Origin of the sequence: Bombella mellum (assembly GCF_014048465.1) — a bacterium.
GTDB lineage: Bacteria > Pseudomonadota > Alphaproteobacteria > Acetobacterales > Acetobacteraceae > Bombella > Bombella mellum.
Map to the genome: position 1 here is coordinate 287,332 of NZ_PDLY01000001.1, position 115,343 is coordinate 402,674.

Below are 115,343 nucleotides of genomic sequence, written 5' to 3' on the forward strand. Positions count from 1 at the left end.
TCCTCACGGGCCGGTTTCTGGCGTGGGGCCAGCCGTTCGATCCGCAGCTCGCCTTCCGGCAGGCTGTCGTCATTCTCGAAGCGGATGGTCATGTCGTGCCGCTGCTCAAGCTGGCTGATGGCGGCCCGTTTGCTGTTGAGCATGTAAAGGACGATGCTGGGGCTGACATGCACGATGATGTCCGAGGCACGGCGGCGGCTGGCCTCATCCTCCACGCTGCGGAGGACCTGAAGGGCCATGCTTTCCACACCCCGGATGAAGCCGGTACCCTGACAGTGCGGGCAGGGACTGAGCATGCTCTCGGCAATGGAGGGGCGCAGACGCTGCCGGGACATTTCCAGCAGGCCGAAATGGGAGATGCGGCCCAGCTGGATACGGGCACGGTCCACCCGGAGGGCATCCTTGAGACGCTTTTCCACCTGGCTGTTGTGGCGGCGGCTTTCCATGTCGATGAAGTCGATCACGATCAGCCCGGCCAGATCACGCAGGCGCAGCTGGCGGGCGACCTCCTCGGCCGCCTCCAGATTGGTGCGGAGGGCCGTTTCCTCGATGTTGCGCTGGGAGGTGGACTTGCCGGAGTTGACGTCGATGGCCACCAGAGCTTCCGTCTGGTTGATGACGAGATAGCCGCCTGATTCCAGCCGGACGATCGGGGAGAACATCGCCTCCAGATGGCTTTCCACATGATAGTGGGCGAAGAGGTTCTGTCCCCGGTTCTGCCAGAGGCGGACACGGCTGGCATTGTGGGGCATCAGCAGGCGGGTGAATTCCCGCGTGTTTTTCCACGCTTCCTCACCGTCAACGAGGACGGTCTCTATGTCACGGGTGAAGAGATCACGGATGGCCCGCTTGATGAGGCTCGCCTCTTCATAGATCAGGGCCGGGGCGATGGAGGACAGCGCATGGGTGCGGATGTTGTCCCAGAGCTGGAGGAGGTAGTCACAGTCACGGGTGATCTCGGCCTCCGGGCGGCTGGCTCCGGCGGTGCGGATGATCATGGCCATCGTCCGGGGCAGGTCCAGTTTGCTGACGATGTCCCGCAGGCGGCGACGGTCCGTCTCGGAGGTGATCTTGCGGGAGACGCCACCGCCACGCAGGGCGTTGGGCATCAGCACGCCATAGCGGCCCGCAAGGGAGAGGTAGGTCGTCAGGGCGGCACCCTTGTTGCCACGTTCTTCCTTGACGACCTGCACGAGGATCACCTGACGGCGGCGGATGACCTCCTGGATGCGGTAGTTGCGCAGGAAGCGGGCCATGCGGCGGCTTGCGCTCTGCTCGTCGCCGGTATCATGCTCGCCGCTGACGATTTCCGGGCCGGGTTCGTCCGTCTCGTGGGTGTCGTCCCCGTCGGCGTCTTCCTCGTCCGCCTCGCTGTCCCGGCTGTTCTGCTCGGCGGCGTATTCTTCTTCCTGGAGGGCGAGAAGCTTCTCTCTGTCATCGACGGGAATCTGGAAATAGTCGGGATGGATCTCGCTGAAGGCAAGGAAGCCGTGGCGGTTGCCGCCGTAATCCACGAAGGCGGCCTGAAGGCTCGGCTCCACGCGGATGACCTTGGCAAGGTAGATGTTGCCTTTGAGCTGACGGCGCGCTGATGTCTCGACATCATAATCTTCAATGCGCTTGCCGTTCATGACCACAACACGGGTTTCTTCGGCGTGTGTGGCGTCTATGAGCATCTGCTTTGTCATGAAGGACTGGACTCCGTGGCGCACGGGTCATGGCCCTGCCTGCGCCGATTGTCTGGGTCAACAGAGGGTGGGCTGTTCGGTCTCTTGCGGGCGGACACGACGCATGACGGGCCGCCGGATTTGATAACGCAGAACAGCATCTCAGCCTCTGGTAAACACGCTGATGGCAGGTCCTGCCATCTGGGGATTCTGCAACCTGTCCCGGAGGTGACGGTGTCATCCAGGGTGGGCTGCCTGTGGTTCGGATGCAGCCTTCCTGCCAGGGTGTGAGCACACCGGGAAAAATGCCCCGGGCTATCTGCACCAAACGGCACGGAAAGGTACTGCATGTGCTGGCCCTGCCTGATGCTGTCCTGCCAGCCCGTGTTGCAGGGGTGGGAACGTATCTGGACCGTGGGCGTATGCAGGGTGAGAATGGCCTAAATCAGACGGCGTGGCAAGTGGGGAGTTGCGGGGGGCTGGAGAGGGCAGAATGATGCCATTTTTTCCTGTTTTATCCACCTGTTAATCAGGGGAATGGAAAGACTGTTCCCGTTGCCGGGATGATCGCCTAATGGAATGGAGAGGGCCCCGCCCTGCTGGCGTGGGGAACCGTGCCGGACATGATGGCGGGCGTGGCGTGGTGAGGGGGAGCAGGGATCAGTGAGGAGAAGAGCGATGGGGAGGCTGACACGTCGGCATCTTCTGGGGGGAGCGGCAGGTGGACTGCTGTTCCCGTCCTGGGAGAAGGCTCTGGCAGCACGGCATCATCAGGGCAGGAAGGCCGGGCACGCCCCTGCCATCCTCCGGAATGCGCCGCCGCCCCGGCCCGTCATCATGCTGGACCCCGGGCATGGGGGGAAGGACCCCGGGGCCATCGGCGTGTCCGGGACCTACGAGAAGCATATCGCCGTGGCGGCGGCGACGGAACTGCACGACCTGCTCATGGTATCCGGAAAATATGACGTGGTGCTCAGTCGGACGGATGACCGTTTCATTCCGCTGGCAGGACGGGTGGAGCTGGCGCACAGGCACAGGGCGGACCTGTTCATTTCCATGCATGCCGATGCGCTGCACCAGCCCGATGTTCGTGGGGCCAGTGTCTACACGCTGTCCGGCAATGCTTCGGACAGGCAGACGGCCCTGCTGGCCGAGACGGAGAACAGTGCGGACCGTTTTGCGGGGCCAGGACTGGAGGGCGTGCCGCCGGACGTGGAGGAAATCCTCAACAGTCTTGTCCATGAGGAGACGAGGCGGGGATCGGCCCACATGGCGGCCAGTGTGATCCGGTCCTTCCAAAACCGCATCCAGCTGCTGCATCATCCGTCCCGTCATGCGGCCTTCAAGGTCCTGAAGTCGGGTGACATCCCGTCCATTCTGGTGGAGATGGGCTTCATGTCCAATCATCTGGATGAACAGGCCCTCCGTCGGGCCGCCCACCGGACCCAGATCACGCAGGCCATGAAACAGGCCATAGACGGCTACTTCCAGCAGCAGAGGAGAGGCATGCTGTGACGGCCGTGCACATTTTGGGGTTGCCACCGGGCCGCATGGCCGTTACCTTTGCGCCGTAATGACATTTTTTCACGCTCTCCTTCTACGACTTATGAACCCCTGAACGCCATAGCAGGCGAGCAGGTGCTTGGCCGCGTTCAGGGGGTTCATCCTCTTTCCTTGAATTTTCGTAGAAAGCAGAGCAGAGCGTCACATGTCTTTTCAGCACCCTTCCTTTGGTCATATTGCCGACAACCGTGTCATCATTTTTGACACGACCCTGCGTGATGGTGAGCAGTCTCCCGGTTTCTCCATGAACCTGGGCGAGAAGCTGCGCATGGCCCATGCCCTGGCCGCACTGGGTGTCGATGTCATCGAGGCCGGTTTCCCGGCCGCCTCGGAGGGTGACTTCGAGAGCGTGAAGCAGATTGCGGACAAGGTGGACGGCCCTGTCATCTGCGGTCTGGCCCGCAGTGCTCCCAGGGACATCGAGGCTGCCGGGAAGGCCATCAAAGGCGCACGGCGTGGGCGCATCCACAACTTCATCTCCACCTCTCCGCTGCACATGAAGTACAAGCTGCGGATGGAGCCGGAGAAGGTGCTGGAGCTGATCGCTTTCGGCAACAGGGAATCCCGCCGCTACACGGACGACGTGGAATGGTCCGCCGAGGACGGGTCCCGGACGGACCCCGAGTTCCTGTGCCGTTGTGTGGAGACGGCCATCGCCAACGGGGCGACGACCATCAACATTCCCGACACGGTCGGGTTTGCGACACCGGATGAGATGGAGCGCATCTTCTCCATGCTGAGAGAGCGTGTGCCGGGGGCGGACCAGGTCATTTTCTCCACCCACAATCACAATGATCTGGGGCTGGCCGTCGGCAACACGCTGGCCGCTGTTGAGGGCGGTGCCCGACAGATTGAATGCACGATCAACGGCATCGGCGAGCGGGCTGGTAATGCGGCTCTGGAAGAGGTCGTGATGGCCCTGCGGACCCGTCATGACCGTTACGGCATGGAGACGGGAATCGAGACGCCCCGCCTGCTGGGCATGTCTCGCCTGCTGGCCACGATCACGGGCTTTGACGTCCAGCCGAACAAGGCCATCGTGGGGCGCAATGCCTTTGCACATGAGAGTGGCATCCATCAGGACGGCATCCTGAAGCACGCCGGCACCTATGAGATCATGACGCCGGAAAGTGTGGGCTGGACGAGTACGTCGCTGGTGCTGGGCAAGCATTCCGGCCGGGCGGCCTTCCGGGACAAGCTGAAGGCACTGGGTTATGATGACCTGACGGAAGAGACGGTCAATGCGGCCTTCCAGCGTTTCAAGACACTGGCGGACCAGAAGAAGATCGTCTTTGACGATGACGTGCGGGCACTGGTCGATGACGAGAGCCGTGACCATGAGCGTGTCCGTCTGACCTCCCTGGAGCTGACGGGCGGGACGAAACATGCCGCACAGGTGGCTCTGGAGATCGAGGTGGACGGCGAGGCCCGCCACGTCTCCGCCACGGGCAACGGACCGGTGGATGCCGTGTTCCGGGCGATTGGCGAGGCCTTCCCGCATGAGGCGACGCTGGCCCTGTTCTCCGTGGCCAACGTGACGGAAGGAACGGATGCACAGGCACGGACGACCGTACGCCTTCAGGAAGGAGGTCGTCTGGTGGACGGGCAGGGGAGTGACCCTGATACGGTCGTTTCCGCCGCCCGGGCCTACATCCATGCCCTGAACAAGCTGCTGGTCAAGCGTCTGCGTGGTGAACCTGAAGAGCTGTCCGCCTGACTCTGGAAAGAAGAGCTGGTGTGGTCCGCAGCCTCTGTCTCGCACCGGTTCCAGACAGTCTTTCCAGGTCAGTCCGGACGTTACCCGTCATTAATTGGAGCTTGGTTTTCTGCGAAAAATATTGCTTCATGGCGGAATATGGCCTTGCTGAACTGTCGTGGGTCTTTATAATTTGTTGGGAATGCTGTGGATGGTGTTCTGATTATTTTCATGTCCCCGTGAGTGCGGGGTTACCGGCCAGGAGTTTTGAATGTTCTCTCGTCTGTTGGGGCTCATTTCCGCTGATATGGCGATCGATCTTGGCACTGCCAACACCCTTGTCTATGTCAAGGGGCGTGGTGTGGTGCTGAGTGAGCCTTCCGTCGTTGCTGTAACAGAGGTGCGCGGGCGCAGACAGGTTCTGGCAGTCGGTAATGAGGCCAAGCTGATGGTCGGCCGTACGCCGGGGAACATTCAGGCCATCCGCCCTCTCCGTGACGGCGTCATCGCCGATTTCGAGAGTGCGGAGGAGATGATCAAGCATTTCATCCGCAAGGTGCACAACCGCCGGTCCTTTTTCAGCTCCCAGATCGTCATCTGCGTGCCGTCCGGCTCCACCGCCGTGGAGCGTCGCGCCATCCAGGAGAGTGCGGAGAGTGCCGGTGCCCGCAAGGTCTATCTGATAGAGGAGCCGATGGCGGCCGCCATCGGTGCCGGACTGGCCGTGACGGAGCCTTCCGGCAGCATGATCGTGGACATTGGTGGAGGCACGACCGAGGTGGCCGTGATCTCCCTGGGGGGCATCGTGTATGCCCGTTCCGTCCGTGTGGGCGGGGATCAGATGGACGAGGCCATCATGGCCTACATCCGCCGGAACTATAACCTCATGATTGGTGAAAGCTCTGCCGAGCGGATCAAGATTGATCTCGGTGCGGCGTCTTTCGACCCGAGCGCACAGGGCGAGGAACGGACCATGCCGCTCAAGGGGCGTGACCTGCTCAATGGCGTCCCCCGTGAAATCACCGTCAGTGAGGCTCAGATCGCCGAGGCCCTTCAGGAACCGGTCGGTCACATCATCGACGCCGTGGCGACGGTGCTGGAGCATACGCCGCCGGAGCTGGCCGCCGACATCGTGGAGAAGGGGATCGTCCTTTCCGGTGGTGGTGCCCTGCTGCGCCGTCTGGATGACGTGCTGCGCTATGCGACGGGCCTGCCCGTTTTCGTGGCGGAAAATGCCCTCTCCTGTGTTGCCGTGGGCACGGGGCGCACGCTGGAGCAGATGCAGCAGCTCCGCAGTGTCCTGAGCAGCATGTACTGATGCCCCTGCGTCAGGAAGGATGCGGCCTTCCTGACAGTCAGGACCGGGGGAAGGGAGTGGCCGTTTCATGATCTCCATCCATACACGTCAGCTTCTGTCCGGACTGGTCCTGCCGGTCATGGTCTTTCTGGCTGTGGGGGTCATGCTTGCCGGGCAGATATGGTCGGGCAGGGCCATCCAGCTGCGCATGGCCGCCGCCCGGGAGATGGGCCCCGTCTATCAGGGTCTGCTGTTCCCTCAGAAACAGTTCTACAAATGGCAGCTGACCCTTCAGGGGGTCGGGGACCTTCTGGCGGCAAATGCCCGCCTGAGAAAGGAAAACCGCCAGCTTGCCTACTGGTACGGAGAGGCCCAGACGCTGCGGCAGGAAAATGCCCGGCTGAAGGCGGTCCTGCACTGGGGAGCGGAGGATACGAGGGACTATGTCAGCGGCTGGGTCGTGCGGGATGAGAGTGGTCCCTATCTGAGGGCCGTGCTGCTGCAGGTGGGTGACCATCAGGTGCAGCAGGGCAGTCTGGCCGTGGATGCCGTCGGTCTTGTCGGGCGTGTCAGTGAGGTCGGAGCGCATGTCGTGCGGGTCCTGCTCATCGAGGATGCGGCCAGCCGTATTCCCGTCACGTTGCAGAACAGCGGTGGCGATGCAATGATGATCGGGGACAACACGCCTTATCCCCGCCTGATGTATTACAGCCAGAGCCTGCGTCCGGAAGAGGGTGAGCATATCGTCACGAGAGGGCAGACGGGCCTGACGGGTGGTGTCGCTGTCGGGCATGTGCATTATCTGTCTCCCGGCCAGCCTGTCGTGGTGCCGGATGCCGCACTGGAACGTCTTGAGCTCGTGCGCATCTTCGATGGTGACTTCATGCTGGAGGCTCCCCCCAGTGCCGGCAGGGTCCGGGAGAAACCGCCCCTTCTGCCGGACCATCATGATGGCGAGGCCCCGTCGAACTGGCAGAATCTCCGCCGGTTCCTGCCATTTTCATCTCTCAGGAACGGTTAGGGCAGGCTGTCGAGTATGCCCAGAATTTGCCATATTATCACCATCTGGTTAAATGACCTGTTGCCATTGATGGTCTACAAGACTGTCATCTGTTCCGTCAGCGGACGGGACGGGCGACGAACCAGAAATTGCCTTAAAGAGATGGTCTCCTCCGCAAGGCGTTTGCTTTCTGGGGGAAAGGACATTATCCCCGGGGGGACATTGGCGGGCAATAGAACAGCAACAGGTGCGGGGCATGGCGTTACGGTTGGAACAGGGACGGCTGGACCATGAGGCACTGGAAGGTGTCCGGCAGCGCAAGCTGATGGTCCGGGTGCGGCGCAAGCTCTCACCCTGTGTCGTCATGGTCATTCTGGCTTTCGTGCTGTCCGCTCCTTTCGGCATACTGGGACAGACTGAACTTCAGACAGCCCTCACCTTGGGGACGGTCTGGTTCTGGGCACTGTACCGGCCTGCTTTCATGCCGCTGCTGGGGCTGTTCTGCAGCGGGCTGGTGATCGAGCTGTTCAGTGCCAATCCGCCGGGTGTCCTGCTGTTCTGGATGCTCGTCGCCTATGGCGTGGCTCACGGCTGTCGGGTGGGACTGTCCCGGAGGGGGTTCCTGCTTTCATGGACGCTTTACGGGCTGATCGTCCTGGGGGAGGCACTGACGGACTGGGTCCTGATGGTCATTCGTGTACGGGGTGCCCTTTCAGTCTATCCCATTGTTTTTCAGGAAGCTCTGGCCGTGGGAAGCTATCCTTTTCTGCATGTTCTTTATTTGTGGGGTCTCTCCGTTATGGAAAAACATGACAGACTGTAATAGACTGGCTCTGTCTATGGCAGGGCAGCCTTGCGGTTTCTTTCCTTTAATCCTTTTTTAAGTGTAAACTGAACGATGTTCTTTCGGCGTGATGAAACTCGTCCGCCATTTCGGAAACGGAGTGGTCCAGCAGCTGACCTGTCTTTTACGGAGGAGCAGGCAGCCGGTGGAGGCATGTTCACACGCCGTGCCCTGCTGATCTTGGCGGCCCAGGCGGGTGTCATGGGGACGCTGGCCCATCATCTGTACGAGATGCAGGTCGTCCATGGGGACGAGCTGAAGGAGCAGGCACGCCGGAACAGGACAAGCCGTCGCCAGATTGCCCCGGCCCGTGGTGAAATCTATGACCGCTGCGGCGTGCTGCTGGCCGGGAACAGGCCGAACTGGCGTGCGCTCGTCATGGTGGAGGAAACGACGGACCTTCAGGCCGTCGTGGACCGTTTTGCCACCATCGTGCCGCTGGACGAGCGTGACCGCCTCCGCATCGAGCGTGACCGCAAGCATGTCCGCCGCTATGTGCCGCTGACCCTCAAGGAATTCCTGACTTGGGATGACGTCGCCCGTCTGGGGCTGAATGCGCCGACCCTGCCCGGTGTCCTGATCGACGTGGGGACGACCCGGGAATATCCGTTCAAGGAGCTGCTGGCGCACATCATCGGATATGTGGCCCCGCCCAATGAGAAGGATGTCCAGAGGGACGGCATCATGGCCCTGCCTGGCATGAAGGTCGGGCGTGCCGGGATCGAGCAGACGCAGGAAATTCACCTGCGTGGCCAGCCCGGTACCGTGGAGATGGAGGTCAATGCCTATGGCCGGGTCATGGGCGAGCTGGAGCGTGTGGAAGGCCAGCCGGGTGCCCGTCTTGAGCTGACGCTGGACACGACCCTGCAGAGCCGCATCCGGGACCGTATTGGCGAGCGTGTGGCTAGTGCCGTGGTGATGGACTGTCGCAATGGTGAGGTCATGGGGCTGGTCAGCACGCCTTCCTTCGACCCCACGCTGTTTGATGGTGGCATCAGCCGGACCCAGTGGAACAGCCTGATCACCGACCAGCGGACGCCTCTGGTGGACAAGGCCGTGTCCGGCCTCTACCCGCCGGGGTCCACCTTCAAGCCAGCCGTGGCCCTTGCGGCCCTGAGGGCTCATGCGATCACGCCATCCGAGCGTTTTTCCTGTCCGGGCTATTACGACATGGGCGGGGTACGTTTCCATTGCTGGAGCCGGTACGGGCATGGGGCGATCAACCTGCACCAGGCCCTGAAATATTCCTGCGACGTCTATTTCTATCAGGTGGCCCGCCGCTGTGGCATGGAGGCCATTCACGATGCGGCCGCCACGCTGGGGCTTGACGGGCCGCTCCCCATAGAGCTGCCCCACAGGCGGGCAGGGTCCGTTCCCACGCCGGAAATGCGCCGGAAACATGGTCATCACTGGAATGGTGGTGATACGGTCAATGCCGGTATCGGGCAGGGCCTCGTGCAGACGACCCCTCTGGCTCTGGCGACCTATGCGTCCCGTCTGGCCACGGGGCGGCTGGTCCAGCCCCATCTGCTGCGGTCCGTGAGCGATCAGGCCATCATGACGGACCCAGAACCTTTGCCTTTTGCCAAGGAGTTTCTGGCGGCGGCCCGTAGCGGCATGTTTGCCGTGGTGAACGAGCCGCAGGGTACGGCCCCGGCAGCCAGGCTGAATCTCCCCGGTGTCCAGATGGCCGGCAAGACCGGTTCGGCGCAGGTGCGGAACGTGCCAAGAGCCCTGCGTGAGAGCGGGCACTTCAACTCCATGAACCTGCCGTGGCAGTACAGGCCTCATGCGCTGTTCATCTGCTTTGCGCCCTATGACAATCCCCGTTATGCGGTATCTGTCGTGGTGGAGCACGGCAATGCGGGTGCGACCGAGGCTGCCCCTCTGGCCGCACAGATCATGACGGATGCGCTCGTCAGGGACCCGGCCAACCGCACGTCCCTCTCCAGAGGCGTGGTGGCCCGGGCGGACGGGCTGGATGACTGACGGAAAGGGGGTGCCATGCCGCTGAAGGATTTCACCGTCCCCCGTACGGCCCGCCGCCTGCTGCGGGCAGAGCCGAATCTGCGCATGTTCTCCCGCCTCTGGCAGATCAACTGGTTCTTCGTCCTGCTGATCTGCTGTCTGGCCGGTGTGGGCTATATCGCCCTGTATTCCGCCGGTGGCGGACGGGCGGAGGCGTTTGCCCAGCCCCAGCTCATCCGTTTCTGTTTCGGGCTGCTGATGATGCTGGGTGTGGCCCTGGCCAGCCCACGGGTCCTGAGGATGCTCTCCGTGCCCATTTACGGGCTTTCCATCCTGCTTCTGACGCTTGTGCTGAAGATGGGCCATGTGGGCAAGGGGGCGGAACGCTGGATCAATCTGGGTGGTTTCCAGTTCCAGCCTTCCGAGTTCGCCAAGATTGCGCTGGTGCTCATGCTCTCGACATGGTTTTACCGCATCGGGCGTGAGCGCATGGGCAACCCGTTGCGGCTCATCATTCCGGCCGGTCTGACATTGCTGCCTGTGGTGCTGGTGCTGAAGGAACCCAATCTGGGTACGGCGACCATCGTTGGCGTGATCGGAGCCTCGCTGTTCTTTGCGGCGGGAATGCGCTGGTGGCAGATCATCATTCTGGTGTCGCCACTGCCTTTTCTGGGGCCGTTCATCTACAACCATCTTCACGACTATCAGAAGGCACGGATTGACACCTTCCTCCATCCCGAGCGTGATCCGCTGGGGGCCGGGTACAACATCCTCCAGTCTCGCATCGCCCTAGGGGCGGGTGGACGCTGGGGGCAGGGCTATCTGCATGGAACCCAGGGGCAGCTGAGCTTCCTTCCCGAGAAGCAGACGGATTTCATCTTCACCATGATCGGGGAAGAGTGGGGCTATGTCGGGGGCGTGGTCGTGATCGGGTTGCTGTTCCTGATCATGCTGAGCAGCATGCTGATTGCCCTGCGCTGCCGGAACCGCTTTGGTCGGCTGGTCGGGCTGGGCATCGCCATGGATTTTTTCCTGTACTGTGTGGTCAATCTCTCCATGGTCATGGGGGTCATCCCGGTCGGAGGCGTGCCGCTGCCGCTGATCTCCTATGGAGGCTCGGCCATGTTGACCATGATGTTCGGGTTTGGCCTGCTGCTTTCCAGCTGGGTGCATCGGGATGACCCTGACTGATCCATTGGAACCGTAAGGCCGAGACCCCATCTGGGAGACGTCGGGCTGCGGGGTGTCGTGGCCGGTTTTTTCAGGTGTCCGTTTTTTATGCATCAATGGTTTCTTCCCCTGCTGGCTTTCACCACCGCAGCGGCGATCTTCACCATCACGCCGGGGCTGGATTCCGTCATGGTCCTTCGGACGGCCGCTTCCGATGGGCGGCGTGCCGGGATCGGGGCCATCTTTGGCATCGCCGTGGGGCTGAGCCTCTGGGGGCTGGCAGCGGCGTTCGGGCTGACGGCCCTTCTGGCGGCGTCTTCCACGGCGTTCTTCATCGTGAAATGTGTCGGTGCGGTTTATCTGGTCTGGATGGGCCTTAGCCAGCTTCTGCGCCCCCGCACGGCACTGACGACGGAGGCCGGGCCGGAGCAGGCCCGGCGGGTGGAACATCGTAACGCCTTCTGGCCGGGGTTCCGCCGTGGGATGTTGACGGACCTCCTTAATCCCAAGGCGGGTATTTTCGTGATCACCTTTTTCCCGCAGTTCATTCCGCCTGCCACGGATGTGGTGGCCTTCACGCTGGTGCAGGTGGTGATCCAGGTCGTGCTGACCTTCATATGGCTGGGGCTGCTGGTGGCCCTGACGGTTCCGCTGGCACAGTTCTTCAACCGGCCCGTTGTGGTGCGCCGTCTGGACAGGCTGACCGGGCTGGTTTTCATCGGTTTCGGGGCAAAGATATTCCTGACAGATAGTCCCTCGCACTGAAGAGGGGCATAGAGAAAAGGCCGGTGAGAGAACCCTCCCACCGGCCTTTCCCGCCTCTGGCTGTCAGAGTGCAGCTCAGCCTTCGATCCGGCCAAAGTCTGCGATCAGCTGGCCACTGCGGCTGAAGGCCGACAGCAGGCGCAGACGGTTGAGACGCTGGCCAGCATCTTCCGCATTGACGGTCACGGCCTCGAAGAAGCGGTCCATGATCGGGCGCAGGGCGGCGAGATGCTGCATGGCACTGGTGAAGTCATCATCGGCCAGACTGGCCGTGATCTTCGGTCCGGCATCATTCAGGGCCGCATCCAGGTCACGTTCCTCATCCTGCACATAGAGGGCCGCTTCAGGGGCCTGATGGTGCGGACCGTCCTTTTTCTCCTCGATGCGCAGGATGTTCGTGGCCCGACGGTAGGCGGCCAGAAGGTTCTGCCCGTCTTCCGTGCCCATCATGTCGGACAGGGCCTCCACACGGCTGAGCAGGCGGACAAGGTCGCCATCCAGATGATCGGTGAAGAGGCTCCTGTTTTCCTGAACCTGTGTGACGGCCAGTGTGGCATCCAGCACATCATGGCGGCGGCCCTCATTGCGGAGCTGGACCCGGAGCCTGTCGGTGAAGAAGGGTTCCAGCTCACCCAGAGCGGAATCCTTGCCCTCTTTCCCGGCATAGGCCTCGGCTGCTCTGGAGAGCAGGCTGCCGAGATCGATACGCAGGCCATTGTCCCGGATGGTGCGGATCACCCCAAGGGCGGCACGGCGCAGACCATAAGGGTCGCCAGAGCCGGTGGGAGTTTCCCCGATGGCGAAGAATCCGGCCAGCATGTCCAGCCGGTCCGCCAGAGCGACAGCAACGGAGACGGGAGCATTGGCCGTGCCATCCTGCAACCCACGGGGCATGTAATGTTCGGCAACGGCCTGGGCTACTTCCGGGGCTTCACCATCATGGGCGGCGTAATAGCCGCCCATCACGCCCTGAAGCTCGGGGAACTCACCGACCATGCCGGTCGTCAGGTCAGCCTTGGCGAGCAGACCGGCCCGTTCGGCGTGTTTCACCTGTGCGTCATTCAGCTGCATGGCCGTGGCGATGATGCCTGCCAGAGTGCTGATGCGCCGTGCCCGTTCTTCCTGCGTGCCCAGTTTTGCATGGAAGGTGACGGGCTTCAGGGTCTCGACACGGTCGGCCAGTTTCGTCTTGCGGTCGAGGTCCCAGAAATGGCGGGCATCGGCAAAGCGGGCACGCAGGACACGTTCATTCCCGGCGATGCAGAGCGTGCCGCCATCGCTGAAGGTCTGGTTGGCCACGAAGGCGAAATAGGGAGCAGCCTTGCCGTCTTTCGTGCGCAGGGCAAAGTAACGCTGGTTGACCCTCATGGAGACCTGCATGACTTCCGGTGGAAGGTCCATGAAGGCATCATCGATGCGGCCCAGCAGGGGCACGGGATATTCCACCAGCCCGCTGACTTCACGGACCAGCCCTTCATCCTCGACCAGCGTCAGCCCCTTCTCATCAGCGAGTGCATGGACACCCTGACGGATGAGACCAGCCCGTTTCTCCTCGTTGATGACGACGTGGCGGGCTTCCAGTTCCTTCAGCCACTGCTCCGTGCCGGTGACGGTGAACGTGCCGGGGGAGAGGATGCGGTGGCCTTCGGTCACGTTGCCGCTTTTCAGCCCGTGGGCGTCGTCATCCTGACGGGCCAGGGTGAAGGGAACGGTCTGGCCATCCAGCAGGCAGACAATGTGATGGAGCGGGCGTACCCAGGTGAAGAGGGAGCCATTGCCCCAGCGCATGGCCTTGGGCCACGGGAATTTCCAGAGAAGCTCCGGCAGCTGTTCGGCAACCAGCTCTGCCGCCCTGACCGGTGGCAGGGTACGGTTGAGGACCCAGAAACCGTTTTCCTTCGTCAGCTCATCGGGGCTGACGCCATGCTTGCGGGAGAACCCGGCAAGGGCCTTTTCCGGGGCAGTTTCCCGGGGGCCACGCTCGGAAATGGTGCGGGCGGGGATGCTCTCATCCACCTCGAGGCTGGCCGCAATGTGGCGGGCACCATGAAAGCTGCGGATGTTGCGGGGGTTCAGGTCGGCGAGGGCCTGTTCCAGCAGGCGGGCGAGGTCCTCGGCAGCACGGGCCTGCATCCCGGAGGGAATTTCCTCGCAGGACAGGTCAAGAAGCAGTTCAGCCATGGGTGGTTTCCTCCTCGTCTCCGGCAAGCCAGGCTTCGCAGGCTGCCCTGGCCAGTGTACGCACGCGCCCGATATAGGAGGCACGTTCCGAAACGGAAATGACCCCCCGGGCATCCAGCAGGTTGAACAGATGGGAGGCTTTCAGGCACTGGTCATAGGCGGGCTGGGCCACGCCAGCCTCGGAGAGGCGGATGGATTCAGCCTCGGCCGCCCGGAACTGGGCAAGGAGCATGTCCGTATCGGCCAGCTCGAAATTGTGCCGTGAATAGTCCCGCTCGGCCCGGAGGAAGACATCCCCATAGGTAAGGCCCCGGCCATTGAAGTCGAGGTCATAGACATTCTCGACACCCTGCACATACATAGCCAGACGCTCCAGCCCGTAGGTCAGCTCGGTGGAGGGAACGACGGTCGGGATGCCGCCAACCTGCTGGAAGTAGGTGAACTGCGTGACCTCCATGCCGTCGCACCAGACTTCCCAGCCCAGCCCCCAGGCCCCGATGGTGGGGTTCTCCCAGTCATCCTCCACGAAGCGGATGTCGTGCTTCTCGGGGTCGATCCCGATGGCCTGGTAGCTTTCCAGCAGCAGGTCCTGGCTTTCCTGCGGGGTGGGCTTGAGCAGCACCTGATACTGGTAATAATGCTGCAGGCGGTTCGGGTTCTCGCCATAACGGCCGTCGGACGGGCGGCGGCAGGGCTGCACGTAGGCGGCAGCCCACGGCTTGCGGCCCAGTGCCCGCAGGGTCGTGTGTGGGGACAGCGTACCTGCACCAAGCTCGGTATCGTAGGGCTGGAGAATGGCGCAGCCCTTCTGGGACCAGAACTGATGAAGGCGCAGGATCAGATCCTGAAAGCAGGGGGGCCGGGATGTGGACAATTCACTAGGCTCCATTAACGTGAAGATGGCGTCACATTACAGGATGACCGGCCCGATCACCAGCGGGCAGGGGGCAGAGAGTGACGGGGAGGCCGCCTGATGATGGGCAGTTCCTAAAAAACCTGTCATGATGGGCCTATTCTGCGGGGATGACCCTGCATGAGGTGGCGGAGGTCTTGCGGGTCTCGTGGAGCTGTATCATATCTTGGGGGACCAATGAGGCAGCACCACCCGATGACATGCCCGGCCGAGGCCGGACAGGGAGGTCTGCGGAGCAGTTGTGAAGGACAGCACGCCCATGAACTCGGAAGAACGTGATCTCATAAGCCGTTTTGTCGCCCGTGTCGGCGGAGGCGTGGGACTGCCGAACGGCCAGAGTCCGGCTTCCCTGCCGCCGATTGATCCGGAGGCGGACCGTTTCATTGCCGAGAATTTCCAGCGTTTCCCGGAGGCCCGCTACCGCATCACGCAGCTTGCCGTCGTGCAGGAGGCCGCCCTTTCACAGGCGCAGGCCCGCATCCGGGACCTGGAGTTCCAGCTCCAGCAGGCGAGGGGGCAGATTGCCCAGCTCCAGCAGCAGGCCAGCCAGTCGGGACAGCAGGGCAGCGGCCAGTCCGGCGGGTTCTTCTCCGGGCTGTTCGGCCGTGGGGCTGCGGCGGCACCTCCGCCCCGTGGATCTTCCCTTCCGCCGGGCTGGGGGCCAGCCTCCGGTGCGGCTGCGCCTGAGATGGGGCGGAGCTATGCGCCGCCGCCGGGCTATCAGCCGGGCATGTTCGCACGGTCAGGCTCCGGTTTTCTGGGGTCGGCCCTGTCCACGGCGGCTGGTGTGGCCGGTGGCATGATGGCGGCCCATGCTCTGGAAGGGCTGTTCTCCGGCGAGCATGGCCATGCCCATGAAGGGACTGGCGATGGTGACGGTTTTGGTGGCGAGACGACCATCATCAACAATTATGGTGACAGTCATTCCGATCCTTTCGCAGGAAGTGGAGTGGATGCGCCGGGCTTTTCTCCGCAGGATTTCGGGCCGCAGGAAGCTCCGGTCGATAATGGTGGCGATTTTGGCGGCAGTTCCGACCGGGATGATTTCTTCTGAGACTGTCTGACATATGATGTCGGGGGCAGGGCGGCTGTCGCCCTGCCTGTCGTTCATGCAGCATCCCGGCCATGATGGCCCCGCAGTGCAGGGCGGGATGTGTCGTTCAGGGGCCTGACAGGGACAGGACACACATTTATGGAACACGCTCCCCAGACCGCACTCGGGCCTGATGTCAGCGAGGCCGACTCTTCTCTGCCGGATCAGACCCTGTATGACGTTGCGGCTGTGGAGGACGTGAAGGAAGGCGAGGTGCTTTCCATCATCCTCAAGGAGCGTCCCATTGCGCTGGTCCGTGTGGGTGGGGAGGTCCATGCCCTGGGCGGGCGGTGCCCGCACAAGGGGGCTCCCCTGCGGGGACGTCTTCACTGTTACAGCAAGGTGCATGGGGACGTGATCGTCTGCCCGTGGCACAAGGCCCTGTTTGGCGTGCGTGATGGCAGGGTGAAGGAACCCGTCGCCTTTTCGTCCCTGCCGGTCTATCCCGTCAGGCTTGTCGAGGGGCGGGTGCTGGTCGGGGTGAATGCCACGAGACTCTCTCCGGCTGCCAGACACATGAAGGACCGGTCGGTTCTCGTGCTGGGTGGCGGGGCGGCTGCCGCCAGTGCCATCTATACCCTGCGGGAAGAAGGGTTCGGGGGCAGCATCGTCCTGATCGGTGATGAGAGTTCGCCGCCTTATGACCGTCCGTCTCTCAGCAAGGGCATCTTTCTGGGAGGGCCTGACAAGGTGCAGCCGCCCCTCCTGCTGAATGAGACATTCTTTGCCCATCACGAAATCACCCGTGTGCAGGGCACCGTGACGTCGCTGGACTGCGAGACAAGACGGGTCCAGCTGGAGGATGGCCGGGATTACAGTGCCGACCATGTGCTGATTGCGACGGGAGGCCGCCCCATGAAGCCGGACCTTCCCGGCATTGATCTCAAGGGGGTGATGACCCTGCATGACGTTCGTGACGCCCGGCAGATATCGCAGGGAATCACGGGGGATCAGGCCGTGGTCCTGATAGGCTGTGGCCTGACGACGCTGGAGCTTGCCTCCGCCCTGCGTCAGAAAGGGGCCGGTGTGACGGTCATTGCGCCGGAGCAGGTCATCCCCATGGAAGCCCAGTGGGGCCGGGAGGTGGGCCGCATCCTGCTGCGCCTGCATACCGACAATGGCGTGGCGTTCGTGACGGACTGTTCGGTCGTCAGCATCTATGGAAAGGACAGGGTGGAAGGCGTGGAGCTGGCCGACGGCATGAAGCTGCCCTGCACCCATGTGCTGGTGTCCATCGGCAATGAGCCGTGCCGTGGGTTTCTGCCGGATGATGTCGGAACGGCTCCGGAGAGTGGCACGACCGGCATCGTCGTGGATGACGACATGAAGGTCATGCCGGGCATATACGCCGCCGGTGATGTTGCCACCTTCCGCCATGATGGAACCTTCTACCGCATAGAACATTGGCGGCAGGCCCAGATCGAGGGACGTGCCGCTGCCCGCAGCATTCTTGGCCTGCCCCGTCAGCCCATGCCGATGCCGTGGTACTGGACGCAGCAGTTTGGCAAGAAGCTGGAATATATGGGGTGGGGTGAATCATTCGACAGGGTTCTGATCGAGGGTGATCTGGGCGGGTTCGATTTCATGGCCGCCTACATGAAGGATCAGAGGGTGGTGGCTCTGGTGTCGGCCGGGCGGTCTTCGGCGATGGCCCGTGCCGCCGTGGATTTTGAGGGGTTCGTGGCCAGGGAGGTTCGGACCGTCATCGTGTGAGGGATGTCTTTTGTGGGCGGTCTTCTGCCCTGTCAGTCATGTGAATGTGGGGCCTGTAATGGCCCCATTTTTTATGGTGTGTCCGTGAGAGGGACATGTGGACACACAGACGTGATGAAATGAGGGTGCTGCAGATATTCAGGTAAATTTTTCAGAATTTCATGATCATTATCCGTATATTTTTCGTTTTTCATTTATTTATATTTGTCGCTCCTTAATCATTTAAAAAAATTATTAATTACCGCCCGAACTCAGTGATGTTAAGAGGAGTTCTCATCTATTCTGATCCATCATGTATTGCGGACCCATGTGTGACAACATTCTCTCCCGGACAGCGGAGCCCATCTTTCATCAGGACTGGTGGCTGACCATAGCCAGCCGTCAGAAATTTTCTTCCGTGGACATAGAGATGGGAGGGAAGGTCGTGTCCCGGTTTCCGTTCGTGCGGAAAAAGTCCCTCGGGTCCTATGTGATCAGGATGCCGAAATATACCCGGACACTGGGCCCGTATCTTTCCCTGCCAAAGTCCAAGACGTTCCGGTATGAGCAGAATATCCGGCATGTCGTGGAGAAGACGATAGCGGGGCTGCCCAAGCATCACGGGGTTCATTTCTTTCTGGACCCGGAAAATGATACCTCCTTCGCTTTCAGGCTGGCCGGGTTCCGTGTCGTCCAGGATTTCACCTTCCGTATCCCGCCGGAAAAACCGCTTGAAACGGTCTGGCAGGACTGTGACCAGAAAACGCGCAATCTCATCCGGACGGCCAGCAGGAAACTGTCCGTCCGGCAGGTGGGGGATGTGGAGCCGTTCATCGCTCTGGCCAGGCGGGAACAGCCATACAGCCATCACGATTTCCCATTGCTGAAAGCCCTGTTCATGGAGGCGTACAGACGGGATCAGGCCATTGCCCTGTATGCGTACGATCAGGATGACCTCGTCTCGGCTGCGCTGCTCATCTGGGATGACAGGACACTCTATTACTGGCAGTCCGTCCGGTCGCACAGCTCACGGGTTCCGGGCATGAACATGCTGCTGATCTGGAAGGCCATTGAACAGGCCAAGGAACGGAACCTGACTTTCGACTTTGACGGATTCGGTTCCGTCCGTACGGCGAAGATGCTGGCCAGTTTCGGGCAGAAGCCCGTCACGCGGTCGGAGATCCGCTTCGGCACGCCCTCATATCATGTGAAGCGTTACATCATTGATCTGGTCAAACGGCACGTGCTCAGAAAATACAGATGCTATGACCTGTACTGAAGGCAGTGCCGGGAGCGGGTGCCCACGCCGACCGGCTGCTGATTAGGATTGGCTTTTCCACCATGATTGGGGTAGGAAACGGCCTTGTGAGGAGAGCTGCGTTCAGGGCGTGGCCGCCATTCCATGCAGCGGGTCGGAGCGGCAGGTGCAGCCTGTGGTGAGCCGGACCATGACGAGATTGACGAGGTTTGAATTCATGCATCAGTACCGTACCCATTTCTGTAACGCCCTGCGTGCTGATGATGCAGGCAGGACCGTACGGCTGTCGGGCTGGATTCACAGCAAGCGTGACCATGGCGGGCTGCTTTTCATCGACCTGCGGGACAATTATGGCGTGACGCAGATCGTCGTTCCGTCCGAAGGGGCACTGCTGGAACAGGCCGAGCGTCTGCGGGTGGAGAGCGTCATCACCGTGACGGGTGAGGTCGTGGTGCGTGAGGATGGACAGCGGAATCCCGCCCTGCCAACGGGTGATGTGGAGGTCCGGGCCAGTGGGATTGACGTGCAGTCTCGGGCGGAGGTTCTGCCCTTCCAGGTGGCCGGGCAGGAGAACTACCCTGAGGATCTGCGCCTGAAATACCGTTACATCGACCTGCGCCGGGAGAAGATGCACCGCAACATCATGCTGCGCAGCCAGGTCATCACCAGCCTGCGCCGCCGTATGGTCGAGCAGGGCTTCACGGAATTCCAGACCCCCATCCTGACGGCATCCTCCCCGGAAGGCGCACGGGACTTCCTCGTTCCGGCCCGTCTGCATCCCGGCAAGTTTTATGCCCTGCCGCAGGCTCCGCAGCAGTTCAAGCAGCTGGCGATGGTGGCCGGGTTCGACCGTTATTTCCAGATCGCCCCCTGCTTCCGTGACGAGGCCTCCCGTGCGGACCGCAGCCCCGGCGAGTTCTACCAGCTTGATTTCGAGATGTCCTTCGCCACGCAGGAAGACATCTTCAGCGTGCTGGAGCCGGTTCTGGCTGGCGTGTTCAACGAATTCACGCCGGAAGGCTGGAAGATCACGGACGGGGCATTCCCCCGCATCCCGTATGCTGATGCGATGCGGGATTACGGGTCCGACAAGCCTGACCTCCGCAACCCGCTCATCATCAGGGACGTGACGGAGCAGTTTGCTGACTCCGGCTTCGGTCTGTTCGCCCGCATTGCAGCCTCCGGTGGCCGTGTGCGTGCCATCCCGGCACCGGGTGCGGGCAGCCGTCCCCGGGCGTTCTTCGACAAGCTCAACAGCTGGGCACGGGATCAGGGGGCCGGGGGCCTCGGTTACATCATCTTTGATGAGGAAGGTGGCAAGGGGCCGATCGCCAAGAACCTGGAAGCTGACCGTGTCGAGAAAATCCGTGAAATCTGCGGCCTGAAGGCCGGTGATGCGGTCTTCTTTGCAGCGGGCAAGGGGGACGAGGTCGTCAAGTTTTCCGGCGTGGTGCGGACGAAGGTGGCGACCGATCTGGATATCATCGAGAAGAACGCCTTCCGCTTCTGCTGGGTCGTGGACTTCCCGATGTATGAGCGCAACGAGGAAACGGGCGAGATCGACTTCTCCCACAATCCGTTCTCCATGCCGCAGGGCGGTCTGGAAGCCCTGAACACGCAGGACCCGCTGACCATCAAGGCCTATCAGTATGACATCGTCTGTAACGGTGTGGAGCTGTCTTCCGGTGCCGTGCGTAACCACCTGCCGGACGTGATGCTGCGAGCCTTCGAGATCGCCGGTTATGGCCCGGATGTGGTGGAGGCCCGCTTTGGCGGGATGCTCAATGCGTTCCGTTATGGTGCCCCGCCGCATGGTGGTGCCGCGCCGGGTGTGGACCGTATCGTCATGCTGCTGGCCGATGAGCCGAACATCCGTGAGGTCATTCTCTTCCCGCTGAACCAGAGCGGTGAGGACCTGATGATGGAAGCTCCGGCTCCGGTCGAGCCAGCCCGCCTGAAGGAGCTTTCCCTCAAGCTGGACCTGCCCAAGCCGAAGCCTGCCGCTGGTGGCAGCAAGGCCCAGGAAAAGCAGGGCTGATGTCGGCCTCCTGACCTGATGTGAAACGTGAAGGCCGGGGCGGTGTGATCCGCTCCGGCCTTTTTCGTGGTCCTCTCCTTACAGGGCAATGCCGATGCTGACCCGGATGGTCCGCCCCTGTCCCCATGAGACACGGGTGTTCGCTCCTGAACTGGAGATGAAATAGGCCTTGTTGGCAATGTTGTCGGCATTGAGCTGAAGGCTGGCCGTATGGCCATAAACCTGCCTGATCTTCCATGCGGCAAAAAGATCCACCGTGGCATAGCCGGGCAGCCAGAAACTGTTGCGGGCATCCCCGGGCCGCCGCCCGACATAGCGTGCTCCCGCCCCAAGACGCAGGCTGGAGTGATGCCAGGGCAGGCTGGTCTGATATGTCAGATAGCCGCCCCCCGTGTGGCGGGCCACGTTGGTGAGGAGTTTCCCCTGTGTGGCGGGAATGTCCTTCATGGTGCGGGCATAGGTGTAGGCGTAATTGGTGATGATGTTCCAGTGGCGGGTGAGGCGGCCATTGATCTCGGCCTCCACGCCCTTGGAGCCGGCCAGCCCGGAGAGACGCTGCCGCAGGGCACCGGTGTCGGTCTGTCCGTCGGTCTGCTGGATGTTCTTCTTGTGAATGTCGTAGAGGGCGACATCCGCTGTCAGGAAGCCTTTCTGATAGCGGGCACCGACCTCAAACTGCCGGCCACTCGTGGGCTTGTACCCGCTGGTCAGCACCGTCCCGGGAGATATCTGGTTGGGATTGTAGGACTGGGAGTAATCCCAGAAAAAAGAGACATGCCTAGTGGGCTGGTAGACGACGCCAATGAAAGGGAGTGGCTTCGCATAGGAGGAATCCGTGGCCTTGATGAAAGGCTCCCCGCCGCCATAGGCGTAATGGAACCACTGGTACCTGACACCCGGTGAAATGGTGAGTCCGTGGCCGATATGGATGTTGTCCTTGAAGTAGAAGGACGCACTGTTGATGCGGGTGTGAAAATAGCCGAGGCTTCTGTCATCCACTCCCGTTCTGGGGAGGCGGCCATAGACGGGGGCCGAGGGCTGGAACCCGCCATAGGTGCTGCCGGTCAGGAAGCTTCCCTGCGTGATGCGCCGGTTCTCGTAATCGCCCCCCATGGCGATCTTGTGCGTCATGCCGAGCAGCCTGTGTTCGGAGATGATGTCCAGGGCCACGTAGCTGTTTGCACGGGTCGTGCCGGTATTGCTGCGGAAGCGGCGGCGGAGGATGCCCGTGGTCGGGTTGTAGTCCCGTGGGTCTGCCTGCCGGTCGTGATACCTGTCCGCATTCCAGCCGCCGGTGAGACGTATTCGGTCATGCCGTGTCAGCCGGTATTCCGCGGCTCCTGCCAGCAGATGGCGTGTGCCGTAATCGGCCGTCCAGTGTTCGTCCAGCCGGTATCTGCGCCCACTGATGGGCCTGCCATTGTAGAAGAAAGCTCCCCGATCCAGCACGTTGTGATAGTCCTCCCACTGGTAGGAGAGGTCGAGCCTGAGCCGCTGATGGTCGTAGCGCAGGCTTGGGGCCACGATCTTTTCCTTGTTCGCTCCGAAATTGCGCCAGTAATTTTCATTCCTGAAGTTCGAGATCAGGCGGAAGGTCAGTTCCCTGCTGGCTGATAGAGGGCCGCCCACATCCAGCGTTCCGGAGCCTCCACCCAGTGAGGCCCATGAGCTGTTGAGGGAGGCTGCCCAGTCCTTGCGGGGCTGTTTCGTGATGATGTTGATGACGCCACCCGGCTCCTGCATTCCGTAGAACAGCGAGGCAGGGCCTTTCAGGATTTCGACACGTTCGGTCGTGGCGGTGGTGAAGTTGCGGCCTATGGGCATACGCACGCCGTCCCGCAGGATGGATCCGTCATCCGGGCCGCCGAAGCCCCGTTTCAGCAGGCTGTCCTGCGTGCCGCCAAAGCTGTTGCCGATCGTGATGCCGGGAACATATTTGGCGACGTCCTCCATGGTCTGCGGGTCCATGTCTCTGATCGTCTGATGGGTGACGACATTGGCGGTCTGCGTCTGCTGGAGGAAGGAAACGCCCGTCTTGTCGCCGATGCTGCTTTCTTCGGCCCCATAGCTGATGCGGCCATTGCCATGGACATGGATCAGTTCCTCCTTTGGTTGTCTGTGGGGAGGGGATTTCTTTTTTCTGGCGGTTTTCTGCCCGTCAGGAGCGGGGGCGGAAACGGCGGCGGCAGAGGGAGCGGGGGCCGTTTCGGCCCAGCCGGGCGTGGAGGCGCAGAGGGCAAGGGTGGAGCAGGTGAGCAGGGGACGGAGGGCTGTACGCATGAAACCTGTTTTATGAGAGTGATTCTTAAAATCAGTTTTAATATTAAAATTATTTTTAAAATCAAGCCGTTTCCTTTCGCCCGCCTCTGGCGCAGTCTCGGAAAAGCATGGAAAAGAGGAGCCTGTCGCAGATGTGTGCTGATGAGATCATGCCGGATTATGTGCCGGAAATTGCACCGGATATACGGGAGGAGGTCATGACTATCCTGCGTCAGATCGAGCGGGATCATGATGTTGACATCCTGTTCGCCGTGGAGAGCGGCAGCCGTGCCTGGGGCTTTCCCTCACCGGACAGTGACTACGATGTCCGCTTCATCTACCGTCACAGGCTGGACTGGTACCTGTCCCTGAAGCCGGGTCGGGACGTGATCGAGCTGCCCATTTCCGATGATCTGGACGTGAATGGCTGGGACCTGCGCAAGGCCCTGAACCTGCTGACGAAACCCAATCCAACCCTGATGGAATGGCTGGTCAGCCCGGTGCGTTATCTGTGGCGGGAGGAAGCGGATGAGCTGGCTGCTTTTGCCAGACAGATCGAAGCTGGACTGAGCTGCCAGCTTCATTATCTGAATCTGGGCCGCAACAGCTGGAGACGGGCGATCAGGGAGGATGGCAGCACGCATTACAAGCGGCTCTTCTATGCGCTTCGCCCGGCCATGGCCTTACGCTGGATGCGCCTGCATGAGCATGACCAGCCACCGATGAACTTTCAGGCTCTCTGTCAGGGCTGCGACCTTCCGGCGTCCGTTCTGGAACCCATCCGTGAGCTGCTGCACCTCAAGTCCAGAAGCCGGGAGCAGCAGGGCGGCCCTTCCATCCCTGCCGTGAATGAGCTGATCGAAGCCGAATTCGCCCATGCCGAGGCCATGACCCTGCCAAGGCCGGGCACGGACGTGCACGAGCAGGCCGAGGAGCTATTTCAGGAAATGATATGGAAGAGGTAGGTTAAGAGTTATTGGATCTTGATATAATTCTTCCTAGAGTAGGATAATAAGATGGAAACTGATATCATGGAAGTTATTGAGGTATTTACAATAGACGTAATTTTGATTTTATGGAGATAATATTAGAAAAATGATCGCATTACGCAGCTAGGGTATATTTTGGATTGTAAGGACCCCATAGGAGAAAAGGGATGTTTGTTGCGGTTCAACAAAAACAGTTTTATGCTTACCAAAAATGATTTTGTGGTGGAGTTTCAGTATATTAAAAAGAAATTCCACCACAGTATCATTGAATAATTAGAATCTCTGGATGATGCTGGCAATAGCTTTGGCCGACGTGGCCTCCTCAGTATGATCTCCATTCCGCCAGTAGATTTTATCATTCAGATATGATGGTTCTTTCTGTGGAGGAATGCTTATTACTATTATACCTAAGCCGTAATAGTCGTTAAAATCTATAGACGATAGTACAGAATTTTTTAATGGCTGAGATAGGGTAGATGCGTCAATATGTTCTCTAATTTTACTGAAATACTTTTCAAAGGGCATGTTTAGCCGCTTAGCTTCACGGTGTACTCCTACTACCGAACGGTCCCCAACTTTGCGGGGTTGAATTTTATCTAATTTCTCAATTCTTTGCGTATCGTCTTCTTTATCAGAAACACCAATCAAAATTCGACCGCTTCTATCTGGACCATTGTTTGCAATAGCGCAAATGGTTTTTGTTATTCTATCAAGTAGCTTAATATTAATTTTGCGATCGCCATCTAAAGAGACGATTCCTTGTTTTAATTCGTAGTTTGCAACTTCCTGACCTGAACGACGGATATAGGATTCTATATCAGAAGCCTTATGGTCAGAATATATTGATGAAGAGGGGTCTTCGCTAAAGAAACAGTCTTCTATCACTCCTTTTATAGTTTTAATATTTTTCTGGCGTTCAGGTGCAGATGTTGATCGGCGAGAGGTATCGAGACGGCGTGTGATATTGTTGATGGATTCTTTTAACCCCTTATAGCTTGAAATGGATAATTTATCTTTTGTAAATTTCTCATGGAGCGCAATAAACAATAATGAAAATGTTGCAGGAAACGAGTTTGTAGTTGTGCCTTCAAAAATTATTTTTCTAAGTTGATTGGGGGCGTCTCCTGCTTCGCAAATCTTTTTTATTTGATCAATGAAGTAAAGAAATTCAGATTTTATTTTATCTTTTCCATAATAATTTAAATGATTACATATCTCGCTTGATTTTTCATATAGATTATCCAAGGCATCTTTAGACCTTTCCAATACAGTGCCAGAAACAATGGATGCTACTATGTCGGCAATACACTGTTCGTCCATGCTGTCTCTTAAATCGGTAGAACGTAATATTCCTTGTTTACACCAAAATACGTTATCAGCCTTTACATCGTAACCATGCTTCGTCATGGGTAAGTCAATTGAAATTTCTGGCATTTTATTTAATAATATAATCTGCGAGGACTCATCACCCCTGATGGTAGACGCTAGCTCCCTAACGAGGTTGGAAAATTCATTTTGAATACCCGCCTGTCTCCGTTCCTGTTCGCTTAAACGATGCCCATACGAATTAATTCTATTGAAGACATCATCAATTTCCTCGTTTGTTGCTTTTCTCATAACAGAAAAGGGAAGAGAATAGTCAAGAATGGTTGTTACTTCAGATGTTGTAATTTCTTTTCCTGTATTTGAGGTCGTAAACTTCTGACTTTCAAGTCGTGCCCGAGCTGTCGGAAATTCTACTATATTAAAATATCTACCATCTGATAAAGGAAATGAGCCTTCTATAAAGGAGACAATAGCATTTATGCGTTGTAATCCGTCAATAATTTCAAAAGACTCGGAGTCGGCTTTTTTTTTCAGCTAAAAGAATCGCAGGAATAGGGTATTTTTTAGAATAGACTCAACTAGTTTTTGCTTTTCTTCAAGAGACCATACAAGTTTTCTTTGGTATCTGCGATTAACAAAGAGCCGGTCTTGAGCGTACCAGCTATATACGGATTGGATAGAGGTTGGCTGTGCTGAAAGTTCGGCCATGATTATGATATCCCGTTAAAAAACACATCAGATTCTTGAATGCTAAATGAAGAATGTTCGTTTGAAAATATCTCCATGAGAAAATTTTAAAAATTTATATTATGCTTCTATGAATTATCATATGGCACCATGTTCTCATACGATTATAATAATTTTATTTTCTTTTATTTATTGATTGTTGGTTTTTGTGTCTGTAATTATTGTTGCGGGATGTGTCGGTTTGTTTTCCATGCCATGGGGATGGAATGAATCATGGAACTTCTTGAAAAACAATAATTGTGGTCAATGAAGTGCATTTCGTTTCTAGAGTATCGGTCATAATCAACGGAAAGGTTTGGGAGGAATATAGTTTACGTTAGGTCTATCACCACTGGCACATGGTCGGATGGCTTCTCCCGACCCCGTTCGTCCTTGTCGATGGTGAAGCCGGTCAGGCGGTCGGCAAGGCGGGGGGAGAGCAGGGCATGGTCGATCCGCAGGCCGGAATTGCGCTGGTAGGCTCCCGCCTGATAGTCCCAGAACGTGTAATGCCGCCCCGCAGGGTGCAGGCAGCGCAGGGCGTCCGTCAGGCCGGACCAGAGAAGGCGGCGGAAGCCCGCACGGCTTTCCGGGCGGAGCAGGGCATCATCCGGGGAAAGGGCCTTGGGGGCGTAATCCTCATCCGTCGGGCAGACATTGTAATCCCCGATGAAGGCAAAGGACCGCCCTTCTTTCTGCAGGGTCAGGGACCGCCGGTGCAGGGCTTCAAGAAAGTTCAGCTTTTTGGCGAAACCGGCATCCCCGCCTGAATTGCCATTGGGCAGGTAGAGGTTGCCGATGGTGACCTCTTCAAGCTCCGTCTCGATGTAGCGGGCCTCGTCACTCTCGAAGCCGGGCAGATGATCGGTCGTGACGGGCAGGGGAACACGGCTGATGAGGGCCACTCCATTATAGGCCTTCTGCCCTGCCACGGCGACGTGAAATCCGGCTTCCTCAAAGAGTTTCGGAAACTGGTGCGCCTCGCACTTGATCTCCTGAAGGCACAGCAGGGTGCAGTCCGGGTTACGGTCCAGCCAGTCCTTCACCAGATGGGCACGGGTGCGGATGGAGTTGATGTTCCAGCTGGCAAAGGTCAGGGACATGGGGTGGTGGGCCTCCAGAGTGAAAGGTCAGGCGAGGGAGAAGCTGCTGCCACACCCGCAGGATGAGGCGGCGTTGGGGTTGTTGACGGTGAAATGGGCACCCATCAGTTTGTCGATGAAGTCCAGCTCGGCCCCTTCCAGGAGGTCGAAGCTGACGGGGTCGATGAACACGCGGGCCCCGTCCTTTTCGATCAGATGGTCACCAGCCTCTTTCTCCCGCACCAGCTTGAACTGGTACTGGAAGCCGTTGCACCCCCCGGCGAGGACGGACACACGCAGGGCCATGCCGTCAGGCTCGGCCTGCTGGCTGATGATCTCTGCAATGCGGGCGGCGGCTGCCGCTGAAATGCTAAAATCGGCCATGGAAAAATCTCTCCATATCGTCATGACTGCTCACACCATTGCGGCCGGGATGGTGGAGATGCTGTTGACACTATAAGGCTGACCGCCAAGAATCGAAACCGGAAAGGCTGTATGCTTCGTGCGGCCCGCTCGGATATGGGGATGGCAGATGGAAATGGCCAGATACGCAGTGCAGCGGCAGGGTGCCCGTGGGCGTCAGTTCACGGAGGAGGAGAGCCAGACCCGCACGCCGTGGCAGCGTGACAGGGACAGGGTGCTTCATTCATCCGGTTTCCGTCAGCTGCAGTACAAGACGCAGGTCTTCCTCAATCATGAGGGGGACTTCTTCCGCACCCGGCTGACCCATTCGCTGGAGGTCGCCCAGATTTCCCGCTCCATCGCCCGGACGCTGGGCGTCAATGAAGACCTGACGGAGGTGATCGCCCTGGCGCATGATCTTGGTCACACGCCTTTCGGTCATGCCGGTGAGGATGCGTTGCAGGCCGCCATGAAGGACTGGGGCGGGTTTGACCACAACATCCAGTCCCTCCGGCAGGTCACCGAGATCGAGGCCCGCTATCATGGGTTCGACGGCCTCAATCTGACATGGGAGACGCTGGAAGGGTTGGCGAAACATCATGGACCTGTCCGTCGCCCCGCACCGTGGCTGGCCAGTTTTGATGGACGCTACCCGCTGGAACTCTCCAGTCATGCCTCTGTGGAAGCGCAGATCGCCGCCATCTGTGACGACGTGGCCTATCACGGGCATGACCTTGATGACGGCCTCCGTGCCGGTCTTCTGAGCTTTGAGGACATCGAGGCCGTCCCCCTGCTGAAAACCTGTCTCGAGGAGGCTCGGTCTCTGGACTGGTCGGGGCATGGAGCGTTCGACCGTGACCAGCGCATCCGTCATGAGACGGTCCGGCGTGTCATCAACCGGCTGGTCGGTGACCTGATCGCCCGGAGCCGCCAGACACTGGCGGAGCTGAAGCCGCAGAGTGCCGATGAGGTACGTCAGGCCGGGCGGGCCATCGTCGAATTCTCTCCGGAGATGGCTGAACGGAACCGGGAAATCCGCAAGTTCCTTCATGCCCGGATGTACCGTCACTGGCGTGTCCGGCGGATGACCCGCAAGGCCCGCATTGCCCTGGCCGAAATATGCGCCATTCTGGGGGACGAGCCGGAACTCCTGCCTACCCCCTGGCAGGAAATGGCCCTGGAGCGGCGGCGTGCGGGCAACGAGGTGGCCGCCCGTCGTGTGGTGGCCGACTACATCGCTGGTATGACGGACCGTTTCGCCATGGAGGAGCACCGCCGCCTGATGGACCTGTCCGTTCTGGGGTGAGGCCGCCCGGGGATGCCTTCTGCCGGAGGAGTGTCTTCTGGACTGTTTCAAAAAAAGGCGGCGGCTTTTATAGTGGGGGCAGCGCAGGCATGGAGGGCGGCGTGGCCGACCCGTCCGTGTGTTGGATCATGGTCTCCGCCCGCAGGGTGTGCGGGACCTCTGGCAGGTTTGAGAGAAAGTTACAGAATATGGCAGGCATTGCCCCGACAGCATCATCACCGGATTGTCTTTTCGCCGTCATGCGGGAGAAGGTCGTGACGGCTCTCAGGGCTGTCCTGCCGGACCTGCCGGATGATGTGGCCGCCCGGGTGGAGGTGACGCCTCCCCGTGATGCCGCCCACGGGGACATGGCCACCAATGCTGCCCTGCTGGCTGCCAAACCTGCAAGGCGCAAGCCGTTCGAGATCGCCAGGGAGCTGGTGGCCGAGCTGACCACCCTGCCGGAGATCGCCCATGTGGAGATGGCCGGTCCGGGCTTCGTGAACATGACGCTGAAGCCGGAACTGTTCCACGACGTCGCCCGGGCCGTGCTGAAGCGTGGGGCGGCCTATGGGCGGTCCACCCTCGGGGCGGGGCGTCGTGCCAATGTGGAGTATGTGTCCGCCAATCCGACAGGCCCGATGCATGTCGGCCATTGCCGTGGTGCCGTCGTGGGGGATGCGCTGGCAAACCTGCTGGATGCCGCAGGCTTCAAGGTCACACGGGAATATTACGTCAATGATGCCGGGGCACAGGTCATCGCCCTGACATGGGCCGCCTACTGGCGTTATCTTCAGGCGATCGGCACGGAAATTCCTGCCGAAGAGTTCGGAGAGCTGGCACCCAGTGGCCTGCAATATCAGGGTGAGTATCTCATCGCCGTCGGACAGGCCCTGGCCGAGAAACATGGCCGCTCCCTTGCGTCCGCAGATGGTGGCGTGGCCCCGGAAGAGACATGGTTCGGGACCGTCCGTGCGGAAGCTCTTGAGCACATGATGGGCATGATCCGTGATGACCTTGCCGCTCTGGGTATCCATCATGAGATTTTCAGCAGCGAGGCTGAGGTGCTGAAGAGCGGCGAGGTTGATGCCGCCATTGCCAGCCTTGAGAAGCGAGGCCTGCTTTATGAGGGCGTGCTGGAGCCGCCCAAGGGCAAGAAGCTGGAAGACTGGGAGGCCCGCCCGCAGACGCTGTTCCGCTCCACCGATTTCGGTGACGATCAGGACCGTGCCCTGCGGAAGTCGGACGGGTCCAACACCTACTTTGCCAATGATGTCGGCTATCACGCCCGCAAGGCGTCCCGCTCCGATCTGCTGATCGACGTTCTGGGAGCCGATCATGGCGGATATGTCTCCCGTATGCGGGCTGCCGTCGCCGCCCTGACGGAAGGGAAGACGGATTTTGAGGTCGTCATGTGCCAGATCGTCCGTGTGGTGAAGGACGGTGAGCCGGTGCGCATGTCCAAGCGGGCCGGAACCTTCGTCACGCTGCGGGACCTGATTGATGAGGTGGGCCGGGATGCCGTGCGCTTCACCATGCTGACCCGCAAGGCTGATGCGCAGATGGAGTTCGACCTGAACGCCGTCGTGGCGCAGACCCGGGACAACCCGGTCTTCTACGTCAATTATGCCCATGCACGCTGCCGGTCCGTCCTGCGGCTGGGGGAGGAAACCTATGGTGCCGCCGCCGTGACGGACGAGGCTCTCGCCGGGCAGGACCTGTCCATCCTGACGGCGGACGAGGAGCTGGCCGTCCTGCGCCGCATCGCCAGCCTGCCACGGCAGGTCGAGGCCGCCGCCCTTGCCCGGGAGCCTCACCGCATCGCCACCTACTGCATTGATCTGGCATCGGATTTCCATGCGCTCTGGAACCGGGGGCGTGAGGAAACCAGCCTGCGTTTCATCCAGGATGATGCACCGGAGGCCAGCAAGGCCCGGCTGGCCCTCGTGGCCGCCATCGCCTCAACATTGCGGATCGGCCTTGGCATCCTTGGTGTCGAAGCCGTAGAGGAGCTGCGCTGAGCCATGTCCATGCCGGACGATTACCGCAACAGCAGGGTGTCGCCGCCTCATCAGGATGAGCGTCTGGGAGCGGAGGGACGCAGGCCCCTTGGCCGGATGGCCGCCCGGGAGGGGCATGGATACGCCCCCAGGCCGGGATTCATGGCCTCGCTCATCGGGTCGCATTCCGGCACGCGTGGACTGATGCTGCTCGGGGTAGCCGGGGCTGCCCTGCTGCTGGTGGTAGGGGGCGTGTGGAGCTGGGTGGTGACGCATCATCCGGCTGGCGTGCCCGTCATCGGGCCGCCGCCCTATCCCGTCAAGGACCGTCCGGAAGACCCCGGTGGCATGATGGTCATGGGGGACGACACGACGAAAAGTGACGTGACCGGGAAGGGAGCCGTGCATCTGGCTCCTCCGCCGGAACAGCCGGATGCCGGTCTTCTGGCACGCCGCATGGAGCAGCAGCGGGCGGCCGATGCCTCCGCCGATGCGGCCCAGAAGGCGTCGTCTGCCGGGTCCTCTCCTGCCGCCACGTCATCGGCGGCAGGCGGGATGGCCGCTCCAGCCGGTAAGGAAACGTCTTCCGATACGGGTGTGGCGGGTGATGATACCACCACCGTGGTGAAGGATGGTATCGTGGAGGCCCTTCCGGCTCCGATGGATCATAAACAGGAGGCACCGGAGACCCCGGCAGCGTCCGAGGAAGGAGAGGCCGTGAAAGCTCCGGAGGGTGCTGGCAGCAGGCCGAAGTCTGCACCCACGGCGGCCTCGGATGATGATGGTGAGGAGACGGAGTCCCCCAGCAAAGAGGCCGTGAAGAAGCCTGAGGTGAAAAAGAAGAAGGCTGCACCGGCCCACAGGGAGGCCGATGACGGGGATGAGGAAGAGGAGCCGCATCACAGGACGGCACCGTCTGCTGCCGCCCCCAGGCAGACGGCTCTGCCTCCTCCGGTTCCGCTGGAAACGTCCCACAGGAAAAGCGGTGAGGCAGGGCAGGGCGGCCGCTACGAGGTGCAGCTCGCCGCCCTGCCGAACGAGGAGCAGGCCCGTCAGGAGTGGAGCCGTCTGCGGCACAGGCTGCCTGATCTTCTCGGAGCCTATGAGCCGGTCTATCGGAAGGTGGAACGGGATGGGAAGAATTTCGTCCGCCTGCGGGTCGGCAGCTTTGCCGACAGGGCGGCGGCCCGTCAGCTCTGTGTCCGGCTTCATGCACAGGCGCAGGCCTGCGCCGTGGCGGCGAACTGAAAGCGGGTGATGTCGGCCAGTGAATGACGCATTGCATCTCGTGCTGGAAGGGTTCGAGGGTCCGCTGGACCTTCTTCTGGACCTTGCCCGCTCCCAGAAGGTGGACCTTCGCCAGATATCCATTCTTCAGCTGAGCGAGCAGTATCTGGAGGTCGTGGAACGTGCCCGGCAGGGGGCGGACGTCCTGCGGCTGGAGATTGCGGCGGACTGGCTCGTCATGGCGGCCTGGCTGGCCTGGCTGAAGTCCCGGCTTCTCTTGCCCACGGCCGAACAGGATGACGAGGCGGAGGATGCCGCCGGGCAGCTGCATGAGCGGCTGATCGACCTCGAGAGCATGCACAGGGCCGCCGCATGGCTTGAGGAACGGCCCAGGCTGGGGCGGGACGTTTTTGCCCGCCCTGAACCCGAGAACCATACACGCATCGAGATGGCCCCGCTCAGGGGGGATGTCCCGGCACTGGTGCTGGCCTATCTGGCGGCACGGCGGCGGGAAGGGCGCAAGAGGACCTATTCCCCCCGTGTGACACGATACTGGAGTGCCCAGCAGGCCCGGTCCGCACTGGCACGGCTGCTGGGGAGCCGACGTGTGGCAGGCTGGCAGTCCCTGAAGGACGTTCTGCCCGAGCTGATCGAGGGCGGAGTGCTGGAGCGGCGGGCCGCCTTGGCCGGTGCCCTCATGGCTGGTCTGGAGATGGCCCGTGGCGGGCAGCTCGAGCTGCGGCAGGAGAATGCCTTTGGAGATATCGAATGGCGGCAACGGGAGGAGACCGGACATGAGTGAAACGGCATCAGCCATTCAGGAGCTTCCGCCGGACATGGCTGGGCAGGATGAGGCCGCCAGGGCCGTCAGTCTTGTGGAGGCCCTGCTTTTCGCCAGTGCAGGCCCCGTGACGGCCAGCAGCATCGTGAACCTGCTGCGGGAGCAGGGGCTGGAGGCCCAGGCCGACAATCCCGGGGCCGTGCTGGATGGCGTGGCCCGGCGGTATGAGGGCCATGCGGTGGAGCTTCAGGCCATCTCGGGAGGCTGGCAGCTGCGGACGAGGGCCATGTTTGGTCCTGCCCTGGCCAGGGTGATCGAACGGCCCCGGCGGCTGAGCCAGGGAACGCTGGAGGCTCTGGCCATCGTGGCCTATCACCAGCCCTGCACCCGTGTGGAGATCGAGACGATCCGTGGTGTCCGGCTGGGGCAGAGCATTCTGGATACCCTGCTGGAAGAAGGGCTGATCACCCCGAAGGGGCGCAAGGAGGTGCCGGGCCGCCCCGTGCTCTGGGGGACGACCTCCCAGTTCCTTAGGCTTTTCGGGCTGGAAAGCCTTGGGGACCTGCCCCGGCGGGAGGAATTGCTTTTCGAGTTGCCTTCCGATGATGGAGGAACTGGGGTAGAAGACACCATACAGCCTTCATGAGGGGAGATGGCCGCCAATGTTCGACCTGAGCTGGACAGAAATTGCCCTTCTGGTGATCGTGGCCCTCGTCTGCATCGGTCCCAAGGACCTGCCCGTGGCCATGCGGACCCTCTCCAGGGCCATAAAGGCCATCCGCCGGATGGGGGCGGAGTTCCAGCAGCATGTCGATGACATGGTGAAGGAGGCCGATCTCAGCGAGGCGAGGGACCAGCTGCGGGAGATCAGGCAGTTCAGCCCACGGGAACAGCTCCGCAGGGCCATCGACCCTGACCGTTCTCTGGACAGGCAGATGGATTTCGGGCGGCAGGACGGGCTGCCCGTGGCTCCGCCTCCACCACCCCCGCCGCCACCGCCGGGCAGTGAGGAGCTGGAGGCGGCCCGCTCTCATGCCCGCCCCTACAATGCCCGGATGCAGGCGCAGGCCGAGGCACTGGAGCGGGCACCGGCCCTGCTGCCTCCGACGACGGCCCTGCGGCTGATTGAGGAATCCCGCTACTGGCACCGTCCGGCGTTCCTGCCGCCAGAGATTGCCCTTCACGGTGGCCGCCGGACGGCCATTCTTTCGGCCGCCCGGTCCCCTGAAAGCATGAAAGGAGAGCCGCAGCATGGTTCAGCCTGAGACATCCGGCCAGACCGCACGGACCACGCAGCCGGAAGGACCGGTGCTGCCGGGACTGCCCGGCCACCCGCAGGGCGGGGAGACCGACCGGCAGCAGGAGCGGTCCGTCGCAGGGGACACGCCCATGCCTCTTCTGGATCATCTGATCGAGCTGCGGCGGCGGATCATCTGGTCCCTGGCGACGTTCGTCGTGGCGTTTCTGGTCTGTTATCACTTTTCCGGCGAGATATACCGGTTTCTGGCGGCTCCTCTGGCCAGCATCATGCGGCAGAAGGGTGAGCAGCCGCATCTCATCTATACCGCCCTGTATGAGGCCTTCTTCACCTATGTGCGTGTGGCCGTGTTCGGGGCGTTCTTCCTGTCCTTTCCCATGATGGCCATCCAGGCATGGATTTTCATTGCGCCGGGTCTGTACCGCAACGAGAAGAAAGCCTTTGCCCCGTTCCTGATCGCCACGCCGCTGCTGTTCCTGGCCGGGGCGGCACTGGCCTATTATCTGGTCTTTCCGTTTGCATGGAAGTTCTTCCTGTCCTTCCAGCAGATGGGTGGTGAGAACCAGATGGGGATCGAGCTTCAGGCCCGTGTGTCGGAATATCTGAATCTGGTCACGAAGATGATCATGGCTTTCGGCATCTGTTTTGAGCTGCCCGTGGTGCTGACCCTTCTGGTCCGGGCCGGACTGGTGGGCACGGCCCTGCTGCGGCGCATCCGTCGTTATGCCTATGTCGGGGCCTTTGCCATTGCGGCGGTCATCGCTCCGCCGGATGCCATAACCATGCTCGGGCTGGCCATACCGCTGGTCGGGCTGTACGAGGTGTCCATCCTTGCCGCCCGCCTGGTGGAGCCGAAGCCGGTCACGGCCGATGACGATGATGAGGCCCTGCCCGAGCGTGGGGATGCCGCCTGAAGGCGACATTCCCCCGGCAGGGGAAACTGGTTATAGACAGACCCTGACAGTTGTAGAGACCCAGCGGAGTATCCCGACCCATGCATGACCTCAAAGCCCTACGTGCAGACCCCGCCGCCTTCGATGCCGCCCTTGCCCGTCGTGGCCTGCCTGCCGTGGCTGAATCCCTCGTGAAGGAGGATGAGCAGCGTCGTGCCGCCCTGGCCGAGCTGCAGGAGGCCCAGGGGCAGAGAAAAGGGCTGGCCAAGGAGATCGGACAGGCCAAACGCAAGGGTGAGGATACGGCCGGGATCGAGGCCCGTGGTGCCGCCCTGCGGGACCAGATCGCCACGCTGGAAGCCCGGGCCAATGAGATACAGAAGCGCATTGATGACGTTCTCCAGAGCCTGCCGAACCAGCTGGATGCGGGCGTGCCTGATGGCCGGGATGAAAACGACAATGTGGTCGTGCATCAGCGGGGGGAGGTGCCGTCCTTCGCTTTCGAGGCGAAGCAGCATTTCGAGCTGGGGGAGGCTCTGGGCCTGATGGACTTCCCTTCTGCGGGAAAGATTGCCGGGTCCCGCTTCGTGATGCTGCGGGGTGTCCTGGCCCGGCTGGAGCGGGCACTGGGGCAGTTCATGCTGGATACCCATACGGGTGAATTCGGCTATGAGGAAGTGACCGTCCCTCTGCTCGTCAATGACGCAGCCATGTATGGCACGGACAAGCTGCCGAAATTTGCCGAGGATTCCTTTCACACCGATGATGGCCGCTGGCTGATCCCGACCGGTGAGGTGCCGCTGACGGCTTCCGTCATGGGGGACATCCTGCCCGCCGAGAGCCTGCCACGCCGCATGACGACCCTTTCCACCTGCTTCCGGTCAGAGGCCGGGTCGGCAGGCCGGGACGTGCGGGGGATGCTCCGGCAGCACCAGTTCACCAAATGTGAGCTTGTGTCCGTCGTGGCACCGGAGGAGAGCGAGGCGGAGCATGAGCGCATGACCCGTGCTGCCGAGACGGTGCTGGAAAGGCTGGGCCTGCCCTTCCGCCGGGTGCTGCTCTGTGCCGGTGATACGGGCTTTGGTGCGGCAAAGACGTACGATCTGGAAGCCTGGCTGCCGGGGCAGAAGGCATGGCGTGAGGTGTCGTCCTGTTCCAACACGAGGGATTTCCAGGCCCGCCGCATGAATGCCCGGATGCGCCGGGAGAAGACGACGGTCTTCGTCCATACCCTCAACGGCTCCGGCCTTGCCGTGGGGCGGGTCATGATCGCCCTGATGGAGGTCCATCAGCAGGAGGATGGCAGCCTCACGGTGCCGGAGGTTCTGCGCCCCTACATGGGCGGTCTGGATGTCATCCGGGCCTGATAGGTCCGTTCATGTCCATCCGGGTTTTCCTGAAAGAACCCGGATGGTCGTCATGGTCTGTCTGGATACCCGGACCATGACCTTCTGGTCAGTAACCGGATGTATATGATAGCTTCCGGAAACTCATCTGCACGCGGGAGTTCGAGGATTCCTGCGTGCGCCGTTTTTCGGGATACACCATGACATTGTTACGCTCCCTTGGGTGTCTGTTTGCCGTCGGCACGCTGACCCTGTCCGCCTGTTCATCATCCATCGGGCCGCACAACATGCGGCGTGACCGGCTGGATTATGAAAAGGAAATGAGCCGGCAGCAGAATCAGGAGATGCTCTTCAACATCGTGCAGCTCCGCTATTCCCTGTCCCCCACGCTGATCGAACCGACACAGATCATTTCGGCCTATACGGCGGAGACGAGTTCCAGTGCGAACATCAGCGGTACGCCCTGGATTCAGGGGGCCGGGGGTACGCTGGGTGGCTCGCTGGGCTATTCTTACAGTGACAGCCCTACGGTGACGTATCAGCCGGTTTCCGGGATGCAGTTCTCCGTCAACATCCTGCGGCCCATCTCACCGCAGACACTGCTGCCGCTGATTTCCAGCGGTCTGCCGGTCGATACGCTATTGCAGATGACGATGCAGTCCATCGGCCCGGCCAGCAACACGACCAGCACGATTGCTGGGACGGAAGGCAAGGAGGCCTCCATCCGTTTCACCTATCTGCTGCGTGCGCTGCGTAAGCTCCAGGCAGGCAATGCGCTGAGCATCCGCAGCATTGCCCCGACGCCGGCGACCAAGACGCAGCCTGCCCAGCCGGAACGGACCTTCATCCTGCTGCCGCACAGCAACGCACAGGAGATCATCGACCTTCAGGGGCAGGTGCGGCAGGCTCTCCAGCTTCCGCCGGGCTGCGAGCAGGCTGAGGTCATCTATGGCCGCACGGCGGACCATCCGGGCCAGGTGGCGATGGTGACACGTTCCATGCTGTCGATCTGGGAAGACGTTGCGAGCACGATGGAAGTGCCGAAAAAGATGGTGGACAAGGGGATCACGGCTCCGTCCGTCGTCCGTGGTCCGAACGAACCGCAGCCGGCCATCATCATTCATTGCAGTCCGGAGAAACCCAGCAACGAGCAGGCTTACACGTCCGTCGAGTATGAAGGGTCATGGTACTGGATCGCCAAGGATGATCTGGCCAGCAAGCTGGCGTTCTCCATGCTCCAGTTCATTCATGCCATTGCGGAGACAGCTTCTGCCAAGGGAGCCATGGTCACCATTCCCAGCCGCTGAGGCTGACAGGCTGACCTGAAGAAAAACGGGCGTCCCCTGACTGGTGGGGACGCCCGTTTTTTGTGGCGGTTCAGTCCTTCCTGCGCCGTCCGTGTGGTTTCTTCTTTCCGAAACCTCCACCAGCCTTGCCTCGTGGTCCCCTGGGCCGGTCATGGCTGTCCTGCCGCCCGGGAGGTGGGCCAGTCCGGCGGCCCTGATGGCGGCGAGAGGATTCACGCATCCGGCTCTGGGTGCGGAGAACCTGCTCGATCCATTCATCAAGGATGGCGGCGTTGCGTTCGGCGACGATGAGTTCCGGATAGTTCTCCGGGAAGCGCATGGCCAGCCACCGCCATGTGACAAGGCGGCGATGGCGTTTCTCGGCCCGTTCCAGCTCTTCCCGTCCGGCCGTGGCGGCGGCGGGGAGACGGCCCGTGCCGGGGGGAAAGATGCGCTGCCCACGGGCATGGAGGGCGGCCCATTCCACAAGGCGGGGGATGCCGTTGTCCCGTGTGTTGATCGGGCACATGGCGTAGGTCCAGCGGGTGGAGAGGTCCAGCCCGTCCACGCCTTCCAGTGCAGCGGCAATTTCCAGGGCCTGCTCCATGTCGGCCAGACGGTAATTGGGGTCATCCGGGCGGAGGACGGCCCGCTTGATGCGGGTCAGCACGCCGTAAAGACTGTCTGATTTCATCTCCTGCGCCACGGCCTGCACGATGTCCGCATCGGGCTGGACGAGGGGGCGGAGTTCCAAGGTGGGTTCTGGCGGAGCGTCCAGCATCTGGCGGATGAAGCTGGGGCGGCCTGCCCCTTCCAGCACGCAGACCAGTCCTTCCTCATGCTTGCCGAAACGGCCCGCTCGCCCACCGATCTGTTTGACTTCCTGCGAGACAAGGTTGCGTGTCTGCCGTCCGTCATATTTGCGCAGCGTGCTGAACACCACCCGGCGGATGGAGAGGTTGAGGCCCATGCCGATGGCATCCGTGGCGATGAGGATGTCGGCGTCACCCCGGTTGAAACGGGCGGCCTCGGCACGGCGGACTTCCGGGCTTAGGGCACCATAGATGACGGCGACCCGGCGGTTATGGGCCATCAGCTCGGCCCGGAGGTCCAGCACGTCCCGGCGGGAAAAGGCGATGAGGGCATCACCGGCCCGCAGGTCCGTCAGGGCCAGCGTCCCGGCGGGGCGGAGGGGACTCTTGCGCTCCAGATGGATCTCATCCACCGGGTCGTTGCAGAGTTCGGCAATGCGCTTGACGAGCGGGATGCAGTCCGCCGCCCCAAGGATGAAGACATGCCGTGCCGGAACGCCCATGATGGCAGCCGTCCATGCGGCTCCCCGGTCCGGGTCGCTGAGCATCTGGGCTTCATCAATGATGGCCACGTCAACAGGGTTGCTGAAGGGGCACATCTCCACCGTGGCGGCCAGATGGCGGGCCGTGGGGTCGATGATGCGCTCTTCCCCGGTCGTCAGCGAGGCCGGAACACCCCGGCTGAGCATGGCTTCCCGGAACTCATGGGCCAGCAGCCGCAGGGGGGCGAGGGCCAGACCGCTCTCCGCCTGGGCCAAGGCCTCCAGTGCCGTGTGGGATTTGCCGGAATTGGTCGGGCCGGTCACCAGCGTGATGCGGCGTTTCAGCGCACGTGCGGTGCGGAAATGGGCGGCGAAGCGGTCCAGTGCGGCGACACGGGCGATGGCCGCATTGCCCTTGCGGGCCTGCGGGCTGTCATCATAGCCGTCACCCTCCTTCTGGCCCGCACCACGCCGCCAGCTGTTGAGCAGGGGGCGGCATTTCTTCAGTTCCGCCGGGTCGAAATGGAAAATCTCCAGCCCGTCCGGCTGCATGTCCCGCTTGGCGACGGGGATGCGGTTTTCGGCGATCCAGCGCAGGGCCTCCCGGCGGGAGCAGTGCAGCAGGGCCGGAACCTTCTCGAAGCCGACAAGGGTGGCCTCCCAGTCCCTGATCTTCTGGAGTTCCCGTGCCCGGCGGGCTTCGGCCCTGGCCCGGATGTCTTCCTGCTCCCGTGCCCGGCGTTCTTCCTCGAGGATCATCTCATCCTCGAAGCCAAGGTCCACGCCGCCGAAGGCCCGGGCGATGCTGTGGGAGAGCCGTTCAATCTGCGTGCCGGAGAGGAAGGTGCCGGCATCGGCAAGATCGGCCCGCATGTCGTCCAGCACCCGCAGGGGGGTGTCCGCCATGTCCCGCCAGCGTTCTTCCAGCACGCTTTCCAGCACGGCATTCTGGCCGTCCTCGTCGATCAGCGGATCGCTGATGCGTTCGGCTGCCAGAAGGACGTCGGCCTTGCGGACCCAGACATCCCCGCTGCGGTGGGCACGGTTCATCATGCCGTTGGCCCAGCTGCGGCGGCGGACCTGGCAGAGCGCATGGAGCAGCTCGGCCTCGTTGATCTCCGTCTTTTCCGCCCCCAGGCGGCGGGCGACCTGCCGCAGGAGGGCGGCCCGTTCCCGTGGGGTGATGGCGAGGTGGGCACCGAAAGCGGCCTCTGCCTGTTCGAGGGCACGCTCGGCAGGAGAGGCGGGGGTGGAAGGATCGTGAGGCTGCTGGGAACTGTCTGTCATGCAGGTGTTTTCAGGAGCGAGGGGCCGGGAAGTCAAGAGAAAAGGGGTGAAGGCGTCCCGTTTCTGGTGACAATCAGGTAAAAGAAAGGCATGTTGTCGGGCATGCCGGTCGGTGCCCCCGGTCTCCGGGTGGTGCCGTGCCCTGTTGACCGAACAAATGTGATTTGTGCATTTCTGGAGATGAAGACGGATCATGAGCACGCCTTACCCCGCTGAATCCGCCCCCACACCCGTGATTGACGAGCCGCTGACCGGCCTGGTTCCCTTTGAAGGGCACGAGGGCCAGTATCGCCTTGCCGAACCGACCAAGGAATATGGTCATCTCTATCCGGCCAAGGTCCAGCAGGTCCATCACTGGACGAACCGCCTCTTCAGCTTCACCACGACTCGTGACCCCGGCCTGCGTTTCTCCAACGGCCAGTTTGCGATGATCGGCATCGAGGTGGAGGGCAAGCCGCTGCTGCGTGCCTATTCCCTGGCCTCCGCCAACTATGAGGACCAGATGGAGTTCCTCTCCATTGCCGTGGAGAATGGCCCGCTGACTTCCCGCCTGCGTCACGTCAAGGTGGGTGACACGGTGCTGATCGGCCGCAAGCCGGTGGGGACCCTGCTGCTGGACAACCTGAAGCCGGGCCGCAACCTGTATTTCCTCTCCACCGGGACAGGTCTTGCGCCGTTCCTGAGCCTCATCAAGGACCCGGACGCCTATGACCGCTACGAGAACGTGATCCTCACCCATACGGTGCGTGAGCGTGGCGAGCTGGCTTACCGGGACTACATCACGAACATCCTGCCCAAACATGAGTTCCTCGGTGAGGATGTGGCCGCCAAGCTGAAATATTATCCGGCCGTCACCCGTGAGGACTTCCCCGTGCAGGAGCGCATCACGGCCCTCATCAATAACGGGCGCATCTTCCGTGACCTGAACATTGACGAGCTGGACCCCGAGCATGACCGCGTGATGATCTGCGGGTCCCCGGAGATGCTGGCCGACACCCAGAAGCTGCTTGAGGAACGTGGCTTCGAGGAAGGCAACATGAGCCGTCAGGGTTCCTATGTGGTCGAGAAGGCCTTTGCCGAGCGGTAAGGCCGGGCCGTAACATCAGAAGACCCGGAGGCGGGCAGGTTCGGGGAGGCGGACGGATGACGTGGAGGAGGGCATACCCCTCACGCAGCCGTGAAGCCTTCCGGGCCTGCCCGTTCTGCTATCAGATGGAACAAGGATCAGGGTCTGCCCTCTCCGCAGGGTGGGACGGGCGGACAGGAGGAATGCCATGCAGGAATATGATCTCTTCGTGATTGGGGCCGGTTCGGGCGGGGTGCGCTGTGCCCGTATTGCGGCCCAGAACGGTGCCCGTGTGGGCATCGCCGAGCGGCGGCACTGGGGCGGCACCTGTGTCAATCTGGGCTGTGTCCCCAAGAAGCTGATGGTCTATGCGGCCGAGACGGGCCGGATGATCGAGGATGCTCCGGCGTTCGGCTGGGATGTGCAGCGTCCGTCCTCTTTTGACTGGTACGGCTTCCTTGCCGCCAAGGACCGGGAAATCGAGCGGCTGAACGGCATCTATGTCTCCATGCTGGAGAAGGCCGGGATCGACCTCCATACGGGTGATGCCCGTCTGCTGGATGCCAATACGCTGGAGATCGGGCCGTCCGTTCTGGCACCGGAGGCCCCGGTCCAGCGCATCCGGGCCAGGAAGATCGTTCTGGCACCCGGCTCCACCCCCGTGCGGCTGGACATTCCGGGAGCCGAGCTGGCCATCACCTCGGATGAGCTGTTCCATCTGCCCGAGCGGCCCCAGAGGGTCGCCATCATTGGCGGTGGCTATATTGGTGTGGAATTTGCCGGGATTCTGGCAGGCATGGGGTCGCAGGTGGACCTGTTCTACCGCCAGCCCCTGCCTCTGCGTGGATTTGATGAGGAAGTCCGTACGCATCTTAGGGAGCTGATCGACCTGTACGGCATCACCCAGCATCCGGAAACCTCGCCGGTCCGTCTGGAAGATGTTGACGGTGGCAGGGCCGTCCGTCTGGTGATGGATGATGGGGCTTCCTACGAGGTCGATGCGGTCATCATGGCCACGGGCCGTCGGGCTGCCGTGGATTCCCTAGGGTTGGATGCCGCAGGCGTGGCGATGGAGAAGGGGCATGTCGTGGCCGGGGTGGATGGCAGGACCAACGTGCCCTCCATCTACGCCATCGGGGATGTCAGGGACCAGTACAACCTGACCCCCACCGCCATTGCGGAAGGCCACATGCTGGCCGAGCAGCTTTTCAACCCGCAGGGGCGGACATGGTCCTTCGAGACCCTGCCGAAGGCCGTCTTCTTCTCATCTCCCGTGGGTGTCGTGGGGCTGAGCGAGGAAGAGGCGGCAGAGACGCACGACCTTGCCATCTATACGTCCCGCTTCACCCCCATGCGGCAGACGCTGCCCAAACGGGAAGGGAAGATACTGATGAAGCTGGTGGTGGACCGTCACAGTGATGTGGTGCTGGGTGCCCACATGGTCGGGCCGGATGCTCCGGAGATCATCCAGATGCTGGCCATCGCCGTGACGGCCAGGCTGACCAAGAAGCAGCTGGACCAGACGGTGGCCCTGCATCCCAGCACGGCGGAGGAGTTCGTCACCATGCGTACACCGACCCGCACGGTGGACCGCCGCTGACATAGCGGGAGGGGAGCGGAGGACGGGCCATGAGCGGGCTAAAACTTCAGCCGAACACTCTGAGTGCCGTCCTCTTTTCCCTGCGGACGACCATCGCCTCGCTCGTGGCCCTGGCCATCGCCTTCTGGATGGAAATGGGGTCTCCCCAGTGGGCGGCCATGACGGTCTGGATCGTGGCCCAGAATTCCCGCGGGATGAGCCTCTCCAAGGGGCGGTGGCGTATCGCCGGCACGGTGCTGGGCATGGTGGGTGGTGTCGGCCTGATAGCGGTCGCTCCCCAGTATCCCTGGATATTTTTCTCCCTGCTGGCCTGCTGGGTCGGCTGGTGTACGGGCATGGCCTGCCTGCTGGAGAATTTCCGGGGCTACGCCATGGTGCTGGCGGCCTATACCGGGGCCATCATCGCCGTCGGGGCGGCGGAGCAGCCGGATCAGGTGTTCTATATCGCCATGTCCCGTGGGTCCTACATCCTGCTGGGGGTCGTCTGTGAGATGGTGGCGGGGATGGTGGCCGTGCCGGGGGCGGACCGGGCCGCCCGCACCGGCCTCCAGAAGCACATGGCGTCCCTGCTCAGCCAGACCGCCGCAGCCCTGGCCTTGATCCTGCGGCGGGACGAGCGGGGCGTGGCCGAGATGACCCGCCTCCTCGGGTCACTGCAGGGGTTCAATGACCAGCTCGAGTTTGTCCGCATCGATTCCCGTCATGCCGGTGAGGAGGCGGACCGGGCCTATGTGACGCTGGAGCGGATATCCTTCGTTCTGGCCCGTGGCGTGGGGGTCCGCTCCCGTCTGGCCTCCGCTCCGCATGTTCCGGAGCGTCTGGCCATTGGGCTGGAACGTGTGGCGGGGGAGCTGGACGACATCGCCGCCCTGCTGAAGCAGGATATGGCCCATGTCGGGTCCGGGCTGGGGCAGCTCGAGACGATGCTTCAGGAAAATCATGACGAGCTGGAACGTTGTCTGCCCCGTGATGATGACGATGCCCTCCAGCAGAGCATCGTGGGTGTGGGCGTGGAAATCATGCTCATTGATTTCCGTTCCGCCGTGGAATCACATTATGCGGGCCTGCGCAAAATACCGGCCCCCGAGCGGCACCGCATCAGGCGCAGGGCGGATGGACGGCTGGCGGCCATCAACGGCATCCGGGCGGCGGTGGCCATCCTGATCGGGGCTTTCGTGTGGGAGGTGACGGCATGGTCCTATGGCGGGGCCTATATGAGCCTGCTCAGCGTGGTCTGTGCCCGTTTCGCCATCATGAACAACATGATCCTGATCAGCAAATATTTCTTCTACGGGGCCGTCTGCTCGGTGCTGGCCAGCATCATTCCGGTTTTCCTGATCATGCCCCTGAGTTCGGACTATGCCGTCTTTGCCCTGCCTTTTTCCCTGCTGATGTTTCTGGGTGGCCTGGCCCTGCGTATGCCGGCCCTTTCAGGGATTGCGGCGTCCTATGTCAATTTCTTTCCATGGATACTGGGGCTGGACAATCAGGGTCGGGTGGACGAGGTGACATGGTTCAACCAGTCCCTCGTGCTGCTCCTGGCACTGTTGAGCGGGATTCAGGTTTTCCGCACGGTTCTGCCTTTTTCTGTCACGCAGGCGTGGGCGCAGCTGCGGCGGCAGCTGGTGGAGGAAATCCAGCGTCTGAAAGAACCGCTGAAAGGCCGTGCCCAGACACAGCGTCTCTGGACTAACGAGACGACCCTGCGGATGGAGCAGGTCATCCGCTTTGCAGGGAAGATTCCGCAGGATGAAATTGACAGCATGATTCGGGGCACGCTGTCCGTCATGACGGTCGGGCGCAATCTGCTGACCGTGAAAGACCTCGTCATGCTGGGCCGTCTGCCAGCCCGTGCCCTGGTGACGGGAGAGCATATGGTCAGGGACATCATTCATCTGACGGAGCTGGGTCGGGAGGATGATCCGCTGACACCGCAGCAGTTCATGCAGGAGCAGTCCCGTCTGGAGGGGGCCTTCCATGAGAGCCGGAACCTGTCCCGGCGTCGTGATCTGGCGGCGGGCATGGGGTCGCTCAGGATTATCCATTTCGAGTATCAGGCCAGCCGGGATTTCTTCCTGAACGAACATCGTGCCTTCCTGTCATGACGGCAGGGCAGGCATGAAAAAAGCCCCGCTTCCCTGGGGGAGGCGGGGCTTCCGGCATGAAGGATGGCTGGCGGGCTGGTTCAGAAGCCGTTGCCACGGGGGGCCACCCAGCCATTGCCGGTGGCGTCGCCCACCTGGCCGCTCTGGATGGGGTTGGTGTCCTGATAGGAGCTGCCGAACTTGCCAAGGTTGCTGCCGGTGACGGCATCCCGGTTGGAACGGAGATGGGCCTCATGGTCAGGGTCCGGACCATTCTCGAACTCTGTGGAGGGGACGTCCTGATAGCCCGGCGGCGGGGGACGGTGCCCCTTGGCACGGAAGTGCTCCCCACCCCTGGTGACGCTCTTCTGCGCCTGCTGGCCAGACTGCTTCGTGGTGGTGCTGTCGGGGGTGTCCTGATAGGGGGTGCTGAAATGGACGGTCTGGGCTGCCGCATGGGGTGCAATGGTCGGAACGGAGGCCACAAGGCCCAGAGCCGCCGTGAGTGCTGTCAGACGCTTGAGACGTGAAGAAAAGCGCGAAGCCATGTGTGATATGTTCCTGCGTAGATTAGGGGTGCTTCCATTCCCCATATACCCTTTTACGGGACGAGATGTTCAAGTTTTTTCCGTGGGAAAGATGCCGCCGCCGGGGTGACGGCCCTGCCATGCAGGCATGGCCGGAACGGGACAGGTTGAATAATTTGCGGGCCGCCCTACCATTCAGGTGGTATTTCAGTCATAGAACTGGGGACCGGTTTCATGGATACCCCAACGTGGGCGGTCCCACGGGCCGCTTCCATTGTCGCAGGAGAACAAGATGCAGCAGTCAGACGGGCACAATACAGCCTCATGGTCACCGGCCAGCTGGCGCAGGCACCCGATCCGTCAGGCTCCGAGCTATGAGGATGGTGCAGCCCTGGCCGCCGTGGAAGAACGCCTGCATCGCTATCCGCCGCTGGTCTTTGGTGGGGAGGCCCGCCGCCTGAAGGAGCGTCTGGCGGCCGCCTCCCGTGGCGAGGCCTTCGTGCTTCAGGGTGGCCCCTGCGCCGAGAGCTTCGGGGAGTTCACCGGGGACATCATTCGGGACACGTTCCGGGTGCTTCTTCAGATGGCTGCCATCCTGACCTTCTCCGCCAAGGTGCCGGTCGTGAAGATTGGGCGCATGGCCGGGCAGTATGCCAAGCCCCGCTCCTCCGATGTCGAGAAGCGGGACGGGGTGGAGCTGCCCTGCTACCGTGGTGACAACGTCAATAGTCCGGAATTCACGGCCGAGGCCCGCAGGCCCGATCCTGCCCGCATGGAGATGGGGTATTTTCAGGCCGCAGGCGTGCTGAACCTGCTGCGGGCCTATTCACGGGGTGGGTTTGCCAACCTGCACGAGGTCCATCGCTGGAATCTGGATTATGTCCGCAATTCCCCGCAGGGTGAGCGTTATGAGGAGCTGGCCTCCCAGGTGGAGGAAACGCTGGCCTTCATGAAGGCCTGTGGCCTGGAGGACAACGCCCCGCAATATGATGAGGTGGAGTTCTACACCTCCCACGAGGCACTGCTCCTGCCTTATGAGCAGGCCCTGACCCGTGTTGATGAGTCCACCGGTCAGCATTATGGCCTGTCAGCGCATTTCCTGTGGATCGGTGACCGTACCCGTCAGCCGGAAGGAGCGCATGTGGAGTTCCTGCGTGGCGTGGCGAATCCCATCGGCATTAAGGTCGGGCCGACCACGACCATTGAGGACCTCCAGAAACTTCTGGAAATCCTGAATCCGCAGGATGAGGCAGGCCGCATCACCCTCATTTCCCGCATGGGCCACGGCAAGGTGCGGGAGCTTCTGCCTCCGTTGCTGGAGGCCGTGCGCAGGACGGGCCGGACGGTGACGTGGATCTGTGACCCCATGCACGGCAACACCACCACCTCGTCCAACAAATATAAGACCCGGGCCTTCGAGCATGTTCTGGACGAGATCATGGGCTTCCTCGACGTGTTCGGGCAGGCCGGTGTGATCCCGGGGGGCATCCATCTGGAGATGACGGGCAGTGACGTCACGGAATGCACGGGTGGCCCCCGCTGCCTGACGGATGCCGACCTGCCGACCCGCTACACCACCTTCTGTGACCCGCGGCTCAATGCCGAGCAGTCCCTTGAGATCGCCTTCCAGCTTTCGGACAGGCTGAAGCGCATTTTTGAGAAACGCTGAGGGACGCCCGCATAAAACCATAGTGGCGTGGTCCGGTACCGCCAGAGGAGACAAAATGATGAGCTGGAATGACGTCATCGGGCAGGCATGCACTCCGAGGGAGGCACTGGACAGGGAGCAGATCGAGGGGCGCACGGACGCCTACTTCCTGCGGATGCGGGACATCGTCAGCCAGTTTGGCGACTGTCGGGTCACCTATGCCGTGTTCGTCCGGCGTCCGGTGGTGGCGGCCTACGGGCTGGCCCTGCAATGGGTGCAGAACGTGGCCCGTCATCAGGGCTTCTCCGTCGAGATCACGGAGGTGCATCCTGAAGGAACATGGGTCGGGGCGGGGGACCCACTCTTCTATCTGACAGGCTCGCTGGTCAGTCTGGCTCCGCTGGAGACGCTGCTGCTCCAGAAGACGGGGGCCGCCTGCGTGGCGGCGCACAATGCCTACCAGATGGCCCTCGCCCTGCCGGAGGTTCCATTTCTGGCCATGGATGCCCGCCACTGTGCCGGTGGCGAGATGCAGGAGCTGATGGCCTATGCCGCTGCCGTGGGGTCACGGGCGGCACAGGCGGAAGGGGCCGTGGGCTTCATCGGCAACGCCAATCATGCCACGGCCCGTTTTTTCGGGCAGGAGCGTGGGCTGGGGACCATGCCTCATGCCTTCATCGGCTATGCAGGGTCCACGTTGCGGGCGGCGGAAATGTATGTGGAACGTTTCCCTGATGAACCGCTCACCGTGCTGGTGGACTATTTCGGGCAGGAGGTGACGGACATGCTGGAAGTCTGCCGCCGCTTCCCGGAGCGGGCCGCCGCAGGGGAACTCAGCGTGCGGCTGGACACGCATGGGGGGCGTTTCATGGAAGGGCTGGACCCGCAGCGTTCCTATGAGGTGCTGGAGCGGAACACGCCGGGCACCATCCGCCGCTACCGGTCGGAAAAGGAGCTGCGCTATCTGGTGGGAACGGGCGTCTCGGCCGCCGCCATCTGGCGGATGCGGGAAGCCCTCGACGAGGCGGGCTTCCCGAAGGTGAAGATCGTCGTCTCATCCGGTTTCGGCATTGCCAAATGTACGGCCATGCATGATGCCTCCGCCCCGATCGACATCGTGGGCACGGGGTCCTTCCTGCCGGACCGCTGGTCGGAAACCTATGCCACGGCCGACATCGTGTCCTATGATGGCGAGCCACGGGTGAAGATCGGGCGGGAATTTCTTCTTCAGAAGCTTCAGGAAAGGACCAGCTGATGGATGATGAGGACAGGGAGGCCAGGCAGGCTTTCATCAATGGCATTCGGGGCGAGGGAAGCGGACAGGACATGGAGGAGGCCGTACGGGCGGAAGCCGGAGCGGCCGTGAAGCAGGATGAGACGGGCTGGGTCGTCCGTATTCTGGACCAGTCCGGGGCCAGTGAGGGTGACGATGACGTGGTGGAAGAGGTGAAGGGCTTTCTCGACCTCGCCCATGCCAACGCCTTTGCCCGGGCCTATGTGCGGGACAGCATCGAGCGGTGCCGTGTTCCCGGTGCGGCGGACCGGGACGTGTTGCAGAGCTGGTTTGCGTTTGGTGAGAATGCCGAGGTCGTGGATGCCGGGGAAGACGGCTGGAAGTCCAGCACGGAACTGGATGATTTTGTCTCCAGCCCGGCCACGCCGATGGAACGTGACTGGCGGGCATTGGACCCCCGCCGCCTCGTGAGTGATGAGGAGCTGGCCGGACCGCCTGATGAGGACGGTCTGGATGACGATGATGAGGCCTTCGTGGCGGAGGTCATCCGCCGTCGTCAGGACGGGCAGCAGTAAGGGGGCGGAGACCGGTCCCATGGCTGGCCGGACAGGCTTCTGATGAGAAAATGAGAACAGAGTACGGTATGAAAGTACGTTTTGCCCCTTCACCAACAGGGCATCTTCATGTTGGCAATGCCCGTCTTGCCGTGGCGAACTGGCTGTTCGCCCGTCGGCATGGCGGCCGGTTCCTGCTGCGGATGGATGATACGGATACGCAGCGTGGCAACAGTGCCTATGAGGAAGCCATCCGCCGGGACCTGACATGGCTGGGGCTGGACTGGGACGAGTATGCCCGCCAGTCGGAGCGTCTCGCCCGGTATGAGGAGGTGATCGGGCATCTCAAGGAAACGGGGCGGCTCTATCCCTGTTTCGAGAGTGAGCTGGAGCTGAAATACAAGCGGGAGCAGCGTCTGCGGGCCGGCAAGCCGCCGCTCTATGACCGTGGCATGCTGAAAATGACGGCCGAGCAGCGTGCCCGGGCAGAGGCCAACGGCAAGGTGCCGTACTGGCGTTTCAAGCTGAGCGGGGCCACCCGCCGCTGGACCGACCTCGTGATGGGGGACTGCCATGTGAAGCTGACCGCCGTTTCCGACCCTGTTCTGGTGCGGGCGGATGGCAGCATCCTTTACACGCTGGCCTCGGTGATTGATGATCTGGACATGGGCATCACCCACATCCTGCGGGGTGAGGACCATGTGACCAACACGGGCGTGCAGCTTGACCTTGCCGAGGCCCTTGGGGCGAAGGAGGGACGTTTCACCTTCGGGCATCTGCCGCTGCTGCTGGGGCAGGATGGTGGCAAGCTGTCCAAGCGTCTGGGCGGGCTGGCCCTTTCCACATTGCGTAATGACGGGATCGAACCCCGTGCCCTTGTGGCCTATCTGGCCCGTCTGGGCAGTTCGGATGACCCGCAGGCTGCCTCCAGCATGGATGAGATCGTGCGGGGCTATGACATCGGCCATGTGTCCCGGTCAGCGGCCCGGTTCGATGTTCCGCAGCTTCTGGGGCTGAACCGCCGTGTCCTGCATGGCATGTCCTACGAAGAGATACGGCCCCACCTGCCGGAAGGGGCCGATGAGGCCTTCTGGCTGGCCATCCGGGGCAATATTGATCTGGCCGTGGAGATCGCCCACTGGTGGTCCGTCGTGAAGGGGGACATCGTGGCTCCGTCCCAGCCTGAAGAGGCGGAGTTTCTTCAGGAGGCAGCCCGCCTCCTGCCGGAAGGACCGTGGGACGGAACGGTCTGGAAGCGTTGGACCGACATGCTGAAGGGTGAAACCGGCCGCAAGGGGAAGACGCTCTTCCTGCCCCTGCGTCTGGCCCTGACAGGCGAGGATTCCGGGCCGGAACTGGCAGCCCTTCTGCCGCTCATGGGGCGGGAGCGGGTCCTGCACCGTCTGAAGGATGCCGTGCAGCAGTGAGGGAGACCCTGACGGAGCGGTCCATCTGACGGCTCCGTCGGGGAAAGCCGCTCAGGCCCGGGGGGCGGTGTCGTCCTTGACCTCAACCGGTTCCTCATCCCTGGCGGGGAGAGGGTCGGTCGATGTTGTATGAAACAGGCTGAAATCGACTTCCAGCACGCCCTGGCTTGACGGTTTCAGCAGGCTGACGAACCGTGCCCCGAAAAGCAGGTCCCGTGCCCTGTAGGTGTGCTGGGCGAAGACGTCCTGCGCCGAGACGGGGTCCGTCGCCGTCAGGACGAGGAAGATGGTGGCCTGCTGCTCTTCCAGGGTGGCCGTGTCCATGCCGTGGAGCGGGCTTGTTTCCAGAATATGGTGCGCAAAGGACAGGCTGACCGGAAACACCGGCACATGGTTGAAGGACAGGGGCAGGATGTCCAGCTGGAGGGAGCTGTTGCCATTGATGTCCTTTTTCGTGCGGGCGAGGATGGCCTCGATGCTGGCATTCATGAGCGGGGTGCGGCGCAGGTTGCCCACCCGGAAGTTCAGCCGCAGATGGTCACCATCCTGAAAGAGCGTGGCCACGTTGCTGAAGAGGACCTGCGCATGGGGGCGGGCAAAGCGGGCGAACACGATGCCGGTGATGATGGCGGTGAAGATCACGCTGGTCAGCATCTCCAGGGAGGCGATGGCATTGGCCAGATGGCTCTGCGGGTAGATGTATCCGTAGCCGACCGTGGAAAGCGTCTGGGCACTGAAGAAGAAATCGCCCCAGAACTCACCGGCCTTGACGTTGCTCAGCCCGTGGGGGACCAGAAAATAGGCGATGCTGAACAGTATGTTCAGGAACAGGTAGAAGCACGTCACCGAGGCGAAGAACGCCCCCCACCCCATGGTGAGGCAGGTATGGTACAGGTCCGCCAGAAAACGGACCTGCGCCCTTTTCCGGGTGATGATGTTGATGGTGTTGTCCTGTGACAGGACGCTGGTCTTCCGTATCTCGGACTGCTGGTGCCGGACACGGTTCAGTAGGGATTCGGGAAGCTGTAGATGCATGACGGGCCAGTAACGGAGGGGAGAGAAGGAAAGGGATGCTGCCCAGGGCGGGCACTCATCCCTTCGTGTGGCGTATTTTCCTGGCCCGTGAGAGTTCGCTCACGACACCATGCAGCGTCCGCAGTTCCTGCTCCGTCACCTCTCCACGGGCGAAAAGATGGCGCAGGTTGCGGATCATGCCCGGGCGTTTCTGTTCGTGGTGGAGAAAGCCGCACTCATCGAGGTCCTGCAGCAGGTGGGTCATGAAATTTTCCACCTCGCCCTTGGTCGCCACATGCGTCTCGTTGGTCATGAGATACTGTTCCGGCACGGTATCTTCGGTCAGATACCATTCATAGGCCATGACCAGCACCGCCTGGGCCAGGTTCAGCGACATGAAACGGGGATTGAGCGGATAGCGGATGAGTGTGTCCGCCCGGGCCATGTCCTCATTGTCCAGTCCCGCCCGTTCGGGGCCGAAGAGGATGCCGCTTTTCAGCTTCCGACTGCTGGTGGCCCGCAGTTCTGCCGCCGCTCCACGGGCCGTCATGACCGGCTTGATGACATGGCGGGGGCGGGGGCAGGTGGCAAAGACACGGTGAAGGTCGGCGATGGCGTCATCGACCGTCTCGAAGACCGTGGCTTCCTCAAGGATGCGATCGGCCCCGGAGGAGGCATACCAGGCCCGGGGCTGCGGCCAGCCGTCACGGGGGGCCACGAGGCGGAGATGGAACAGCCCGCCATTGGCCATGGCCCGTGCGGTGGTCCCGATGTTTTCAGCCAGCTGCGGGCGGACAAGGATGACGACGGGGTCAAAAGGAGCGGGCGGGGCCAGGTCAGCCCCGCCATTACGGCCTGTCATGGAATGTCTCATCCTTTCCGCCAGGTTGTGCCAGCTGGTCCATCTTCCAGAAGGATGCCCTGTTCTGCCAGACCGTCGCGTATCTGGTCGGCCAGTGCGAAATCACGGGCCTTGCGGGCGGCCAGACGTTTTTCAATCAGGGCCTCGATGGCGGAAGGATCAAGGTCCGTCCCTCCCTGGAACCATTCTGCCGGACTCATGGTGAACAGGCCAAGGAGCTGTCCACCGGACAGAAGACGGCCCGCCGCCTCCTGCTGGCCTTCCAGTGCGGCGTCGGCCTCACGGTGCAGGATGCTGAGGGCCAGCGGCGTGTTGAGGTCGTCGCACAGGGCCTCCAGAATGTCGGCAGGAATGCTGCCCGTGCTGGCCGGTGGCGTCTTTTCCAGTGCCCTGTAGAAGCGGTCCATGATGCGGCGGGCCTCGTCCAGCTTCTCCCATGTGAAGTCCAGAGTGGAGCGGTAATGCGAGCCAAGGAAGAGCAGCCGCAGGGCTTCGGCCGGGGCACGTTCCAGCACCTCATGGATGGTGTGGAAGTTGCCCAGGGACTTGGACATTTTCTCCCCGCCGGAAAGCAGCATCCCGGTATGGACCCAGTGCCGGGCGAAATGGCCATGCGGGTAGCAGCAGAGGGACTGCGCCCGCTCATTCTCGTGATGGGGGAAGAGCAGGTCGTTTCCGCCGCCGTGAATGTCGAAACTCTCCCCGAGATAGCGTTCCGCCATGGCGGAGCATTCAATGTGCCAGCCGGGGCGGCCACGGCCATGAGGGCTGTCCCAGCCCGGTTCGTCGTCGCTCGAGGGTTTCCAGAGGACGAAATCGCCGGGGTTGCGCTTGTAGTCGGCCACGTCCACCCGGGCACCGGCCATCATGTCCTCCAGCGAGCGGCCTGACAGCGCACCATAGCCGGGGAATGACGTGACGTCGAAGAGGACATGCCCTTCCGCCTCATAGGCATGGCCCTGCCTGATGAGGCGGCCGATCATCTCCAGCATGGCGGGGATGTGCTGCGTGGCCCTGGGTTCCACGGTGGGGGGCAGGACGTTCAGGGCGGCCAGGTCGGCGTGGAAATCCTTCGTGGTCCGTTCCGTCAGATGGGCGATCTCCTCGCCATTTTCCTGCGCCCGCTGGATGATCTTGTCGTCAATGTCCGTGATGTTGCGGACATAGGTGACCTGCGGGTAAAGCGCACGGAGCAGCCGGACGAGCACGTCCGCACTCAGCATGGAGCGCAGGTTGCCGAGATGCACCCGGTCATACACAGTCGGCCCGCAGAAATAGAGGCGGACATTGGCGGCATCATCAGGGATGAACGGGACGGCTCTGCGCTGGTGGCTGTTGTGAAGCCTCAGGCCGGGCCGGGCGGAGGACGTGTCTGTGTTGCTCTGCTGCGTGCTCATGCCCGTTCAATGCGACAGAGCTGCGTCCGGTGCAACAGTGAATTTGCAACGATGAATTCACTCTTTGTCACTTGCGCTCTGCGTTATATGCGATAGAGACAGGCCCATGTCCACATCAAGAAAGACACATGCCGCTCCCGTCGTGGAGATGTCCGTCCATGTCCGTACCCTGATCCGGGTCGGGCTGCCGCTTGCGCTGTCCCAGCTCTCGGAGATGGCCATGGCCGTGACGGATACCGTCCTGCTGGGCAGCCTCGGCGTGGATGCCGTCGCCATCGGGGGCCTTTCCAACAATTTCTTCTTCACGACCATGATCTCCTTTCAAGCCGTGCTGGGTGGAGTCGGCGTGCTGCTCTCGCATTCCCGTGGGGGTGTGGAGCATGGCCATGAGGGTGGGCATGACAGGCGCAGCATCATCAGTGCGGGTGTCGTGCTTGGCCTGCTGGCCTTCATCCCGTGCCTGCTCCTGCTGCTCTGCTCCGGCCGGATATTCGGTCTGATGGGGGAGCCTGACACGGTGATCCGGCAGGGCGGGCAGTTCATCAACGTGCTGCTCTATGCCCTGTGGCCCAATCTGGTCCTGCTCGGGCTGTGCCGTGTGGCCCTGCCATCCCTGGGGGCGGAGTCCCTGCTGCTGTGGACGATGCCGGCCATGGCCCTGTGCAACGGGGTGCTCAATGCGGCCCTGATTCATGGCTGGTTCGGTCTCCCGGCCTACGGGCTGTTCGGGTCCGCCCATGCCACGATGCTGACGGGCTGGGCCATGAGCCTCGTCCTGCTGCTGCTCTGTCTCTGGCGGCCGGGCCTAAGAAGTCTGCTGAAACCCGTGAGGGTGCGGTGGCCGCTCATCCGGGAGCTTCTGATGCTGGGCCTGCCGATGATGGTCACGGCGGCGTCAGAGCTTCTGCTGTTCCAGATCACCACGCTCAATGCGGGGCGGCTGGGAACACGCAGCCTTGCCGCCCATCAGGTCGCGCTGAACACGGTCTCCCTGTTTTTCATGGTCTGTCTGGCGATCGGTCAGGCGGCGAACGTGCGGGTGGCCTACTGGCGGGGAGCCAGAAAGACGGCGGAGGCCTGCCGGGCTGCCAGTGGTGCCCTGCTGCTGGTGCTTGCCTGGACGATTCTGACCGGGCTGGTGCTGCTTCTGGTGCCGGAGCGGGTGGCGCATCTCTATTACACGGGTTCACCGCCGGATGCCGCCACGTTCGGTACGACCGTCCTGCTGCTGAGGATTGCCGGGATTTTCCAGATCGTGGACGGGGTCCAGGCCGTCTGCAACGGTGCCCTGCGGGGCTGTGGCGACACGTTCGTGCCCATGATGATCAGCATCGTGAGCTATGGTTTCGTGGGGATCGGCCTGGGCTACTGGCTGGCCTTCCGGTGCGGGCAGGGGGTCCAGGGCCTCTGGATCGGCCTTGCGGCCGGGCTTGGCATAACGGCCCTTGCCCTCGGCATCCGGCTTTATGTCCTGCTTTACCGGAAGAAGACGGCATGGCCCTGAAAAGGCCACTTGCGGTGGATGCGTGTGGGGGGATAGGTAGTTCGGAGTTTCGCCGGGAGCCGGTCAGGATGACCCGTCCCGGCAGTGAACCGTGTGCTGGGTGAGCAGGCGGACCGGTCTTGTATTCGTTTGAAAAAGGAAACGTGGTCTCGTATGGTCAGGAACCCCAACGCATTAAAAAACATATGTGATCTGGTCAGTCAGATGCTTTGCGATGGCAGAGGTTCCCCGCAGGTCCGGGGGCGTGCTCCGCATGGTTTTTATCTTCCCAGTAGCTGGAAACAGGAGCGTGCATGAAGTTGCCTAGGGTCGTTTCTCTCCGGTCTTATGGACTATCATGGTGGGGCCTTGCCCTGCTCATGGTGCCCCTGCAGGGGTGTGCCGGTATCGGAGCACCGAGCTTTCCTTTGGCCGGTGCCTATTTCCCCGCCTGGCTCATCTGCCTGTTCATCGGAGCGGTGTCTGCCGCCCTGCTGCGGCTGCTCTTTCTGATCCTGCATATTGATGGCCTGCTGCGGTATCATCTGGTCACCTACCTTTCCATGGGCACGATGATAGGGCTGGTCGGCTGGCTTCTTCTCTACGGGTAATTCAGAGGCGGTTTCATGAAAAAAGAACGGATTAAAGGCCGCTTCCCGGTGGGGAGCGTAATTGCAACAGCCACGTTGCTATCTGCCCTTCTCGGTGTCCTGTATGTGGATCACCGGTCAGGTCAGCATCCCAACAGCGACAGTGCGGTTATCTATACGGAAAGCGTGCATGTGGCCGCTCTGGTGGGCGGGCGTCTTCAGACCCTTTCCGTCCGGGAGAATCAGGTCGTCCATAAGGGGGACCTGCTGTACCAGATTGATCCCGAACCCTATGAGATCGCCCTGCACAGGGCCGAGGCCAGCGAGACACAGGCCCAGGCCGACCTGAACGACGCCCGCCGTGCCCTGGCGGTCCGCATGGCCAATGCGGCAACCAATGAGCGCAAACGGCACCAGGCGGAGGATGAGAAAGATCTGGCATGGCGCACGGTCGTGCGTCTGAAGCCTCTGGCCGAGCAGCATTATGTCTCGTGGCAGGCCTATGACCAGGCCGTGACGAAGTTCAACTCTGCCGTGGATGCGCTGGCAGAGGCCCAGCACGAGCAGCAGGCCAGCCAGGTGGCTGTCGGTGACGTCAAACACGCCGAGGCCATGCTGCAGGAAGCCTCCGTGGCGGTGGACCATGCCCGCTATGAGCTGCGTCAGACCCGTGTGACGGCGAACATAGATGGATATGTGACGAGTCTGAATGTTCGGGAAGGCGAGGTGCTAGCCGCCAACCAGAACCTGTTTACGCTGGTTTCCAAGGATGAGTGGTATGCCATTGCCCCGATCCGGGAAATTAACCTGAAGCCGGTCCGTCCGGGTGACTGCGCCACCGTGTATTCCATGATCGACCGCAGCCACGCCATCCACGGGGTTGTCGAGAGCATCGGCCGGGGTGTGACGACCGATTACATGAGGGAAAGCGAGCGTGGCGTGCCGTCTGTCGAGCGGCAGATGGACTGGGTGCATATCGCCCAGCGTTTCCCCGTGCGCATCAGGATCGAGAACGCTCCTGAACATCTGATGAGACTGGGGGCGACGGCCAACGTGGAAATTCTCCATGGTGCTGCCTGTCATGGTTAAACCCTATCTGGACGCCTTCATGCGTCTCTGGCGGTTGGCCGTGAGGCCAACCCGTGGGCGTACGGCACTTGCCTTGCGGACCGCCATCGTATGCATGGCACTCGTCCTCATAGGTGAGATATGGCAGCTGCCCATGCTGACCCTGCTCACGCTCACCCTGGGGGCGTTGTGGCAGGGGAACAGGGTGGCGAACATGAAGATCTCCGTCATGTACGTCATCTTCTTTTCCGGTGTGACGGGGGCCCTCTATGTGGGGGTTGTCACGACGATCAACAATTTTCTGGCGACACTCATCTTCAACCTCGTGCTCAGTTTCGTGTTTTTCTTCCTCAGCACGACAACCATTCTCGGGATGATCAGTGTCATTGGCGGGCTGATCCTTTCCTACATGCTGGTGGCACTGGATAACGTGCAGAGTGGTGACAGTATCGCCCGTCTTGTCCTGTCGGCATGGCGAGTGTTTCTCATCATCGCCGGCATGATGGCCTTCGTGGGGAGCAGCCTGTCCCCGTCTCCGAAGCATGTCCTCACGGACCAGATCATCGAACGGCTGCGTCTGTCGGCAAAATGTCTCGGGCGGCGGGGAGAGGGGCGCAACATCCCCCAGGCCTGGCAGGATGCCGTCATGGATACCGTGGGTGAGGGGGTCAGCGGCATGTTCGGCATGCTCGGTGCGTCCACTGCGGAACAGCGCTGGAGTCCGGAAGACCTGTCCTATCTGCGCCGGGCGGCCCTGAACAGTTTCGGCATCCTGCAGTTTGTTGAACGCTGCCTGAAACCTAACGCCTCCATTCCCAGGGAGGATTGTGTGTATCTGGCCAGACGGCTGGAGGAAGCGGCGGAGTGTTTTGAAACAGGTGGCCGTCCGGCCGAAACGGGAACCGCTCAGGTCTGCTCAGGTGATATTGCCCGGGAGATGGAGCGTCTGCTGAACAGTCTGGATCAGCCCCTGACGGCCGAGGACGTGCAGCTGCCTTCCAGTCAGTCCGGAGAGGCCGCCCCGAAAAAGAAGAAGTCCGCCTTTTTTCTCCCCGGTGCCTTCACGGACCCGGAGCATGTCCGCTTTGCCGTCAAGGGGACCGTCTCCGTCTTCCTCTCCATCATCACATACAAGATGCTGAACTGGCCGGGGGTGCATACCTGCATCATCACCTGCTTCATCGTGTCCCTGCCGACGATGGGGGCCGTGCTGGACAAGCAGCGGCTGCGTATTGTCGGGGCCCTGATAGGGTGTTTCATGGCCATGGGAACGATCATATGGCTCATGCCGCACATGACGGACATAGCCGAGATCATGCTGGTCATGGGTGTGGTCATTTTCATCGGGGCATGGGTCAAGGCCGGGGATCAGCGTATCTCCTATCTCGGGCTGCAGATCATCGTGACCTTCACGTTGGCTGATCTTGCCAAATATGCGCCAACGACGGACCTGACGGTGCCCCGTGACCGTATCATCGGTATCCTGATCGGCCTGGCCATCACATATGTCGTGCATACCATGTTCTGGCCGCACAGTGCGATGGGGGGAGCCATACAGAAGCTCAAGGCCCTTGATGCCCTGCTGGCGCAGGACGTGACGGACTGGAACCATGACCAGAGGATGCTCCAGGCGGCGAAGGTGCAGGAGACGGCCAGCGGGGCCATGGGCCAGCTGCGGCAGGTCATGCTGGAACCGTCCTACATGCGCCCGACCAGGCACCGCATGAGGCAGTACATGCTCTTCCTGCGGCGTGCCGCCATGAGTGCGGCCAGCCTGTTCGGGGACATTGCCGCCAACCGGAACAAGCAGGCTCTTCGTCTGGGGCAGATTTTGAAGGGAGGGGAGGCCGCTTCCCTTAATGAAGGAGGAGGTCTCTGATGGACGTATTTGTGCGGGAACAGGTCATGGAGCGTAAGAAGGCACGAGGGTCCGGGACTGGAGGGCCGGGGAAGGAACGGACATGGCGGCGGGCTGCCCTGGTCTGCATGGCCCTTCTGGGCAGCAGTGCCCTGAGCGGCTGCCAGACGACGGCCATGAAGAACATGCCGCCCGCTCCCGACCAGCCGTGGAATGCGCCGGTCGACGTGAACGGTCACATCATCGAGGGACACGAGAAGGCCGCCCCCGGGCAGAAGGGTGGCCGTGTCCTGAGGATGCCCGCCGGGTACCGGCTCTCGTCGGATCATGTCCTGCCGCAGCCTGCCGCGCTGGGGACCGTGCAGGTGGACCACGCCTACAATCTGGCCGACCTGATCGACATGGCACAGTCCATCAATCCGTCCACCCGTCAGGCGTGGGATGCGGCCCGGGCCAGTGCTGCGGAGACAGGTATCGCCCGTTCCGCCTACCTGCCTCATCTGACGGCGGCGGCGATGGGCGGTTATGGCATCCTGGAGCCTCACAACCGTTTCCGGGGCGACGGGATACGGTCCAATACGGACACCCGCCTGCATGGCACGATGGAACGCCAGCAGGTCGGGCTGGAATGGCTGCTGTTCGATTTCGGCAAACGCCGTGCCGTCATGGAAGAGGCTACCCAGAAGAGCATCGGGCAGAACATCCTCTTCACGGGAGAACATCAGAAGGTCATCCATAAGGTGGCTCTGGCCTATTACCGGTATTCGGCAGCCCTGAACAACGTGTCGCTCGTGCGCCAGTCCCTGGAGAATGCCCATGCGATCGCACGGGCGGCGGCGGCCAACCTGCACAATGGTGAAGGCACGGTCATTGACACCTCCCAGGCCGAGCAGGCCGTGGCCGAGGCGCAGCTTGTGCTGGCCAGGACGGAAGGCGACGTGGAAACGTACCGGCTGGAACTTCTGGCCGCCGTGGGTGTAAATCCCTCCCAGCCGCTGCATGTCCAGGTGGACAGCGGGCGGAACATCCGTGTTGACGACATCCGCCTGAGTGACGAGATGGTGCATGAGGCCGTGGCCCGCCGGCCGGACGTGCTGGCGGCCTATACGAGCTTGCGTGCTGCCCAGAGTGCGGTCGAGGGAGCAAGAGCCAGCTACAGGCCGCAGATTTTCATGAACGGCAATGTCGGGTACAATTTTGATGACCTGCATTTCCGCAATCTGCCGCTTGTCAACATCGGCTCGATAAATGACCGGGTGCACACGTTCGGCAGTCTTATCACGGCAGGCATTTCCGTGCCGATCTATGATGGTGGGCTGCGCCGTAACCGTCTGCGGCAGGCGCACGAGCGGGAAGACAGTGCCCGTGCCGCCCTTCAGGACACGCAGAACAATGCCGTCCGGACGATCGTGAGTGCGGAGGCCATGCTGCACACGGGCATCACGGCCTATCAGGCGGCACTGAGCCTCCAGAAGGCCAGCCAGACCGGCTTTGACGCCGCCCTGACCGCCTACCGTTCTGGTGACGGGACGATGACCCGGATGCTGGAGCTTCAGAACACGCTGCTCAATGCCCGTCTGTCCGTGTCGGACAGCTATTACGGGATGCTGAGTGCGGCGGCCTCTCTGGCCTATGCGGCCGGTACGCTGGGCAGCAGCAGCGTCCTGTCTGACATTGAAGGATCACTGGCGGAGGTTCCGTCGGCCCCCGTGCCGGTATCCGGCAGCCAGATTCCCTGAGGACTGGCTGCCTGTTGCCTGCCTCACCGTGCGTGACGGCGGGCAACGTATAGCGTGATGAAATAGATCAGCAGGCCGCTGGCGGAGAGGATGGCTCCGCCCCAGCCCACGGAGCTGAGGCCCAGCCCGTTTTCCACGAGCATGGCCCCCAGTGAGGCACCGAGGGCGTTGGCGATGTTGAAGGCGGAGTGGTTCAGTGAGGCCGCCAGCGTCTGGGCATCCCCGGCGACATCCATGAGGCGGGCCTGCATGGCCGGGCTGAGGATGACCGTGGCCGCAGGCAGGAAGAAGCAGACGACCAGCATGGCCATGCTGGAGGGGAGGAACAGCCAGAAGGCCAGCATGAAGATGATGCTGGCGATCAGGCTGAAGATGGTCGTGCGGTCCAGGTTCCTGTCGATCATGGCGCCCCCGAAGGAATTGCCTGCGACCATCCCGCAGCCCCAGATGACCTGATAGAGCGTGATCATCCAGTGATTGAGATGTGTCACCTGCCCCAGGGCGGAGGTGAGGAAGGTATAGACGGCGAACATGCCGCCGAAGCCGATGGCCCCGGTCAGCAGGGTCAGCATGACATGGGGATTCCTGAAGGCGGAGAGTTCCGACCGGGCGTTGAGGCCGGCCTGTGGCTGGTCGGCCGGGATGAGGAAGGCGACACCGGCGACGCAGAGAAGCCCCAGGACGGACAGGGCACCATAGATCACCTCCCACGGCACGTACTGGGAGAGAAAGGTGCTGAGGGGCGCACCGATAACGGTGGAGATCATGATGCCGGACAGGACCATGCTGATGGCCCGTCCTCTCCGTGCCCGTTCGACCATGGAGGCCCCCGTCAGGGCGGCGATGCCGAAATAGGCCCCGTGCGGCAGGCCCGTGATGAAGCGCATGATCTCGATGGGCAGGAGGGACGAGAACAGGATGGTGCCGATGTTGCCGATGCAGAAGAGGGCAAGCAGCAGCAGCAGGATGGTGCGGCGGGGGAGGCGTGCCCCGGCGATGGCCATGACGGGGGCACCAACCACGACCCCCAGGGCATAGGCCGAGATGACGGAACTGGCCTGCCCGATTGAAATCCCCAGAGCATGGGAGAAGGCGGGCAGGATGCCCATCATGCCGAATTCCCCCGTACCGATGGTGAAGGTACCCAGCATAAGGGCCGCAATGGCGGGCGCAACACCATGAGGTGGGGTCAGGCGTGGGCCTGTAACCGTTTCGGTCTGCTCCATAAGGGGAGTGCTCCAGTCTGATTGGGAATTCAGGCGGTATAGGAGATAATGCCTGTCTTTTCCAAGATGTTCCGAAATTAAAGCTGCGTCATGGCACGGGGCCGGTTTTTCGCATTTTCTTGACAGGAGGCGGAGGCCTCGTGTAACGGCAGTTCCATTGCCGGGAATGTCGGATGGTCTGGCCGGGATGGTGCGTGCTGTGGCGCAGTGTCCCATGAGGCCCGCAGGCCGTTCCGTTCTCCCAGTGTCGCCACGGTGGCAGGGAGAACCTACCGGTGCAACAAGGGGCTGTCGCACAGGGCCGCCAGCCTGAGAGAATACGGGTCTAACCGATGTCAAAACGTCTTGAGAGCAAGTACAAGATCAACCGCCGCCTCGGCGTCAACCTGTGGGGCCGTGCCAAGTCCCCGGTGAACCGTCGTGAATACGGCCCGGGCCAGCATGGCCAGCGTCGCCGCCAGAAGCCGTCCGACTACTCCATCCAGCTGATGGCCAAGCAGAAGCTGAAGGGCTACTACGGCAACATCAGCGAGAAGCAGTTCCGCCGTTATTATGATGAGGCCGTGCGTCGCAAGGGCGATACCTCCGAGAACCTGATCGGTCTGCTGGAGCGTCGTCTGGATGCCGTCATCTACCGCCTGAAATTCGCCATGACCCCGTTCGCTGCCCGTCAGTTCGTCAGCCACGGTCATGTGCTCGTCAACGGCAAGCGCGTCAACATTCCGTCCTATCTGGTGAAGGAAGGCGACGTGATCGAGGTGCGCGAGAAGTCCAAGCAGCTCGCCATTGTTCTGGATGCCGTCCAGAGCGCAGAGCGTGACGTGCCGGAATATATCGAGGTGGATCATCGCCAGATGAAGGGCACCTTCATCCGTGTTCCGCAGCTTTCCGATGTGCCTTACCCGGTGCAGATGGAACCGAATCTGGTGGTCGAGTTCTACTCCCGCTAAGAGACGGCCTCTGGCTGCATATGGAGACGCCGGGCGGTTCCACCGTCCGGCGTTTGCCGTTTTCCGTGCCCTTTTTTCAGGAAGGCTGACATGTCCGACCCCACCATTGCTGCGGAGATTCCCCGGCGGCGTACCTTTGCCATCATTTCCCATCCTGATGCCGGTAAGACCACACTGACGGAACGCATCCTGCGGGCTGGTGGTGCCATCCAGATGGCCGGGAATGTCCGGGCCAAGGGAGAGCGGCGGCGGACACGGTCGGACTGGATGAGCATTGAGAAGGACCGTGGCATTTCGGTCGTCACCTCGGTGATGACCTTCAATTATGGTGGCTGTGTCTTCAACCTGCTGGACACGCCGGGCCATGAGGACTTCTCTGAGGATACCTACCGCACGCTGACAGCGGTGGACTGCGCCGTGATGGTGATTGATGCCGCCAAGGGCATCGAGGCCCGGACCCGCAAGCTGTTCGAGATCTGCCGTCTGCGGGACATTCCCATCGTCACCTTCATCAACAAGATGGACCGTGAGGCGCAGGACTGTTTCGCCCTGCTGGATGAAATTTCCAGTGCGCTGGCACTGGACGTCTCCCCGGCGACGTGGCCGGTCGGGCGTGCGGCGAAATTTGCCGGCATCTATGACATCCGCACGAAGTCCCTGCATCTGAAGGAAGAGCTGCCTGAAGATGATGAGCGGCTGGCCCAGATGCGGGAAGAGGTGGAGCTGGCCGAGGTGGCCCTTCCTCCTTTTGAGAAGGAGTTTTTCGATGAGGGGCATCTGACACCCGTCTTCTTCGGGTCCGCCATGAAGGAGATTGGCGTGACGGACCTGCTGGATGCCCTGGCCGCCTATGGGCCGCCGCCTCGTGCCCAGTCTTCCGAGACACGGGAGGTGCAGGCGACGGAGGAGAATGTCACGGCCCTGATCTTCAAGATTCAGGCCAACATGGACCCCAATCACCGGGACCGCATGGCGTTTGCCCGTGTCTGCTCCGGGAAGCTGACCCGTGGGATGCGTCTGAAGCATGTGCGCACCGGCAAGCAGTTCGCCCTTCATACGCCGCAGTTCTTCTTCGCCCAGGACCGTCAGCTTGTGGAGGAGGCTTTCGCCGGGGACGTGGTGGGGATTCCCAATCATGGGACACTCCGCATCGGGGACACGCTGACGGATGGCGAGGACCTGCGCTTCACGGGTGTGCCGCATTTTGCGCCGGAAATCCTGCGCCGTGTGCGGCTGGATGATGCCATGAAGGCGAAGAAGCTGCGTCAGGCCCTCGTGGAGCTGGCCGAGGAAGGGGTCGTCCAGCTGTTCCGCCCGCAGGATGGTGCCCCGCCGATCGTGGGCGTGGTGGGGACCCTCCAGCTGGACGTGCTGCAGTCCCGCCTCCAGGCGGAATATAACGTGCCGGTCGGTTTCGAGAGCACGCCTTTCACGCTGGCCCGCTGGGTCACGGGAGACAGGGCCGCCCTGGAGCAGTTCGTGGCCCTCAACCGGAGTGCGATGGCGGACGATCTGGATGGTGACCCGGTCTTCCTTGCCGGTTCGGGCTTCATGATGAACCGGGCCATAGAAATGAACGAGGCCCTGAGCTTCCATGACATCAAGCAGATCGGGATGGCCGGGAAGCCCTGACCTGATCCGGCAGGGACCGTGCAGACATGGAAAAGCCCGGACAGGAGACCGTCTCGGGCTTTTTCGTGATCTATGGAAGCTTCATCTGGATGGAAACGGGGCAGTGATCCGAGAGGGTCAGCTCCTTTCCGACATTGCGGAATGTCATGACCCGCAGGCTGCCCGGAATGAACCATTCACGGGCACGGTTGCCCAGCAGGACGTGGTCGATGAACAGTTCACCACCACGGCGGCAGGGGCTGGTGAATCCGGCCGTGGTCAGCGTCAGGTTGGCGTCACTCTGGAGAGCCTGCATGAGAGGATCGGCCGGGGTCAGTCGACGGTTGAAGTCACCCAGAATGGCAAAGGGTGTGCCGTCATCCAGCCGGTCCAGTATCCAGTCCTCGATGACGTGGAACTGCTGGTAGAGAAGGGAGCAGGCCCGCTTCTTTGCCGTCAGGGGCTGTGCCCAGCATCCTGTCTTGAGATGGACGACCAGAAGCCGCAGGCTGGAGGCTCCCCTGTGCAGCGTGACGTCCATGCCCCCCCTGAGGGGATAATGACGGCCCGGCTGGGGGATGTTCAGGGCCGTGACCTCAGGGTTCATGGTGACGGTCAGTCCTGCATCACGGCGGATGGCCAGACCGACCCGCTGGGTGATGTGGTCGGGCGTGATGTAGAGATCATACTCTTCCGGTGGGAAGACAAGCCGTGCGGCCTCCAGACTGTCCACTTCCTCGAAAGCGAGAACGTCGCTGTGCAGCCTGCTGGCGTAATGACGCAGGGCGGCGAAGTCCGCAGCCGTGCGGGTGGGAGCATCGGCAGGCAGGGCGTGGTCGTTGGCAGGACGGAGCGTCAGCCAGTCCATGTTCCAGCTTGTCAGTTTCAGGCTGGAAGAGGCCTGTGCCCGGGCAGGAAGCAGCATCGCCATGACGAGGAGCAGCGGCAGAAGGAGGCTGGCCGGTCCCGTGGGAAAGGGATGGCATGAAAAACCGCCTGCCCGGGGGGACAGACGGCTTTCGGAAGACGGAACGGACACTCGCTCAGGCCTTGCTGGGCGGATTGTTCTTTCTGAGGATGGAAATGGCGTCCTTGACGGTATGTTCCGTCTTGGTCTCATCATTGAGGATGTAGATGCGCCCTTTCTTGATGTCGTAATACCAGCCCTGCACGTTCAGTTCGTTGCGGGAGAGGGCTTTGGCCACGATGGGATGCGTCTTCAGATGCGTGATCTGCAACCGGACATTGGCTTCTGCGAGGTCACGGACATCCTTGGGGCCGACATCCTCGGCACGGAGGTCACCGATCGTGGCGGCGGCGGCTTCCGCATTGTGCAGCCAGCGGCGGACGGTAGGCATGTCTGCCAGTTTGTCCGGATTTGTGGTCAGATTGATGAGGGCGGACATGGCCCCGCAGTTGGAGTGGCCGCAGATGATGATGTTTTTCACCCCCAGAGCACCGACGGCGTATTCGATGGCGGAGGCCACGGCTCCGACCATGTTGCCATAGGCCGGGACGATGTTGCCGACATTGCGGATGAGGAACAGCTCACCCGGTTCCGTCTGGGTGATCAGGCTCGGGCTGATGCGGCTGTCGGCACAGGTGATGAATAGCGTTGGTGGGTTCTGATCGTAAGCCAGACTCTGGAAGAGATCCTTTTTTTCCGGATACACCTCTTCTTCAAAGGTGCGGACGCCATCAAGGAGTTCCAGAAGAGTGTTACGGTGGAAGACCATACGTTATGTTTCCTGATCAAAGACGCATCATGCGGGGTCATTGCACCCCGGGAGATTACTATGGGCGAGACGGGGGAGCCTGCCCATAAGCTGGACACTAAAAATTTTTTTAATGAGCGTCCAGACAGAAAGCCCTTCCGTCTCATGAAATGTCTTTCATGAATCAGTCCATCAAGGCCAGCCTAGGGTCAGTCCGGCTTCTGACAAGACAAAAGCGTCAGGCCCGCATATCAGGCCTGACGCTTTCCACCAGATCATCGTGTGATGAGGACGGAGGCTGAAGAGTTCAGCCTTCGGCCAGGGTCCTGCGCAGCATGGCGAACACGGCATCGGCAGCCGGTTCGGAGCCACCGGCCTGTGCCATGTCAGGGCGGCCACCGCCGCCTTTGCCGCCCATCAGGGCGGAGGCTTCCCGGGCCAGCTTCACGGCATTGAAGCGGTCCGTCAGGTCCTTGCTGACAGCGATGACGATGCTGCCCCGGTCATTGGCACCGGAGATCAGGGCCACCACGCCGGAGGAGATCTGCTTCAGCAGGCCGTCAGCCAGCCCCTTGAGGTCCTTGGGGCTGACATCCTCAAGGAAGCGGGCCGCCAGCGTGACGCCATTGACGGTCTCGCTGGAGGCGGACCCTTCCCCCGTGGCCAGCTTGTGCTGTAGGGAGGAAATCTGCGCATTGAGAGCCTTGCGTTCTTCCAGCAGGGCGGCAAGACGGGTCGGAGCCTCGGCAGGCGTGACCTTCAGGAGGGCGGCCATTTCGGCCAGCCGTTCCTCACTGGTACGGATGGTCTGCTCGGCAGCCGCCCCGCAGACAGCCTCGATACGGCGAACGCCGGAGGAGACGCCACTTTCGGAGACGATGCGGAACAGGCCGATCTCGCCCAGACGGTTCACATGCGTACCGCCGCAGAGTTCGATGGAGTAGGCTTGGCGGTTCTTCTCATCCTCATTGCCCATGAAGACGACACGGACCTCATCGCCATATTTCTCACCGAAGAGGGCCATGGCACCGCTTTCGATGGCCTGTTCCTGTGTCATCAGGCGGGTTTCGACCGGGCTGTTCTGGCGGATGCGGGCATTCACCTCGGCCTCGATGGTCTTCAGTTCATCCTCCGTCAGCGGACGGGGCTGGCTGATGTCGAATCGCAGACGGTCTGGCGTGTTCAGGCTGCCCTTCTGGGTGACATGTTCACCGATATGGCGGCGCAGGGCCTCATGCAGGAGATGGGTTGCGGAGTGATGCCCCCGCACGGCGGTGCGGCGGGCGTGGTCGATCTCGGCATGGACATCCATGCCCGGCCTGAGCGTGCCTTCCACGATGAGGCCATAATGGACGATCAGGGAGCCGTTCTTCTTCTGCGTGTCAGTGATTTCGATCCGCAGGCCCGGGGCTGTCAGCGTACCATGGTCGCCAACCTGTCCACCGCTTTCCCCATAGAAGGGGGACTGGTTGAGCAGGATGGCGACCTCGTCACCGGCTTTGGCTTCGGCAAGCTCGTCGCTGCCACGGAAGATGGCCTGCACCTGGGCATCGGCGGCCTCGCTCACATAGCCGAGGAACTCCGTGCTGCCGAAGCGGTCACGGGCATCGAACCAGACGGTCTCCACAGCACTGTCACCGGAGCCAACCCAGGCGGCACGGGCACGCTGACGCTGCTCGGCCATGGCACTCTCAAAACCGGCCTCATCGACCTTGTGGCCACGCTCACGCAGCACGTCCTGCGTCAGGTCCAGCGGGAAGCCGAACGTGTCATAGAGTTTGAAGGCCACATCACCGGGCAGCTGACCGTTGCTAGAGAGGCGGCCCATCTCGTCTTCCAGCAGGGCCATGCCACGGCCCAGAAGGGCGGAGAAGCGTTCTTCCTCACCCTTCATGGTTTCGGTGATGAGGGCCTTGTGCTGGTTTAGCTCAGGATAGGCATGGCCCATCTGCTGGATGAGGGCAGGCAGCAGACGGTAGAAGACCGGCTCCTTCGCTCCCATCAGGTGGAGGTGACGCATGGCACGGCGCATGATGCGGCGCAGCACATAGCCACGTCCTTCACGGGAGGGCAGAACACCATCGGAGATGAGGAAGGCGGTGGACCGCAGATGGTCGGCCACCACACGATGACTGGTCTTGAAGCGGCCATCCGCATCCTGTTTCAGCAGGTCGGCAGAGGCCTCGATGAGGGCACGGATCGTGTCCGTGTCGTAATTGTCCTTCTTGCCCTGCATGACGGCGGCGAAACGCTCCAGCCCCATGCCGGTATCAATGGAAGGGTGGGGGAGATTGGTCCGCTTGCCTTCGCCTTCCTCGAAGAACTGCATGAAGACGAGGTTCCAGATCTCGACGAACCGGTCGCCGTCTTCATCAGGGCTGCCCGGAGGGCCACCGGCCACGGAAGGACCGTGATCGTAAAAGATTTCGGAAGACGGACCGCAGGGGCCGGTATCGCCCATGCGCCAGAAATTGTCGGACGTGGCGATGGGGATGATCCTGTCATCCGAGAGGCCAGCGATCTTCTTCCAGAGGGAGGCGGCCTCATGATCGTCCGCATAGACGGTGACGAGCAGCTTCTCGGCAGGGATGTTGAAGCCCTTGGTGAGCAGGTTCCACGCAAATTCGATGACTTCAGCCTTGAAGTAATCTCCGAAGCTGAAATTCCCCATCATTTCAAAGAACGTGTGATGGCGTGCCGTGTAGCCGACATTGTCCAGATCGTTATGCTTCCCGCCGGCCCGGACGACCTTCTGGGCTGTCGTGGCCCGTTTGAAAGGCAGGGTCTCCTGTCCGGTAAAGACGTTCTTGAAAGGGACCATTCCCGCATTGGTGAAGAGCAGGGACGGATCATTCTGCGGAACCAGAGAGGCAGACGGAAGAATGCGGTGCCCGTGAGATTCAAAATACTGGAGGAATTGTGTGCGGATGTCGTTGGTACTGATCATGAGGCTGTAGGTCCGGGTTCCGGAAAAAGAAGAGACAGTCCCCGCTTTCTAGCTGATTTTCCGTCTCTTGGAAATGGAGCCTCATGGAGGGAAACCGGATTACAGGAGAGGCTTCTTTTTGTGGAAGACGAACTGGCTACAGAGCGTGAAATTGATGAACATGCCGCCAGCCGTGCCGCAGAGAAGGGCAATGACCGTATAATGGCGTGTCAGGGGCCAGAGGCTGAAAAGGGCCAGAACGATTCCACGGTTGATGATGAAGCCGGGCAGGTTGGCCAGAACGAAACGGCCCCACTGATGATGGACCTTGTGCCGTTTGCGGCAACAGTCCCGGAATGTCCAGTAACGGTTCAGTATCCAGTTGTTGCTGGAAGCAACGACATAGGCCAGCAGGGCGGCAATACGCAGTCCTACGGCGTGGCGGAAGAGTGACAGGCTTGCCCAGTCCACCAGAAACCCCACGGCCCCGACGATTCCGAAATAGAAAAAACGCTGCATGAGCGGAAGAAACTTCACCAGACTTTTGGGAATGAACTGTTCGATCATATGACGGAATGGGCAGCCAGACAGATAGTTACGGAAAACTCGGCTACTCTAACATAGCTCTGCGTGGGAAAGGTAAAGGTTTGCGGAGAAAACTGGTGCAGCTGTTGCCTTGGACAAAAAAAGGGTGCCCGGAGGCACCCTTTCTTCCGTAACCCCGAGAAGGGTCGGCCGTGATCAGCTGAATTACTTCAGGATGATCTCAACACGACGGTTCTGCGGCTCACGGGTGTTCTTGGCCGTGGCAACCAGCGGGTTGGCATCGCCGTAACCGTGGATGTCGATGGCGGTAGCCGGAACACCCAGACGGACCAGCTCAGCCTTGACGCTGTTGGCACGACGCAGGGACAGACCCATGTTGTACTTCTCACCGCGCGGACCCGGATGAGCAGCGGAGTTGTCGGTGTAACCGTTAACTTCGATGCGTGTCGTCTGCACGTGCGTGGAAGCCTGGGCAGCCTGGGCAACGATGTCGCGGGCACGGCCTGTCAGAGTGGACTTATCCCAGTCGAAGAAGACGAGGTAAGTACGGGCAGCCTGAGCCGGCGGCGGAACGATGACATGCGGAGCCGGCGGCGGCGGCGGCGGAGCATTGTTGAATGCATAACGCAGGCCGAGCATGAACTGGTGCGTGTAGCGCGTGTTGAAGCTCACGCGGTCGCCCTTGCCATGGTTCTCGTTGTTGTTATGCAGGTACTGACGGCCGCTGGTCACGCCGCTCATGGAGCCCGTCTGGCCCATGAAGCGATACTGCGTGGTCAGAGCCAGGCCAGGAACGCCCGGGATGTCGTAGGCGGCACCAGCGATGAACTGAGCAGCGAAACCACCCTGGGTGTTGTTGAAGTTCGGGTCAGGACGGCCCGTGCTGCGGTTGTAGACCCTGCGATAACGCTGCCACATGTAACCGGCACCGATACCGACGAACGGCGTGACCGGAACATCGTTCAGGCCGAACATGCCGAGATCGATGTCATACAGCACGTTGGCGAACCCGCCCCAGCCTTCGCTCTTGCCGTGAGCCTTGCGGTTGCCGCCAGCGGCAAAGGCACCGCCCAGACGGGTGATGTGCGTCTGGTTGTAGGTACCCTCGATCTCGAGGCGCAGGCCGTTACCGAAGCCGTAACCGGTGGAGAGGTAGCCGTTGAAGCCGGTGCCGGAGTGGGCGTTGCCACCGATGCCACGGCCGTGGGAGGTACCCGGGTTACCCTGGCGGAACTGCTGATGCTGAACCAGGTTGTAACCGCCTGCCATGTCGACATACGGGCCGGTGATCGTGCTGGCCATGGCGAATGACGGCAGAGCCACCATCGAGGTCATGGCGAGAAGTGCATTACGAATACGCATTTACTTCCTCAGTCCTTAATTCTGTATACTTACGGCCATTACGGTTGGCGGGCGTCGGAACGATCACCGTGTTGAGCCAGCGCGGCCGATAACTGAGATGTAATGGAAACGAGGCATGAAGTTAAGTGGTTTTCCGTCCGTTCATGGAGATGGACCGACCACTGTGACCAATAGAACACATAAGCTTCATTTGGGCCAGAAGAAGGCAGGATTTACGGGGCGAAACCTTCATCAAGAAGCAGGGCACGGACATCGTTCGTGGCGACGTCCCGGCAGGTGAAAGCCATGCCAATTCTGCGGAGCAGGACGAACGTGATCTTCCCGTCACGCATTTTCTTGTCCCGTTTCATGTGAGACAGCAGGGTCTCAGTGCTGAGCCTGTGGGGCAGGTCCGTAGCCCCGACGGGCATGTCCAGCGCATGGAGGTGGGCGTCCAGACGGGCGAGGTCCTCCGCCGGTGCCAGTCCCAGCCGGACGGACAGGGCCAGTGCCATGTGCAGGCCCATGGAGACGGCCTCCCCATGCAAGAGACGGCCGTCATAATGGAACTCGGCCTCAAAGGCATGGGCGAAGGTATGGCCCAGATTGAGCAGGGCACGTCCGCCGGAGCTGGCCTGCTCCCGCTCATCCTCCTGCACGACTCCGGCCTTGAAGGCGCAGGCACGGCGGACGGCCTCGCCCAGTGCCTCGGCCTGTCCGTCCAGTACCGCCTGTCCGTTCCGTTCGCACCAGGCAAACAGGTCTGCATCGGCGATCAGGCCGGACTTCACGATCTCCGCATAGCCGGCCACGAGCTGGCGGCGGGGCAGGGTGCCGAGGGCGGCCGTGTCGGCCAGAACGAGACGGGGCTGCCAGAAGGCTCCGATGAGATTTTTCCCGGCCATGGCATTGATGCCCGTCTTCCCGCCAACGGAGCTGTCCACTTGGGCAAGCAGGGTTGTGGGAATCTGGATGAACGGGATGCCCCGGAGGGCCGTGGCCGCCACGAAACCGGCAAGGTCCCCGATAACGCCACCCCCGAGGGCGATGATGGTGCTTCCCCGTTCGATTCCGTGGGTCAGAATCTCCTCCATGACGGCCTCGAAGCGGGAGAAGGACTTGCTGCCTTCCCCGGCCGGGACGGTGATGGTGTGGAAACGGATTCCGGCCCGGCGGAAACTGTCCTCCAGCGTGGGCAGGTGCAGCCCGGCCACGGTGTCGTCCGTCAGGATGATGGCCTGGCCGTTGGGGAGGTGTGGCCTGATCCGCAGTCCGGCATCTTCCAGAAGGTGATTACCGATGAGGACTTCATAGCTGTGGCCGACGAGCGAAACCGGAACGTGATGGGGCAGTGTCGTGCTGGCGAGTGTTTCGGTGATGGTCCGGGTGGCCTGTTCCACGCTTTCGTCTCCACAGTCGATGATGATGTCGGCTTCGGCATAGCGTGGATAGCGTTCCGAAGCGAGGCGGTGCAGGGTGTCTTCCGGGTTCCCCTGTGCCAGAAGGGGGCGGCCGCTGCGGTTGCCGAGCAGCCGCCGGAGCAGGACGGGCATGGGGACGTGCAGCCAGATGGTGCAGACGTCCGCCCTCCTGTGGATGAGGGAACGGGTCTGGGGGTGCATCCAGGCTCCGCCGCCCGTGGCCAGGATGCAGGGGCCTCCCCTGAGCAGGCGGCGGATGACCCGGTGTTCTCCCGCCCGGAAATGGGCCTCGCCATGCTGGGCAAAGATTTCGGGAATGCTCTGGCGGCAGGCCTTCTCGATCTCGGCATCGGTGTCGATGAACGGGATGCCATAATGCTGCGCCAGCAGTCGGCCGAGCGTGGTCTTGCCGGCTCCCATGAGGCCGACAAGGACGATGATGTGGAAGGGCGGCCCGGCAGGCTGCATGGAAGGGGAAGAAGAAAGGGACATGCCGTTCTCCTATCACGGGCCGGGGGGTGGGGGTAGGCCTCCCGTCATTCCGGCCCGCAGTGGCGGGAAGGGGGAGAGAAGAGGGTTTTTAAAAGTGGCGTATCCTTCTATAAGCGGGGCGTATCCTTTGGTATGGAGCCGTATCTATGAAACCCATTGTCCGTTTGGCACTGGTCCTGCTGGTTCTCGTGGTCTTGGCCGGGGGTGGGTATCTCCTTACCGCCCATGGGGAGCAGCCACCGGCCCCGGTGATGGTCCATCATGACCTGACGCCGCAGGTCGTGGCTCCTGCCGGTCCGTCCCAGAATGCCGGTGCCAGCCTGCCGGAACTGCCGCCGGTCGGGGGGCACTGAGGGAGCGGACGGCGCATGACGGACCAGCATGTGAAGGCCGCACGGGCTCCCGTGGAATCCGTGGCCCTGATTGATGCGTTCCTCGAGACGATGGTGGCCGAGCGGGGTGCGGCGGAACGGACCCGTCTGGCCTACAGGGCCGATCTTGAGGATTTTGCCCGGTGGTGTGCTCCCCTGTCGCTGGCGGATGTGGGCCGCAGCAAGGTGCAGGCCTATTTCGCCGATCAGGGCCGGGCGGGGATTTCGGCCCGCACGCAGGCCCGCCGTCTGTCCTGCTTCAAGCAGTTTGCCCGTTTCATGCTTCAGATGGGCGTGCGTGCTGACGAGCTGACAGCCGGGCAGGTATCGCCACGATATCACAGCGGTCTGCCTCATCCCCTGAGTGAGGAGGAGGTCCGGCGGCTGCTGGACAAGGGGACCAGTGGCCATGCGGACCTGCGGCGGGACCTGCTCTCCCGTGTTGCGCTGGAGATGCTCTACACGACCGGCCTGCGCATCAGCGAGCTGCTGAGTCTGCCGGCGACCTGCGTGCGGCACAGGGGCGGGATGCTGCCCGTGCGGGGGAAAGGCGGACGGGAACGGCTCGTGCCGTTTTCCAGCGCAGCCCGGGAGGCGGCTGAGGCCCTGCTGGCCTATGACGCCATTCTGGACAGCCCCTGGCTGTTCCCCGGGAGGGACCCCAGGAAGCCGCTGACCCGGCAGGGATTCGACAAGATACTCTATGCCTGTGCCGTCAAGGCGGGGCTGGACCCGCAGCGGGTCAGCCCGCATGTGCTGCGCCATTCCTTTGCGACACATCTCCTGAACCGGGGGGCGGACCTGCGTGCCCTTCAGGTGCTGCTGGGCCATGCGGACATCACGACGACACAGATCTACACGCAGGTGATGACGGAGCGGCTGAAAGAGGCTGTCCGGCAGCATCATCCCATGGGCAGGGATGGTGAGGCGGGGGAGCCTGAAGCGCAGGGGTGAGGGATCGGGGCGTGTTTTCGCCCTGAATGATGAAATTAGGGCTGTCTTGTGGCCCGTTTGCGTGCTATCGGGCGGATTATGCGCCAGTTCCTAGATTTTGAAAAATCGGTTGCCGAGCTTGAGACCAAGATCGGTGAGCTTCGTCAGGTTGGTCGCCAGGATGATGGCGCTGGTCTGGATGGTCTGAATATTGATGACGAGATGGCCCGTCTCTCGGAGAAGGCGGACAAGCAGCTCCGCAGTCTCTACAGCAAGCTGACACCGTTGCAGAAGGTGCAGGTGGCCCGTCATGCCCAGCGGCCCCATGCACTGGATTACATCGAATCCCTGATGACAGAGTACACGCCCCTTGCTGGGGACCGTGTGTTTGGTGACGATCAGGCCCTCATTGGCGGGGTGGCCCGCTTCCGTGGCCAGCCGGTCATGGTGATCGGGACGGAGCGTGGCTCCGACACGGAGAGCCGTCTGCGTCACAATTTTGGCATGGCCCGCCCCGAGGGCTACCGCAAGGCCCAGCGTCTGATGCGCATGGCCGAACGGTTCGGCCTGCCGATCCTGACTTTCGTGGATACGGCTGGTGCCTGGCCGGGGATTGATGCCGAGGCCCGTGGACAGGCGGAAGCGATCGCCCGGGCGATCGACACCTGCCTCCAGGTCAAGGTGCCGCTGATCGCCACCGTGATCGGTGAGGGCGGGTCCGGTGGGGCCATTGCCATTGCCGCCGGTGACCGTGTCCTCATGCTGGAACACGCCATCTATTCCGTGATTTCACCGGAGGCGGCCGCCTCCATTCTCTGGCGTGACCCCAAGATGTCCCCCACGGCCGCCGAATCCCTGAAGCTGACCGCCCAGGACCTGAAGAAGCTTGGCCTGATAGATCACATCGTCGATGAGCCTGTTGGTGGTGCCCAGCGTATGCCTGCCGAGGCCATCAACCGTGTCGGGGAGGCCATTGCTGCGGAACTGGCCACCGTGCAGGCCATTCCGAAGGAAAGCCTCCTCCTGCGCCGCCGGGAGCGGTATCTGGAGATGACACGGGCCAGCTAGGAGCTTTGGCTCTGCCACGTGCTGAAAGAAGGCCGCTTTCTTCCGGGTGAAGGGCGGCCTTCTTTCATTACGGGGTGCGTGGCGGGTCTCCTTCCACGGGAGTGAAGCCCAGCTCGTGGAAGAGACGTTTCAGAGTCTCTCCCGCCCGGGTGACGGCTTCGGCGTCATAGCCTTTGGCCACCAGGGCGACGCCCCGTTTCTGTCCGTCCTCGAAGGGGTATGAGCCGATGTCCAGCATGGGGAAATCGTGCTGGATGGCCGTGAGTGTCTCGGCGAGATCACCCTCATAGATGTCATGGGCGTACCAGCTGGTGCTGGTCAGGGGAGTTCCGGCCTCCAGCCGGGGGGCCAGCCAGTCGATCATGGCCTGGAAGATGCGGGGAACCCCTGCCATGACATGCACGTTTCCCAGAGAAAAACCGGGAGCCGTCGAGACGCTGTTCCTGATGGGAGTCGCCCCCTCGGGCAGCCAGGCCATGCGCTGGCGGGCCTTGTTGAACTCGCCCGCCGGGAAGAGGGCCTCCAGCTGGCGGAAACTGTCCTCATGGCATGTCAGCGGCACGCCGAATGCCTCGGCCACGCAGGCGGCGGTGATGTCGTCATGTGTCGGGCCGATTCCGCCGCTGGTGAAGAGCAGGTCGAACCGTGCCCGGCAGTCATTGACCGTGGAAATGATGTGGTCGGGGATGTCGGGAATGACACGGACCTCCATCAGCCGGATGCCACGGCCATTCAGGGCGTGGGCAAGCACCTGGATGTTGGCATCCCGGGTGCGGCCGGAAAGTATTTCGTTGCCTATGACGAGAAAACAGGCGGTGCGGGGAGCCATGATCCTGCAATTACCTTATGATGGCCGCAACGCTGTCTGGTGCGGGCGGTGAAACTGGAGCATTCTTCCGTTATTATATGGAAGAGTGTGCCCCTTAAAAAGGAGAGATGCCTGTGGAGCTGAAACATCATGAGCCAGTATGTCTGTCAGATTTCCGGGCAGTGCTCGGTGAAGGGCCGGTCTGGATCGAGGCGGAGAATTCCTTCTACTTTGTCGACATCGTGAGCTGTCGCATCCACCGCTACTGCCTTCAGGATGGCAGCCTGCGCAGCTGGGAGGCCCCCAACCGGACAGGGTTTCTCCTGCCTGCCAGTGATGGCACGTTCCTTGCCGGTCTGCCGGATGGCCTGCACCGTTTTGACGTGAAGACGGGTTATTTCGAACATGCCTGCATGGTCGAGACGGAAGATGAGGGAAACCGTCTGAACGATGGCTGCGTGGACCAGAAGGGACGCATATGGTTCGGCACGATGGATGACGGGGAAAGCCGGGACAGCGGTTCCCTCTACCGGGTCGAGCACCGCAATGGCCAGCTCAGCGTGTCACACTGGGACAGTGGCTACATCGTGTCCAACGGTCCTGCCGTCTCGCCCTGCGGGAAGGTGCTCTATGCCTGCGACAGCCCCCAGAAGCATATTTATGCCTTCGACATTCAGGATGATGGCAGCCTGACAGGCAAGCGGGTGTTTGCGACCCTGGAGAAGGGCTATCCTGATGGCGTGGTGACGGACAGCGAGGGGAATGTCTGGAGCGGCACCTGGGCCGGTGGCCAGATCACCCGTTTCCGGCCTGATGGTACACCGATGGAGCCGATAGCCCTGCCCGTGTCCAATGTCACGAAGATCGCCTTTGGTGGTGCCGATTGCAGGACCGTCTTCGTGACGACAGCCCGCAAGGGGCTGAGCGAGGAGGAGCTGGAGGCACAGCCACAGGCGGGTGGCATCTTTGCGTTCCGCACGGATGTTGCGGGCAACCCGCAGCACAGTTTCGTGCTGGATGCTGACTGACCGTCAGAGGAAGGGAGGCCTTTCGGCCTCCTTCCGTTTCGGGCCGTCAGCCCAGAAGGGCCTGTATCTGGGGGACGAGCGGGGCATCCGCCTTGGGCATGGGGTAGTCCCCCAGCTCGGAGGCAGGAACCCAGGCCAGTGTCTGGCCCTCCCGGCCTACAGGTTCATTTTCCCAGTCCCGCACGAGATATAGTATCATCAGCAGGTGGAAGGTGGCGCAGTTTTCACTGACGAAGGTGAAAGGCTTCAGTTTTTCCGGCCGGACGGTGATGCCCAGCTCCTCATCCAGCTCCCGGACCAAGGCTGCCTCGGGCGATTCTGGCACTTCCACCTTTCCCCCGGGGAACTCCCACAGTCCTGCGAATGTCTTGCCTTCCGGCCTCTGGGCCAGCAGGATGGCTCCGTCGTTCCGGATGAGGATGGCTGCCGTGACAAGCAGCGTATGGGGGCGAAATGGCGTGGTCACGAAATACTCCGCATGATTGGCCCGTGATGTGGGGATTGTCCGCCAGAAATGCGCTTTTTATGCCACAGGGGAAAGAGGAAAATTCAAAAAAACACCCCGGACCTTTGCGAGGACAGGTGTGCCCGGTAGGTAGTCCGTCATACCGTGAATGGATAGCTGCCCTGACAGGAACACAGTCTGTCATGGTTTCCTGTCATGTGCCGAGACGATGGGAGTGTCAGACACTTTGCGCCGCCACCTTCTTCTATCCTCTGCTGCCGTTTTTCTGGGAATGGGTAGTGGAGTTGCCTTTGCCCAGCCCCGATCACAGAACCTGCCAGCAGTCACCAAGACGGCAGCAGGGAAGCCTGCCGCTGCCCGTCATGGTGCCGGTGCGGTGGTTCACAGGTCCAGTGCCCACAGAGGGGTGGCGGCTACACCAGTCAGGGATGGCAGCAGGGCAGCGACAGCAGGGGGCGGTGCAGGGCGTGTGAAGGTGGCCAGCCACCACAGGCCGAAATATGTGTCCGCTCATGGGGTGCAGAGCCTGTCCGTCCATGCCTCGCATGTCAGCCGGGCGGCGGAACTGGTTGTACCGAAAAGCGTGATGAAGGAATATGTGCCCGGGACCAGCCCCTACAAGGCACTGGACCGTATGCCGGGCGTGAGCTTTACCTCCACGGATCCGTTTGGAATCGACAGTTTCGGGGCGAATCTGTACGTCCGTGGCTTCTTCATGAACCAGCTGGGCGTGACGCTGGATGGCATTCCCCTGAATGACCAGACCTACCAGTCCGTCAATGGTCTGAGCCTTGCCTCGGCCATCATTCCTGATGACATCGGCAGCATGACGATGTCGCAGGGCGGAGGTGGCGTGGACGTGCCGTCCACCAACACGCTGGGCGGGACCATCCGTTTCACCTCCAGCGATCCGTCCGACAGGCTGGGGGGCAAGGTCAGCCAGGCCTTTGGCAGTTATGGGTCTTATCGCACCTATGCCCGGTTTGACTCCGGCCGCCTGAATGAATCCGGCACGAAATTCTACACCTCCTATGCCCGTACGGATGAAGGCATGTGGGAGGGGAAGGGGGACCAGTTCCTTCAGCAGGTCAATGCCAAGCTGGTGCAGCCGCTTGGCGAGCGCAGCAGGGTTTCGGCCTTCTTCGACTGGACGGACCTTCAGCAGCAGAACTATCCGGACCTCTCACTGGGGATGATCAACAATCTGGGCTGGCGTGTCCCGCATCTCTACCCGGATTACGGCAGGGCCTATCAGTGGGCGCAGCAATGCAATAACAGCCCGAACAATTTCATGGCCTATCCGGGGTCCAACGGGCAGGTGAATGCCTGTCAGATGCCCTATTATGACGGTGGGCAGCATGAGACCAATTTTCTGGGTGGTCTGAATCTTGATCTTGCCCTGACGGACCATCTGACATGGCACACCACGGTCTATGGTCACGCCCAGTCCGGCAATTACAGCTACACGGCTGCCGCATCCGCCGCTTCGGAGGACCCGGACCTTCAGGTCGCCACGCCGAATGGCGTGCCGCTCTATCAGGAAGTCTGGAAGAACAGCCAGCAGCGTTTCGGCATCAACAGCAGTCTGGACTATCGCTGGGGGCATCACAGGATCAACACGGGTGTCTGGTACGAGAACAACAACCAGACCGCCGGGCTTTACAATTATCTGGAGCCGGAGCTGGGGGCGGGTGCGCCCGTCAAGGCGGTCGGGCCTTACAATGTGTATGGGCCGGCCGACCGGGTCTATAATTTCAGATGGCGCACCAATGTGGTGCAGACCCACCTTCAGGACACTTACACCATCCTCAAGGGGCTGACGCTGACAGCGGGCTTCCGCTCCCTGATTTCCCAGACATCCGGTGGCGGTCATGAGAATGACGACTCATGGGCGGCTCTGGATGCCGGTGGCCTGCCCTCCGGCTCCCTTCATGCCACGGGAGCTTTCCTGCCCCATTTCAATCTGGACTGGCGTCTGAACCGGCAGAACGAGTTCTACATCGATGTCTCCAAGAACATGCGGGCCTATGAGGTTTCTGGCACGGGTGTGGCCAATTCGCTGTTCTCCGTGCCCAACCAGCAGGAGTTCCTGCGGCAGAAGGCGCAGACCAAACCGGCCCGGGCCTGGACCTACATGGGGGGGTATCGTTTCACGTCCTCCATCGTGCAGCTGGATGCGACCGTCTATCATTCCACCCTGATGCACGAGCTTCTGGCTGGGGCACGGGGAACGATGTTCAATCCGATTTCTGAAGAATTCGATTTCGGGCGCATTTCCATGACGGGGGCCAATGGCAGCGTGTCCGTCCGTCCCCTGCCGGGGCTGATCATCACCAATACGCTCAGTTACAACAAGGGCACCTATGACCGGAACGTGACCTCCAGTGCCGGGAATTATTACCCGCTGAAGGGCAAGAACATCGTCAATTACCCGGCATGGATGTACAAGGCTTCCATTGCCTATACATGGCGTGGGCTGAATGCGCATTTTGATGCCAACTATTTTGGCAGGCGATATTACAGCTTCATGAACGACACCTCAATCGGCAGCTACTGGCTGGCCAATACGGGGGTGACTTATACGTTCAGGAAACTGGCAGGCGTGCGGGACCTGACGGTCAGCTTCAACGTCTACAACCTGTTCAACAACAAATATGTCGCCATGATGGGTGAGAACAACAACCCGCCCGTGGGGGACTATCAGTCCCTGGAGCGTGGAGCGACACGGGAATATTTCGGAACGATCAGTGCAGCCTTCTGACTGGTCCGCAGCATGAAGAACGGCCCGCTCTGGTTTCAGGCGGGCCGTTCTGCCGTTCAGCGGGCTTCTTCGGCCAGTTCGGCACTCAGGGCGGTGATGAACTGCGAGGCGACCCGGCCGGAGCGGCTGCCCCGCTGCATGGCCCATTGCAGGGCACGGCTGTGCAGCTCCTCCCTGGCGATGGGGAGCTGCCTCTCCTCCGCATAGGCACCAATGATGCTGAGATAATGGGGCTGGGAGGCTCCATAGAGGCCGATCCACAGGCCGAACCGGTCGGAGAGGGACACCTTCTCCTCGATGGCCTCGCCCGGGTTGATGGCATCCCCCGCTTCATTCTCGATCATGTTTTGCGGCATGAGGTGACGGCGGTTGGAGGTGGCATAGACCAGCACATTGTCAGGCCGTCCGGCGATGCCTCCATCCAGGACCGATTTCAGGGACTTGTAATCCGCATCCTGCGTCTCGAAGGAGAGATCGTCACAGAACAGGATGATCCGGCGGGAGGTGCGGCGCAGCAGGGCCAGAAGCTGCGGCAGGGTGGCGAGGTCATCCCGTGGAATCTCGATCAGGGCCAGCGGGGGCTGGCCGTCCCTGCGCTGCTCCTCATTGACGGCCAGAAGGCAGGCCTTGACGAGCGAGGATTTACCCATGCCTCTGGCACCCCAGAGCATCACGTTGTTGGCTGCCAGCCCGTGGGCAAAGAAGCGTGTGTTGCCCATGACCTGCCGGATCTGCCGGTCGATGCCCTTCAGCAGCTTCAGCGGGACGGCCTGCATGTGGGGGATGGGCAGCAGATGGCCGCTCCCGCCCTGCCAGATGAAGCTGTCCTGCGTGGGGTCATCCAGCATGGCAGGGTCTGCTGGTGGAGGAGCCATGCGTTCCAGACTTTCGGCAATGCGGGTCAGGAGGGGGAGAAGGGCGGTTGCTGGCATGATCTTCCTGTGCAATGAGCTTGACGTGACATTCCGGCACGATATGGTCCGGGATTATCTCATCAAGATGGAACCAACACCACCTATGAACAGTTTTCTTTTCTCCACGGCTTATGCTGCCGATGCCGGTACCGGTGGCGGAGCTTTCAGCTCGGCAGCCATGCTCCAGTATGCACCGATCGTTCTGGTTTTTGTCGTCTTTTACTTCCTGCTCATCCGCCCGCAGCAGAAGCGTCAGCGTGAACTCCGGGAGGAGCAGAACAGTCTGCGCCGTGGTGACCGGATCGTCACGGCTGGTGGCATTCTGGGTACGGTGCAGAACACCCGTGATGATTCTCAGGAGATCGACGTGGAGATCGCTCCGGGCGTGAAGGTGAAGGTCATCCGCAGCACGATCACGACCGTTCTTTCCCGTGAGGACAGGGTCGCCAACGATTCATGAGGTCAGGGGCGCATCGTCATGATGCGCCGCCTGAAAACGGAAAAGCCCTGCCACGATGATCCGTGGCAGGGCTTTTTTCATGGAAGGATGGCCGGAAGATCAGGCACCCTTCAGGCAGCTCTCGGCATATTCGTAGTTGGCGAGACGGTCGAGGAAGTTGGTGACATAGTCTGGACGACGGTTGCGGAAATCCAGATAGTAGGAGTGTTCCCACACGTCCAGGCCCAGCAGCGCACGGCCCTCATCCTCGGAGAGCGGGTTGGCGGCGTTGGCCGTCTTGGTGACCTTCAGTTTGCCATCGGAACCCAGAACCAGCCAGGCCCAGCCGGAGCCGAACTGCGTCGTGGCGGCCTGCTTGAAAGCGGCCTTGAAGGCATCGACGGAGCCGAAATCCTCGGTCAGTTTCTTTTCCAGCGCACCGGGGATGCGGCCGCCGTTGGGGGAGAGGCAGTTCCAGAAGATGCAGTGGTTCCAGTGCTGGCCCGCATTGTTGAAGACCGGAGCCAGGGAGGAATCAGCGTGAGACAGGGCAATGATTTCTTCAAGGGCCTTGCCTGCCAGTTCCGGCTTGCTCTCGACGAAGCCGTTCAGGGCCGTGACATAGGCCTGATGGTGCTTGCCGTGGTGCAGCTCCAGTGTTTCCTGGCACATGCCGGCATCGGCCAGGGCGTTCTCGGCGTAGGGGAGTTTTGGGAGTTCAAAAGCCATGTGAATCTTCCTTGACATATGAGGGGCAGGAGGCATCCCTCCCGCCAATTCATGACCCCCTCTAGCTATGGTTGCCGGGCGGCAACGTCAAGATGTGCGGGACGGGCTGTCTTAAAAAAAGAGTAAAACGGTCCCAATAGCGGGAAGAGGGGGGTACAGGATACTTTTCAGCGGTTGGCAGCCTCCCGTTCCATCCGGGCAATCAGGGCGGAATAATCGTCATCAGCGTGATGTCGGTTGGAGGCGGCCAGATTCTGGGAGGCTGCCGCCATGCCGTGCATCGGGACGCCACGGCGGCGGGCGGCCTCCATCAGCAGGCCCATGTCCTTGCTCATCAGGCGGGTCGGAAACTGGGAGGGGAAATGTCCCGCCTTGCCCATGTCGATCTTGCGCTTGTGATGGGGGCTGATGACGGCCAGTTCCTGAAGGGCCTCGAAGAGGACGTTGCGCTCCACGCCAGCGGCCAGACCATAGGCGATCCCTTCAGCGATGATGTTCAGCGTGCCCCCCATGATGCCGTTGACGACGAGCTTTAGCCGGGCTGCGCTCCCGGCCGGACCCGCATGGATGGTGATGCGGCCGATCCGGTCCAGAATGGGGCGGGCGAGCGTCACGGTCTCTTCCGGGCCGCCCACCAGCATGATGAGGGCTCCTTTCTCGGCTTCCGGCGTGCTGCCTGACATGGGGGCGTCCAGCACGGCGACATTGCGCTCACCTAGTAGGGCGGCGAGGTGGTCGGCCTGTTCCGGTGAGACGGTGGACGTGTCCAGCACGAGCTGTCCGCTGCGCAGCCCTGCCAGAAGGCCGTCCGGGCCATGCAGGGCCGTGTTCTCCGCCTCGTCATTCGGGACACAGATGATGATGGCGTCACTTCTTTCCGCCACGAGGCGGGGAGAGGCCAGCATGGGGACATCCGCCTCGGCCCCGTTGCTCCGGCCTGATGGCGTGTGGGCGACGACATCATATCCGGCCTGGACCAGATTGCGTCCCATGAGGGATGCTATGGCACCATAACCGATGAAGCCGATGGTCTTGATGGACATGGGCGGGTTCCTTTCAGGGTTCATTACGTCCGTCCAGGGGAGATGGGCCGGGGAAGGCGGGGATTAAAGGGGGATGGCGGAATCGTGATGGAAAGCGGCCATGAAAAAACCCCGCCGGAGCGGGGCTGGAAGAGAAGGATCATTCCTCGTCGTCATAGTCGTCGGCATCGGCCGGGTGGCGGATGGGAGGACGGGACCGGTTGTCCGCATTGCGGCGGGTGAAGTGATGGGCGATGTCCGCCAGCTCCACGAAGTGGTCCGTCTGGCGGCGCAGGTCGTCACCGATCATCGGGGGCGTCGTCTTGACGGAGGAGATGACCGTGACACGCACACCACGGGACTGCACGGCCTCCACGGCACGGCGCAGGTCGGAATCACCACTGATGATCACGATGTGATCCAGCCGGGGAGCCTGTTCGATCAGGTCGACGGCCAATTCGACATTCATGTTGCCTTTCACGCGACGCTGGCCGGACTGGTTGGTGAATTCCCGGGCCGTCTTGGTGACCAGATGGTAGCCGTTGTAGGCCAGCCAGTCCGTCAGCGGGCGGAGGGGGGAATAATCTTCGGTTTCCGGCATGGCGGCGTAGTAGAAGGCCCGCTGGAAGGAGCACTGCTGCTCGAAGAGGTCCCGCAGGGCGAGGAAGTCGACCTCGAACCCCAGATTGCGTGCGGCGTGATGAAGGCTGGCCCCGTTGATGAAAAGTGACGTGCGATCATTTTTGCGTAGAAGAAGATTGGACATATGGCTCACATTATATGCTTGGATCGAGGGTCAAGAAACGTCCTGTTTGTCCTGGGCGGGCCATGACATCTGGCAGGGTCGCCCCTTTGTCTTTGTGTTCCTGCTCCGTATGTATGGTAGTTGTCGTACCAGATTTAGAGGATGGAAGGCGTGTCGGAAGAAGACAGGACAGCCTCTTGACTTCCTTCTTACAGCTTTGCGTTGCGCCAATAAAGGGGGTTGTGATAATAATGCGGGAAGATTGTGAGATATGAGGGGATGAGCCTGTCCTGTTTGTGCAGGGGGCTGGTTCCGGCCCGGGTGAGCGTGGGCCATTTCAGCTTGTGAGTGGGGAGAGCCGGTTTTATGGCACGTGTGACCGTAGAGGACTGCATCGAGAAGGTTCCGAACCGTTTTGACCTGGTGCTGCTGGCCGCCCAGCGTGCCCGTGGTCTGTCCCGTGGGGAGGAGATGCAGGTTCCGCGGGACAACGACAAGAACACCGTCGTCGCCCTGCGCGAGATCGCTGAGGACCATGTCAGTCTTGAGGGGCTGAAGAACGGCATCGTCCGCTCCATGAGCAACCAGCCTGAGGTCGAGCCTTCCGACGAGGAGGTGATGGACCTCATCCCGACGGACCAGAATATTTTCGGTCTTCAGGACGTGTCCGCAGAAGAGGAGGCCGCCAACATGGCGGCCGATGAAGCCGGCTCAGGCCGGGGGCGTCGCTGAGCCTTCAAAGTTTGAAGCATGCGCCCTGAGGAAGGGCCGGACTTTCTGCTGCTTGTGGGCAGATGGGTACAGGCTCTTCCATCAGCAGAGATGGGGGCCGAGGCCATGGCTGATGATACACTTCTTTCCACCGCTTCCCCGGAGGAGACGGTGGCTGACGCCGTGGAGCCGCTGTCCGCACAGGATTTCCACCCTTCCATCAACGGGCTGCTGGAGCGGATCAGGCGGTATGACGCCCACGCCGATCTCGCCAGGATAGAGGAAGCCTACGATCTGGCGGCACAGGCCCATGAGGGGCAGTGCCGGGACAATGGCGATCCCTACATCACCCACCCTATCGCCGTCGCCAACATTCTGGCGGGGTTCCGCATGGACCCGGCCTCCATCATGGTGGGTTTCCTGCACGACACCGTGGAGGACACGAACATCTCGCTGGACATGCTGGGGCAGCGTTTCGGGCGGGATGTTGCGGCCATCGTGGATGGCGTGACCAAGCTGACACGGCTGGAGCTTCAGTCCGACAGGACCAAGCAGGCGGAGAATTTCCGCAAGCTTGTGCTTGCCATGTCACGGGACATCCGTGTCCTCATCGTCAAGCTGGCGGACCGGCTGCACAACATGAGGACGCTCCATTACGTCCAGCGGCTGGACCGCCGCCAGCGCATCGCCCGGGAGACGCTGGACATCTATGCCCCTCTGGCCGAACGCATCGGCATGGACAGGGTGAAGACGGAACTTCAGGACATTGCCTTCGTCAATCTGGAGCCGGAGGCCGATGCGACCATCCGGGCACGGCTGAACTATCTGCGTGGCCAGGGTGCGGACATGATCGAGCGGATACGCTGCGAGTTGACCACGCTCTGCAAGGAGGCTGGAGTGGAAGGGGCGACCGTCATCGGGCGGGAGAAGTCACCCTATTCCATCTGGGAGAAGATGAAGCGGCGCAATGTCGCTTTCGAGCAGCTTTCCGATATCATGGCGTTCCGCATCCTCGTGCCTACGAGGGAGGCCTGCTATGCTGCGCTGGGAGCGGTGCATGGGGCCTACCCCATGATTGCCGGACGTTTCAAGGATTACATCTCCACCCCCAAGACGAACGGGTACCAGTCCCTGCATACGGGGGTGACACTCTACCGTCCGCACAGCCAGAAGATCGAGGTGCAGATACGCACGCCGGAGATGCACGATCTGGCGGAGAATGGCGTCGCCTCCCACTGGAGCTACAAGGACGGCACAAGCCCCAGCGAGCAGGAAACCGCCGTCCTGTCGGAAACGTTCGGGGCCTATACCCGCAAGCTGCGCTGGGTGCAGGACCTGCTGGACATTCTGGAGGACAGCCAGGGGCCGGACGAGTTTCTGGAAAACACCAAGCTGGAACTCTATCAGGACCAGGTCTTCTGCTTCACGCCCAAGGGGCAGCTCATTTCCCTGCCCCGTGGGGCCACGCCGGTGGATTTTGCCTATGCCGTGCACAGTCAGGTCGGGGACCGGTGCGTGGGGGCCAAGGTCAATGGCCGTCTGGTCCCGCTGAAGCACGTTCTGGAAAATGGCGACCAGATCGACATCATGACGGCACGGGGAGGGACCCCGTCTCCGTCATGGGAGCGGTTCGTCGTCACGGGCAAGGCCCGTGCCCGTGTGCGGCGTTTCGTGGCTCTCCAGCAGCGGCAGAACAATGTGGAGAATGGCCGTGGTGCGGTGGCCCGTGCCTTCCGCCAGAAGGGTGTGGACGGATCGGAGAAGGTGCTGGAATCCGTCCTTGGCCTTCTGAAGCAGAACAGTCTGGACGAGCTGTACGGCAGTGTCGGAGCAGGACAGCTGGACCCGAGGGATGTCGTGGGGGCCGCCTATCCGGAGCTTTCCCGGCAGGGACAGGTGCCCCGTATCGTGCCCGGCCTGTCTCCCAGACTGGAAGGACGGCTGGACCAGAGGCCCCTGCCACCCAGACGGCCCTCCAGCTATGAGGGTACGCTGGTCAATGGTGTTGGTCGAGGGATCGAGCTTCATTTTGCGGGCTGCTGCCGCCCCCTGCCGGGAGACCGGATCGTGGGCATCATCGCACAGGGCAAGGGCGTGACCGTGCACCGGCGCAGGTGCCACAATCTCAGCATGTTTGCCGACATGCCGGAGCGGTTTCTTGAAATCTCGTGGAGTGAGGAGGCCATGGGGCGGACAGGGCGGGATGCGCCCCGCTATACGGCCCGTCTCTCCGTCGTGGCGGGGAATGACCCTGCCGTTCTGGCGGCCCTGACCAATCTTGCTACACGGCATGAGGCCTGCGTGGTCAATCTGCGCATCGTGAACCGTCAGCTGGATTTCATGGAGATTCTGGTGGACCTTGAGGTGCGCAGCAAGGGGCATCTGGCCACGGTCCTTGCCGGTTTCCGTGCCGAGAAAGGCGTGCTGCAGGCCGAGCGGACAAAAGGGTGACCTGAATGATTCTCGGAATGGGGGTTGATCTCTGCGCCATCGGGCGCATCGAGCGTGCCCTGACCCGACATGGTGAGGCGTTTCTTGACCGGGTCTTCACGCCGGAAGAGCAGGACTATGTCCAGAGCCTGCGGGGAGCGGCCCGTGCCGGTGCCTGTGCGAAACGCTGGGCGGCGAAGGAGGCCTGCGCCAAGGCGTTGGGGACGGGCTTTGCCCAGGGGGTGCAGCTTCAGGACATTTCGGTGGGGCGCAACCATCTGGGGGCCCCGATGCTCAGCCTGTCCGGAGAGGCTGCCCGTATCCTGGAGCGGCGGGTGCCGTCGGGGCATCGGGTCGAGCTGCTGCTGAGCATGAGTGATGACCCACCCCTGGCCATGGCGCAGGTGCTCATACAGGCCCTGCCCCTGTAGGCTGGCGGGCTGAAAATTGTCCCGGGAATGGAATTAACGCATGACCCGGCGGGCTAGGCAGGCTATGGCAGTGGCTATGAAGGGCGTTTCTGCCAGAACAGGACTACAGGGATCATGAACGAAGACACACAGACGGAACAGACAGACGGGAAGGAAAGCTTGGGGGCCTCCATAAGACAGATCCTGCTGTGGCTCATCCTTGTCGTTGCCGTACGCTCCCTGCTGGTCGAGCCTTTCAACATTCCGTCCGCCTCCATGATCCCGACCCTCCAGGTGGGGGATTTCGTGGCGGTATCGAAGCTGAGCTACGGCTATTCCCGCTATTCCTTTCCGTTCTCACCCTCTTTCATTTCAGGGCGTTTTTTCGCCTCCATGCCGCACCGTGGGGATGTGGCGGTGTTCCGCTTCACCAAGGACACGTCGGTGGATTACATCAAGCGGATCGTCGGCCTGCCGGGAGACCGTGTCCGCATGGAGCAGGGGCGTCTTTTCATCAACGGGAAGGAAGTGCCACGGGAGGACAGGGGGCATTACAGTGTGGTGGATGAGCGGGGCTACCGCCTGTCCGGCACCCGCTACAGGGAGATGCTGCCCCGTGAGGATGGCACTGTCGTTGCCCATGACATCCTGAAGATGCGGGATGATGACCTTGCCAACAACACGCCAGAATATACCGTGCCCCGGGGTTGCTTCTTCGCCATGGGCGATGACCGTGACGACAGCTCGGACAGCCGGTTCCAAGGCGGGCATGAAAGCGGCACCTGTGCCGTACCCGCCGGGAATGATTACCTGACGGACAGTGGCGGGCATGATCTGGGGTTCGTGCCGATAGACAATCTGGTCGGCCGGGCGAAGATCATTCTGTTTTCCGTCGACATGCGTCATCCGACATGGCAGTTCTGGTACTGGCCGGTGGAGATCCGCTGGGGCCGTTTCCTGCACGGTGTTGACTGATGATGACACGTGACGAGGCTGTCCGCCATGTCGAGGCGAAGCTGGAACATCGTTTTTCGGATTCCGGGCTTCTTCATGAGGCCCTGACGCACCGTTCCGCCGTTCCAAGGCGGCAGGGGCGCAGCCGTGGTGGCCAGAAGGGGCGTCAGGCGGCGAAGGCCCCACGGGGGCAGGGTTCCAACGAACGGCTGGAATTCGTGGGTGACCGGGTGCTTGGCCTGCTGATGGCGGAATGGCTTTTCGAGCGTTATCCCGATGAGCAGGAAGGTGCGCTGGGTGCCCGCCATGCCCATCTGGTGTCACGTCCCGTTCTGGCCCGGATTGCGGAAAGGATCGAGCTTTCCGAGGCGATACAGATTGCCCAGCATGAGGAAAGTGCCGGCATACGTGTTCTGGCCAGCGTTCTGGCCGATGCGATGGAGGCCCTGCTGGGCGCACTCTATCTGGATGCCGGGCTGGACCCGGCCCGCCATGTGGTCCGCCGCCTCTGGGACCGTGACATCGAGAGGAGCGGCCAGCCCCACAAGGAGCCGAAGACGCTGCTTCAGGAGTTCCTGCTGGGGCGTGGTGAGGCCCTGCCTAGGTATGAGCTGACCTCTGCGGATGGCCCGTCCCATGCGCCGGTCTTCTGTGTGGAGGTCCGGGCACTGGGTCAGGTGGGGGTTGGCCGTGCGGGCAGCAAGCGGCTGGCCGAGAGTGCTGCGGCGACGGATTTGCTGAAGAAGATGGGGCAGGAGACAGAACGTGCCTGAGGATACAGAAAAGACCGCCACGGGAGGGGAGACACGTTGTGGTTTCGTGGCTCTTGTCGGTGCGCCCAATGCAGGCAAGTCCACCCTGCTGAACCGCATGGCCGGGGCCAAGCTGTCCATCGTCAGCCCCAAGGCGCAGACGACCCGTTTCCGCACGCTCGGCATCGTGATGCGGGACACGGCCCAGCTCGTGTTCGTGGACCTGCCGGGCATCTTCAAGCCTCGTCGTCGGCTGGACCAGGCCATGGTCAATGCGGCTTGGAGCGGTTCCCAGGATGCAGACCTGACGTTGCTGCTGGTGGACAGCCGCATCGGCCTGACGGACGAGATCAGGGAGATCATCGCCCGGCTGAAAGAGGGGAAGCGGCCGGTCTGGCTGGTGCTGAACAAGACGGACCTCATCCAGCGGGACCAGCTGCTGCCGTTGACGAAGGCCATCACGGACCTTCTGCCGGTGGAGGAGGTCTACATGGTCAGTGCCCGCTCCGGTGATGGGGTTGAGGGGCTGCTGGACGGGCTGGCCCGGGCCGTGCCTCCCGGACCGTACCATTATCCTGAGGATGACCTCACGGACCTGCCGGACCGCCTTCTGGCGGCGGAAATTGTGCGGGAGCAGGTCTTCCTCCAGACCCATGAGGAGATTCCCTATCACGCCACGGTGGAGACAGAATCCTTCAAGGTACGCAAGGACGGGTCCATCCGCATTGACGTGACGATCTATGTCTCGCGGGCGGGGCACAAGGCCATCCTCATCGGGGAGCGGGGGCAGCGTATCCGGGAGATCGGGATGCGGGCACGGAAGCAGCTGGAGGGACTTCTGGATGCTCCCTGCCATCTTTTCCTCAACGTGAAGGAGAGGGCGGCGTGGGACAGGGAGACGGCCCGTCTGCGGGCTCTAGGCCTTGCGGAATATGGCTGAACGGCACGAGTTTCGCTTGTTCATGCGGGGATGGCTCTGTATGAGGGAGCAGACAGATTTCAGGACATCATCAACCAGAGAGCTGGTACGACCATGAGCACCGCCCCCCAAGAGCCGAAATTTCCTTATAAACGGGTCCTCCTCAAAGTGTCCGGTGAGGCACTGATGGGCAAGGGGACTGCCGGTGTGGACCCGGAAATGGTGGACATGGTGGCGGCCGACATCGCAGACGTGGCCTCCATGGGCGGGCAGGTCTGTCTTGTCGTGGGCGGGGGCAACATCTTTCGGGGGCTGGCGGCTGCGGCCAAGGGAATGGACCGGGTGCAGGGGGACTATGCCGGGATGCTGGCGACGGTCATCAATGCCCTGATGCTCCAGAATGCACTGGAGAAACGCAACGTGGAAACCCGCGTGATGACGGCCATCCATATGGCGTCCATTGCTGAGCCTTACATCCGCCGCAGGGCCGTCCGGCACATGGAAAAGGGGCGTGTCGTCATTTTTGCTGCCGGTACGGGCAATCCGTTCTTCACGACTGATACGGCGGCCGCCCTGCGGGCCAACGAGATGGAGTGCGACGCCCTCTTCAAGGGGACGCAGGTTGATGGCGTCTATTCCGCAGATCCACGTCTGAACCCAGATGCCGAACGTTATGAGCAGCTGACCTATATGGATGCGCTCGCCCGCAACCTGAAGGTCATGGATGCTGCAGCGATCAGTCTTGCCCGTGAGAATGCGCTGCCGATCATTGTTTTCAACATGCATGCGCCGGGGGCTTTTGCTGCGGCCATGCAGGGTGAGGGCCGCTTTACCCGGATTGTCGAAAACTGAAACAGGAATGGGACCGTCAAGCCAGTCCGTCATGGCTGGCGAGCAGAACTGACTATTGAGGAATCATTGCCATGAACACACAGCTGAATGACCTGCTCGATGATCTCCAGCGCCGCATGGAGAGTGCTCTGGAGAGCCTGCGCCGGGACCTGTCCGGCCTGCGGTCCGGTCGTGCCAGCCCGAACCTGCTGGAACCGGTGCGGGTGGAAATCTATGGCTCTGTCGTACCCCTGTCCCAGGTCGGGTCCGTTGCCGTGCCGGAAGCCCGGATGCTGACCGTGTCCGTCTGGGATGCCAGTGCCGTTTCCTCCGTGGAGAAGGCCATCCGTGACAGTGGCCTGGGGCTGAACCCGGCGGCCGAGGGGCAGACCATCCGTGTGCCCATCCCGCAGCTGACGGAGGAGCGTCGCAACGAGATGGCCAAGGCTGCCGCCCGTTATGCCGAGGGTGGCCGTGTGGCCGTGCGTGGCGTCCGTCGTGATGGCATGGACATCGTCAAGGGGAAGGAGAAGAAGAGCGAGCTCAGCCAGGATGAGGCGAAGACCTGGACGGCCGGCATCCAGAAGCTGACGGACCGGTTCATCGAGCGTGTGGACACCATGCTGGCTGACAAAGAGCGGGACATCAAGCAGGTCTGATCGCAAGAACATTGTCGGACTTACATCCTTCTTCCTTCCCGGCCGGGTCGCTTCCACGTCATGTTGCCGTCATCATGGATGGCAACGGGCGTTGGGCCAGGAGCCGGGGCGTACCGGTCGTGCAGGGCCACCGTGAAGGCGGTGAGGCCGTGCAACGCTGTGTCCGTGCGGCGATGGAACACGGGGTGGATTATCTGACACTGTATGCCTTCTCCTCGGAGAACTGGCGGCGGTCCGGTGAGGAAATCAGTGACCTGACAGGGCTGATGCAGTTCTATCTGCGTCACCGGTTCAGGGAGCTGGACTCTCAGGGCGTCCGCCTGCGCATCATCGGTGAGCCTGAACGGTTTGGGGAGTCCTTCTGCCGGGAGCTGCATCGGGCCGAGGAGCAGACCCGCAGTAACACCCGCCTTACCCTGTCCCTGGCCCTGTCTTATGGCAGCCGGGCCGAGATTGCGGGCGGAGTCCGTCATCTGGCGGAGAGGGTCCGGGCCGGGACGCTGAATCCGCAGGATATTGACGAGGACATGCTTTCCGCCGCCCTCCAGACGGGCGACATGCCGGACCCTGACCTTGTCGTGCGGACGAGCGGCGAGAGCCGTCTGTCAAATTTTCTTCTCTGGCAGTCGGCCTATGCCGAGCTGGTCTTTCTCGACGTGCTCTGGCCGGATTTTGGTGAGAAAGATTTTGCCGAGGCCATGCGGCGTTACATGCGTCGGCAGAGACGTTTTGGAGGGAGGCCGGAATGACGGAGCTTCAGAAGCGCATCCTTTCCAGTCTCGTGATCGTCCCCGTGGTGCTCCTCTGCCTCTGGTCTGGTGGATGGGCCTATCGGGTACTGGTGCTGCTTGTCATGGTCGGGATCGTCTGGGAAGGGGAAACCCTGCTTGGCCAGCCGATGAAAAGTCTGCGGGGGCTGCTGCTTCTGCTCTGGCCCCTCTGTGGTGGTCTGATAGCCATCAAGGGGCAGTGGTTTGCAGCCTTTTACCTCCTGGCGTCCAGTGTCCTGTTTGGCAGGCGGGCCTGCGGTCCGGTCCTGGTGGCCATGCTGGGTGGTTTTTCCCTGCTCTGGCTGCGGGGGCGGCCTGACGGCTTCCTTGAGACCTTCTTTGTCATTTTCGCCGTCATTGCCAGTGACAGCTGCGCCTACGCCACTGGGCGGCTGATTGGCGGGCCGAAGCTGGCCCCGGCCATTTCTCCCGGCAAGACCATCTCCGGCTCGCTGGGGGGCATCGTGGGGGCCGTGATCCTCGGTGGGCTGGTCGGACACTGGTCGGGGCATGGCTGGTCGTTCTCCGCCTGTCTGACGGGCGGAGTGATTGCCGTGGCGGCCCAGGCAGGCGACCTGCTGGAGAGTGCCTTCAAGCGGCGTCTGGGCGTCAAGGATTCCGGGCGGCTCATCCCGGGTCATGGGGGACTGCTGGACCGGCTGGATGCCCTCCTGCTGGCGGCCCCTGTTGCGGCCATCCTGGCCCTCATGGCCGGAGAGGGGCCATTCTGGCAGCTTTTCCGTTAAGTCTTATTCTGGAGCGGCAGTCTCTGCTATAGGTCTGTCATGAGGCAGACCCGCCATCACGTATCATGTTGAAATCATCAAGGGAGAGGTATTCCATGGGGGGAGGTTCCGGGCGTCGGCGCATCAGCGTGCTTGGCAGTACAGGCAGCATTGGTGTCTCGACCGTCGATCTTCTGAAGCAGCAGGCAGACTCCATCCAGGTGCGCGCTCTCGTGGGGGGGAAGAACGCCGCCCTTCTGGCCGAGCAGGCCCGTGAGCTGAATGCCGAGCTGGCCGTCCTGAATGATGAGCAGCATTATGAGGAGCTGAAAGAGCGTCTCGCTGGCACTGGCGTGAAGGTGGCCGCCGGACGGCAGGCCGTCATCGAGGCCGGTGCGCTGGAAGCAGACTGGACGATGGCTGCCATCACCGGGGCGGCCGGGCTGGCTCCCACGCTGGAGGCCGTACGCAACGGGCACAAGGTGGCCCTGGCCAACAAGGAGGCTCTCGTCTGTGCCGGCAACGTCATGCTGGAAGCCGTGCGTGATGCCGGAGCCGAGCTGCTGCCCGTTGATTCCGAACATAATGCGATCCTGCAGTCCCTTGGCGGGGCGGACATGTCTCTCGTGGAGAAGATTGTCCTCACGGCCTCTGGCGGACCGTTCCGCTGCTCCACGAAGGAGGAGATGGCGAAGGCGACGCCTGAACAGGCTCTGAAGCATCCCACATGGTCCATGGGGGCCAAGATCACGATTGACTCCGCCTCCATGGCCAACAAGGGGCTGGAGGTCATCGAGGCCGCCCGTCTGTTCGACCTGCCGGAACATCAGATTGACGTGCTGGTCCATCCGCAGTCAGTCGTGCATGGCATGGTCTGTTTCCGTGATGGCAGCTTCGTGGCCCAGATGGGCACGGCGGACATGCGGATTCCCATCGCACACACGCTGGCCGCCCCGACCCGGATGCAGACGGGATGCGAGCGTCTGGACTTTGTGAAGCTCGGGCAGATGAATTTCGAGGCGGTGGATGAGGACCGCTTCATCCCGCTGCGTCTGGCCCGTCAGGTCCTGCGGGCCGGAGGCGTGGCTCCGACCGTGTTCTCCGCCGCCAACGAGATCGCCGTGGAGGCTTTCCTCGCCGGGAAGATCCGTTTCCTCGGCATTGGTGAGCTGATTGATGCCAGCCTCCAGGCCATGCCGGAAAACCCGGTACCGACCTCCCTGGAGGATGTTTACCATTGGGACGAGATGGGGCGTGAGCTGGCCCGGACACAGATGAAGCGGATGGCCGACCATGCATAGTCTTCAGAGCATCGTTGCCGGTCTTGTCGTTTTCGGGATTGTCGTCTTCATTCACGAGCTGGGCCATTATCTGGCCGCCCGCTGGCGTGGCGTGCAGGTGACCGTCTTCTCGATCGGGTTCGGTCCCGCCCTGACATCATGGAAGGATCGGGTCGGAACACGCTGGCAGATCAGCCTGCTGCCGCTGGGGGGGTATGTCAAACTCCATGGGTTTGAGAACCGTCCCGATGCACCACGGGAAGAGGGTGACGAGAATGCCTTCAACCGCAAGTCCGTCCTCTCGCGGGCGATCGTGACGGTGGCGGGGCCTGCCTTCAATTTCCTGCTGACGATCCTTCTATTTGTGGTGCTGCTGTCCTGCTTCGGCAGGCCGGAGGCCCGGCCCGACATCGGCACGCTGGCCCCGGATGGTGCGGCCATGAAGGCCGGGCTTCAGGTGGGTGACGAAATACAGCGTCTGGACGGGCATCACATCCTGAGCATTGGCGACATCCAGGCGCAGGTGGCGGCCCATCCGGGCGAGGTCATGAAGATCGGGCTGCTGCGGAAGGGCCAGAGCCTGGAGCTTCCGGTCACGCTGGACCGCATCCGGCAGGGGGGGCATGACGTCGGTCGGCTGGGGGTCGGCTTTGCCGTCAGTCACAGTGCGCCCCTGCCTGTCTACAAGGCTGTTCCGGCGGCCATCGGACAGACGTGGGACATGTGCGGCAACATGCTGGAGGGCATCTGGCAGATCATCAGCGGGCAGCGGAGTGCCCGGCAGCTCTCCGGGACCATCGGCATCATCCACATGTCCGGGCAGGCCGTGGATTATGGCGTGGCCAGTGCGCTGGGGTTCGTGGCTCTCCTGTCCCTCAACCTTGGCCTGCTGAACTTGTTCCCCGTGCCCATGCTGGATGGTGGCCATCTGCTCTTCTATGCCTGTGAGGCCATCCGGGGGAAACCCCTGTCCGAGCGGACGCAGGGTTATGCCCTTCAGGTGGGGCTGTTCCTCGTGGCGGCACTTTTCATCTTCTCGACGGTGAACGATCTCAGGGGGCTGGGAGTTTTTCACTGGTTGTTTGCACATGGGGGTTGATCTTTCCCCCTGCAATGATGGAAAAGACCTTCTAGGGTAGAGTATATAACTGAGACAGGCATCTCCCTTGGCGTGATGCTGCGTGGGACTCTGTCCGATGCGCCTGTGCGTGTGGGCTGTCCGGGCGTTCGGTGCGGGGGCGGCATGATGGTTGTTCGTGGAATTTTGAGACGAGGAATACCGGTTTTGTCAGGATTGCGTACGAAAAGGTTCCGGCCTATGGCCGTTCGACTGGCTCTGCTGGCTTCTGTCTGTACGGCACCGACCCTGCTCTGTGCGGCAGAGGCGGCATCCCAGCAGGGGCGCAGTGTCCATCATGCCCGTCGCTCTGTGGACAAGGACCATCTCTCCTCCGGCAGCATGATCCAGTCCATCGACGTGCGTGGCAATACCCGTATCGAGACCAGCACCGTCCTGTCCTACATGGTGGTGCAGCCGGGTGACAGTTTCGACCGTGACGCCCTCAACCGTTCGCTGAAGACCCTCTATGCCACGGGGCTGTTCCGGGACGTGACGCTGAAGCGTGAGGGCAACACGCTTCTGGTCAACCTGACGGAAAATCCGGTGGTGAACCGCATCGTCTTTGAGGGCAACCATGCCCTCAAGGACAAGGACCTGATGAAAGAGATCAGCCTGCGGACCCGTGCCGTGTTCTCGGCCCAGACCGTGGCCGTGGACCGCCAGAAGATACTGAACATGTATGCGGCCCGTGCCCGGTACGGGGCCACGGTGGTGCCGCAGGTCATCCGTCTGTCCCACAACCGTGTCGACGTGATCTTCAACATCAATGAATCACAGCAGACGCTCGTCCGCAAGATTGCCTTTGTCGGCAATGCGAGCTTCAGCGAGGCGGCCCTGTCCCATGTCGTCTCCTCCAAGGAACATGCCTGGTACCGTTTCTTCTCCTCCTCGGATGAATACAACCCCGAGCGCATCCGCTACGATGCCGAGCTTCTGAGGCGTTTCTACCTGCATAGCGGTTTCGTGGATTTCCACATGGTCGATGCCACGGGTGAGCTGTCTCCGGACCACAAGAGCTTCTACGTCACCTATACCCTTCATGAGGGGCCACGGTATCGTCTGGGCAAGATCGGCGTGCGGTCCAATGTGCATCATGTCACGGCGGACACGATGAAGAATCATATCGAGGTTTACAAGAACCAGTATTACGATGGCACGGCGGTGCAGGACAATGCGACGGACATGCAGGAGTGGCTTCAGGCCAACGGGCATCCCTTCGCCATGGTGCGCCCCGAGATTGCCCGTAATCCTGAGAAAAAGGTCGTCGATCTTCTCTTTGACATCGTCGAGGGACCGCATGTCTATGTGGAACGCATCGACATCAACGGGAACACGATCACGCGTGACCACGTGATCCGCCGGAACCTGCCCATGGTGGAAGGGGATGCCTACACGCCCTTCAACCGCAAATATTCCAAGCTGGCCCTTCAGGACATGGGGTACTTCAGCAGCACCGGGGTGGAGCAGTCCCAGGGGTCTGCGCCGGACAAGGTCAATGTCAGTGCCAACGTGGTTGAAAAGCCGACCGGTGAATTCTCCCTCGGTGGCGGGTACTCGACCGACGCCGGCATCATGGGTAACGTCGGCCTGAAGCAGCACAACCTGCTGGGTACGGGCATTGATGCCGGGTTCTCCGGTACGGTCGCCTATTATGAGAAGCAGGCCGATCTGTCCGTGACCGATCCCTACTTCCTCGGGCGCAACTTCGTCGCCGGGTTCGACATCTACACGATCCAGAACAACTACCAGACCTACCAGAGCTATAACGAGGGTCAGTACGGTGCGTCCGTCCGCCTCGGCTATGCCTATAACCGGTATCTGTCGCAGTCCTGGACCTACACGGTCGTGGACCGTCATGTCGGTAACGGCGTGCCGGGGTCGCAGTATCCGGGCTGGGAGGATGACACGCCGTCCGTTTATGTGCGTGATGCCGCAGGCTGGTCGCTTCTTTCCCAGATCGGCACCAACATCACCTATGACCGCCGTGACAACCGCATGAACCCACGGTCCGGTTACGTTCTCAGCGCAGGCGGCGATTTCGCGGGTCTGGGTGGCAACGAGAAATATTACCGTGTCAAGGCCAACGGCAGCTACTATCTGCCGCTGGATGACCTGACGGGCAGCCACAGCTGGGGCTTTCAGTTCAAGGGCGGTGTTGGTTACATGCATGACTGGAGCTCCAGTGGTGACCGGAACATCGTCGACAACTTCTACCTTGGGGGGCAGAACCTGCGAGGCTTCCTTCAGGGTGGTGTCGGCCCACGAAGCAGCCACTACAAGGCTCCCTGCCACAGCGGTGCCGCCAACACGCCACTGGGCCAGGCCCGCAACGGCTACTGCCCGGGTGCCGGACAGGAGGACCTGATCGGTGGTACCTTCATGTACACGGCGTCCATCCAGCTGAATTTCCCGCTGCCGATGGGTGACAGCCTTGGCATTTCCGGACGTGGCTTCATTGATGCCGGTAGTCTTTCCGGCAAGCGTGTGAAGGACCGCAATCATTACCGTAACTGGAATGACCCGTACTACACGCCGATCGGCGGCAGCACGATGACCCCTCGTGTCTCCGGCGGTCTTGGCATTTCCTGGAAGAGTCCGTTCGGTCTGGTCAATATTGACGGTGCCGTCCCGATCCATCGTGAACACGGGGACCGTCTGTATCCGGTCCGCTTCGGGTTCGGCCAGCAGTTCTGAGGAACATGGCCCGTTCAGGGTCCTGCGGGAGCCGGAACGGGCCTTTCCGTTTCCATTTTCACAAAGAGGTTTTCATGTCACGCTTTTCACTGCCTTTGACCCTGATGACCGCAAGCGTGCTGGCTCTCATGCCAGTCAGCCAGGCGGGGGCAGCCGACAGCAATGATGGCAACGGGGCCTGGTTTGTTCCGAAGACGGCCCAGCAGCCTTCCGCCCCGGTGGCTCCGCATCATCATGCCGCCCCCGTGGCGGCACCGGCTCCGGCAGCCATGCCCGACATGGGCGGCATGGATGAAGCGGAAGGGGCTCCGGAGGGTGAGGGGCAGCAGGTTCCGCCTGTCCTGCCTCTGCCGCCGGTTCCGGCGTCTCCGGCCATTCCGAAGGAGAATGCACCGCCGCCAGTGTCCGTCGGGCTGATCAGCGTGCAGGGCGTGATGCAGCTTTCCACGGCGGCGCAGGAGATGCAGCAGGTTCTGGGGGAACGGCGTGACCGTCTGGCCCGTGTCGTGCAGAAGGAGGAGGCTGCCTGGCGTGAGGAGCAGCAGAAGCTTCAGGTGCAGGCCCGCACCCTGACGTCCGACCAGCTCCAGCTGCGTGTCCGTCATCTTCAGGAGCGGCGTGCCAAGGACCAGCGTGACTTCAGCAATCAGGCCCGCATCATTCAGGAGGCCTATCAGGTGGCCTTCCATCAGATCGAGCGCGTGCTGGAACAGCGTGACGGGATCATCGCCCGGGTGGCCGGTGCACATGGCATGAATCTCGTGCTTCATGCCGAGCAGGCCGTCTTGCATGTGGACGGGCAGGACATCACCGAGGAGGTGGCTGATCTGCTCAACAAGGTGCTGCCGCATGTCTTCATCCCCGGTGACGGGGTGGACCCGGAGGTGCTGGCCAAGTCCGGCAAGATGCCCACGACGGCCGATGAGGAACGCCTGATGAATCAGGCGGGCACGCAGCCTGCCGAGGTTCCGCAGGCCAAGGATTCCGTCCTCCGTCGCCAGCAGTAAGGGAGCGGTGACGATGGACCGGCAGCTTCCGGGTGACCCCCGTTTCTTCGTCCGTTCCGGACCATTCACGCTGGAACGGCTTGCTGAAGCGGCCGGGTTGGAGGTTGCTGGAGCTGCGGGAGCCGGTTCCCTCTTCGAGGGTGTGGCTCCGCTTCATGCGGCCGGTCCGCAGCATGTCTCGTTTCTGGACAACCGCCGCTATCTGCCTCTTCTCAGTGAGACGAAAGCCGGTGCCGTCATTCTGGGTCCCGCCTTTGCGGACAAGGTTCCGGAGGGCTGCGTGGCCCTTGTCAGCCGGGAGCCTTATCTGGCCTGGTCCCGTGTGGCCCGTCTTTTCCATCCGCTGCCGCCGGTAGAGGCCAGCCGTCATCCAACGGCCGTCATAGGCAGGGACGTCATCATTGGTGAGCGGGTGGAGATAGGCCCTTTCGCGGTGGTCGGTGACGGGGCCCGGATCGGTGACGGATGTGTCATCGGGGCGCACGCCATGTTGGGCAGCCATGTCGTGCTGGGGAACGGGTGCCGCATCGGTGCCCATGTGACGCTCAGCCATGCCCTTCTGGGGGAGCGTGTCATTCTCTACCCTGGTGCCCGGATCGGACAGGACGGTTTTGGTTTTGCCGTGGGGCCGGACGGTTTTGAGAGCGTGCCCCAGCTGGGCCGTGTCATTCTGGAGGATGGGGTGGAGGTCGGGGCCAATTCGACCATAGACCGTGGCTCCATGAAGGATACCGTCATAGGGGCGGGCACCCGCATCGACAATCTGGTGCAGATCGGTCACAACGCCCGTCTGGGGCGGTGCTGCATCGTGGTGTCACAGGCCGGGGTTTCCGGTTCCACCGAGATCGAGGATTTCGTGACGATCGCCGCCCAGGCCGGGCTGATCGGGCACATCCATGTCGGGCGCAAGGCCCGCATCGGGGCACAGTGTGGCGTGATGAATGACGTCGAGGCCGGAGCGGATGTCATTGGCAGTCCGGCCATGCCTTTCCGGGAATTCTTCAGGAATATTGCCACGTTACGAAGGCTTTCCCGCCGATAGGACATGTGAGATTGGTATTTTTGGATTTTTTTGGTAAAAGGTGCGGACATTGACCGCCTTCTCCTTACAGGATAAGCGGATGGTTGCGTGTTGTCGAAAAAAGCCGGGAGATGAGATAAGTGGGAGATGCTGCTGAGCAGACACATCAGGTGCCTGAGAGCGTAGATGTGATGCAGATTATGAAGGCGATTCCTCATCGCTATCCTTTCCTTCTGCTGGACCGGATGGAAGAGATCAGGGCTTCGGAATCCGCTGTTGGCATCAAGAACGTGACGGTCAACGAGCCGTTTTTTCAGGGGCATTTTCCAGCACGTCCGGTCATGCCGGGTGTTCTCATCGTCGAGGCCATGGCCCAGACGGCAGCCACGCTTGTCGTGCTGACACTGGGCAAGGCTTTTGAAGGCAAGCTGGTCTATTTCATGACAGTGGAGAATGCCAAGTTCCGCCGCCCGGTCGGTCCGGGGGACCAGCTGCGCATCCATGTCACCAAGGAGCGGTCACGCGGGGCCGTATGGCGGTTCCGTGGTGTTGCGAAGGTTGAGGGAACCACGGTTGCTGAAGCGACCTTCAGTGCCATGATCGTGGACTGAACCTGATGCCAGAACCGGGACAGCACCCTGGAAAAACCGGGATTCACCCTACGGCTCTTGTGGACCCACGGGCGTCTCTTGGTGAAGGGGTCTGGATCGGCCCCTGGTGCATGGTTGGCCCGGACGTGAGGCTGGGCGACAATGTTCGGCTTCATGCGTCTGTCATGGTCGAAGGTCAGACGGTTCTTGAGGAAGGGGTCGAGGTCTATCCCTTTTCGACGGTCGGCTATCCCCCCCAGGACCTCAAATATGCGGGGGAAAAGACCCGCTGCCACATCGGGGCCAGAACGGTGGTGCGGGAGAACGTGACCATCCATCGGGGGACGGCGCAGGGGGCCGGTGAAACCCGGATTGGCCGGGACTGCCTCATCATGGCCAATGCTCACGTCGCCCATGACTGCGTGCTGGGTGACGGGGTCATCATCGTCAACAATGTCGTGATGGGCGGGCATGTGATGATTGGTGACAATGCCCGGATCATGGGGTCGGCAGCCCTGCATCAGTTTGTCCGTGTCGGGCATGGGGCCGTGGTCGGCGGGCTGTGCGGGGTGGAAATGGATGTCATTCCGTATGGCAGCGTGCTGGGCAACAGGGCCAGGCTGGTGGGGCTGAACTGGATTGGCCTCAGGCGGTCTGGCGTGGACGCCGGTGAGATACAGCAGATGCGTCTGGCGTTCCGGGAGCTTTATCCCCGTTCCAGCCGGGGCAGAAGCCTGCTCGGTGAGCGCATGGACAGGGTGCGCCAGCGTTATGGTCATATCGACCGTGTGGCGGAGATGCTCCGTTTCATGGAAGAGCCAAGCCGCCGTGGCCTGACCCGTCCAGGTCAGGCCGGTGTTTCCGAAAAGGACGTGGAAGGGTGAACCAGCCAGCCCGGGTCGGGATTCTGGCCGGTGGTGGCCCGCTTCCTGCCCAGGTGGCAGAGGCTCTCCGACGGGAAGGGCGTGACCCGTTTCTTGTGGGGTTCAGTGGCTTTGCTGATGAAAGCCGTCTCGCTCCCTATTCTCATGAAATGATCCGTCTGGCTGCTGCGGGTGCCATTCTCCGTTCCCTGCGCCGCAATGGGTGCAGCGAGCTTGTTCTGATAGGCCCTGTCCGGCGGCCTTCATGGCGTGCCCTGAGACCGGATGCGGAGGGGATGCGTCTGCTCGTCCGGCTTGGGCGTGCCCTGTTTGCCGGAGATGACGGCCTGCTGGCGGCGATCATCCGGATTCTGGAAGAAGAGGGCTTCCGTGTGCGGGGGGCGCATGAGTTTCTTGGGACGGAGGCGAACCGGGCGGGTCCCTGGGGCAGGGTCCACCCCGACCGTCAGGCGATGGATGACATGAGGCAGGCGGTTCATGCCCTGTCTGTCATGGGGCCGCTGGACATAGGGCAGGGATGCGTGGTGCAGAACGGTCTGGTGCTGGCGGTGGAGGCTCTCGAAGGTACGGACGCCATGCTGCTGCGCTGTGGTGACCTGCGGCAGGAGGGGGCTGGCGGAGTGCTCGTCAAGATGCCCAAGACAGGGCAGGAGCTGCGGGCCGACATGCCCACCATCGGGCCGGTCACGGTCCGCAGGGCGGCGGAGGCGGGGTTGCGGGGTCTGGCGTTCCCTGCACGGCTTACCTTGGTCGTGGACCCGGATCATTGTATAAAGGAGGCGGACCGTCTGGGGCTGTTTCTCTATGGACTGGGCCCGGACTCCGTTTTTGAAAAAAGGATGTAAGACAATGAGCATTTATCTTCATACGATGATCCGTGTGCGGGACCTTGACCGCAGTCTGGCTTTCTACGGCCTCCTCGGGATGCGCGAGCTGCGCCGCCTGGAGGTGCCGGAAGGGCGTTTCACGCTGGTTTATATCGGGTATGAAGGCAATGCCCGTGGTGAGGGTGAGATTGAGCTCACCTACAACTGGGACCAGACGGAGGACTATACCCACGGAACGGGCTTCGGCCATTTTGCCGTTGGCGTGCGGGATGTGGCCGCCGCCGTTGATACGGTCCGTCAGGGTGGCGGGCGTGTCACCCGTGAGGCCGGTCCGATGGGCAATACGGGTATCGTCATCGCTTTCGTTCAGGACCCCGACGGCTACAAGGTCGAGCTGATCGAAAAGAAGGACGCCAAGGCGTAACGGCCAGCGGAAACCCCATCCCCTGCGCCATCCGGGTGGAATTGCAGGATTGACAGGACAGGGCCATCCCCTTAAAAGCCACTCCCAAGTGGAGGGGCGTTACTGGGTGCGTCCTGTTCTGATGCACGCCTTACGGGGCGTGTTGTTAAGATTAGAGGATTGAAAAGATGAAGCGCACATATCAGCCTTCCCGTCTGGTTCGTAAGCGTCGCCACGGTTTCCGTACACGTTCCGCCACAGTTGGTGGCCGTCGCGTGCTGGCAAACCGTCGTGCCAAGGGCCGCAAGAAACTCTCTGCCTGAGCATGAAACAGCCTGACCGCCTGAAGAAGCGGTCGCAGTTTCTGCGTGTGGCCCGCAAGGGCCATAAGGTCGTGTCTCCCGGGCTGATCGGCCAGGTGCTGCCGGGGCAGGGGGACATGGCGGTACGGGCCGGTTTTACCGTGACCAAGAAGGTCGGTAATTCCGTCGTGCGCAACCGTACACGCCGCCGCCTGCGGGAGGCCCTCCGGCTGGTGGTGAAGGAGGAAGGGTGCCCTTCCTCGGGTGATCTCGTCCTGATAGGACGTGCCGCTACCCGGAAGCGGCCTTTCCCTCTCCTGAAAAATGATGTGCGCAAGGTGCTCCAGGCTCTGGAGAGAGGGGCGGAGTAAGAGCCGTGGGCAGGCTGCTTGCCGTGTTCATGGTGGGCCTCATAAGGCTTTACCGCCTTTTTCTCAGTCCGATCATGGGCAGGCAGTGCCGTTTTCATCCCAGCTGCAGTGTCTATGGAGAGGAGGCCATCCGCAGGCATGGTCCGTTCCGGGGTGGCTGGCTGACGGTCTGCCGCATCCTGAAATGCCATCCTTTCCATCCGGGTGGCGTGGACCATCCCCCGTGACACGGCTCCGGCAGAAAACGTAAAAAAAATGGTGTGGCTATTGTTTTGGGGACGATTTTACGCCACTGAGGAAGCGATCTACCCTTCCAGCATGATGAAAGAGCGGCTTCAGCCCGATGGAAAGTAGCAAACGTATTATTCTGGCCGTCGCCCTGTCGGCCCTGATCCTGATCGGCTTCAATTTCTTCCTGCCTCCCGAGCGGCACAAACCGGTGGAGACGCAGCCCGCCACTCCGGCTGCGGTCACCCAGCCGTCTCCCGCTCCGGCTGCGGCCGGGCCTGTGGAAGAGGCGGACGATCACCAGGAGCATCGGCTGAAGGTGGCTTCGTCCGATGTCCAGGGGTCTTTCAACCTGCGGGGTGCACGGCTGGATGATCTCGAGCTGACCCGCTACCGTGAGACCATCGCCAAGGACAGTCCGCTGGTCCGTCTGCTGGACAGGGCAGGCAGTGGCCGGCCGACCTATCTGGTTATCGGCTGGGAGAACGCCGCCGGGTTCACCACCCGTCTGCCGGGCGAGCATTCCCTCTGGCAGGTGGATGGGGAACAGACCGGCCTGACGCCGGAGTCCCCGGTCAGCCTGCACTGGGACAACGGGGCTGGCGTGCGCTTCATCATCCAGCTGGCGCAGGACCACCATTATATGGTGACGGTGCGGCAGGAGGTGGAGAACCATTCCGGCCAGCCCGTGTCCGTCTATCCGTTCCAGCGTGTCCAGCGTGACTATCTGCCGGAGGATACCGGTTCCTTCACGGCCTATGAGGGACCGATTGCCGTCATGAACGGCCGGCTGGCGGACAAGGGGTACAAGTCCCTGCGGACCGACGGCAATGGACCGGACCATGTGTCATGGACAGACACTGGAAAAGGTGGCTGGGGCGGCATCACGGACAAATACTGGCTGACGGCCGTCGGGGCTGATGCGTCCTCCAACGTGCGCATCCGGTACAGCTACGTGCCGGAAGGTAACGGTTCCTACCGTGTGACCTTCACCTCGCAGGAGCCGCAGGTCATCCAGGACGGTGCCCGTCTGGGGCAGGGCAGCTACCTGTTTGCCGGTGCCAAGGAGCCGGGCCTGCTGCGCTATTATGGCCGCAGGCTGGGTCTGCCCCGCTTTGATGACAGCATCGATTTCGGCTGGTTCAGCTTCCTGACGAAGCCCATCCTGTTCCTGCTGCACTGGCTCTATGCGCATATCGGCAATTTCGGCCTCGGACTGATGGCCATGACGCTGATCGTCAAGATCGTGCTGTTCCCGCTGGCCTCCAAGGCCGCCCATTCGGCCGCCCGGATGCGCCTGATTGCGCCGAAGGTGACGGAGATCCGTGAGAAGTACAAAAGCGACCCGATGACCATGAACCAGAAGGTCATGGCCCTTTACAAGGAAGAGAAGATCAATCCGGCAGGGGGCTGCCTGCCCATGCTGATCCAGGCTCCGATCTTCTTCTGCCTGTACAAGATGCTCAATCTCAGCATCGATGAGCGTCATGCGCCTTTCTTCGGCTGGATCAAGGACCTTTCCGTGCCGGATCCGACCAACGTGTTCAACCTGTTCGGGCTGCTGCCGTTCGATCCCACGCACATCTTCTCTTTCCTGCATCTCAGCATCTGGGGGGCGGCACTGGGCATCACCTTCTGGCTGCTCCAGAAGCACAGCATGGTCAGCATGGACCCGGCCCAGGCCCGCATCATGCAGTTCATGCCCATCGTGTATGTCTTCGTGATGTCCAGCTTCCCTGCCGGTCTGCTGGTCTATTACACGTGGAACAACGTGCTGACCTTCCTCCAGCAGCATTACATCGAGCGTCGGACCAGCCTGCCCGTGCCGCTGATCGGGCGCAAGGGCAAGGCCCCCCGCAAGGCTGGTGCCGCAAAGAAGAAAGAGCGATGATGCAGCAGATGCAGACGGTCCTGCCCACCGAGGAAGAACTGGAAGAGGGCCGCAGGCTCTTCGCCGGTCCCTGTGATTTCTTCTTCGGGGCGCAGACGATCGAGCAGCTTCCGCCACCCGACCGTGCGGAAATCGCCTTTGCGGGACGCTCCAATGTGGGCAAATCCAGCCTCATCAATGCGCTGACGGGCCGGAAGGCTCTGGCCCGGGCCTCGTCCGAGCCGGGGCGGACCAAGCAGCTCAATTTCTTCAACCTGGGAGGGAGGCTCTCCCTCGTGGACATGCCGGGTTATGGTTTCGCCAAGGCGTCCAAGGCCGTGAAGGAAGACTGGCAGCGGACGATGTTCGCCTATCTGCGGGGCAGACCCAATCTGGCCCGTGTGATCCTTCTGATTGACGGGCGCGTGGGCCTCAAGGCCTCCGACAGGGAGGTCTGCGATCTTTTGGATAAGGCGGCGGTCGTGTTCCAGATCGTCCTGACCAAATGTGATGCCCTGTCCGCCTCCGCGCTCGCAGGACGGCAGAAGGAGGTGGAAGCGTTGGCCGGAACCCATGCGGCGGCTTTCCCACACATTGTGGCGACGAGCAGCACGACGTCGTTGGGTATTGCCGAGCTGCGTGGCATAATGGCCCGCTTCGCCACGCCTGCCGATGAACGGTCCTGAAAAGTTTTTCTGTATAGTGAATGGTCATGTCTTCTTCTGATTCTTCTCCCGCCGCTCCTCTGGAGAATGTCCTGGCACTTGATGCGCTGAGCGATCAGCAGCAGGCTGCCGTCCTTGCCGGTGCGCTGCCCTATCTGCGCCGTTATGCTGGCGACACCATCGTGGTGAAGTATGGTGGCCATGCGATGGTCGAGAACAGCCTTGCCGCCACCTTTGGCCGGGACATCGCCCTGCTCAAGCTGGTCGGCATCAATCCGATCGTGGTGCATGGTGGTGGCCCGCAGATCAGCAGCATGATGAAGCGGCTTGGTGTTGAGTCCCGCTTCATTGATGGCCTGCGTGTCACGGACCGTGAGATGATCGACGTGATCGAGATGGTCCTCTCCGGCACGGTGAACAAACAGGTGGCCGATCTCATCAGCCATGCCGGTGCGCTTGCCGTGGGCATTTCCGGCCGTGACGGGCGTCTGATCCAGGCCAGCCGTCTCGTCCATTATCATCGGACGGAAGGAAACGGGAGCGAGGCGGTCGATCTGGGCTTTGTCGGCCAGCCGGAGCGTGTCGATCCCCGGGTGCTCTATGCCCTTCTCGGTGCTGGTCTGATTCCGGTCGTGGCTCCGCTTGGTGCCGGGGATGAAGGCGAGATTTACAACATCAATGCGGATACGGCTGCCGGTGCGGTTGCCGGTGCCGTGCGGGCTTCCCGCCTGCTGATGCTGACGGACGTTCCCGGTGTGCTGGACGAGAATGGCCAGCGCATCGAGGAGCTGACGGCCGAGGAGGCCCGCCGTCTCATCCGGGAGGGGCACATCACGGGCGGCATGATTCCCAAGGTGGAAACCTGCCTCAAGGCCGTGCAGGCCGGGGCCAAGGCTGCCGTCATTCTGGATGGCCGGGTGCCACATACTTGCCTGCTGGAACTCTTCACCAGGGCAGGACAGGGTACGCTCATCAAGGCGGACTGAGAGATGGGGCAGGGCAGCCTGCCCGGATTATGGTTGTAGAATAAGGAGCGTTTTATGGATCACGCAGAGCTTCGCAAGCAGATCGAAACCCTTTGGGAAGACCGTGCCAGCCTGTCCCCGCAGACGCAGGGGCAGGCCCGTGATGTCGTGGAAGCCGCTCTTGCCGGGCTGGATGACGGAACCTTCCGTGTGGCCGAACACAGGGAAGACGGACGTGTCGTGCATGAATGGCTGAAGAAGGCCGTCCTCATGTCCTTCCGCCTGTATGAATCCGAGCCGATGGCCAATGGCTGCGGTGGTGCTCCGGGTTTTGACAAGGTGCCGCTGAAGTTCGCCGGCTGGGGTAAGGCAGAGTTCGAGAAGGCCGGTTTCCGGGCCGTTCCGGGGGCTGTCGTCCGCCGTTCCGCCTACATCGCTCCGGGTGTCGTGCTGATGCCGAGCTTCGTCAATCTGGGTGCCCGTGTCGAGAGCGGCACGATGATCGATACATGGGCCACGGTCGGCTCCTGTGCCCAGATCGGCAGGAACTGCCATATCAGCGGTGGTGCAGGCATTGGTGGCGTGCTGGAGCCGCTCCAGGCCGCACCGGTCATCATCGGGGATGACTGCTTCATCGGTGCCCGTTCCGAGGTGGCTGAGGGCGTGGTCGTGGAGCGTGGCTCCGTCCTCTCCATGGGCGTGTTCCTTGGGGCCTCCACCAAGATCGTGGACCGTACGACGGGTGAGATCCATATGGGGCGTGTTCCGGCCTATTCCGTGGTCGTGCCGGGAACCCTGCCGCCGAAGACCCCGGGCGGGCCGTCCCTGGCCTGTGCCGTGATCGTCAAGCGTGTTGACGAGCGTACACGCTCCAAGACATCCATCAATGAGCTGCTGCGTGACTGAGTGACCTCATGAGCCATCCATCATCTCCTTCGGACCCCGTCGCTCTGTTGCAGGACCTCCTGCGATGTCGCTCCGTCACCCCGGCGGATGACGGGGCACTGGGCGTCGTGGCCCGGTCGCTGGAGATGATGGGGTTTGAGGTCACACGCCTTGTCTTCGGTCCCGAAGGCGGGCAGACGCCCAACCTCTATGCCCGGCTGGGGCAGGGCGGTCCCTGTCTCTGCTTTGCGGGGCATACGGATGTCGTTCCCCCCGGTGAGGGCTGGAGCTGCGATCCTTTCGCCGGGGACATCCGGGATGGGCATATTTACGGCCGTGGCACGGCGGACATGAAGGGCGGTGTCGCCGCCGCCTTGGCTGCCGTGGCCCGCAGGCTGGAGGCCGGACCGCTGAAGGGCAGTCTGGTATTCCTCATCACGGGGGATGAGGAGGGACCTGCCCGGTATGGCACCCGTTCCGTGCTGGAATGGATGAAAGAACGGGGCGAGGCTCCGGATTTCTGCCTGCTGGGTGAGCCGACCAATCCGGCTGAAATGGGCGAGGTCATCAAGATCGGTCGCCGTGGCAGCATGAATGTGGTGATCACCGTCAAGGGCACACAGGGGCATGTGGCCTATCCGCATCTGGCAGACAATCCCATCCACCGTCTCGTGCCGATCCTGAATGATCTGACATCCCGCACTTTGGATCACGGCAGTGACTGGTTTGCTCCGTCTTCCCTGCAGATCACGAGTGTGGATGTCGGGAATCCAGCCACCAACGTCATTCCCGCCACGGCACAGGCCCGGGTGAACATCCGCTTCAATGACCTTCATACGAGCGGCAGCCTGCGTAACTGGATCGAGGATGTCGTTGCTTGTCATGCCCCTGAGGCTGATCTTGACGTGGCTGTCAGCGGGGAATCTTTCCTGACGGAACCCGGTGCCGAGGTGGAGAAACTCTCCCAGGCCGTGCAGGCCGTGACGGGGAGGACGCCGAAGCTCGATACGGGCGGGGGAACATCCGATGCCCGCTTCATCACGCATTGCTGCCCCGTGGCGGAATTCGGGCTGGTGGGGGCCACCATGCACAAGCGTGACGAGCATGTGTCTCTGGCTTCCGTGGAACAGCTGACACAGGTTTATCTGGAGTTCATGCAGCGTTTTGGTGTCTGAGCTTCTTTCACAATGCTGGATGTCTGGGAAAACCCGCCCGTCTGAGGCGGGTTTTCTGTATACAGGGCCGGACTCTGTAGCACGGCCGATACAGGAAAGAGGAGAGAATCCCGCATGTCCATAGGGAACGGGTCATCACGGATGAGACTGCTGGCTCCTGCCAGGCTGCGGTCCTTCGTCCGGCGTGACGGACTGGGACTGTTCCTGCTGGCCCTGCTGACGGGGGGACTGGCGGGCTGCTGTGTTCTGCTTATCAATGTCGTGACCCTCGGTCTGCATGTCTTGTTTTATGGCCTGCATAATGGCGGCAGACTGTCGGAACTGCCTGCGCTGCCATTATGGCGTTGCCTGTTGGTGCTGGGCGGTGGTGGTCTGGCGGTTGGCGGACTGAGTGCCCTGCTGCGCCGCTGGATGAAACGTCGCCCGGTGGACCCGGTGGAGGCCAATGCCCTGCATGGTGGGCGCATGTCCGTCAGGGACAGTGTTAGTCTTGCCGTGCAGACGGTCCTGTCCAACGGCGTGGGGGCTTCCATCGGGCTGGAGGCCGGCTATGTGCAGATATCTGCTGCTTTCGGTTCGTGGCTGGGGCGGGTCTTCCATGTCCGACGGGAGGACATGCGGATTCTGGTGGGGGCGGGGGCGGCCGGGGCTGTCAGTGCCGGGTTTGATGCTCCGATTGCCGGAGCCTTCTATGCGTTCGAGCTGGTGCTGGGAACCTACAGTCTTGCCAACCTGTTTCCCATTGCGCTGGCGGCCATGGCCGGGCTGGGTGTTCGGCATCTCATGCGGATGGATGGCGGCCTGCCACCGCTGGTGACCAGCTGGCAGATGGGTTGGGCCGATGTGCCCGGGGTCAGCCTGCTGGCCATTCTGTGCGCCCTCGTGGCCATTCTCATCATGTACTGCGTGACGCAGACCCAGGCGGTGTTCCAGAAACTGCCTGTCCCGGTCTGGCTGCGGCCTGTCGCTGGCGGTCTGCTCGTGGCCTGTCTGGCGGCACCTTTCCCCTCGGTCCTGTCGGCCGGGCATGGCGGGGTGGGGCTGGTGCTGAAGGGGGAGATCGTGCCGTCCCTGGCTCTTCTGTTGCTCGTCCTCAAGGCGGTGGCGTCGTGCCTGTCCATCGGGTCGGGTTTCCGGGGCGGGCTGTTTTTTGCCTCGCTGTTTCTGGGGGTTCTGGCCGGTGAGGCGTTCGGGGCTCTGCTGGCTCCTTATGGTCTGGCCCCGGCTGATGGCCATGTCTGTTCCGTGCTGGGCATGGCGGCCATGGCCACGGCCATCATCGGAGGCCCCATGACGATGATCTGCATGGTGCTGGAAATGACGGGGATCATGCCGCTCAGCAGTGCCGTGGTGCTGTCGGCCACCCTGTCCCTGCTGACGGTCCGGCGGCTCTTCGGATACAATTTTGCGACATGGCGTTTTCACCTGCGGGGAGAGACTATCCGGTCCGCCGTGGATGTGGGCCGCTTCCGGACCCTGACCGTGCAGAAGCTGATGCGGGCACAGGTCCGCAGCTTTCCGGCGGCCATGACCATCCGGCAGGCACAGGCGCAGCTGACACTGGGGATTGAGGAACGGCTCGTGCTGGTGGATGAGGAGGGCCGGTATCAGGGCATTGTCCTGGTGTCCGAGATCACGGCGGCCTGCGCAGGCGAGGAGCCTGTCTCCAGTCTGGCCTGCTATCGGGACATCATGCTTGAGCCGCACATGACCATCCGTGAGGCGGCCGACCTGTTTGCAGAGGCGGAAGCCGACGTGCTGGCCGTGGTGGAAGACCGTCAGTCCCGCCAGCTTGTCGGGCAGCTGAGCGAACGGCACACGCTGCGCTGCTACGCCGTGGAGCTGGAGCGCAGCCGCCGGGACCTTGCCGGGGATGGACGTTTTTCCGTGTGATGGTCCGTCCCCGGTGAAGCGGACTTACGGAGTGGTGCCGAGGATGGCCTGTCCAGCACTGTAGATATGGTAGAGGCTGCTGGCGGGCATATGGTCCGTGGCAGTTTTTCCCTGCTCATCCAGCCGGTCGATCCACCCGCCATTGAGCGGAGTCGGGGCATAATGGGTGAAGAAGAGCTGGCTCATGATGGCGAGCCGTTCCTGCCGGGACTGGATATCCGCCGGGCCATGCTGGGCCAGAAGGCGCATCATTTCGGTCTGGGGCCAGATGCGTGTCGAGGCTTCCAGCATCGAGCCATCATCCAGCAGGGCGTCCGGCAGGAAAGGGCCGGGAGCGGTCTTCTGAAGGCGGTCATGGAGGCGATGCTGTGCCTGACGGGCAGCAGCGGCGTGCCTGCCATCGGGGGCAAGACGGAGATACTCGCCCAGCAGCCAGCACCATTCCGCCTGATGGCCGGGTTCGACACGGTTCTGTCCCGCAGGCCGTTCCGGCTTCCATTCCGGCGTGAAGAATTCCAGCAGGGCATCCGTTCCGGCCGGGATGAAGGAGTGCAGGGCCAGTTTCAGGATGGCGTCGGCATGATGGAGGAACACCTCCCGACCCGAGACCTCGAAAAGTGTCAGACAGGCTTCCAGCAGATGCATGTGGGGGTTCTGGGAGTGCCGGTCCGACGTGGCAGGCAGGACATCCCGGTATCCGCCATGTGCGGAGGGGAAGAGCTGGTCTATTTCGGCCAGGCTGGCCTCTGCCCTGTGCAGCAGGGCGGGGTCTTTGGTCAGACGGTAGGCCCATCCATGGGCAAAGAGGATGAAGGCGTGGCCGTACAGGTCCCGTTTCGTGTCGGAAGGGGCCAGATCAGGCCCGAGGGCGAAGACCCAGCCTGCGCTGCCATCAGCCCGGTGATACCGCTGCGTGACATGGTCCAGCACCGTCAGGGCCTGCTCGCCGGCGTCGTAATGGCCGTTCAGGGCGGCCTGACAGTAGGTGGCGATCTGCCGAGCCTGCACCATCAGGCGGCGATGGGGCAGGGTGATGGGGGTGGCCTCAAAGGTCAACCGCTCGTGATAGAGGCCTGCATCCCTGTCGAAACCGGCCTGGGACCAGAGGGGCAGAGCCTTGTGGAGCAGCCAGTCCTGCCATGTCTGTCTGTATGTCATTGTTGGGTGTCCTTTGCCGGGTGGCTGTCATCCATCGTCTGCACGATGCGGCTTGTGGAATGTCCGTCCAGCAGCGGGGCCAGACAGACACGCCCGCCATGTTCCCTGACGACATCACCCCCGACGACCTCATCTTCCCGGTAATCGGCCCCTTTCACGAGGACGTGGGGCTTCAGGGCGGAGATGATGTCCAGTGGCGTGTTCTCATCAAAGAGGACGACCAGATCGACATGCCGCAGGGCACGGATGACCGTGGCCCGGGCCTGTTCTGTCTGGAGCGGGCGGCGGGGGCCTTTCAGCCGCCTGATGGAGGCGTCGGTGTTGAGGGCGACGATCAGCTTGTCACCCTGGCTGGCGGCAAACTGGATGAGCGAGACATGGCCGGGATGGAGCAGGTCGAAACAGCCATTCGTCAGGACGACGGAGGCTCCGTGCCGTTTCCAGTTCTCCACGATGGCGCAGGCGTCGGGCAGGGGAAGGCAGGCTCCGCTGTCGGCGATTTCTTCCAGCAGCTTCTGGTGCAGTTCGTCCCGGGTGACAAAGGCCGTGCCCAGCTTGCTGACGGCAATGGCGGCGGCCGTGGTGGCCATGGTCACGGCGCTGGCCAGGGAGCGGCCACTGGCCAGGGCACAGGCGATCGTGGCGATGACGGTGTCCCCGGCCCCGGAGACGTCATAGACTTCTGAAGGATGGGCACGGCAGTGCAGCGGGGCGGCCTTCTGCTGCCAGAGCGTCATGCCTTTTTCGGAGCGTGTGAGGAGAATGTCGCCGCCCGTCAGTGGGGCGACGGCGGCGCAGGCCTGTTCCACCTCCTCATCATCCGTCAGTGTCCACGGGCGGCCTGCCGGGTGGGCGATGCCGGAGGCGGCAAGGGCCTTGCCGAGTTCCTGCCGGTTGGGTGTCAGCAGGCTGGCCCCCCGATAGGCGGAGAGATCGGCCCGCTTGGGGTCCACCAGAACGGGAATGCTCTGGCTGCGGGCGGCCTCCATGACGGCGTGCAGGACACGGTCGGAGAGGACACCCTTGGCATAGTCGGAACAGATGAGAATCCGGGATGTTTCCAGTGCCTTCAGGGTGGAGGCGATGAGGGCCTCCTCGGTGGCCCTGGAGAAGGGGACGAGCTTTTCATTGTCCAGTCGGACGATCTGCTGCCGCCCGCTGAGGACACGGGTCTTCGTGATGGTCGTCCAGCTGGCATCATCGACCAGACCGTCCAGCCTGATCTCCTGCCATACCGAAAGGGCCTGACGGAGCGTCCCGGCCGCCTGATCCGTACCCACCACGCCGACCGGATGGACCGGATGACCGAGGGCGGCCACGTTCACGGCCACGTTGGCGGCTCCGCCGGGCGTGGACCGCTGGTGGCTGCTCAGCAGGACAGGGACGGGGGCTTCCGGCGAGATGCGGGTGACATCCCCGGTGATGTACTGGTCCAGCAGCAGATCACCCAGAATGGTGATGGCACCGTCATTCAGCGTGTCAGTCAAAAAACGTCCCTCCCTTCAGGAGACAGCACTGCCCGTGAATGGCGTTCGGCAGCGTCCGTGGCCTCATGTCTGGAGGGGAAAGTTTAGGATGTTTTTACCGCTCTGTCGTCAGGGAAAGGGTCTTATCCAGCCCGGAAGAGGATTTGTGGCACAATAAATAAATTTTTATACATTTTTGAAGTTGACAGTGGTAATTATGACACATACTCATGCAATACAGACTGAAACAAAAAAAACAGGGCCGGGAAGTACGTAATGTCTCGTCATGTTCACTTTATATCCGGTCTTCCCCGCTCAGGAAGTACCCTCCTTAGTGTTCTTTTAGGGCAGCATCCTGACATTTACTGTGCAGAATATTCAACGCCTGTCTGTTCTCTCATGACAAAGATGCTTTCCGTTATTTCAGAAGGTGAATATAAAACTGAATTCAGCGATGAAAAGGTCATGAATCTTCTTAAGAAGACAATGGATACATATCATGACATGCCATCAAGGCCGAATCTGGTCATTGACAATAACCGGGCCTGGTGCAGCAAGCTTCAGCTTCTGGACTATCTCTACCCTGATGCAAAAGTGATCTGCTGTGTGCGTGATCCTGTCTGGGTGATCAACTCCTTTGAGCGCATCATTGGCAGGGATCCGACACTTTCATCCTATCTCGTGCCCGTGGAACATCGGGCCACGCTTCATCAGCGGGTGAATTATCTGCTGTCTCCTGCGGGGGCTTTCGGTTTTGCGTATCAGGCCTTGCAGGAGGCGTTTTTCGGACAGTTTTCGTCCAAATTGGTACTGGTTGATTATGACAGCCTGGTGACACAGCCCCTGTCCGTCATGCGTCTTCTGGAAAAGGAACTGAACGTTCCTGCTGCCACTTATGACATGAACAATGTCTGTTACACGCCTCCTACGGCATACGACAAGGCTCTGGAAACGCCGGGGCTGCATGAAATTGCCCCGAAGGTGGAGCCTCAGAAGCATCCTCTCATATTGCCACCCGATGTCGTGAACCGTCTGGCTGGGGGTGCATTCTGGAGGGACAGAAGCATGAACCCGAAGTCGGTACGGATCATATGAAAACCAGCAGAGTTTATGGCCGGAAAGGATCATC

At 61.7% G+C, this 115,343-nt stretch carries 98 protein-coding genes and 1 pseudogene (2 of these 99 only partly in view); 71 read left to right on the forward strand and 28 right to left on the reverse strand.

What is annotated here, in order from left to right; translation table 11 throughout:
* Positions 1–1,688, reverse strand: partial view of a ribonuclease E/G gene (locus tag CPA56_RS01270; RefSeq protein WP_182040235.1) — the 5' portion only. It extends 1,147 nt beyond the left edge of the window; 1,688 of the gene's 2,835 nt are visible here — the first part of the coding sequence; it begins with the start codon at positions 1,686–1,688; its stop codon lies beyond the left edge, outside the window.
* A 657-nt stretch (positions 1,689–2,345) separates the two neighbouring features.
* Between CPA56_RS01270 and CPA56_RS01275 the strand changes: the two genes are divergently transcribed.
* The 8 genes from CPA56_RS01275 (at position 2,346) to CPA56_RS01310 (ending at position 11,970) form a co-directional block, all read left to right on the forward strand.
* Complete coding sequence (locus CPA56_RS01275; RefSeq protein ID WP_182040236.1) at positions 2,346–3,182, forward strand: N-acetylmuramoyl-L-alanine amidase family protein; 837 nt, start codon at positions 2,346–2,348, stop codon at positions 3,180–3,182.
* Positions 3,183–3,375: 193 nt separating this feature from the next.
* Positions 3,376–4,947 carry a 2-isopropylmalate synthase gene (locus CPA56_RS01280; protein WP_182040237.1) on the forward strand — a complete coding sequence of 524 codons (1,572 nt, stop codon included), beginning with the start codon at positions 3,376–3,378 and terminating at the stop codon, positions 4,945–4,947.
* Positions 4,948–5,197: 250 nt separating this feature from the next.
* A complete protein-coding gene (locus tag CPA56_RS01285) occupies positions 5,198–6,244 on the forward strand; it encodes a rod shape-determining protein (protein ID WP_182040238.1) in 1,047 nt (348 codons plus the stop codon).
* 67 nt (positions 6,245–6,311) lie between these two features.
* Positions 6,312–7,244: a rod shape-determining protein MreC gene (mreC, locus tag CPA56_RS01290; RefSeq protein WP_182040239.1), complete on the forward strand. Its 933-nt coding sequence runs from the start codon at positions 6,312–6,314 to the stop codon at positions 7,242–7,244.
* Between the two features lie 235 nt (positions 7,245–7,479).
* Positions 7,480–8,046 (forward strand): hypothetical protein, encoded by a 567-nt coding sequence (locus tag CPA56_RS01295; protein ID WP_182040240.1) that lies wholly within the window; start codon positions 7,480–7,482, stop codon positions 8,044–8,046.
* Positions 8,047–8,220: 174 nt separating this feature from the next.
* Entirely contained in the window at positions 8,221–10,056 is a 1,836-nt protein-coding gene (mrdA, locus tag CPA56_RS01300) for a penicillin-binding protein 2 (RefSeq protein WP_229707261.1), read from the forward strand.
* 15 nt (positions 10,057–10,071) lie between these two features.
* Positions 10,072–11,226: a rod shape-determining protein RodA gene (rodA, locus tag CPA56_RS01305; protein ID WP_182040242.1), complete on the forward strand. Its 1,155-nt coding sequence runs from the start codon at positions 10,072–10,074 to the stop codon at positions 11,224–11,226.
* An 87-nt stretch (positions 11,227–11,313) separates the two neighbouring features.
* A complete protein-coding gene (locus CPA56_RS01310; RefSeq protein ID WP_182040243.1) occupies positions 11,314–11,970 on the forward strand; it encodes a LysE family translocator in 657 nt (218 codons plus the stop codon).
* A 75-nt stretch (positions 11,971–12,045) separates the two neighbouring features.
* Here CPA56_RS01310 and glyS read toward each other — a convergent pair whose 3' ends face one another.
* Positions 12,046–14,151 (reverse strand): glycine--tRNA ligase subunit beta, encoded by a 2,106-nt coding sequence (glyS, locus tag CPA56_RS01315; protein ID WP_182040244.1) that lies wholly within the window; start codon positions 14,149–14,151, stop codon positions 12,046–12,048.
* On the reverse strand, positions 14,144–15,040 hold the full coding sequence (locus CPA56_RS01320) for a glycine--tRNA ligase subunit alpha (protein ID WP_182040245.1): 897 nt from the start codon (positions 15,038–15,040) through the stop codon (positions 14,144–14,146). The genes glyS and CPA56_RS01320 overlap by 8 nt, the downstream gene beginning before the upstream one ends.
* A gap of 283 nt (positions 15,041–15,323) precedes the next feature.
* Here CPA56_RS01320 and CPA56_RS01325 point away from each other — a divergent pair, with 283 nt between their 5' ends.
* The 4 genes from CPA56_RS01325 (at position 15,324) to aspS (ending at position 21,145) form a co-directional block, all read left to right on the forward strand.
* Positions 15,324–16,118, forward strand: coding sequence for a DUF2076 domain-containing protein (locus CPA56_RS01325; RefSeq protein ID WP_182040246.1), 795 nt, complete (start codon positions 15,324–15,326; stop codon positions 16,116–16,118).
* Positions 16,119–16,256: 138 nt separating this feature from the next.
* A complete protein-coding gene (locus CPA56_RS01330; protein ID WP_182040247.1) occupies positions 16,257–17,870 on the forward strand; it encodes an FAD-dependent oxidoreductase in 1,614 nt (537 codons plus the stop codon).
* A 307-nt stretch (positions 17,871–18,177) separates the two neighbouring features.
* Positions 18,178–19,128 (forward strand): GNAT family N-acetyltransferase, encoded by a 951-nt coding sequence (locus CPA56_RS01335; protein WP_182040248.1) that lies wholly within the window; start codon positions 18,178–18,180, stop codon positions 19,126–19,128.
* A gap of 196 nt (positions 19,129–19,324) precedes the next feature.
* Positions 19,325–21,145, forward strand: coding sequence for an aspartate--tRNA ligase (gene aspS / locus CPA56_RS01340; protein WP_182040249.1), 1,821 nt, complete (start codon positions 19,325–19,327; stop codon positions 21,143–21,145).
* Between the two features lie 78 nt (positions 21,146–21,223).
* On the opposite strand, the gene CPA56_RS01345 is transcribed toward aspS, so the two are convergent.
* The gene (locus CPA56_RS01345) at positions 21,224–23,425 is read right to left on the reverse strand and encodes a TonB-dependent siderophore receptor (RefSeq protein WP_182040250.1); all 2,202 of its coding nucleotides are present in this window, start codon (positions 23,423–23,425) and stop codon (positions 21,224–21,226) included.
* A gap of 131 nt (positions 23,426–23,556) precedes the next feature.
* On the opposite strand from CPA56_RS01345, the gene CPA56_RS01350 reads away from it, so the two are divergent.
* The gene (locus CPA56_RS01350) at positions 23,557–24,369 is read left to right on the forward strand and encodes a nucleotidyltransferase domain-containing protein (RefSeq protein ID WP_182040251.1); all 813 of its coding nucleotides are present in this window, start codon (positions 23,557–23,559) and stop codon (positions 24,367–24,369) included.
* 297 nt (positions 24,370–24,666) lie between these two features.
* Here the strand turns inward: CPA56_RS01350 and CPA56_RS09430 are convergent, their stop codons facing one another.
* The 3 genes from CPA56_RS09430 to CPA56_RS01365 form a co-directional block, all read right to left on the reverse strand.
* A complete protein-coding gene (locus tag CPA56_RS09430; RefSeq protein ID WP_229707264.1) occupies positions 24,667–25,800 on the reverse strand; it encodes an AlbA family DNA-binding domain-containing protein in 1,134 nt (377 codons plus the stop codon).
* Positions 25,801–26,777: 977 nt separating this feature from the next.
* Positions 26,778–27,548 carry an exodeoxyribonuclease III gene (gene xth / locus CPA56_RS01360; RefSeq protein WP_182040252.1) on the reverse strand — a complete coding sequence of 257 codons (771 nt, stop codon included), beginning with the start codon at positions 27,546–27,548 and terminating at the stop codon, positions 26,778–26,780.
* A gap of 27 nt (positions 27,549–27,575) precedes the next feature.
* The gene (locus CPA56_RS01365) at positions 27,576–27,911 is read right to left on the reverse strand and encodes a HesB/IscA family protein (protein WP_182040253.1); all 336 of its coding nucleotides are present in this window, start codon (positions 27,909–27,911) and stop codon (positions 27,576–27,578) included.
* Positions 27,912–28,059: 148 nt separating this feature from the next.
* Here CPA56_RS01365 and CPA56_RS01370 point away from each other — a divergent pair, with 148 nt between their 5' ends.
* From CPA56_RS01370 to CPA56_RS01410, 9 genes are all read left to right on the forward strand, one after another.
* Positions 28,060–29,235, forward strand: a complete 1,176-nt coding sequence (locus CPA56_RS01370; RefSeq protein ID WP_182040254.1) for a deoxyguanosinetriphosphate triphosphohydrolase — start codon at positions 28,060–28,062, stop codon at positions 29,233–29,235.
* A 188-nt stretch (positions 29,236–29,423) separates the two neighbouring features.
* Positions 29,424–31,235, forward strand: coding sequence for an arginine--tRNA ligase (gene argS, locus CPA56_RS01375; RefSeq protein ID WP_182040255.1), 1,812 nt, complete (start codon positions 29,424–29,426; stop codon positions 31,233–31,235).
* A gap of 3 nt (positions 31,236–31,238) precedes the next feature.
* Complete coding sequence (locus CPA56_RS01380; protein ID WP_182040256.1) at positions 31,239–32,462, forward strand: SPOR domain-containing protein; 1,224 nt, start codon at positions 31,239–31,241, stop codon at positions 32,460–32,462.
* A gap of 19 nt (positions 32,463–32,481) precedes the next feature.
* On the forward strand, positions 32,482–33,243 hold the full coding sequence (locus CPA56_RS01385) for a segregation and condensation protein A (protein ID WP_182040257.1): 762 nt from the start codon (positions 32,482–32,484) through the stop codon (positions 33,241–33,243).
* The gene (gene scpB, locus CPA56_RS01390) at positions 33,236–33,868 is read left to right on the forward strand and encodes an SMC-Scp complex subunit ScpB (protein ID WP_182040258.1); all 633 of its coding nucleotides are present in this window, start codon (positions 33,236–33,238) and stop codon (positions 33,866–33,868) included. Before CPA56_RS01385 ends, scpB begins: the two co-directional genes overlap by 8 nt.
* Before the next feature lie 16 nt (positions 33,869–33,884).
* The gene (gene tatB, locus CPA56_RS01395) at positions 33,885–34,487 is read left to right on the forward strand and encodes a Sec-independent protein translocase protein TatB (RefSeq protein WP_182040259.1); all 603 of its coding nucleotides are present in this window, start codon (positions 33,885–33,887) and stop codon (positions 34,485–34,487) included.
* A 124-nt stretch (positions 34,488–34,611) separates the two neighbouring features.
* A complete protein-coding gene (gene tatC / locus CPA56_RS01400) occupies positions 34,612–35,394 on the forward strand; it encodes a twin-arginine translocase subunit TatC (protein WP_182040569.1) in 783 nt (260 codons plus the stop codon).
* Positions 35,395–35,474: 80 nt separating this feature from the next.
* Positions 35,475–36,740, forward strand: coding sequence for a serine--tRNA ligase (gene serS / locus CPA56_RS01405; protein ID WP_182040260.1), 1,266 nt, complete (start codon positions 35,475–35,477; stop codon positions 36,738–36,740).
* Between the two features lie 179 nt (positions 36,741–36,919).
* Complete coding sequence (locus CPA56_RS01410) at positions 36,920–38,026, forward strand: hypothetical protein (protein ID WP_182040261.1); 1,107 nt, start codon at positions 36,920–36,922, stop codon at positions 38,024–38,026.
* Positions 38,027–38,096: 70 nt separating this feature from the next.
* Here the strand turns inward: CPA56_RS01410 and CPA56_RS01415 are convergent, their stop codons facing one another.
* Positions 38,097–40,586: a helicase-related protein gene (locus CPA56_RS01415; RefSeq protein WP_182040262.1), complete on the reverse strand. Its 2,490-nt coding sequence runs from the start codon at positions 40,584–40,586 to the stop codon at positions 38,097–38,099.
* 193 nt (positions 40,587–40,779) lie between these two features.
* Here CPA56_RS01415 and CPA56_RS01420 point away from each other — a divergent pair, with 193 nt between their 5' ends.
* The 3 genes from CPA56_RS01420 to CPA56_RS01430 all read left to right on the forward strand — a co-directional run bounded on the left by CPA56_RS01420 (position 40,780) and on the right by CPA56_RS01430 (position 45,357).
* Positions 40,780–41,673, forward strand: a complete 894-nt coding sequence (locus CPA56_RS01420) for a ferredoxin--NADP reductase (protein WP_043560751.1) — start codon at positions 40,780–40,782, stop codon at positions 41,671–41,673.
* A 187-nt stretch (positions 41,674–41,860) separates the two neighbouring features.
* A complete protein-coding gene (gene gorA, locus CPA56_RS01425; protein WP_182040263.1) occupies positions 41,861–43,252 on the forward strand; it encodes a glutathione-disulfide reductase in 1,392 nt (463 codons plus the stop codon).
* A gap of 29 nt (positions 43,253–43,281) precedes the next feature.
* Positions 43,282–45,357, forward strand: coding sequence for an FUSC family protein (locus tag CPA56_RS01430; RefSeq protein ID WP_182040264.1), 2,076 nt, complete (start codon positions 43,282–43,284; stop codon positions 45,355–45,357).
* A gap of 80 nt (positions 45,358–45,437) precedes the next feature.
* On the opposite strand, the gene CPA56_RS01435 is transcribed toward CPA56_RS01430, so the two are convergent.
* On the reverse strand, positions 45,438–45,884 hold the full coding sequence (locus CPA56_RS01435; RefSeq protein WP_182040265.1) for a hypothetical protein: 447 nt from the start codon (positions 45,882–45,884) through the stop codon (positions 45,438–45,440).
* Positions 45,885–46,155: 271 nt separating this feature from the next.
* Between CPA56_RS01435 and CPA56_RS01440 the strand changes: the two genes are divergently transcribed.
* The 4 genes from CPA56_RS01440 (at position 46,156) to gltX (ending at position 50,726) form a co-directional block, all read left to right on the forward strand.
* Complete coding sequence (locus CPA56_RS01440) at positions 46,156–47,532, forward strand: class II 3-deoxy-7-phosphoheptulonate synthase (protein ID WP_182040266.1); 1,377 nt, start codon at positions 46,156–46,158, stop codon at positions 47,530–47,532.
* A gap of 58 nt (positions 47,533–47,590) precedes the next feature.
* The gene (locus tag CPA56_RS01445) at positions 47,591–48,766 is read left to right on the forward strand and encodes a beta/alpha barrel domain-containing protein (protein WP_182040570.1); all 1,176 of its coding nucleotides are present in this window, start codon (positions 47,591–47,593) and stop codon (positions 48,764–48,766) included.
* Positions 48,767–48,837: 71 nt separating this feature from the next.
* On the forward strand, positions 48,838–49,320 hold the full coding sequence (locus CPA56_RS01450) for a hypothetical protein (protein ID WP_182040571.1): 483 nt from the start codon (positions 48,838–48,840) through the stop codon (positions 49,318–49,320).
* A gap of 68 nt (positions 49,321–49,388) precedes the next feature.
* Positions 49,389–50,726, forward strand: a complete 1,338-nt coding sequence (gene gltX, locus CPA56_RS01455; protein WP_182040267.1) for a glutamate--tRNA ligase — start codon at positions 49,389–49,391, stop codon at positions 50,724–50,726.
* Between the two features lie 51 nt (positions 50,727–50,777).
* Here the strand turns inward: gltX and CPA56_RS01460 are convergent, their stop codons facing one another.
* Genes CPA56_RS01460 through cysS form a run of 3 tightly spaced genes read right to left on the reverse strand, consistent with a single transcriptional unit; the run spans position 50,778 to position 53,999 of the window.
* Complete coding sequence (locus CPA56_RS01460) at positions 50,778–51,761, reverse strand: ion channel (protein ID WP_182040268.1); 984 nt, start codon at positions 51,759–51,761, stop codon at positions 50,778–50,780.
* Positions 51,762–51,816: 55 nt separating this feature from the next.
* Positions 51,817–52,602, reverse strand: coding sequence for an RNA methyltransferase (locus CPA56_RS01465; RefSeq protein WP_182040269.1), 786 nt, complete (start codon positions 52,600–52,602; stop codon positions 51,817–51,819).
* An 8-nt stretch (positions 52,603–52,610) separates the two neighbouring features.
* Positions 52,611–53,999 (reverse strand): cysteine--tRNA ligase, encoded by a 1,389-nt coding sequence (gene cysS, locus CPA56_RS01470; RefSeq protein ID WP_182040270.1) that lies wholly within the window; start codon positions 53,997–53,999, stop codon positions 52,611–52,613.
* A 106-nt stretch (positions 54,000–54,105) separates the two neighbouring features.
* Here cysS and CPA56_RS01475 point away from each other — a divergent pair, with 106 nt between their 5' ends.
* The 5 genes from CPA56_RS01475 (at position 54,106) to CPA56_RS01495 (ending at position 60,737) form a co-directional block, all read left to right on the forward strand.
* Entirely contained in the window at positions 54,106–55,503 is a 1,398-nt protein-coding gene (locus CPA56_RS01475; protein ID WP_229707265.1) for an MATE family efflux transporter, read from the forward strand.
* A 293-nt stretch (positions 55,504–55,796) separates the two neighbouring features.
* Positions 55,797–56,093, forward strand: coding sequence for a YtcA family lipoprotein (locus CPA56_RS01480; RefSeq protein ID WP_229707266.1), 297 nt, complete (start codon positions 55,797–55,799; stop codon positions 56,091–56,093).
* A gap of 15 nt (positions 56,094–56,108) precedes the next feature.
* Positions 56,109–57,161 carry a multidrug transporter subunit MdtN gene (gene mdtN / locus CPA56_RS01485; protein ID WP_182040271.1) on the forward strand — a complete coding sequence of 351 codons (1,053 nt, stop codon included), beginning with the start codon at positions 56,109–56,111 and terminating at the stop codon, positions 57,159–57,161.
* Positions 57,154–59,019, forward strand: coding sequence for an FUSC family protein (locus tag CPA56_RS01490; protein WP_182040272.1), 1,866 nt, complete (start codon positions 57,154–57,156; stop codon positions 59,017–59,019). The genes mdtN and CPA56_RS01490 overlap by 8 nt, the downstream gene beginning before the upstream one ends.
* On the forward strand, positions 59,019–60,737 hold the full coding sequence (locus CPA56_RS01495; RefSeq protein ID WP_182040273.1) for a TolC family protein: 1,719 nt from the start codon (positions 59,019–59,021) through the stop codon (positions 60,735–60,737). The genes CPA56_RS01490 and CPA56_RS01495 overlap by 1 nt, the downstream gene beginning before the upstream one ends.
* Positions 60,738–60,760: 23 nt before the next feature.
* Here the strand turns inward: CPA56_RS01495 and CPA56_RS01500 are convergent, their stop codons facing one another.
* A complete protein-coding gene (locus tag CPA56_RS01500) occupies positions 60,761–61,963 on the reverse strand; it encodes an MFS transporter (protein ID WP_182040274.1) in 1,203 nt (400 codons plus the stop codon).
* Positions 61,964–62,295: 332 nt separating this feature from the next.
* On the opposite strand from CPA56_RS01500, the gene rpsD reads away from it, so the two are divergent.
* Positions 62,296–62,913, forward strand: a complete 618-nt coding sequence (gene rpsD, locus CPA56_RS01505; protein ID WP_182040275.1) for a 30S ribosomal protein S4 — start codon at positions 62,296–62,298, stop codon at positions 62,911–62,913.
* A 90-nt stretch (positions 62,914–63,003) separates the two neighbouring features.
* Complete coding sequence (locus CPA56_RS01510) at positions 63,004–64,545, forward strand: peptide chain release factor 3 (RefSeq protein WP_182040276.1); 1,542 nt, start codon at positions 63,004–63,006, stop codon at positions 64,543–64,545.
* A gap of 70 nt (positions 64,546–64,615) precedes the next feature.
* Here CPA56_RS01510 and CPA56_RS01515 read toward each other — a convergent pair whose 3' ends face one another.
* From CPA56_RS01515 to aroB, 6 genes are all read right to left on the reverse strand, one after another.
* On the reverse strand, positions 64,616–65,563 hold the full coding sequence (locus tag CPA56_RS01515; RefSeq protein ID WP_326831280.1) for an endonuclease/exonuclease/phosphatase family protein: 948 nt from the start codon (positions 65,561–65,563) through the stop codon (positions 64,616–64,618).
* A gap of 4 nt (positions 65,564–65,567) precedes the next feature.
* Positions 65,568–66,260, reverse strand: a complete 693-nt coding sequence (locus CPA56_RS01520) for a carbonic anhydrase (protein ID WP_182040277.1) — start codon at positions 66,258–66,260, stop codon at positions 65,568–65,570.
* A 286-nt stretch (positions 66,261–66,546) separates the two neighbouring features.
* Positions 66,547–69,186, reverse strand: a complete 2,640-nt coding sequence (gene alaS, locus CPA56_RS01525) for an alanine--tRNA ligase (RefSeq protein ID WP_182040278.1) — start codon at positions 69,184–69,186, stop codon at positions 66,547–66,549.
* A gap of 99 nt (positions 69,187–69,285) precedes the next feature.
* Positions 69,286–69,732, reverse strand: coding sequence for a GtrA family protein (locus tag CPA56_RS01530; protein ID WP_182040279.1), 447 nt, complete (start codon positions 69,730–69,732; stop codon positions 69,286–69,288).
* Between the two features lie 183 nt (positions 69,733–69,915).
* Positions 69,916–71,073 (reverse strand): OmpA family protein, encoded by a 1,158-nt coding sequence (locus CPA56_RS01535; protein WP_182040280.1) that lies wholly within the window; start codon positions 71,071–71,073, stop codon positions 69,916–69,918.
* 212 nt (positions 71,074–71,285) lie between these two features.
* A complete protein-coding gene (gene aroB, locus CPA56_RS01540) occupies positions 71,286–72,965 on the reverse strand; it encodes a 3-dehydroquinate synthase (protein ID WP_182040281.1) in 1,680 nt (559 codons plus the stop codon).
* A gap of 146 nt (positions 72,966–73,111) precedes the next feature.
* On the opposite strand from aroB, the gene CPA56_RS01545 reads away from it, so the two are divergent.
* From CPA56_RS01545 to CPA56_RS01555, 3 genes are all read left to right on the forward strand, one after another.
* Entirely contained in the window at positions 73,112–73,318 is a 207-nt protein-coding gene (locus CPA56_RS01545) for a hypothetical protein (protein WP_182040282.1), read from the forward strand.
* A 15-nt stretch (positions 73,319–73,333) separates the two neighbouring features.
* Positions 73,334–74,290 (forward strand): tyrosine recombinase, encoded by a 957-nt coding sequence (locus tag CPA56_RS01550; RefSeq protein WP_182040283.1) that lies wholly within the window; start codon positions 73,334–73,336, stop codon positions 74,288–74,290.
* A gap of 78 nt (positions 74,291–74,368) precedes the next feature.
* Positions 74,369–75,337: an acetyl-CoA carboxylase carboxyltransferase subunit alpha gene (locus tag CPA56_RS01555; protein ID WP_182040284.1), complete on the forward strand. Its 969-nt coding sequence runs from the start codon at positions 74,369–74,371 to the stop codon at positions 75,335–75,337.
* A gap of 67 nt (positions 75,338–75,404) precedes the next feature.
* Here CPA56_RS01555 and CPA56_RS01560 read toward each other — a convergent pair whose 3' ends face one another.
* The gene (locus tag CPA56_RS01560) at positions 75,405–76,166 is read right to left on the reverse strand and encodes a competence/damage-inducible protein A (protein ID WP_182040285.1); all 762 of its coding nucleotides are present in this window, start codon (positions 76,164–76,166) and stop codon (positions 75,405–75,407) included.
* Between the two features lie 113 nt (positions 76,167–76,279).
* Here CPA56_RS01560 and CPA56_RS01565 point away from each other — a divergent pair, with 113 nt between their 5' ends.
* The gene (locus CPA56_RS01565) at positions 76,280–77,173 is read left to right on the forward strand and encodes an SMP-30/gluconolactonase/LRE family protein (RefSeq protein ID WP_326831281.1); all 894 of its coding nucleotides are present in this window, start codon (positions 76,280–76,282) and stop codon (positions 77,171–77,173) included.
* A 46-nt stretch (positions 77,174–77,219) separates the two neighbouring features.
* Here CPA56_RS01565 and mutT read toward each other — a convergent pair.
* Positions 77,220–77,624, reverse strand: a pseudogene (mutT, locus tag CPA56_RS01570) (8-oxo-dGTP diphosphatase MutT); the annotation flags it as partial.
* Between the two features lie 223 nt (positions 77,625–77,847).
* On the opposite strand from mutT, the gene CPA56_RS01575 reads away from it, so the two are divergent.
* Entirely contained in the window at positions 77,848–80,400 is a 2,553-nt protein-coding gene (locus CPA56_RS01575; RefSeq protein ID WP_407645625.1) for a TonB-dependent receptor, read from the forward strand.
* A 56-nt stretch (positions 80,401–80,456) separates the two neighbouring features.
* Here CPA56_RS01575 and CPA56_RS01580 read toward each other — a convergent pair whose 3' ends face one another.
* Entirely contained in the window at positions 80,457–81,332 is an 876-nt protein-coding gene (locus CPA56_RS01580; protein ID WP_182040288.1) for an ATP-binding protein, read from the reverse strand.
* An 85-nt stretch (positions 81,333–81,417) separates the two neighbouring features.
* On the opposite strand from CPA56_RS01580, the gene yajC reads away from it, so the two are divergent.
* The gene (gene yajC / locus CPA56_RS01585; protein ID WP_182040576.1) at positions 81,418–81,774 is read left to right on the forward strand and encodes a preprotein translocase subunit YajC; all 357 of its coding nucleotides are present in this window, start codon (positions 81,418–81,420) and stop codon (positions 81,772–81,774) included.
* 99 nt (positions 81,775–81,873) lie between these two features.
* Here yajC and CPA56_RS01590 read toward each other — a convergent pair whose 3' ends face one another.
* The 3 genes from CPA56_RS01590 to CPA56_RS01600 form a co-directional block, all read right to left on the reverse strand.
* The gene (locus CPA56_RS01590; protein WP_182040289.1) at positions 81,874–82,482 is read right to left on the reverse strand and encodes a superoxide dismutase; all 609 of its coding nucleotides are present in this window, start codon (positions 82,480–82,482) and stop codon (positions 81,874–81,876) included.
* Positions 82,483–82,649: 167 nt separating this feature from the next.
* Complete coding sequence (locus CPA56_RS01595) at positions 82,650–83,525, reverse strand: NAD(P)-dependent oxidoreductase (RefSeq protein ID WP_182040290.1); 876 nt, start codon at positions 83,523–83,525, stop codon at positions 82,650–82,652.
* 139 nt (positions 83,526–83,664) lie between these two features.
* Positions 83,665–84,270 carry a LabA-like NYN domain-containing protein gene (locus tag CPA56_RS01600; protein WP_182040291.1) on the reverse strand — a complete coding sequence of 202 codons (606 nt, stop codon included), beginning with the start codon at positions 84,268–84,270 and terminating at the stop codon, positions 83,665–83,667.
* A 345-nt stretch (positions 84,271–84,615) separates the two neighbouring features.
* Here CPA56_RS01600 and rpoZ point away from each other — a divergent pair, with 345 nt between their 5' ends.
* From rpoZ to CPA56_RS01740, 28 genes are all read left to right on the forward strand, one after another.
* Positions 84,616–84,981 (forward strand): DNA-directed RNA polymerase subunit omega, encoded by a 366-nt coding sequence (gene rpoZ / locus CPA56_RS01605; protein ID WP_043560688.1) that lies wholly within the window; start codon positions 84,616–84,618, stop codon positions 84,979–84,981.
* A gap of 105 nt (positions 84,982–85,086) precedes the next feature.
* A complete protein-coding gene (locus CPA56_RS01610) occupies positions 85,087–87,411 on the forward strand; it encodes a RelA/SpoT family protein (RefSeq protein ID WP_182040292.1) in 2,325 nt (774 codons plus the stop codon).
* A 5-nt stretch (positions 87,412–87,416) separates the two neighbouring features.
* Positions 87,417–87,821, forward strand: a complete 405-nt coding sequence (gene acpS, locus CPA56_RS01615; protein WP_182040293.1) for a holo-ACP synthase — start codon at positions 87,417–87,419, stop codon at positions 87,819–87,821.
* A gap of 114 nt (positions 87,822–87,935) precedes the next feature.
* Positions 87,936–88,775, forward strand: coding sequence for a signal peptidase I (gene lepB / locus CPA56_RS01620; protein WP_182040294.1), 840 nt, complete (start codon positions 87,936–87,938; stop codon positions 88,773–88,775).
* A complete protein-coding gene (gene rnc / locus CPA56_RS01625; protein ID WP_182040295.1) occupies positions 88,775–89,527 on the forward strand; it encodes a ribonuclease III in 753 nt (250 codons plus the stop codon). Before lepB ends, rnc begins: the two co-directional genes overlap by 1 nt.
* Positions 89,520–90,446: a GTPase Era gene (gene era / locus CPA56_RS01630; RefSeq protein WP_182040296.1), complete on the forward strand. Its 927-nt coding sequence runs from the start codon at positions 89,520–89,522 to the stop codon at positions 90,444–90,446. Before rnc ends, era begins: the two co-directional genes overlap by 8 nt.
* Before the next feature lie 93 nt (positions 90,447–90,539).
* The gene (gene pyrH / locus CPA56_RS01635) at positions 90,540–91,277 is read left to right on the forward strand and encodes a UMP kinase (protein WP_182040577.1); all 738 of its coding nucleotides are present in this window, start codon (positions 90,540–90,542) and stop codon (positions 91,275–91,277) included.
* Positions 91,278–91,348: 71 nt separating this feature from the next.
* Entirely contained in the window at positions 91,349–91,915 is a 567-nt protein-coding gene (gene frr, locus CPA56_RS01640) for a ribosome recycling factor (protein WP_182040297.1), read from the forward strand.
* Positions 91,915–92,664: a polyprenyl diphosphate synthase gene (uppS, locus tag CPA56_RS01645; protein WP_407645632.1), complete on the forward strand. Its 750-nt coding sequence runs from the start codon at positions 91,915–91,917 to the stop codon at positions 92,662–92,664. Before frr ends, uppS begins: the two co-directional genes overlap by 1 nt.
* Complete coding sequence (locus CPA56_RS01650; protein WP_182040298.1) at positions 92,661–93,431, forward strand: phosphatidate cytidylyltransferase; 771 nt, start codon at positions 92,661–92,663, stop codon at positions 93,429–93,431. The genes uppS and CPA56_RS01650 overlap by 4 nt, the downstream gene beginning before the upstream one ends.
* 95 nt (positions 93,432–93,526) lie before the next feature.
* Positions 93,527–94,711: a 1-deoxy-D-xylulose-5-phosphate reductoisomerase gene (gene dxr / locus CPA56_RS01655; protein WP_182040299.1), complete on the forward strand. Its 1,185-nt coding sequence runs from the start codon at positions 93,527–93,529 to the stop codon at positions 94,709–94,711.
* Complete coding sequence (gene rseP / locus CPA56_RS01660; protein ID WP_182040300.1) at positions 94,704–95,789, forward strand: RIP metalloprotease RseP; 1,086 nt, start codon at positions 94,704–94,706, stop codon at positions 95,787–95,789. Before dxr ends, rseP begins: the two co-directional genes overlap by 8 nt.
* 219 nt (positions 95,790–96,008) lie before the next feature.
* Positions 96,009–98,504, forward strand: coding sequence for an outer membrane protein assembly factor BamA (bamA, locus tag CPA56_RS01665; RefSeq protein WP_182040301.1), 2,496 nt, complete (start codon positions 96,009–96,011; stop codon positions 98,502–98,504).
* 74 nt (positions 98,505–98,578) lie between these two features.
* Complete coding sequence (locus CPA56_RS01670; RefSeq protein ID WP_182040302.1) at positions 98,579–99,511, forward strand: OmpH family outer membrane protein; 933 nt, start codon at positions 98,579–98,581, stop codon at positions 99,509–99,511.
* 13 nt (positions 99,512–99,524) lie between these two features.
* Positions 99,525–100,553 carry a UDP-3-O-(3-hydroxymyristoyl)glucosamine N-acyltransferase gene (gene lpxD / locus CPA56_RS01675; protein WP_182040303.1) on the forward strand — a complete coding sequence of 343 codons (1,029 nt, stop codon included), beginning with the start codon at positions 99,525–99,527 and terminating at the stop codon, positions 100,551–100,553.
* 170 nt (positions 100,554–100,723) lie between these two features.
* Positions 100,724–101,143 carry a 3-hydroxyacyl-ACP dehydratase FabZ gene (fabZ, locus tag CPA56_RS01680; RefSeq protein WP_182040579.1) on the forward strand — a complete coding sequence of 140 codons (420 nt, stop codon included), beginning with the start codon at positions 100,724–100,726 and terminating at the stop codon, positions 101,141–101,143.
* 5 nt (positions 101,144–101,148) lie between these two features.
* Positions 101,149–102,006, forward strand: a complete 858-nt coding sequence (gene lpxA, locus CPA56_RS01685; protein ID WP_182040304.1) for an acyl-ACP--UDP-N-acetylglucosamine O-acyltransferase — start codon at positions 101,149–101,151, stop codon at positions 102,004–102,006.
* Positions 102,003–102,851, forward strand: coding sequence for an LpxI family protein (locus tag CPA56_RS01690; RefSeq protein WP_182040305.1), 849 nt, complete (start codon positions 102,003–102,005; stop codon positions 102,849–102,851). Before lpxA ends, CPA56_RS01690 begins: the two co-directional genes overlap by 4 nt.
* A gap of 4 nt (positions 102,852–102,855) precedes the next feature.
* Complete coding sequence (gene gloA / locus CPA56_RS01695; protein WP_182040306.1) at positions 102,856–103,257, forward strand: lactoylglutathione lyase; 402 nt, start codon at positions 102,856–102,858, stop codon at positions 103,255–103,257.
* A gap of 167 nt (positions 103,258–103,424) precedes the next feature.
* Positions 103,425–103,559, forward strand: a complete 135-nt coding sequence (gene rpmH, locus CPA56_RS01700) for a 50S ribosomal protein L34 (RefSeq protein WP_018979184.1) — start codon at positions 103,425–103,427, stop codon at positions 103,557–103,559.
* A gap of 2 nt (positions 103,560–103,561) precedes the next feature.
* Positions 103,562–103,909, forward strand: coding sequence for a ribonuclease P protein component (gene rnpA, locus CPA56_RS01705; protein WP_182040307.1), 348 nt, complete (start codon positions 103,562–103,564; stop codon positions 103,907–103,909).
* Between the two features lie 5 nt (positions 103,910–103,914).
* Positions 103,915–104,136: a membrane protein insertion efficiency factor YidD gene (gene yidD / locus CPA56_RS01710; protein ID WP_326831283.1), complete on the forward strand. Its 222-nt coding sequence runs from the start codon at positions 103,915–103,917 to the stop codon at positions 104,134–104,136.
* 116 nt (positions 104,137–104,252) lie between these two features.
* Complete coding sequence (yidC, locus tag CPA56_RS01715; protein ID WP_182040308.1) at positions 104,253–106,028, forward strand: membrane protein insertase YidC; 1,776 nt, start codon at positions 104,253–104,255, stop codon at positions 106,026–106,028.
* Entirely contained in the window at positions 106,025–106,693 is a 669-nt protein-coding gene (yihA, locus tag CPA56_RS01720) for a ribosome biogenesis GTP-binding protein YihA/YsxC (protein WP_229707267.1), read from the forward strand. Before yidC ends, yihA begins: the two co-directional genes overlap by 4 nt.
* Before the next feature lie 20 nt (positions 106,694–106,713).
* Complete coding sequence (argB, locus tag CPA56_RS01725; protein ID WP_182040309.1) at positions 106,714–107,658, forward strand: acetylglutamate kinase; 945 nt, start codon at positions 106,714–106,716, stop codon at positions 107,656–107,658.
* A 54-nt stretch (positions 107,659–107,712) separates the two neighbouring features.
* Positions 107,713–108,543, forward strand: a complete 831-nt coding sequence (gene dapD, locus CPA56_RS01730; RefSeq protein WP_182040310.1) for a 2,3,4,5-tetrahydropyridine-2,6-dicarboxylate N-succinyltransferase — start codon at positions 107,713–107,715, stop codon at positions 108,541–108,543.
* Positions 108,544–108,551: 8 nt separating this feature from the next.
* Positions 108,552–109,697 carry a succinyl-diaminopimelate desuccinylase gene (dapE, locus tag CPA56_RS01735; RefSeq protein ID WP_182040311.1) on the forward strand — a complete coding sequence of 382 codons (1,146 nt, stop codon included), beginning with the start codon at positions 108,552–108,554 and terminating at the stop codon, positions 109,695–109,697.
* Between the two features lie 114 nt (positions 109,698–109,811).
* Positions 109,812–111,590: a chloride channel protein gene (locus CPA56_RS01740; RefSeq protein WP_182040312.1), complete on the forward strand. Its 1,779-nt coding sequence runs from the start codon at positions 109,812–109,814 to the stop codon at positions 111,588–111,590.
* A 24-nt stretch (positions 111,591–111,614) separates the two neighbouring features.
* Here CPA56_RS01740 and CPA56_RS01745 read toward each other — a convergent pair whose 3' ends face one another.
* Together CPA56_RS01745 and rfaE2 are read right to left on the reverse strand one after the other, a co-directional pair.
* A complete protein-coding gene (locus tag CPA56_RS01745; protein ID WP_182040313.1) occupies positions 111,615–112,748 on the reverse strand; it encodes an AGE family epimerase/isomerase in 1,134 nt (377 codons plus the stop codon).
* On the reverse strand, positions 112,745–114,235 hold the full coding sequence (rfaE2, locus tag CPA56_RS01750; protein WP_182040314.1) for a D-glycero-beta-D-manno-heptose 1-phosphate adenylyltransferase: 1,491 nt from the start codon (positions 114,233–114,235) through the stop codon (positions 112,745–112,747). Before rfaE2 ends, CPA56_RS01745 begins: the two co-directional genes overlap by 4 nt.
* 255 nt (positions 114,236–114,490) lie before the next feature.
* Between rfaE2 and CPA56_RS01755 the strand changes: the two genes are divergently transcribed.
* Positions 114,491–115,309 (forward strand): sulfotransferase family protein, encoded by an 819-nt coding sequence (locus tag CPA56_RS01755; protein ID WP_182040315.1) that lies wholly within the window; start codon positions 114,491–114,493, stop codon positions 115,307–115,309.
* A 13-nt stretch (positions 115,310–115,322) separates the two neighbouring features.
* Here the strand turns inward: CPA56_RS01755 and truA are convergent, their stop codons facing one another.
* A protein-coding gene (gene truA / locus CPA56_RS01760) for a tRNA pseudouridine(38-40) synthase TruA (protein ID WP_182040316.1) crosses the window boundary here: on the reverse strand, positions 115,323–115,343 show its final stretch. The gene runs 771 nt beyond the window's last position; 21 of the gene's 792 nt are visible here — the last part of the coding sequence; its start codon lies beyond the right edge, outside the window; it ends in the stop codon at positions 115,323–115,325.

What these genes read in the sequence shown, in the direction of transcription:
- CPA56_RS01275 (WP_182040236.1), top strand. Translation starts at nt 2,346, where the DNA reads ATGGGGAGGCTGACACGTCGGCATCTTCTGGGGGGAGCGGCAGGTGGA.
- CPA56_RS01280 (WP_182040237.1), top strand. Translation starts at nt 3,376, where the DNA reads ATGTCTTTTCAGCACCCTTCCTTTGGTCATATTGCCGACAACCGTGTC.
- CPA56_RS01285 (WP_182040238.1), top strand. Translation starts at nt 5,198, where the DNA reads ATGTTCTCTCGTCTGTTGGGGCTCATTTCCGCTGATATGGCGATCGAT.
- mreC (WP_182040239.1), top strand. Translation starts at nt 6,312, where the DNA reads ATGATCTCCATCCATACACGTCAGCTTCTGTCCGGACTGGTCCTGCCG.
- CPA56_RS01295 (WP_182040240.1), top strand. Translation starts at nt 7,480, where the DNA reads ATGGCGTTACGGTTGGAACAGGGACGGCTGGACCATGAGGCACTGGAA.
- mrdA (WP_229707261.1), top strand. Translation starts at nt 8,221, where the DNA reads ATGTTCACACGCCGTGCCCTGCTGATCTTGGCGGCCCAGGCGGGTGTC.
- rodA (WP_182040242.1), top strand. Translation starts at nt 10,072, where the DNA reads ATGCCGCTGAAGGATTTCACCGTCCCCCGTACGGCCCGCCGCCTGCTG.
- CPA56_RS01310 (WP_182040243.1), top strand. Translation starts at nt 11,314, where the DNA reads ATGCATCAATGGTTTCTTCCCCTGCTGGCTTTCACCACCGCAGCGGCG.
- glyS (WP_182040244.1), bottom strand. Translation starts at nt 14,151, where the DNA reads ATGGCTGAACTGCTTCTTGACCTGTCCTGCGAGGAAATTCCCTCCGGG.
- CPA56_RS01320 (WP_182040245.1), bottom strand. Translation starts at nt 15,040, where the DNA reads ATGGAGCCTAGTGAATTGTCCACATCCCGGCCCCCCTGCTTTCAGGAT.
- CPA56_RS01325 (WP_182040246.1), top strand. Translation starts at nt 15,324, where the DNA reads ATGAACTCGGAAGAACGTGATCTCATAAGCCGTTTTGTCGCCCGTGTC.
- CPA56_RS01330 (WP_182040247.1), top strand. Translation starts at nt 16,257, where the DNA reads ATGGAACACGCTCCCCAGACCGCACTCGGGCCTGATGTCAGCGAGGCC.
- CPA56_RS01335 (WP_182040248.1), top strand. Translation starts at nt 18,178, where the DNA reads ATGTGTGACAACATTCTCTCCCGGACAGCGGAGCCCATCTTTCATCAG.
- aspS (WP_182040249.1), top strand. Translation starts at nt 19,325, where the DNA reads ATGCATCAGTACCGTACCCATTTCTGTAACGCCCTGCGTGCTGATGAT.
- CPA56_RS01345 (WP_182040250.1), bottom strand. Translation starts at nt 23,425, where the DNA reads ATGCGTACAGCCCTCCGTCCCCTGCTCACCTGCTCCACCCTTGCCCTC.
- CPA56_RS01350 (WP_182040251.1), top strand. Translation starts at nt 23,557, where the DNA reads ATGTGTGCTGATGAGATCATGCCGGATTATGTGCCGGAAATTGCACCG.
- CPA56_RS09430 (WP_229707264.1), bottom strand. Translation starts at nt 25,800, where the DNA reads ATGACGAAGCATGGTTACGATGTAAAGGCTGATAACGTATTTTGGTGT.
- xth (WP_182040252.1), bottom strand. Translation starts at nt 27,548, where the DNA reads ATGTCCCTGACCTTTGCCAGCTGGAACATCAACTCCATCCGCACCCGT.
- CPA56_RS01365 (WP_182040253.1), bottom strand. Translation starts at nt 27,911, where the DNA reads ATGGCCGATTTTAGCATTTCAGCGGCAGCCGCCGCCCGCATTGCAGAG.
- CPA56_RS01370 (WP_182040254.1), top strand. Translation starts at nt 28,060, where the DNA reads ATGGAAATGGCCAGATACGCAGTGCAGCGGCAGGGTGCCCGTGGGCGT.
- argS (WP_182040255.1), top strand. Translation starts at nt 29,424, where the DNA reads ATGGCAGGCATTGCCCCGACAGCATCATCACCGGATTGTCTTTTCGCC.
- CPA56_RS01380 (WP_182040256.1), top strand. Translation starts at nt 31,239, where the DNA reads ATGTCCATGCCGGACGATTACCGCAACAGCAGGGTGTCGCCGCCTCAT.
- scpB (WP_182040258.1), top strand. Translation starts at nt 33,236, where the DNA reads ATGAGTGAAACGGCATCAGCCATTCAGGAGCTTCCGCCGGACATGGCT.
- tatB (WP_182040259.1), top strand. Translation starts at nt 33,885, where the DNA reads ATGTTCGACCTGAGCTGGACAGAAATTGCCCTTCTGGTGATCGTGGCC.
- tatC (WP_182040569.1), top strand. Translation starts at nt 34,612, where the DNA reads ATGCCTCTTCTGGATCATCTGATCGAGCTGCGGCGGCGGATCATCTGG.
- serS (WP_182040260.1), top strand. Translation starts at nt 35,475, where the DNA reads ATGCATGACCTCAAAGCCCTACGTGCAGACCCCGCCGCCTTCGATGCC.
- CPA56_RS01410 (WP_182040261.1), top strand. Translation starts at nt 36,920, where the DNA reads ATGACATTGTTACGCTCCCTTGGGTGTCTGTTTGCCGTCGGCACGCTG.
- CPA56_RS01415 (WP_182040262.1), bottom strand. Translation starts at nt 40,586, where the DNA reads ATGACAGACAGTTCCCAGCAGCCTCACGATCCTTCCACCCCCGCCTCT.
- CPA56_RS01420 (WP_043560751.1), top strand. Translation starts at nt 40,780, where the DNA reads ATGAGCACGCCTTACCCCGCTGAATCCGCCCCCACACCCGTGATTGAC.
- gorA (WP_182040263.1), top strand. Translation starts at nt 41,861, where the DNA reads ATGCAGGAATATGATCTCTTCGTGATTGGGGCCGGTTCGGGCGGGGTG.
- CPA56_RS01430 (WP_182040264.1), top strand. Translation starts at nt 43,282, where the DNA reads ATGAGCGGGCTAAAACTTCAGCCGAACACTCTGAGTGCCGTCCTCTTT.
- CPA56_RS01435 (WP_182040265.1), bottom strand. Translation starts at nt 45,884, where the DNA reads ATGGCTTCGCGCTTTTCTTCACGTCTCAAGCGTCTGACAGCACTCACG.
- CPA56_RS01440 (WP_182040266.1), top strand. Translation starts at nt 46,156, where the DNA reads ATGCAGCAGTCAGACGGGCACAATACAGCCTCATGGTCACCGGCCAGC.
- CPA56_RS01445 (WP_182040570.1), top strand. Translation starts at nt 47,591, where the DNA reads ATGAGCTGGAATGACGTCATCGGGCAGGCATGCACTCCGAGGGAGGCA.
- CPA56_RS01450 (WP_182040571.1), top strand. Translation starts at nt 48,838, where the DNA reads ATGGAGGAGGCCGTACGGGCGGAAGCCGGAGCGGCCGTGAAGCAGGAT.
- gltX (WP_182040267.1), top strand. Translation starts at nt 49,389, where the DNA reads ATGAAAGTACGTTTTGCCCCTTCACCAACAGGGCATCTTCATGTTGGC.
- CPA56_RS01460 (WP_182040268.1), bottom strand. Translation starts at nt 51,761, where the DNA reads ATGCATCTACAGCTTCCCGAATCCCTACTGAACCGTGTCCGGCACCAG.
- CPA56_RS01465 (WP_182040269.1), bottom strand. Translation starts at nt 52,602, where the DNA reads ATGACAGGCCGTAATGGCGGGGCTGACCTGGCCCCGCCCGCTCCTTTT.
- cysS (WP_182040270.1), bottom strand. Translation starts at nt 53,999, where the DNA reads ATGAGCACGCAGCAGAGCAACACAGACACGTCCTCCGCCCGGCCCGGC.
- CPA56_RS01475 (WP_229707265.1), top strand. Translation starts at nt 54,106, where the DNA reads ATGTCCACATCAAGAAAGACACATGCCGCTCCCGTCGTGGAGATGTCC.
- CPA56_RS01480 (WP_229707266.1), top strand. Translation starts at nt 55,797, where the DNA reads ATGAAGTTGCCTAGGGTCGTTTCTCTCCGGTCTTATGGACTATCATGG.
- mdtN (WP_182040271.1), top strand. Translation starts at nt 56,109, where the DNA reads ATGAAAAAAGAACGGATTAAAGGCCGCTTCCCGGTGGGGAGCGTAATT.
- CPA56_RS01490 (WP_182040272.1), top strand. Translation starts at nt 57,154, where the DNA reads ATGGTTAAACCCTATCTGGACGCCTTCATGCGTCTCTGGCGGTTGGCC.
- CPA56_RS01495 (WP_182040273.1), top strand. Translation starts at nt 59,019, where the DNA reads ATGGACGTATTTGTGCGGGAACAGGTCATGGAGCGTAAGAAGGCACGA.
- CPA56_RS01500 (WP_182040274.1), bottom strand. Translation starts at nt 61,963, where the DNA reads ATGGAGCAGACCGAAACGGTTACAGGCCCACGCCTGACCCCACCTCAT.
- rpsD (WP_182040275.1), top strand. Translation starts at nt 62,296, where the DNA reads ATGTCAAAACGTCTTGAGAGCAAGTACAAGATCAACCGCCGCCTCGGC.
- CPA56_RS01510 (WP_182040276.1), top strand. Translation starts at nt 63,004, where the DNA reads ATGTCCGACCCCACCATTGCTGCGGAGATTCCCCGGCGGCGTACCTTT.
- CPA56_RS01520 (WP_182040277.1), bottom strand. Translation starts at nt 66,260, where the DNA reads ATGGTCTTCCACCGTAACACTCTTCTGGAACTCCTTGATGGCGTCCGC.
- alaS (WP_182040278.1), bottom strand. Translation starts at nt 69,186, where the DNA reads ATGATCAGTACCAACGACATCCGCACACAATTCCTCCAGTATTTTGAA.
- CPA56_RS01530 (WP_182040279.1), bottom strand. Translation starts at nt 69,732, where the DNA reads ATGATCGAACAGTTCATTCCCAAAAGTCTGGTGAAGTTTCTTCCGCTC.
- CPA56_RS01535 (WP_182040280.1), bottom strand. Translation starts at nt 71,073, where the DNA reads ATGCGTATTCGTAATGCACTTCTCGCCATGACCTCGATGGTGGCTCTG.
- aroB (WP_182040281.1), bottom strand. Translation starts at nt 72,965, where the DNA reads ATGTCCCTTTCTTCTTCCCCTTCCATGCAGCCTGCCGGGCCGCCCTTC.
- CPA56_RS01545 (WP_182040282.1), top strand. Translation starts at nt 73,112, where the DNA reads ATGAAACCCATTGTCCGTTTGGCACTGGTCCTGCTGGTTCTCGTGGTC.
- CPA56_RS01550 (WP_182040283.1), top strand. Translation starts at nt 73,334, where the DNA reads ATGACGGACCAGCATGTGAAGGCCGCACGGGCTCCCGTGGAATCCGTG.
- CPA56_RS01555 (WP_182040284.1), top strand. Translation starts at nt 74,369, where the DNA reads ATGCGCCAGTTCCTAGATTTTGAAAAATCGGTTGCCGAGCTTGAGACC.
- CPA56_RS01560 (WP_182040285.1), bottom strand. Translation starts at nt 76,166, where the DNA reads ATGGCTCCCCGCACCGCCTGTTTTCTCGTCATAGGCAACGAAATACTT.
- CPA56_RS01575 (WP_407645625.1), top strand. Translation starts at nt 77,848, where the DNA reads ATGGGAGTGTCAGACACTTTGCGCCGCCACCTTCTTCTATCCTCTGCT.
- CPA56_RS01580 (WP_182040288.1), bottom strand. Translation starts at nt 81,332, where the DNA reads ATGCCAGCAACCGCCCTTCTCCCCCTCCTGACCCGCATTGCCGAAAGT.
- yajC (WP_182040576.1), top strand. Translation starts at nt 81,418, where the DNA reads ATGAACAGTTTTCTTTTCTCCACGGCTTATGCTGCCGATGCCGGTACC.
- CPA56_RS01590 (WP_182040289.1), bottom strand. Translation starts at nt 82,482, where the DNA reads ATGGCTTTTGAACTCCCAAAACTCCCCTACGCCGAGAACGCCCTGGCC.
- CPA56_RS01595 (WP_182040290.1), bottom strand. Translation starts at nt 83,525, where the DNA reads ATGTCCATCAAGACCATCGGCTTCATCGGTTATGGTGCCATAGCATCC.
- CPA56_RS01600 (WP_182040291.1), bottom strand. Translation starts at nt 84,270, where the DNA reads ATGTCCAATCTTCTTCTACGCAAAAATGATCGCACGTCACTTTTCATC.
- rpoZ (WP_043560688.1), top strand. Translation starts at nt 84,616, where the DNA reads ATGGCACGTGTGACCGTAGAGGACTGCATCGAGAAGGTTCCGAACCGT.
- CPA56_RS01610 (WP_182040292.1), top strand. Translation starts at nt 85,087, where the DNA reads ATGGCTGATGATACACTTCTTTCCACCGCTTCCCCGGAGGAGACGGTG.
- acpS (WP_182040293.1), top strand. Translation starts at nt 87,417, where the DNA reads ATGATTCTCGGAATGGGGGTTGATCTCTGCGCCATCGGGCGCATCGAG.
- lepB (WP_182040294.1), top strand. Translation starts at nt 87,936, where the DNA reads ATGAACGAAGACACACAGACGGAACAGACAGACGGGAAGGAAAGCTTG.
- rnc (WP_182040295.1), top strand. Translation starts at nt 88,775, where the DNA reads ATGATGACACGTGACGAGGCTGTCCGCCATGTCGAGGCGAAGCTGGAA.
- pyrH (WP_182040577.1), top strand. Translation starts at nt 90,540, where the DNA reads ATGAGCACCGCCCCCCAAGAGCCGAAATTTCCTTATAAACGGGTCCTC.
- frr (WP_182040297.1), top strand. Translation starts at nt 91,349, where the DNA reads ATGAACACACAGCTGAATGACCTGCTCGATGATCTCCAGCGCCGCATG.
- CPA56_RS01650 (WP_182040298.1), top strand. Translation starts at nt 92,661, where the DNA reads ATGACGGAGCTTCAGAAGCGCATCCTTTCCAGTCTCGTGATCGTCCCC.
- dxr (WP_182040299.1), top strand. Translation starts at nt 93,527, where the DNA reads ATGGGGGGAGGTTCCGGGCGTCGGCGCATCAGCGTGCTTGGCAGTACA.
- rseP (WP_182040300.1), top strand. Translation starts at nt 94,704, where the DNA reads ATGCATAGTCTTCAGAGCATCGTTGCCGGTCTTGTCGTTTTCGGGATT.
- bamA (WP_182040301.1), top strand. Translation starts at nt 96,009, where the DNA reads ATGGCCGTTCGACTGGCTCTGCTGGCTTCTGTCTGTACGGCACCGACC.
- CPA56_RS01670 (WP_182040302.1), top strand. Translation starts at nt 98,579, where the DNA reads ATGTCACGCTTTTCACTGCCTTTGACCCTGATGACCGCAAGCGTGCTG.
- lpxD (WP_182040303.1), top strand. Translation starts at nt 99,525, where the DNA reads ATGGACCGGCAGCTTCCGGGTGACCCCCGTTTCTTCGTCCGTTCCGGA.
- fabZ (WP_182040579.1), top strand. Translation starts at nt 100,724, where the DNA reads ATGCAGATTATGAAGGCGATTCCTCATCGCTATCCTTTCCTTCTGCTG.
- lpxA (WP_182040304.1), top strand. Translation starts at nt 101,149, where the DNA reads ATGCCAGAACCGGGACAGCACCCTGGAAAAACCGGGATTCACCCTACG.
- gloA (WP_182040306.1), top strand. Translation starts at nt 102,856, where the DNA reads ATGAGCATTTATCTTCATACGATGATCCGTGTGCGGGACCTTGACCGC.
- rpmH (WP_018979184.1), top strand. Translation starts at nt 103,425, where the DNA reads ATGAAGCGCACATATCAGCCTTCCCGTCTGGTTCGTAAGCGTCGCCAC.
- rnpA (WP_182040307.1), top strand. Translation starts at nt 103,562, where the DNA reads ATGAAACAGCCTGACCGCCTGAAGAAGCGGTCGCAGTTTCTGCGTGTG.
- yidC (WP_182040308.1), top strand. Translation starts at nt 104,253, where the DNA reads ATGGAAAGTAGCAAACGTATTATTCTGGCCGTCGCCCTGTCGGCCCTG.
- yihA (WP_229707267.1), top strand. Translation starts at nt 106,025, where the DNA reads ATGATGCAGCAGATGCAGACGGTCCTGCCCACCGAGGAAGAACTGGAA.
- argB (WP_182040309.1), top strand. Translation starts at nt 106,714, where the DNA reads ATGGTCATGTCTTCTTCTGATTCTTCTCCCGCCGCTCCTCTGGAGAAT.
- dapD (WP_182040310.1), top strand. Translation starts at nt 107,713, where the DNA reads ATGGATCACGCAGAGCTTCGCAAGCAGATCGAAACCCTTTGGGAAGAC.
- dapE (WP_182040311.1), top strand. Translation starts at nt 108,552, where the DNA reads ATGAGCCATCCATCATCTCCTTCGGACCCCGTCGCTCTGTTGCAGGAC.
- CPA56_RS01740 (WP_182040312.1), top strand. Translation starts at nt 109,812, where the DNA reads ATGTCCATAGGGAACGGGTCATCACGGATGAGACTGCTGGCTCCTGCC.
- CPA56_RS01745 (WP_182040313.1), bottom strand. Translation starts at nt 112,748, where the DNA reads ATGACATACAGACAGACATGGCAGGACTGGCTGCTCCACAAGGCTCTG.
- CPA56_RS01755 (WP_182040315.1), top strand. Translation starts at nt 114,491, where the DNA reads ATGTCTCGTCATGTTCACTTTATATCCGGTCTTCCCCGCTCAGGAAGT.